The organism is Kluyvera sichuanensis (assembly GCF_040930405.1).
GTDB classification, from domain to species: domain Bacteria; phylum Pseudomonadota; class Gammaproteobacteria; order Enterobacterales; family Enterobacteriaceae; genus Kluyvera; species Kluyvera sichuanensis.
Genome location: NZ_CP162271.1, coordinates 3,768,876 through 3,883,542 on the forward strand (window position 1 = coordinate 3,768,876; position 114,667 = coordinate 3,883,542).

The following is a 114,667-nucleotide window of genomic DNA, read 5'->3' on the forward strand; positions in this document are numbered from 1 at the left end:
GCTGGTCGCCGTAGGGCGACTGTACATTAATGCGGATAACGAGGCCTCCATCCGCTTTATGGCAGTGCATCCTGAGGTTCAGGATAAAGGGCTGGGGACGCTTATCGCGATGACGCTGGAGTCCGTCGCGCGCCAGGAAGGGGTGAAACGCGTCACCTGTAGCGCACGCGAAGACGCCGTGCCGTTCTTTTCCAAGCTAGGATTCAAGAACGAAGGGGAGATAACGACCCCGCAGACAACCCCCGTTCGCCACTTCCTGATGATTAAACCCGTGGCTTCATTGGACGATATTCTGCACCGCGGCGACTGGTGCGCGCAGTTGCAGCAGGCCTGGTACGATCATATTCCGCTCAGCGAGAAAATGGGCGTGCGCATCCAGCAGTATACCGGGCAGAAATTCATTACCACCATGCCGGAAACCGGCAACCAGAATCCGCACCATACGCTGTTTGCCGGTAGCCTGTTTTCGCTGGCGACGCTCACCGGCTGGGGGCTTATCTGGCTGATGCTGCGCGAACGCCATCTGGGCGGCACCATTATTCTTGCCGATGCCCATATCCGCTATCGAAAACCTATCACCGGTAAACCGACTGCCATCGCCGACCTCGGCTCGCTAAGCGGCGACCTGGACCGACTGGCTCGAGGACGTAAAGCGCGCGTGCAGATGCAGGTTGAACTGTTCGGCGATGACACCCCTGGCGTGGTGTTTGAGGGAACCTATATCGTGCTGCCTGCAAAACCATTCGGTTCGTATGTTGAGGGCGGGAACGAAGAGGAGTAGCGACTATTGTAGGTGCAGCGCGGGCTGCATCTGCTAGTGGAGTATCCGGATAATGAAAATGCCATCCTCCTTGAGCTGGTAGTAAATAGCATGCTGGCGGTGGTTATGTTGGCGGATACCTTCCTTGAGAGCGGAGCAGTCATGGCCCATTGCTGGATTTTTTGCTAAGAGCGAAAAAAGCGTGTCCAGCTCACGAGTATATTTATCTGCCTGATGAGCGCCAAATTTGTACCACGTAAATTCATAAATAGATTCAAAGTCTTCGACGGCACTGTTTGACAGTTTATACATTGAGATTGCGCTTTTTCCTTGCTGCGATCTCACTAAGCGTGAGATCGCTCTCCCCACTACGTATTCCTTCTTCCAGCGCATTACGCAGAGCGTTATTACGCAATTCTTGCTCTTCAAGCAGCCGTAATGCCGAACGTACAACCTCGCTGGTGGAACCGTAGCGCCCGCTTTCAATCAATTTGTTAATAAAGCTGTCCAGGTGTTCGCCGATAGTGATGCTGGTTGTTCTTGGCATGGGTTTATCTCTTTGTGTTATTTATTCATACAAGATAACACTACCAGGCGAAATTTTGAACAGACTTACAGTGCCACCCGTCGGGCCACGTCCTGCATTGCCTCCCGCGCCGTTTGGCTTATGCCACCCAGCTGGAAAAAGCCGTGAATAACGCCGAGATAGCGTTGGCTGGTGCATGACACGCCTTGCCGGGTGAGCCGTTCAAAAAGTGCTTCTCCTTCATCCCGCAGCGGATCGTACTCGGCGGTGATGATATGCACCGGCGGCAGGCCGTTAAAATCATCGCGCCAAAGCGGGCTGGCTTCCGGGTTCTGTGGGTCGTGTTCCTGAAGATACATTTCAAAGCCGGAGAGCAGCGTGTCGCGGGTAATGATGTAGTCCTGGCCATTGCTGACATAGCTTGCAAAGCTGGATGTTGCGTCAAGCATAGGGTAAATCAGCACGAGTTTCGCGGGAGCCCACACGGCGGAAGCTTTCAGGCGCAGCGCGGTTACCAGCGCCAGATGCGCGCCCGCGCTGTCCCCCATCAGTGTTACCCGCTGGCGGTCAATACCCAACTGCTGCGCGTATTTGTGGATCAGGTTGGCACCGCGCTCGGCGTCATCGTGGGCGGCGGGGAAAGTGTGCTCTGGTGCCAGCCGGTACTGCACTGACCCGACACCCGCCATGCCAGGCTAATTGTCGCAGCTGATTATCATGGGTGATAAACCCACCGCTGACAAAACAGCCGCCATGAAAGTAAACAATGCAGGGGAGTGACGATGCTGAATTTAGCGGCGAAATGACGCGAAATGTCATCTCTTCGAGCACAATATCTTCTGATTTGACGCGAATCTCTTTTTCGCCTGCCAGCGCTGTGCTGGCAATATACCCCTTTCTCCGGTCATCAATATTCTGCTTGCGTGAAGAGGGGCGACCCGCTGCAATAAACTCAGCAACTAACTGCGCAATGCCGTTTTCCAATGCCATGATGATGTCCTTTTTGCTGTATAAACATACAGCTTTATAGCCTGGTTTATCGCGAATGAAAACGGGGAAATTGGGTAGGGTGGTGATTGTGGATAGCGGCTCGCAAAAATGCACGATTTCTCCATTGCAGCCTATAACCTTATTTAAATCGCGTGTATTTTGTTCGCTTATTGAGCTCGAGTGATATACTGGAGGTATATGTGAGCGTGATGGTTGAAAGGGATATGGGCAGAATACTTCTCGATTTGTCGGACGAGGTGATTAAGCGCCTCGACATCCTTAAACAGCAGCGGAATCTTCCCCGTGCGGAACTGTTGCGTGAAGCCGTTGAGCAATATCTGGAAAAGCAAAGCCAGGCTGAGCTTATGATCTCGGGCGCGCTTGGGATCTGGCAAGAGTGTGAAGAAGATGGCGTTGAGTATGAACGTAAGCTCCGTGAAGAGTGGTAGCGATGAAAAGACCCGTTCTTTTTGATACCAATATTTTAATCGATCTCTTCAGCGGGCGGATGGAGGCGAAGCGGACGATGGACTCCTATCCCCCGCAACATGCGATAAGCCTGATAACCTGGATGGAGGTCATGATCGGGGCAAAGCGTTTTCATCAGGAGCAGCGAACGCGAATTGCCTTGGGCGCATTTGAAATTATTGGTGTGACAGAAGAGATTGCGGAGCAGAGTGTGAATCTACGTCAGGAGTACGGTATGAAACTGCCCGATGCCATTATTCTGGCGACTGCACATGTTCATCGTCGGGAACTGGTGACGCGCAATACAAAGGATTTTGCGGGACTTCCGGGCGTAATTTTACCCTACACGCTGTAAACCGGGCCGAATATACTGCCCGGTTTAGCGCGGGAAATTACTCCCCTTCCCCCGGGAACAAGAACGGGTTAATCGAGCTGCGGGCGAACCCTTCCTGCTCCATTCTCGCGTCCAGTACCAGTGAGGCAAGGTCGTCGGCAACCGCTTCGACTTTCGGGTCTTTTTCCTGATAGAGAATCTTCAGGTAAGTGCCGCAGTCGCCGCAGCTTTCGGCTTTGATGGCAGCCTGCTCGTTGTCCAGTGACCAGTAATGCAGGTCGCGGCTCTGTTCGCAGTTGCTGCACTTCACGCGCACCACGTGCCATTCGGTTTCACACAGGTTGCAGTGCAGATAGCGCAGCCCCTGAGTAGTACCAATTTGCACCATGCTTGAGACCGGCATTGAGCCGCAAACCGGGCAGAACTGGCGCTGTTCGCCGTATTCGGCGCGGGCTTTTCCCGGAATCAGACTGGCCATTTGCGCCCAGTAAAGCGACAGAGCAGCCCAGATAAACGGCGCTTTATCGCTGCTCACGGAGGCAAAGTCAGAGGCAAACAGCGCGCTCGCCATCTGCTCCAGCTCCTGCTCTGAGGCCTTCTCCAGGTTCTCGATGACCGCCAGCGCTGGGCCGCTCATCTCAGGCTTCAGCTCGGCAATCATTGATTGCAGCAGCGTGTGCCAGTGCTTGTCGCGGGGTAGAACGTGAATATCCAGCGGCGGTTTGCCCTGTTCATTCGCTTCTTTGATGCGCGCGGTGAGATCCATTTTCAGCGGGTGGTCGTAAAGCACCACTTCCTGTGCGTGGGCGATGAGCGCAGCAAAGCGCAGGTAATCACCCAGCGGATTATTCTCTGCCAGCTCGCGCAGACGTTCGGCGCGGCGGTTGTAGAGGTTCTTGAGTCTGGGGAACAACAACGGCGGAATGACTTCCGCCGTACGTTTCTCGCTCGAACCCAGCTCATCTTGCGGGATTATGCGAATACTCATTCAGATGACTTTTCCTGTTTCTGGCGGACTTCACGGTACCAGCGCGGGTGGTGTTTCTTCGCCCACGTTTTGGTAACCCATCCCTCCACCATCGCGGTAATGGTGCCTTTCACCCAAAGGGCGGCGTAGATATGCACCATGATAACCACAATTAACGCCACTGCGGCAAATGAATGCAGCATTAGCGCAAATCGGATCACCGGGATTGAGAAAGCAGGCGCAAAGTACGGACGCCAGATAATCACACCGCTCACCAGCAGCAGCACCAGGAAGATAATCGCCGCCCAGAATACGCATTTCTGACCGAAGTTATAACGCCCGGTGTCACCTACTTCCTCGTTGACGACGATCTTACGAATATTCTTCGCCCAAAAGATATCATCCCGATTGATTAGATTGTGGTGCCAGTAGCGGAAAAACATGATGATAAACGAGGCAAACATGATGACCCCGACAAACGGGTGCAGAATTCGCGCCAGCTGCGGAGTCCCCATGATTTGCATCAGCCAGTTGAAGGAGGGGAAGAAAAACCCCAGCCCGCTTATCGCCGCCAGCATGAAGCAGAAGGCGGTGACCCAGTGGTTGATGCGTTCCGGCGCCGTGTAGCGCACGATGGTGTCACGTTTTTTCATTTGCGCACCTCATCGTCTTTCTCATCCAGATTGTCTTCTTCCTCTTCTGCACGGTTCGGACCGACCCCGACGTAGTGGAAGATGCTCGCGGCGAACGTAGCGGCAAAGCCGATAGCGGCCAGCGGTTTCCAGACGCCTTTCCAGAACTTCACGGTGGCGCTGATTTCCGGGTTCTCCGGCAGACCGTGGTACAGATTCGGTTTATCGGCATGGTGCAGCACGTACATCACGTGCGTACCGCCAACGCCTGCCGGATCGTACAGGCCCGCATTGTCGTAACCACGGGTTTTCAGTTCGGCCACGCGCTCGCCCGCCAGCACTTTCATATCCTCTTTGGAACCAAAGTGGATAGCGCCGGTTGGGCAGGTTTTCACGCATGCCGGTTCTTGCCCGACGTTCACGCGGTCAACGCACAGCGTACATTTGTAGACGCGGTTGTCTTCCGGGTTGAGTCGCGGCACGTTGAACGGGCAGCCAGCAATACAGTAGCCGCAGCCAATGCACTGCTCTGACTGGAAGTCGACGATGCCGTTGGCATACTGAATGATAGCCCCTTCTGACGGGCATGCCTTCAGGCAGCCCGGGTCGGCGCAGTGCATACAGCCATCCTTACGGATGAGCCACTCTAGTTTGTCGTTCTGTTCCACTTCCGAGAAACGCATTACCGTCCAGGATTTGGCGGTTAAATCCGCCGGGTTGTCATACACCCCGACGTTGCTGCCAATCTCGTCACGGATGTCGTTCCACTCTGAACAGGCCACCTGACAGGCTTTACAGCCGATACAGGTGGTCACGTCGATAAGCTTCGCCACCTCTTCCTGGTGATCCCGCGCGCGAGGCGCGGGAGTGAAACCGTTAGTGGCGGAACGACGGATGATGTCCTGCGATTGATAAGCCATAGGTCGTCTCCGTTACACCTTTTCCACGTTCACCAGGAAGGACTTGAATTCCGGCGTCTGCGAGTTCGCATCGCCGACGGACGGAGTCAGGGTATTCGCAATAAACCCTTTCTTCGCCACGCCTTCATAGCCCCAGTGGATTGGAATACCGATGGTATCGATATCCTTACCGTCAACTTTCAGCGTGCGGATACGCTTGGTCACCACCGCCTTGGCTTTGATATAGCCGCGGTTAGAGGAGACCTTCACGGTATCGCCATGGCCGATGCCGAGCTTATCGGCGAGCTTCTCACCAATCTCCACGAACTGTTCCGGCTGTGCGATGGCGTTAAGCAGCGCATGCTTGGTCCAGTAGTGGAAGTGCTCGGTCAGACGGTAGGTGGTACCGACGTACGGGAACTTGTCCGCTTTACCCAACGCTTCCCTATCACCTTTAAAGATACGGGCGGCAGGGTTAGAGATGACGTTCGGGTGCAGCGGGTTGGTGCCCAGCGGCGTTTCAAACGGCTCGTAGTGTTCCGGGAACGGACCTTCAGCCATCTTATCGAGGGCAAATAGGCGACCCATCCCTTCCGGCTGCATGATAAACGGCCCAACGTTGCTGCCCGGTGCCGCGGCGCTGTAGTCCGGAATATCCACGCCGCCCCATTTCGCGCCGTCCCACTTGAGGAGCTGGCGCTTCGGATCCCACGGGTTACCCTGCGGGTCTGCGGAGGCACGGTTATACAGGATGCGACGGTTCAGCGGCCATGCCCAGGCCCAGCCCAGCGTGTTGCCAAGGCCGGATGGGTCGGCGTTATCACGACGCGCCATCTGGTTGCCGTCCGGCGTCCAGCTACCGGCGAAGATCCAGCAACCGCTGGCGGTGGTGCCGTCATCGCGCAGTTGGGCGAACGAGCTCAGCTGCTGGCCTTTCTTCACGATAACCGCGCCGGTGGCCGGGTCGATAATATCGGCCAGCGCCTTACCGTTGTTCTCCATCGCCACTTCCTCAGACGCAGGCTCATTAGGCGTTGAGTAGTTCCAGCTCATGTTCAGTACCTGTTCAGGTACCGGGCCGCCCTCTTCGGCGTACATCTTACGCAGGCGTAAGAAGATGCCGGCCAGGATCTCACCGTCGGTGACGGCATCCCCCGGGGCGTCCGCGCCTTTCCAGTGCCACTGGAGCCAGCGACCGGAGTTAACGATAGAACCGTTCTCTTCGGCGAAGCAGGTGGACGGCAGGCGGAACACTTCAGTCTGGATTTTCGACGGATCAACATCGTTCGACTCGCCGTGGTTTTGCCAGAAGGTCGCCGTTTCGGTGTTGAGTGGGTCAATGGTGACGAGGAACTTCAGTTTAGAAAGCGCCGCGACGGTTTTGTTTTTGTTCGGGAATGACGCCACCGGGTTAAAGCCCTGGCAAAGATAACCGTTGACCTTACCCTCGTTCATCATCTCGAAGTACTGCAGGACGTCGTACCCTTTGTCCCACTTCGGCAGCCAGTCAAAGCCCCAGCTATTTTCCGCCGTCGCTTTATCGCCGTAGAAGGTCTTCATCATCGAGACGAAGAATTTCGGGTAGTTGCCCCAGTAGTTCACCTGACCATCCAGCAGCGGTTTAGGCGTGTTGGCGGTGAGGTAGGTTTGCAGGTCAGTCTGCTTCTCGTTTGGCAGCGTCATGTAGCCCGGCAGGCTCGTCGACAGCAGGCCGAGGTCGGTCAGACCCTGGATGTTGGAGTGGCCGCGCAGGGCGTTCACGCCGCCGCCTGCCATACCCATGTTGCCGAGCAGCAGCTGAATCATCGCCATGGTACGGATGTTCTGCGAACCGATGGAGTGCTGCGTCCAGCCCAGTGCATACAGGAACGAGGCGGTTTTATCGTGCGCGCTGGTCTCTGCGATGTACTCGCAGACTTTCAGGAAGTCGGCTTTTGGCGTACCGCAAATCTTCTCTACCATCTCCGGCGTGTAGCGGGAAATATGCTGTTTCAGCAGATTCCAGACGCAGCGCGGATGGGTGAGAGTGGTATCGCGTTTCGCGTGGCCGTTCTCATCCAGTTCGTAGTTCCAGGAGGTCTTATCGTACTTACGCGCTTCGGCGTCGTAGCCGCTGAACAGGCCGTCGTTGAAGCTAAAGTCTTCACGCACGATAAGGCTGGCGTTGGTATAGGCTTCGGTGTACTCGCGGTTGAATTTTTCGTTATTCAACAGGTACAGCATCACGCCCGACAGGAAGGTAATGTCGGTACCGGAGCGAATTGGGGCGTAGAAATCCGCCACTGACGCGGTTCGCGTAAAGCGGGGGTCGATAACAATCAGCTTCGCGCCATTATGGATCTTGGCTTCCATCGCCCAGCGGAATCCCACCGGATGCGCTTCTGCCGCGTTCCCACCCATCACGACGATGAGGTTGGCGTTCTTCATGTCAACCCAGTGGTTGGTCATCGCACCGCGACCAAATGTTGGAGCAAGACTTGCTACCGTTGGTCCGTGTCAGACACGCGCTTGGTTGTCGACCGCGAGCATACCGAGCGCGCGGGTGAATTTCTGTGTTAAGAAGCCGGTTTCGTTACTGGAAGCAGAGGCGCACAGCATACCGGTCGTCAACCAACGGTTAACGGTGGTGCCTGCTTCGTTTTTCTCGATAAAGTTGGCGTCGCGGTCGGCCTTCATCAGCTTGGCGATGCGGTCGAACGCTTCATCCCAGCTGATTTGTTGCCATTTATTGGAGCCAGGAGCGCGGTATTCAGGGTATTTCAGACGGCTTTCAGAGTGGATAAAGTCCACCAGGCCTGCGCCTTTCGGGCACAGCGCGCCGCGGTTTACCGGGTGATCCGGATCCCCTTCGATGTGGAAAATTGAGGCTTTTGCGTTTTTTGCGCCGTCGCCGAGGCTATACATTAAAAGCCCACAACCGACAGAGCAGTAAGTGCAGGTGTTACGGGTCTCACGGGTGCGCAGCAATTTATACTGCCGTGTTTCCGCGAGTGCGATGCCTGGGGCAAAGCCCAGTGCGGCTGCCGTGGTTCCTGCCATACCGCCAGCGCAGATCTTAAAGAACTGCCTTCTGCTGACCTGCATGGATCGCTCCTTGTTTCGACATTGTCATTGCTTGTAGTTGTTCTCCGTCGTAGTCAGACGAAGATTCTGAATACTAAGATGCCCTCAGTTCCAGGAGGGCTTTGGTTCAGAATACCACAATATCGGTAGGCTTGTTCCAATGCGGTTAATGATAGGTGAATGGATTTTGCGAGGATTAACATTGAATCGTGAGATTTATCACATTTAACTCAGTTTATCGCGTTACTTTGGCGGGTGATTAACGAAGATAACCACAAGGTAGTACCTATAGTTTACGCAGACTTTTTGTAGCAGAATGTCGCTAAAAAATGCGTACTGTGCGTTATTGCACCACAAAGTTGATCCATAATAAGCCTCAATTCCCTCCTGTTGTGATGGAATAGACGCCCCTTATTGTTGATGTCGTTCAGAGTACTTGCCGTGTTTAATGTTAAAGATGAAGTCGAACCCTCGTTGCAGTTGATTGGCGCAGTCGAGCGTTCCGTCTTCAGAAGGCCAAAAATTATGCAACCGACACAGGATATTCTTGCTGAAGAAGTTCCCGTTGCGCTGGTCTACAACGGCATTTCCCACGTCGTGATGATGGCGACGCCGAAAGACCTCGAAGCCTTTGCGATTGGCTTTTCTCTGTCTGAGGGCATTATCGAACACCCGCGTGAAATTTTCGGCATGGACGTGGTGCCGGCCTGTAACGGCGTGGAAGTCAGAATCGAACTCTCCAGCCGTCGCTTTATGGGGCTCAAAGAGCGCCGTCGCGCGCTCGCCGGGCGTACCGGGTGCGGCGTCTGCGGCGTTGAACAGCTCAACGATATCGGTAAGCCTATTCAGCCGCTACCTTTCAGCCAGACCTTCGACCTGGCCCACCTTGACCATGCGCTCAGACACTTAAACGATGTGCAACCGGTTGGCCGTGAAACGGGCTGCACCCATGCGGCGGCCTGGGTGATGCCATCGGGTGAACTGGCGGGCGGGCATGAAGACGTGGGCCGCCACGTGGCGCTGGATAAACTGCTGGGCCACCGTGCGCAAGAAGGCATGCGCTGGCAGCGAGGCGCTGCACTGGTTTCCAGCCGCGCCAGCTATGAAATGGTGCAGAAGTCAGCCATGTGTGGCGTTGAGATTTTGTTTGCGGTCTCTGCAGCTACTACGTTGGCGGTGGAAGTTGCCGAGCGTTGCAACCTGACGCTGGTGGGTTTTTGCAAGCCGGGCAGAGCGACGATTTATACCCACCCAGAGCGCTTATTGACGGAGTAATGACGCCAGGCAGCCAGCAAAATGCTGCCTGAAAACGCCATCTCCATGATGATAGCCATCGGCGAACCGACAATCACATTGTTTAGCACCCAGCATAAACTGCCTCCCAGCGTGTATCCTCGCAGTTTATTGGTTTTATCCTGAAAAGAGGCGAAGGTCATCAGCAGGCTGCCGGCCAACGGCAACAGGTTTGTCATTCCCTGCCAGAAACAGGCGCTACAGATTAACGACGCCGCCATAAATACCCACATTGCCCATAGGCGCTGCGTCAGGATCGCTGCCGTAAAGCGGCAAGCCGCAATCGTCATCAACCCGGATGCCACAGGCTGCTCCAGCAGATAAAAATGGAGCGCCAGCAGGCAGGTTGAGCCAGCAAGAAGGGTGAGCGTCATGGTTCGGTGACGAAAGTGAAAGGCAGAAATATCCAGCCCAAAGCTGATGCCAGCAAGAATCTGGGAAACAAGAAATGTGGTCATAACGGACGCCATTGCACAAATGAATGGCGGAACAATAAGTGACGCCATCGGCGATGGCGTTAACCTTTGTTAAGACGTTGGCGAATGCGCGAAAGACTGACCGGCGTAATCCCGATATAGCTGGCGAGATCCCGTTGCGTAAGCTGTGACTCCCAGTCCGGGAACTGGCTCTGAATATACCGATAGCGTTGCTCAGGGGTATTGAGCAACAGCATCTGCTCCTTTTTTTCTTTGTAGATAAGTTGCTGAATGAGCAGCTGCATTTTGCAGTCCTGATTTTCGGCGGCATCCAGAAAAGAGAGGGGAACTTCACTGACCTCTCCCGCCGCGAGCGCCTGCAGGCTGTAATCAGCAGGGGTAGCCGTTAACCAGTTGAGATATAAAAAGCAGCACTCCCCCGAAAAATAGAACTCTTTTACCCGCTCCACGCCCTGCTCTGAGTGATAAACCGCGCGAATAACACCATGATGCAAATAGTAAAAATAGCTTTGCATCTCCCCCTGATGGAGGAGCCAGTCGCCCGCCAACAGCGGTTTTCTTCGACTCTCCAGTAAACCTTTTAGATCCTGACTTAATAACATTTTCTATCTCAAAAAAATTGAAAGATAAATGCAAATCATTCCGCTATTAGTTGATGAGAATGTGGCCTACTATTTATTACATCAAGGCAACACGCCTTATCCAAACAACCAAGTGAAAGGGTTTATATCATGAAAAGCATCAAAACTTTTGTCGCAGTTATCGCACTCTCCGCTTCTTTCGGTACCTTCGCTGCTCAGACCGTGACCGCAACAGCCTCCACAATGGATGGTGCAGAAGCTAAAATCGCCGCTCAGGCACAGGCTGCAGGCGCATCGTCTTATAAAATTACCGAAGCGTTTACCGGTAACCGTGTGCACATGACCGCACAGCTGAATAAATAAGCGAAAAGCACCTGTAGAAAGAGCGCCCCAGGGGCGCTTTTTTTGTTTCTGCTAAAGATCCCCACGCATCACTCCCTTCTTAAGACAAAATTATGTGTCGATGTTCACATTTTTGCTCTCTCATAAAAACGTCACTAACCCTGAAAACCATTTGTTTATTTACGGGTATTTGCCCATAAAATAACCTCCTGATAATTAAAGTTTTTAATTAGTAAATGTCGTTGTGATCTCATTTTAAAAATGAGATTTAAATCACAAAAAACACCGTTTTTTATTATGTGTCAATATTAGGCCTGACTTAAATTATCGCTATTATGTGATCTTCGTTGCAAATAGAGGTCTTGAAGTCAGGGAAAAATGCTTTCACGGAAACAGGTGAGGGCAGAAGATGAAAATCGGTATTGTCATTAGCGGTGGAGATGTCTCTGGAATTAATAATTTTATTTTCCAGGTCGCGAGACTTGCCTGTGCACAGATCACGCTATTTAACGGTGGCATACCGGGTTTATTAGATAAAAATCATCGGGAGGTCTCCTGGTCCGATTTAGTGGATTTTTCTATTTCCTCTATTCCACTTATTACGTCTGGCCGTACAGCGCGAAATTTACAGCGCAGTGAGTATGAAACCATTGCGAAGAAAATAAAGTCGTTACGGATTGATGTGCTGATTATGGCTGGCGGTGATGGCAGTCTGCAATTCCTGAATACGCTCAGCGAATTTGATATTAACTGCTTTGGCGTCGGTATGACGATCGACAATGATGTTTATGGCAGCGACTACACCATTGGCTTTTCTACCGCCTGCGAGCAAATTATCAAAGAAGTATCGCGCTTAAGAAATACCGGCAGGGCCCTTCCCGGGCGCGTTTTTATGGCGGAGATTCTGGGCGGTTATTGCGGCGAGTTAACGCTACAATCGGCGATAAAATCGAACGCCGATATTGCGCTGATTCCAGAAGCGCAGATCCCTCTGGACGCTCTGGCAGAGCGTATTAAGCAAAAACTGGCTAGCCAGAATAGCGTCGTTATTCTGTGCTCTGAAGGCTACACCCGCGAGTACTCTCCGGGCTTTCAGGGCGCAATAGATACCATGATAAAACAACTCGAACCGCGTATTGGCGTGCGTATCCGCAAAACCATCATTGGTTACGGTTTACGCAGTGGCGACCCGACCTGTGAGGAGATTTATCAGGGTACCATTATGGCGAATGAAGTGGTTCGCTGTATTCAATCTGGTATGAGAAATAAAGCCGTTATTATTAATTCAAGCAATAAACCTATTCCGATTGATTTAGTCAGTATGAAAAAACGTCTGGTTGATACCGACGGACATTATTATAAACTTGCCAAACAACTCAATATAATTTGAGGAGACCCTACATGCTGAAAATTCTCTGCGTATGTGGCTGCGGCCTCGGCTCAAGCTTTGCTATTGAAATGACCGCCAAGGCCGTTTTAAAAAAACTGGAAATTCCTGCACATATTGAACACACCACGGTATCGGAGGCCGGGGCATTTAAATCTGACATGATTCTGACGCAAAAAACCTTTGCCGATATTCTGACAGCTGATGCCAGCGAAGAAGAGATAAAACGCGTGGTGATTTTAAATAAGCTGACGGACAAAGATGAGATCGAACAAAAGATTGTCGCGTTTTTAAATGAACGTAATTTACAGGTAGCCGACTATGAATAGTGTCGTTGAGTTTATCGTCAAAGATTTGCTCGGCCAGGCTTCAATACTCATCGCCTTTATTGCGATGCTGGGGCTTATCCTACAGAAAAAATCACCGGGCAAGACGGCTGAGGGCACATTTAAAACCCTGCTCGGTTTTTTAATCATGATGGCCGGTATCAACATCATTGTGGCCACGCTGACGTTCCTGAATGACATCTTCACTCAGGGCTTTGGCATGAAGGGCTACATTACTGATGTCGCGGCGATTGCCGGTTTAGCCAACCGCGAGCTGGGTTCCGAGGTGGCACTGACCCTGCTGGTGATTTTTGCCGTCAACATCATCATCGCTCGCCTGACGCCACTGAAATATATCTTCCTGACTGGCCAGGCGTTGCTGTGGATGGCAACTATTGGCGCCGTTATCGGCTATAAAGCCGGGCTGACGGGGCTGCCGCTGATTTTGACCGGCGGGATCTTCGGCGGCGTAATGGCGGTACTGATGCCCGCGCTGGCGCAACCGGTGGTGCGGCGGATCACCGGCTCAGATGACGTCGCGCTGGGGCACTTCTGCACCATTGGTTACCTGGTGCAGGCGGCGGTCGCTAAAGTGGTCGGCAAAGGCTCTCGCTCCACGGAAGATCTTGAATTACCGGATAACTTCAAGTTTCTGCAGGACACCTATCTCGCTATGGCAGTGGTCATGGTGCCGATGTACCTCATTCCGGCATTGGCAGCAGGCCCGGCATATATCGGCCAGTTCTCTAACGGCATTAACTACCTGATGTACGCCTTTATGCAGTCCATCCAGTTTGTAGCCGGGGTCTTCGTTCTCTATAGCGGCGTGCGCCTGCTGCTCAATGAACTGGTGCCAGCGTTTCGCGGGATTGCAATGCGCATCGTCCCGGATGCCAAGCCAGCGCTGGACTGCCCGGTATTGTTCCCTTATGCGCCAAACGCCGTGATTGTTGGCTTCCTCGCAACAACGGTCGGTTCGATCATCGGCATGCTGGTCTTCCCGATGTTCGGTCTGGCGATGATTCTGCCCGGCCTGCTCACTAACTTCTTTGCGGGCGGCACGGCGGGTGTATTTGGCAATGCGTTGGGCGGTCGTCGCGGGGCGATGATTGGCGGTGTGGTGCACGGGCTGTTTATCACCTTCCTGCCCGCCATTCTGGTGCCGATGCTTGAAAGTTACGGCTTTACCGGCGTGACGTTCAGCGATTCGGATGTGATTAGTTCTGGGCTGGTATTAGGCCACGCCTTCCAGAATAACTGGTTATTTGTCGCGTTGTTTATTGTCTTTGTCGCCGCACTGGCATGGTTTGTAAACGGTAAATCAGCTAAGCCGAAAGGGGAAAACGTTCATGAGTCTGTATAACTTCAACGATATTCTTAATATTGCCCAGCAGAGAAATTTTAAAGCCATCGGGTCGTTTAATTTGCACTGTATTGAAATGCTGCCCGCGTTTTTCAAAGCTGCGCAGCAGAGTAACAGCCCGCTAATGATCCAAATCTCCACCGGAACGGCGGAATATTTAGGCTATCGTTTACTCGTGGATGCCGTTAGCTCGCTGGCCGAAAGTGAAAATGTGCCAACCTGCCTGCATCTGGATCACTGCTCGGATATCAGCGCCATTGAAACGGCAATGAACGCTGGGTTCTCGTCGGTGATGTATGACGGTTCCCATCTCAACCTGGAGGAGAATATTGGCAACACGCGCATCGTGGTTGAAATGGCGCGCCCGCGTAATATTACGGTTGAGGGAGAATTGGGCGCCATTGGTGGCTCTGAAGACGGCAAAGCCGTCGCCGTAGAGGATATCTGCTTCACCACGGTAGAAGATGCGAAACGTTTTGTGGATGAAACCCAGGTCGATATGCTGGCGGTCTCCGTGGGGACGGTGCACGGGCTGTATACCGGCAAGGCAAAAATCCAGCACCAGCGGCTTAAGGATATTAGTGCGGCAACCGGCGTGCCTCTGGTGTTGCACGGCGGCACCGGCGTGAGCGATGAGGATATGCGCCTGGCGGTGACTGAGGGAATTAACAAGGTCAACGTTGGCACGGAAATGAATGTGCAGTGGGTTGATCAATGTAAAACCGCCTTTGAAAAAGGCAAAGTGAATGACAGCGTGCGGAAGTTTTTAATTCCAGCAAATAATGCCGTCACTCATGTATTAATGGAAAAGATCGCTTTATTTAAATAAACGTCTCTTTATTACTCGATATTTCGTTACCCTGTTGTTCATCAGGGAGGGGATTCGCTATGTTTGAATCATTGAAAACGTTGTGGAAAAAGCAAGATAGTCCGTCGGAAGATTATGATGAACAGTCGCTTCTGCTGGCGGCGGAAATATCCCGATTAGAAGGTGAATTACAGGGTAACCCGAGTGATGGTGAGGTACAGAAAGCATTAATGTTGATTTATAACCGGGCATTGTCGGTATATGCCAAAAGCAAAACGCACCGACAGGAAATTGATGCTCTGTTTATCCGTATCGATGAATTACGCAACATTATTCGCCGTAACATTTAGGGAGTGGGTATGACGATTAAAGAGCTACTCATAGAAGCCGATGCTATTCAGGTTGGTGTCACTGAGTCGGACTGGCAGAAGGTGATCCAGCTGGCCGCCACGCCGCTGATTGAAAACGGCTATATCTCGGCTGATTACGGCCAGGCCGTTATTGAAAACACCCTGAACCACGGCGCGTATTACGTGTTTGACGAAGGGGTTGCCATTCCGCATGCGCGTCCTGAGTGCGGCGTGAAGCGGAACTGTTTTAGCCTGGTGCTGTTAGAGAAACCGATTCGGTTTGCCGAAAGCGAGGCCGCGGATATCGTCATTATGTTCGGCGCGCAGGACAGTAATGCGCATATTGAAGAGGGGATCCGCGCCATTATCTCGCTGCTGGATAACGATGAACGCATGGCCAAACTGCGGGCAGCAAACTCGAAAGAGGAGGTTGTGGCGCTGCTATGAAAAGAGACCTTACGCCAAACTGTAAAACCGTCATTCTGGTGAACGGCATACCCGCCTCTGGAAAGAGCACCATTGCCCGCCAGCTTTCGCAGACTTTTGGCTTGCCGCTGCTGACAATCGACGGAATCAAAGAGCCCTTTATGGCGCGCTTTACCGATATCGACCGCCCCTTCAACCGCCAGCTCGGCTGTGCTGCCTACGAGGCTATCTGGTCGATTGTGGGACAGTCTCCGGCGGGCTGTGTCTGGGTGATTGATGCCTGGTTTGGTTTCCAGCCTAAAGAGATGCTGCAGCGATTAGTGCAGGACGCCGGGGTTGAGCGGATTATCGAAGTCTGGAACCAGATCTCTCCTGAGGTCGCGGTGGCGCGCTATGCTCAGCGGTTAGCGCAGCGCTTGCCGGGTCATCCCGGAGAAGAGTATCTACCCGAACTGGCGCTGCTGGCCGAGCGGGCCGAACCGATGCGTCTGGGGGCTGTGTATTGCGTCGATCAGCAGGTGCAGCCCGATATTGGAGAGGTCAGCGACTGGGTTGATGTGCAGGTGCGAGAGAGCTGTAATATTGATCAATTTATTTGAATGATGACAACAAATCCTTCCGCTTTTCGTTGAACGATGTGAGGGCTATTATTTATCACATCAAGGCAACACGCCTTATCCAAACAACCAAGTGAAAGGGTTTATATCATGAAAAGCATCAAAACTTTTGTTGCAGTTATCGCACTCGCCGCTTCTTTCGGTACCTTCGCTGCTCAGACCGTGACCGCAACGGCCTCCACAATGGACGGTGCAGAAGCTAAAATCGCCGCTCAGGCACAGGCTGCAGGCGCATCGTCTTATAAAATTACCGAAGCGTTTACCGGTAACCGCGTGCACATGACCGCACAGCTGAATAAATAAGCGTAAGTTACTGTCGAAAGAGCGCCCTTGGGGCGCTTTTTTTGTGTCTGAATGTTTTTTATGTATTTGTTATTTATTGGCTTTTATTGAGTGGTCTGGATATTGCACTGGCTTAGATTGTCGACAATATAAGGACTTCCTCATGCCTCTGCTCTATCAGAACCCAATCATCCACTCTGATTATGCCGATCCTGATGTTATTCGCACTGGCGATGATTTCTGGATGGTTGCCTCCAGTTTTCACCAGCTTCCAGGATTACCCCTGCTTCATTCACGCGATCTGATCCACTGGCAGATAGTGAACCATATTGTGAAGCGTCTTCCTTCGCCAGAATACGATACGCCCCAACCCGGAAAAGGCATCTGGGCACCCAGTATTCGCTACCATGATGGCCAGTTTTGGGTATTTTACAGCTTGCCGGACGATGGCATTTTTGTGACTCACGCAAGCGATCCGCTGGGCGAATGGAGTGAACCGTATTGCCTGGTGGCAGAGCCTGGATGGATAGATCCGTGCCCATTTTGGGATGATGATGGGCGGGCGTGGCTGGTCCATGCCTTTGCATTCAGCCGAAGTGGGGTAAAAAACAAACTCCAGCTACTAGAGATGGCCCCGGACGCCAGTCGTTTATTAGACGATGGGTGTATGATTTTCGACGGTACGCCATCTCACCCCACGCTGGAGGGGCCAAAATTGTACAAGCGTGCAGGTGAGTACTGGCTATTTGCTCCTGCCGGCGGTGTGAAGCGCGGTTGGCAAACAGTGATGCGCGCCCCGACGTTGAGGGGGCCCTGGCAAAGTCGCGATGTTTTACATCAGGGAAGCTCAGCAGTTAATGGGCCGCATCAGGGCGCTTGGGTGGAACTGGAGAATGGCGAAAGCTGGTTTTTCCACTTCCAGGATAAAGGCGTCTACGGGCGGATTATTCACCTTCAGCCGCTGCGTTGGATGAAGGATGGGTGGCCGCAAATTGGTGAGTCTTTGGATGACTCAGGTAAGGGGCAGCCAGTTCTGAGATATAAACGACCAGCATTGCCGTTTTCACCCTGCCAGATACAGACTAGCGATAATTTTGTAAATGGGCAGCCTGGCCCACAGTGGCAATGGCAGGCAAACCCGCATCCGTTCTGGCTGGCGGAGGGGCGGGTAGGATTGTTGCTGCGGTGTGTGCCGACGCCTGAAAGCACATCGCTTTACTCTCTTCCACAATCGTTGCTCCAATTGTTTCCCGCGGAACGTTTTAGTGTGCGGACTACGCTGGAACTCACTGCTGGTCAATATGGGGATGAAGCAGGCGTGATGGTGTACGGCCAACGCTTTGCGTCTCTAAGCGTGGTCAGAGAGGCGCATGGATTGCAACTCTCGCTTAGTCATGGGTGGGGAGACGATCGCGGCGAATGGCATCATGATGCCGTATCTGTTGCGATGCTTGCGAGCGAAATGTCCGTGGAGCTTGGATTTGATGTGGGATACGACGGTATTGTTCATTTCGGTTACCGTGATGTAAGAGATGAGTGGCAACTTATCACGCCTGTTTTTTCGGCCGGTGCCGGTAAATGGATAGGTGCTCGAATGGGGATTTACGCGCGAGGCCTGCAAGGAGGCCTGAACGGATGCGCGCGATTTACCTCTTTTGCCGTTACAATAAAGCAGTGAAGATGAGGCCTGATATGTATAAGTTAGTGGCTCTCGATCTTGATGGCACGTTATTAACCTCCGATAAAAAAATAACGGCTAGAACCAGGTGGGCCATTCATCAACTGGTTGAACAAGGTGCGATCATTGTCCTGGCTTCCGGTAGAACGCTGACGGGCATTCAGGGCGTCCTCAATGCGTTATCTTTAGATAGCAATAACGTTTATGTCATTGCTTGCAATGGCGCACAGATCTGGAGTGCGTCTACTCAGCATTTTATTAGCAATCAGTTATTGCAGGCAGGTGATGTTCACTATATCCGACAGTGGGGTTGTAGAATAGGGATGGTCTGTTACGCCCAGCATACCAGTGGGTTGGTAGCCGAAGTGGATCAGGATATTCCCATTCGTGCCAGCCGTTATAGCCACCTGAGCATTTATCTCACCGCAGATGAACGATTATTGAATACTCCCGTACCCAAAGTTATGTTTATTGATGATGTGGAGACAATAAATTATTTGTCTGAAAGACTGCCTGCCGAAATAAAAAACAAGTATCAATGTGTCAGAAGTGAACCTAACTATTATGAAATGATGGTGAAGGGAGTAAATAAAGGGAACGCATGCCGTGTTCTGGCCACTTATTTAGATATTTTACCTGCAGATATTCTGGCGATAGGCAATGAACGGAATGATTGTGAGATGCTTCGTTTCGCTGGGCGAGGGATTGCAATGGGTAACGCCGATGATGTGGTAAAGCGTTACGCGGATGATGTTACGACAAGTAACGACGAGGATGGCGTAGCCAGCGCAATTGAGCGTTTCTGCCTTCATTAGACTCTGATGGTTAAGGGGCAGTTTTCTGCCCCATTTGTGCTCTTATTATTCCAGATAGTAACGAATCCCTAAGCGGAAACGTACCTGGTTATCGTGGTTTTGGTCCTGATCAAGCCATGCTACTTCTGCATAAGGCATCCAGTGTTTATCCATGCGATAACGAGCAACAATGCTGGGTTCCCAATGCGTTTTCTGGCCATTTGATGCTTTGAAATCATTCGTATTAACAAAGAATTCAGGGTTTAGTTGCAGCCAAAGTTTGTCAGTTGCCTGATAATTGAGAAACAGGTCAATCTGGTGGCTGTCGTTATAATCCATCTTTCCGTTATAGTCGTTCTCTTTGTGGGTCATATGGTTATAGCGGTAGCGTGAACTAAAACTGAGTGATTTGTTCATTTTATAATCCAGGCTGACGTAGGGGGCGAGCTTTGTACCATTGCTGTCGATATCGGTTAATCCCCCTGGGGTAATTGCCCAGCGTTCATTTAATGGAATGGGATACCACCCTTCAAACTCCTGAAATGAGCTTTTCATCTGATCAAAGTCTTGTCCCAGGTCATACATAGCGGAAGCCAGCACGCCCGCTCCGTTATCAAAAATGTGTCCTAAACCTATCTTATATTGGTTTTTTTCTGAGGCGGTTGTATGGGCGTATCTATTATCTACCCAGGTTGCTGCTGCCATTGCATTTAATGTTAGACAGGACAGTGGTAATCCGATAAGTAATTTATGTAATGTTTTCATTTTCATTCCTGTAAGCAGTTTGAATTCTTGTTGCTAAAAAAGCTGAAGAGACGTGATGACCATTATTATTTAGCAAGGATTATGCCAGGAATTAAATTCTATATATTACATGGAGTTGCTCTTTGTGTTCATAGCCTCATCGACGGAAGTGAAATATTTATATCAATAGCATTGAATTTATAAACACTAATAGCGATGAGTGTCACACTCCGATTGAAATATCACACAGTAATGGTTGACCCATTAACCAGCGTTGAAATTCCTCTATAACGCAGTTAGCCAGACGGCGGGTTTCATTATTGAGTGCACCGGCAATATGGCTAGTGAGTTGCACATTGGGAAGCGTATACAGCAGCGAGCCCGTCTCAGGAGGTTCAGGTTTAGTTACATCAAGGAGCGCGGTCAGATCAGGCCTCTCTTTAAGAACCTGAATAAGTTCACCTTCATTTACCTGTCTCCCGCGGCCGGTATTAATAAATACGGCCCCCTGACGCATCCGTCGAAAGAGACTGCCGTCCAGTACGCCAATATTATCCTCACGATTAGGTAAATGATTACTGATGACCCAGGCGTGAGAGAAAGCTTCCTCCAGGGATAACGAGCGTTTTTCGGGTCGTGATGGTACGACGATGACGTCAAGATAGAAGGGGGTCAGCAGTTTTTGTAACGCTTGAGAAATAGCACCTGCGCCAATCAGCGCTACGCTCTCCTGATAATTACCGGGTGCAGAGTGGTGATTTGCCAGCGTTGAAAAGTGCTCGGGGCCGGTATATTCCCTCTGGTTGCGAAAATACCCCTTACATCCTAATAAGATTTGCGCCAGGCAGAACTCCGCAACAGGTATAGCATTAGCGCGCCAGGCACTAACGATTTTGATACCACGTTCAAGATAGGGGGCGGAGAAGTAATCAGTTGCCCCGGCGGCGTAAAAAATAACTTTCAGATTCGGTAAGCTGTCCAGTTGCGCTGCGTTGAGCGTGAACATGCCCCAGGTTGAAAAGAGAATCTCAACCTCTTTGAGTTCATTGAGATGATGGTCAATGTTATCCGGGGTAAGCAATGTTGGATAAAGATCACAGCGTGCAGAAATTTCGAAGAGGTGTAACGGTTGATAAACCTGATGAAACTTCTCTGGCTGAGCGGAGAGCAGGGCGGCATTCCAGGTCATATACGCTCCAAAAAAAGCTCCCTGATGGCAGGGAGCTCCGTAAGGATTAGACGATCCCAATGCCAGCGGCGGCGAAGCCGAGAACAATGAGCAGGATTAATACTCGGTTAGGGCTGACTTTTTTATTCAGTAATTTAAGACAGCCGAGTACCAGCAGTAGCGGAATTAATCCAACACAGATTTTGTCGAGGATTTCCTGTAGTACAAAGGGCTGGCCTGCGATGGTAGTTTTAAAGGTGGTAGTGAATTTCACCATGCTGGCGCTCATCGCTCCCACCATCATTAACCCCATAATGGATGAGGCTTTAGTGATACAAGAGAGTAGCCCCGACTGCGTGGCCTCTGCGATATATTTCGACCCCAGGCGATAGCCCATAACCCCGCCGTAGTAGCGCAGCAGGTAGCTAGGCACGTTGTAAATCAGCAGGAACAAAAGCGGGCCCAGCAGGTTTCCTTGAGATGCAAGGCCGATGGCGATCCCGGTGGCAATAATGCGCAGTACGCCATAAAAGAACGAGTCACCCACCCCGGCAAATGGTCCCATCAGCGCAACCTTGATCCCGTTAATACTCGAGGTATCAAAATCAGGGTTAGCCGCGTTTTCTTTTTCCATCGACAGCGTCAGGCCCATGATGAAAGGCGCCAGATGCTGGTTAGTGTTGAAGAATTGGCTATTACGCTTCAACGATTCAAGATAGCGATGTGGGTCACCGGCATAGATTTTCTTCAGCATTGGCGCGAGTGCCCAACCGTAGCTTAATCCTTCCATGCGGGTAAAGTTCATCGACCCCAGCAGTGGGAACTGGCGGATAAACAGCTGACGAAAAAGTTTTTTCTCGCTTTTTTCATCGCTGTACGCGATGACATCTTTGCTCTGAATATCAGTCATTGAAGAACCCATCCTTATCATCAACCGACGCAGGTGCTGCGGTGGTGGTTTGTTTGCTCGCTTTAAGCTGATTGAATTCGTTGAAACACAGGTAGACCGCAATCGCTGCGGCGATAATGGCAATACCCATGATAGGTAGCTGCAGGTAAGCCGCCATTGCGAAACCAATAAAGAAGAATGCGGCGATGTTTCGATTCCATAGAGCTTTTAGCAAAATAGCGAAGCCCAGCGCTGGCAAAATACCGCCAACGGCGGTCATGCCGCGCATAACCGTACCAGGGATACTCTCCACCAGACTTCTGATCACTTCGGTTCCAAATAGCACGCCGAAGAAGGCAATAAGCGCAAAGGGGACGCCATAGAAAAATGTCATGCCGAGCGTCAGGCCCAGAGCCGCGCGATCGTGCCCCTGCTCCAGTAGCACATCATATTTCTCCACCAATGCGGTATAGACCAGTTTCAGCACCTGATAAACGAAGACCGCCAGCAGACTAATTGGCAACGCGAGTGCCACGGCAACTGGTGGTTCTGCGTGGGTGAGGATGGTAAAGGCAGTGGCGAGTACCGACCCGACCGCCAGGTCAGCCGGAACGGAACCGCCAATGGTAATCGTACCCAGGAAAATTAACTCCAGCGTGGCGCCGATGATAATGCCCTGTTGTAAATCACCGAGTACCAGTCCAATCAATGCGCCGCAAATCAGCGGACGTTCAATCAGCGGTTGGCCCAGCGTATGGTCGGCAGTTTTGACTAAAAACATCACCAGCGCGACGAGCAGTGCAGACGTTAACATAGCGACCTCGCTTAGCTAGCAGCGTTATCCAGCATCTCAATCAGGTTTTTCACCGGATGAGATGGCAGTACCTGGTATTCCACCTTCACGCCGCGCGCGGCGATGGCATGAAAGTCAGCCACGTCTTCCGGCGTGACGTATACGGTGTCGCTAATACGCTTTTTCGCTGCCAGATTCTCGGTAATGCGCCCAAAGTTAGCGACGTTCAGCGTTTTTATGCCATCAACCTGCTCGACCAGACGACGAGCATCGGCGGCATTGTTGACGATCACCATAATTTTCATCGCTTCGGAGCGTGGGTCGTTAAGGATGTCACCTGCGTCTTTGACCGCCATGATGGCGCACTTCGCGGTATCGGGGGCCGCCATGCGCAGTGACATCTTCTGCACTTCGTTATTCACGATCTGGTCGTTGGCGACCAGAATACGGTTTACGCCCAGATGCTTGGTCCAGACCACGGCAACCTGGCCGTGAATCAAGCGATCGTCAATTCGTACTAAAGAAATCATGTGTAGCTCCGGTTAGCAAAAGTAGGGGGTCCAGACGCGGGAAAGGCGAACCAGGGCTTCGAAATAGAAATAATCGCCCCAGAGGTTTGGTTCGTTAATGCCCATATTGCGGCCATAGTTATAAACACCTTCACGCAGCAGGCCGTCCTGCGTGTGGGCAAAATAGCGCTCGCGTAAATTGCGTATCATCAGTTCGATGGCATGACGGTACGCGGGGCGATGTGGGTCGGTTAACGGCAGCAGAGTGAGCAGCTCCGTCAGTCCGCAGGTGGCAACGGCGGCGGCCGAAGTATCTCGTGGTGCGTTATCCTGTGGTGTGAAAATCAGGTCCCAATAGCAGACGAAATCTTCCGGCAGACGGTTGAGAAAATAGTGCGCCAACTTACGCGCCAGCTCCGGTTGAGTGGTATCACCGGTATTGCGGAAGCCCAGCGCGAAACCGTAAATCCCCCAGGCCTGACCGCGTGCCCAGCAGGAGTTGTCGCTAAAGCCCTGATGAGTATCGCCGCGTAGCGGTTGGCCGCTGTGGATGTCCATGTAGAACGTGTGAAAACTAGAGGCATCCTCGCGGACCAGGTAACGCGCGGCCTGCGCCAGATGACGTGTCGCGGCTTCGCGCCATGCTGCGTTACCCGTCTCGTCTGCGGCCCAGAACAGCAGTGGAATATTGAGGTTGCAGTCGATGATCATGCGTCCCTGACGCGCCGGGTCGCTGAGATCGCCCCAGGCCTGAATCACGCCCGCCGTAGCGTTAAAGCGCTGGTACAACAGCTCAGCGGCACGTAGCGCCAGACTGCGAGCGCGGAGATTCCAGGTGAGCTTCCAGGCGTTGACGCAGGAGAGCAGATAAAGAAAACCGAGATCGTGAGTATCTACTTTAATCTGCTTATCAAGACGCTCTTCAAAACTATCGAGCAGGCCTTCCGCCACCGCGCGATATTTGTCATCGCCGGTCACTTCCCAAGCCAGCCATAACATGCCGGTCCAGAATCCTTCGGTCCAGTCGACCTTCGCTACTGCCGGGTAGCAGCCATCCGTCGCGCTGGCTGCCGGAAAGGTGCTGGAAAAACGCGGCAGCATGGTATCGATTTTGACCAGCACCTCGTGGATCGCGGTGTTGAGCCACTGTGAGTCTAGCCCTGGCTGAGGTGCAAGGTAGCGGCTATCTAGCGTTTCCAGCGCGATAGTCATGTATTTTTCTCCATGGTGAAAAAGTCGTCGATATCATCAACCACGGTCAATTGCGTAGCTTGACGAGCTGCGAGAATTTCCGGCTGCACGTTCATGTATTGCATCGCGCTGCTGGCCGCATTGATGGCATCCGCAATGCGTAACGAAGTGTCCGTATGTTCGGAAAGACAGAACTCCATCAACATGATCAGATTGGCGCCACTGATGACATGCGCGTGGGGATATTTCACCAGCATCTGTACGGCGGTGTTATTGACGCTACCACCGGGCATATCGGTAAACAGCACCAGTTCTTTTCCACGGCAGGCGGCCTGCTGGGCAATGGTCTCAAAGCGCACAGCCAGCTCGGCCGTAGAGCCAATATCGCCGCAGTAGGCGCAGATTGGCGTGACGCCATGGTCGTCTCCCACCAGTAGATTTAGCGCCGAGATAATTCCTTCCGCGTATCGGCCGTGGGTTGCGATGTACATCTCTCGCATGTCGAGTTCCTTTAATTTTTCGGTATCTGTTGAGCGTTTTGCAACCGCCGTGCCATGTTTTTATCTACATGATTTAAATGGATAAAAACTCATTGTTGGTGGGGGTTAATAGTGTTGAATATGACAATGTAGGATGTGTCGAAGCGTCTGCCAGCATCGGCTGGCAGAGCGTTTAGTTGAGTGGATCGGCCGCAATCCAGGGCTCCATGATTTCATAAATCATCAGCACTTCGGTAAGCGGTAGGGTGATGTTGTATTTGCGATTTAGCGCCTGGAAGAAGGTGTCATGAACGGCGACAAAGGCTTGCTGCTCCAGCGTCAGTCCCGCCTCTTCACGATGACGAACGCCGTTGTTAACCATTACGCGCTCGATCATCAGCGCGATGTGCATAAACAGGTTGATACGCAGATAGCTCTCAAAATGAATTTTGTAGAACGCCTCGTACTGCTTAATCACGGCTTCCACTTCATCGATAATGACGACCGGGTTCAGGAAGTTGAGACGACTGGCAACGCCCTCGACGGTGAAGAGTTTCACCACTTCTTCGACCATCGGTTCAAGGCCGCCTTCCATCAATAGACCGTTGAAGTAGTCACGCTTAAGCACCTGTGTTTTTTCTTTAATCAGCTGTTCGACGCTGATGAGTGGAATATAACCCGCTTCCAGGTCGGTGGTGGTAATAATCAGCCGCGTGCCGTTTAGGGCGGGATCGGCGCGAGCAATTTTCCACTTCAGATCATCATATTCCATCGTAAGAATATCGATCTCTTCCTGTACCAGATAGCGCTGGACAATATCTTTCAATTTGCGGGAAATACCTTCGCCAGAGATACATGAAATAATAATTTTATTGCCTGGGAGCATTCCGGCGTAATAACGGGTTTCGACGTCATAGGCGCCTTTTGCCCCCTCAATAATCGCCTCCATCGGTAGCTTATCCTGAATTTTTGCGGCGATATCCAGCGCCATGGCAGTACTGACATTATTGATAACCAGCAATTCACCGTGGAGATGCAGTTTTATCTCTTCGTAGATCTCCTTAAGAGAACCCATGTCGACCAGGATAATGAGCCCTGCGCCCTGTTTGAGGCGAGATAGATGCGCAATCAGCAGATCAATGATTTCGCGAGTAGAGGTAGCGTTGGGCATATCAAAGGCTTTGAAGTAGTAGCCGCCGGTGAGTTGGTTGGCGATGCCGGCGATACTGGAGGCGGTGGAACGGCCATGAGAGACGATAATGCCCTGAATAGGTGAATCTTCCCCAGCCTGAGAGTGGAAGGTGCAGCTCAGCAAAGGCAGGAGAAGCGGCAGTGGCGAGTTGATGACATGTTTTGCCAGTAGGCCTATACACTCTTCGGCCAACAGACGTGCCTTTCCTGATACATAGTCGGCGATGGCTTGTAGTTCATCGGCACGTTCAACTTGCTGCGGGGTATGAAGAGCATAGGTCAGACACAGCCAGACCGCTTTGCGGATCTCTTGCCCACAGGGAACGCCGGTCAGATTCTCTAACTCATTGATGGCGTGCATAGTGTTTTGCCATAGATAGCCACTATAGAGCGCCTCCTGAGCAACGACACCGTTCACCGCCGTGAGTAGATGTTCAATTTTGCGGTTCAGCAGCATCACGTTACCGCTGTGGCAAAATTCGCGAAAAATAATCTCATCATGCATGGCTTTGGGCAGAAGAGCGCTGGTGTCCGGGGCTGTTTCCGGTTTGCTGGCTGAAACTACCAGGGTTTCGCCGCCGGGATGCGCGCTGTGTAGCGTGATAATGTCTGCTTCGCGGTTATCGCTCCACGCGCTGGCGCACATGACTTTGATTTGATTTTTCAGCTCGCCAATATTGCCACGTACCGGTGACGTGACAAGTTGGTGCATGAGTTGATTATCCAGGTGAATATCTCGCCGTAGGCTTATCGCTTCCTGGTGTAGGAACAGATTCACTTGTGCAACCCGTTCGGTGAGCGGGCGGGAGATAAAGTTGGGCAATGCAACCCGCACGGGAATGCGACGGCGGAAAGTATTGAGTAGTACTGTCTCTATATTTTCTGTGGTGGCGAAGATAAAACGCAGTGACGCTGGGTGACGGGTGCGGTTATCGCCCAGGCGGTAGAAGTAGCCTTTATCCATAAACAGGAACAGTTTTTCCTGGTTCTCTGCCGATAGCCGGTGTACCTCATCCAGAAACAGGAAGCCCCCGTCGGCGTCATCAAAGGCGCCGCGCTTGTCGCGATCGGCACCGGTGAACGCACCACGGGTATAGCCGAACAGGGTGGCGGACAGCAGCTCGGGGTTGTTGGCGTAGTCGGCGCAGTTAAGTTCGACGAAAGGTTTATCGGCCGCAATAACGCCGCGATCCAACGCGTATTGGTAGATGAGCGATGCAAGGTGGCTTTTCCCCACGCCGCTTTCGCCAGAGATCAGTATCGGTAGACCTTCTCCTGGATAGTCTACCGCTGAGCGGCATAGCGCGACGGTTTCAGCCAGACTACCCTCGGCACCAATTAAACGCATAAAGACATCGGCCATTTTCGACACTAGCCGGGACGATGGCGCTCTTTCTCTCCCATTACGCTGCACAAAGAAGCGAACCGGGCGGGTATTTTCCTTACTTAAATGGCCGTCGTCGCATAGCCTGTTCAGATAATGACTAATAACGCTACGGTTAACCTGCATGAAGTCGGCACAGTCCTGAGCCGTGAATCCAGAAGGGCTTTCCGCATAATGCGTAAGTATTTTATGAAATAGTTTTTCTTTTGCTGACAGCGCCATTTTTCAATGTCCTGCATAGAGTAGAAAATAGCGTCGAAATTAATTAGACACTAGACACTAATATTATTATTAGACACTCCATACTTTCCTCGCTTATATAGCAAAGTGAAACCCTGTTTTAACTGGAATGTGATCGCGATCGACCGTTGTTTTTACTGCGGTAAATAGGTGTTGAATGGAGGAATTTGGTGGGGGATATTGGTCAATAAAATTGAATGACTAAGGCAAATTACTCCGCTTTCAGTTGTTGGGTGTGAGGGCTATTATTTATCACATCAAGGCAACACGCCTTATCCAAACAACTAAGTGAAAGGGTTTACATCATGAAAAGCATCAAAACTTTTGTTGCAGTTATCGCACTCTCCGCTTCTTTCGGTACCTTCGCTGCTCAGACCGTGACCGCAACGGCCTCCACAATTGATGGTGCAGAAGCGAAAATCGCCGCTCAGGCAGAACAGGCTGGCGCAAGCGCCTATAAAATTACTCAGGCTTATGCTGGTAACCGCGTGCACATGACCGCTGAACTGACCAAATAAGTCATTAGTTACTGTTGAAAGAGCGCCCATGGGGCGCTTTTTTCGTTTCAGTTGATACCAGCCAGACGCAGCAGCGCAGTCGCCACCGCAGCGGCAATAATCACGACGATAAGCGGCGCTTTGCGCCAGGCCAGAAACACGGCAAAACCTACCCCCAGCACGCGCGCCGCACCGGAGAAATGCTCCCCTTCATAGAACGTGGTCGCCAGCGCGACGGAAAAGAGCAACACCGTGGCGGCATCGGAAAGCAGTGCCTGAGAGCGTTCCGAAAAGGCCAGACGATTGCCGAGCTTTGCGCCGCCGAGACGCATCAGATAGGTTCCCAGCGAAAGAATGACGATCCCGGCGATAAACAGCGCCATGTTACCCATTATTTTTTCCTCGCCAGCAGGCCAAACAGGGAAAGCAGAACCGGTAATCCAACCGGCGCGAACGGTACGGCGGCAAGCGACAGCGCGGCGCCGCTGCAGGCACGAATCAGCGTGGTACGGTTTTTAAAGGCCGGGATCACCAGCGCCAACAGAATGGCCGGGAAAACAGCATCCAGCCCGATGGTTTCCGGGGCTGGGAGTAATCGCCCTACTGCTGCGCCAAACAGCGCGCCGAGCGGCCAGAAAATGGCGACGCCAGCCCCGCAGAGCCAGAAGGCAGCCTTACGCTGCTCGGGTGTAGGCTGCGACAGGCCAAAGACCACGCTCTCGTCATTCATGATATGGCAGCCGATAAAGCTGGCGGCGCGCTTGCCCACCAGGTCACGCACCGTCACGCCGAAAGGAATATGGCGGGCATTGACTAACAGACCGGCTGCTGCCGCTGCTAACGGGTTACCGCCGCTGGCGACGATGCCGATAAACATAAACTCTGACGCGCCCGCGAGGACCGAAACCGAGAGCAGCAGCGGCACCCACAGCGGAAAGCCGTACGCCATTGCCAGTGAACCATAAGAGACGCCGACCACGCCGACCGCCAGACAGACGAGGAAAATCGCCTTAATCGTGCTGCCTTTCAGGCAGGAGAACATTTTTAATGACATCTAAATTTACCATATCGAACGATATATCCATTATAATGAACGAATCAGTATGGTAGTTCAAGATGAACGTTTCGTTCGATATATAAAACGATGGAGTTGTGTATGACACAGCCAATCAGCGTGATTGCCAAAAGCCTGGTGCGTGAGCGAGCGAGGACCGGATTGTCTCTGGCCGAAATCGCACGTCGTGCCGGTATTGCCAAATCGACGCTTTCCCAGCTTGAGGCCGGGAACGGTAATCCTAGCCTGGAAACCCTATGGGCGCTCTGCGTCGCGCTGGACATCCCTTTTGCGCGCCTGCTTGAGCCACAGCCCAATAAAACCCAGGTGATCCGCCGGGGAGAGGGAACGAAGGTTATTGCCGAGCAGGCCAACTATCAGGCTACGCTGCTTGCGACCTGCCCGCCGGGGGCGCGTCGCGATATTTATCTGCTGACCACGCAGCCGGGCGCAGACCGTATTTCACATCCGCATCCACCGGGTTCTATCGAACATATTATTGTGACGCAGGGGCGAGCGCTGGTTGGCCTGACCGCCGCGCCGGAAGAGTTGAATGCCGGTGATTACATCTGCTATCCCGCCGACGAACCGCATCTTTTTAAAGCGCTAGAGCCAGATACGCTGGCGATTCTGGTCGCTGAGCAGAACTGATCGTAGAGGCGCGCAGTGATATATTAATTACTGCGCGTATTTTTATATTTATATCCCAAAACTAATATTATAATTTTATTGTTTATTTACCGTAATAATTCCTAATTATATATATTGCTCACCCTTCTCTTTTCTTTCTCTACCGTGTTACCTCGCTCACGATATTAAAATCAGAGATGTTTACCGGCTAAAATATATTAGCTAGTGTCTTTGGTGCTTGTTATGAAATGTGTCCGTACGTAACTGGCGATTTCTACCGACAAATGAATAATAAAAATACATTCATGGTCGTTATAAAACACCAAAAATCGTATTTTGATTTTTCGGGATATTCTTTATTTCAAGGAAAGCAAATAATGAAGAAATCGACGCTCTCGCTGGCAATAGGATTATTGCTGGTGGCCAATACCGGTTTTGCGAAAACAACGAACATGACGTTAGAGCAAAGGCTGGCGCAGTTAGAATCACGTCTGGAAGCAGCAGAGAATCGCGCAGCAAAAGCAGAACAGCAGGTTGAAACGCTGCGCGTTCAGCAGGCTGCTGAGATCAAAGAGATTAAGGCTGCACAGGGCAATACGCCGGTGAACGGTCAGGCTTCGGCCGAAGAGACTCACATCAATGCCAATAAACCTAATCTTATTCTTTCCGGCTACGGCGATCTGAAAATTTACGGCGACGTAGAATTTAATATGGATGCGGAAAGTAAGCACGGCTTACTCGCCATGACCAACCCCAACTACGACGGCGATCCGAGCAATGAGAAATGGGACGTCAACGGACGCATTTTGCTGGGATTTGACGGTATGCGTAAGCTGAATAACGGCTACTTTGCCGGTTTCTCCGCGCAGCCGCTGGGCGATCTTTCCGGGACGGTGAATATTGATGATGCGGCGTTCTTCTTTGGTAAAGAGGATGACTGGAAAATTAAAGTGGGTCGTTTTGAAGCCTACGATATGTTCCCATTAAATCAGGATACGTTTGTTGAGCACTCGGGCAATACCGCTAACGACCTCTACGATGACGGCAGCGGCTATATCTATATGATGAAAGAAGGTCGCGGTCGTTCTGATTCCGGCGGCAACTTCCTGATGAGCAAGCAGATAGATAACTGGTATTTCGAATTAAACACCCTGCTGGAAGACGGTACCTCGCTCTACAACGATGGCGATTACCATGGTCGTAGCCTGGAACAGCAGAAGAACGTAGCCTATCTGCGCCCGATTATCGCCTGGTCACCAACGGATGAGTTTACGGTGTCGGCGGCGATGGAAAGCAACGTCGTCAACAATGCGTACGGCTATACCAATAAGAAAGGCGAGTTTGTCGACCAGTCTGACCGCACCGGTTACGGTATGACCATGACGTGGAACGGCCTGAAGAGCGATCCGGATAATGGCGTGGTGGTTAACCTCAATACGGCTTATCTGGATGCGAACAACGAACAAGACTTTACCGCAGCGGCGAACGTGCTGTGGAAGCGTTTCGAGCTGGGCTATATCTACGCGCATAACAAGATTGACGATTTTTCCGGTGTGGTCTGCGACAAAGACTGCTGGATCAACGATGAAGGCACCTACGATATCCACACCATTCATGCGTCCTACCAGTTTGCTAACGTGATGGATATGCAGAACTTTAATATCTATCTTGGCGCTTACTACTCCATCCTGAACAGCGATGGCGACGGTTACAACGGCGATGGTTCTGACGATCGCTACGGCGCGCGCGTTCGCTTTAAATACTTCTTCTAAAAAAATGAAGGCCTCCGTAAACGGAGGCCTTTTTCTGTAACCCGGGGAGGCTCGGTGTGAAACCCCGGCGTCGCTACGCTCGGCCGGGCTACTATGTGGATTTTGTAGGACTTTACGCCAGGTAAAACACTTCCTTCAACTCGGCGCTAACCGGGCTGTTATCCGGATTGGACGGCATCACGTCGGTCATGTGCTTCCACCAACGCTGGCAAACGTCGGTGTTTGCCACCGCGTTCCAGCGCTCTTCGGACTCTATCTCCACGGTGGCGAACAGCAGGTTACGTTCTTTATCGAGATAAATTGCGTAATGGTGCGCGCCGTGTGCTTTTAGCACCGCTTCCAGCTCCGGCCAGATTGGGCTGTGGCGGCGTTGGTACTCTTCGTGTGCGTTGGCGTTCACCTGCATCACAAAGGCTTTGCGGATCATAATGCCTCCAGGTACAGCTCACGCACTTCATCGCGGCTGGCGGTGCGCGGGTTGCATGGCGCGCACGGGTCGGCCAGCGCTTTATCCAGCCAGCCTTCGATATCGGCTTTGGTCACGCCGAGTTTGCTGAACCCTTCAGGAATGCCCACGCGCGCACTTAGCTTGCGGATGGCGTTGATTGCCTCCATGCTCGCCGCTTCGTCGCTCATGCTGCGGGTGTCCACGCCCATCGCCTGCGCCACGCGGGCAAAGCGCGCCACGGCGTTCGGGCGGTTAAAGTTTTCGATGATCGGCAGCAGGATGGCGTTGCACACGCCGTGCGGCAGGTTGTGCGTGGCCCCCGGTTGGTGCGCCAGCGCGTGTACCAGTCCCAGACCGGCGCTGTTAAACGCCATGCCTGCCAGATACTGACCAAACGCCATCTGCTCGCGGGCTTCCAGGTTATGACCATCGTCCACGGCTTTCGGCAGCCACAGGGTGATAAGACGAATGGCTTCGAGTGCGTTGGCGTCGGTTAACGGGTGTGCGCCGACGGATACATAGGCTTCTACCGCGTGGGTCAGCGCATCCATACCGGTGGCGGCGGTGACGGAAGCGGGAATATCGAGCATCACGCTGGCGTCGTCCACGGCGATATCCGGGATGATGTTCGAGTCGATAATCACCTCTTTGACCTGACGCGCGGTGTCGATAATGACCGCGTTGCTGGTCATCTCCGCTGCGGTACCGGCGGTGGTGTTAATCGCCACCAGATGCACGCCAGCGTTCAGCACTTTGCCCACACCGGAGTACGCGGTGGATGGGGCCGGGTTAGCGGTCAGGATTTTGATCGCTTTCGCGGTATCAATCGGGCTGCCGCCGCCGAAGGCAATAATGTAGTCACACTGATTAGCCTGATAGGCCGCGTAGCCTTGTTGCACCAGTTCTTCCGTTGGGTTCGGGAAAACCTCGTCGAACAGGTGATAAGACATTTTATGCGCGTCCAACGCAGCGAACAGGCTATCCAGCAGGCCCATTTTCACCAGCTGGCCGTCGGTGACGATCAGTGCTTTGCCCCATTGCTTACCGGCAACCAGGTTGACCATATCCCCAATGGCGCCTGCACCGTGCAGGCTGATTTTTGGCAGTGCTAACATAAAGCTCATGGTGTTTCTCCTTAAATACCTAACTTATGAAATCCTGGGTTTCCCTCATCCAGTGAGGTGAGGGGGAAATTTAAATGCGTCGTCGCTGTATCACCCGGCGGGCGATAATCGGCAGTGAAATCACTACAATCAGCATCGCGCCAATGATGATAGACATCACGATGCCGGGGACGTTAAGCAGGCTGAGCCCGAAGGTGACCAGCCCCATCAGGAAGGCCGCAATAATCACGCCGACCATGCTGCCGGAGCCGCCAAGAATGTTGACGCCGCCGAGCACCGCCATGGTGACTACCGCCAGCTCCCAGCCCATCGCAATCGTTGGGCGAGTACTGCCGAGGCGCGAGGTCAGTAGTACCGCCGCCAGGCCAGACATCAACCCTACCAGTGCGAACAGCAGCAGGTTGTGACGCTTGACGTTAATCCCCGAATACCATGCGCCGGTGGGGTTATTACCGATGGCATAGGTACGGCGACCGAAGTTGGTTTTGTGCAGCAGGAAGGCAAATGCTGCCGCGAGCACGATAAACAGCGCGAACTCAAACGACAGCGCGCCCCATACGTAGCCCTGGCCGAACCAGGCGAAGCTCTCCGGGTATTTATTCAGCGCCTGGTCACCGAGCAGAATGTAGGTAATGCCGCGATACAGGCTCATCGTGCCGATGGTGATAACGATCGACGAGAGGTTAAAGCGGGTCACCAGCAGGCCATTAAACAGCCCGCACAGCAGGCCGACTCCCAGCCCAACGCAGACCAGCAGCGGCGTATCGACTCCCGCCGCGGCGCAGAAACCCATCAGCGTGGAACTCAGGGCAATGGTCGATGCCACCGACAGATCAATCTCCCGGGCGATAATCAGCATCGCCATCGGCAGCACGATGATCGCCTTCTCGGTGAAGTTGAAGGTGGCATCCGACAGGTTCCAGATGTTGAGGAAGTAGGGCGAAGCCAGCGCGTTGCCGACAAACACCAGCAGCGTTACCGCCAGCAAAAAGCCTTCCCAGCACAGCAGTCGCTGGAAGAGCGACGGTGCGGCGACTTCGGTTTTAATCTCGTCCGGCATCATTATTTTGCTCATGAGCGCACCGCCTGTTTCTGTCGGGCCAGCGCGGCATCGCGCAGGATCAGCCGTCCTTTGCGTTTATTGCCGCGTTCGTTCAGCAGGACGGCAATCACAATGACCGCGCCGGAAATGGCCATCTGCCAGAACGGCGAAATGCCGATCACCGGCAGGGCGTTGTTGATGATGCCGAGGAACAGTGCACCGCACAGGCAGCCGACGACGCGTCCGGTGCCGCCCATGGTGCTGATACCACCGATGACGCAGGCCGCGACAACCTGTAACTCAAAGCCGTTCGCCACGTCGACGTAGGCCACGGCAAAGCGCGAGATCCACAAATAGCCGCAGAATCCGGCCAGCGCGCCAGAGAGGCAGAAGCTGACGAACTGCATTTTTCCGGCGTTGATCCCGGTGTAGTAGGCGGCGGTGGCGTTACCTCCGGCGGTGTAGAGCGCGCGCCCGGTGCGGCTAAAGCGCAGGAAGTAGCCGACCAGCAGCAGCGCGGCGACGGCAAACCAGCTCAATACCGGCAGGCCCAGCAGCGAGGTGCGCGGCAGGCCGAGGAAATCGGGGCTCATCTGGTGCGAGTTAACCCAGCCGCCGTCAGAGAGCAGGAAGATAATGCCGCGGTAGATGCTCATGGTGCCAAGCGTCACCACAATCGCCGGGATCCCGAGCTTCCAGACCAGCAGGCCGTTAATCATCCCCATTACCAGCCCCAGTACCGTCGCCAACAGTAGCAGCGCCCAGACCGGAACGTCTGGATAGTGGAAGTTAAGCAGCGCCACGATCATCCCGGTGAGCGCCAGATTGGCGGCCATCGACAGGTCGATGCCTTTGGTCAGCAGCACCATCATCTGCCCCAGCGCGAGGATGATTAAGATGGCGGTATCGTTGAACATTTCTACCAGGTTGCCCGGCGAAACGAACGACGGCACGCGGCTGCCGATGGCACCGATCATCAAAATAATCACCGCCGCGAGCAGCGCTTCGCGGTGTTTAAATAAGGATTGCCACATTTATGCTGCCTCCTTCCCGGCACCGCTGGCGGCGCTGACGATGGTCTCTGCGGTAGCTTCACCGGCCTGATATTCCGCGACCATCAGTCCTTCATGCATCACGATGATACGGTCGGCCATACCCATCACTTCCGGCAGCTCTGACGAGACCATAATCACCGCCAGCCCCTGGGCAACCAGCTCGGACATAAACTGGTGCACCGCGGCTTTTGAGCCGATATCGATACCTTTGGTGGGTTCATCAAGAATAATCACGTCCGGGTGGGTCGCCAGCCATTTGCCGATCACCACCTTCTGCTGGTTACCGCCGGAGAGCGTCTCTACCGGCTGTCGCCAGCTAAAGGCTTTCACCTGCAGGCGACGGGCGTACTCGTCGGCCAACTGCCATTCGCGGGCGTCGTTGAGCACGCCACGTGGGTTGAGTTTGCTAAGCTGCGGCAGGCTGATGTTCTGGGCAATCGGCAGTTCAATAATTGCCCCCTGTTTCTGCCGCTCTTCCGGCACGCAGACGATCCCGGCGTTGATGGCATCGGCTGGCTGGCGAAAATGCACCGTCTTGCCGTTCAGGATAATCTCGCCGGAGGAAGGATGTGATACGCCAGAAAGCGCCTGCATTAGCTCGGTTCGCCCGGCGCCGACCAGGCCATAGAAGCCGAGGATCTCGCCTTTGCGCAGGGTGAAGTCGATATGGGCAAATTCGGTCGGGTGACAAAGGTCTTTTACCTCCAGCACCACATTGCCTTTTTCGCACGCCACTTTCGGATAGGTTTGCGTGATCGCACGGCCCACCATCATGGCGACCATTCGCTCTTCGGTTATCTCATTGATTGCGCCGGATCCCACGTACACGCCGTCGCGCAAAATGGTGTAGTGATCCGCCAGCTCAAAAATCTCATCAAACTTGTGCGAGATAAACAGAATGGCTTTGCCTTCCAGCTTCAAGCGTTCAACGATTTGATAAAACTCCAGAATCTCGTGCTGGGAGAGGGCGGCGGTGGGTTCATCGAGGATCACCACCTGCGCTTCAAACGACAGTGCGCGCGCAATGGCCACCATGTGGCGCTGGGCGATACTGAGGGTTTTTAAAGTGGCGCGTGGGTCAATCTGCACATCGAGGCGGGTGAGAATTTCCCGCGCTTTCTGGTGCATGGCGGGCCAGTCGAGCTTTTTCAGCCAGCCTTTATAGAGGTATTGGCCGACAAAAATATTTTCGCTGACCGAGAGCTCATCGAACAGAACGGTTTCCTGATGAATCGCGGTGATCCCCACCCGGTGCGCGGAGTCCGGCGTGGGCAAAGTTATTGGAATGGCTTTGTAGAGAATCTCGCCCTCTTCGGGCTGATAGATGCCGGTCATTACTTTGACCAGCGTGGATTTGCCCGCGCCGTTTTCACCGATTAACGCGGTGACCTTGCCGGGCCAGAGATCGAGCTGCACGTTTTCAAGCGCGCGCACACCGGGGAAGACCTTGGTGATCCCCTTAAGCTGCAATAGCGGAGTCGATGCGGTCATGATAGTTCTCCGGAGAATTTCCCCTTACTGCCGCCTGCTTTTCTCCCTCTCCCATTTAGGGAGAGGGGGCGGTGTAAGGGTCAAAGGATTAGAAAATCTTCGAGAACTTATCAATATTGCTGGCATCGTAGACGAACGGCTCGGACATCGCGCCATTACCGTCAGCATCGAGCTTCACTTTGCCCAGTTTACCCATGCTGGCTTCAGTTTTGGTTGCCGTACCTTTTACCAGGTCATCGGCGAGGTAGGTGGCGGCATAGCCCAGGTCGATTGGGTTCCAGATGGCGAAGCTTTTGCTCGCGCCGGACTTAATGGCGCCGGCCATTTCAGACGGCAGCCCCAGCCCGGTGACGTAAACCTTGCCAATTTTGCCTTGATCCTTCACCGCCTGCGCCGCCGCGACGATACCGACGGAGGAAGGGGAGACGATCACTTTCAGGTCTGGGTAAGACTTCAGCAGCCCAACCGCTTCGCGGTAGCTCTTATCCGACAGGTCGTCGCCGTAGGCCACGGTCACCAGGTTGATGGACGGATAGTTCGGCAGCACCTTTTTCATCTCGCCAATCCAGATATTCTGGTTGGTGGAGGTGGGGGTCGCGCTCAGAATGGCGACGTCGCCTTTCTCGACGTTCAGCGCTTTCAGCGCATCGGCGGCGAGCTTGACGTTGGTTTCGCCAATCAGCTGGTTGTTAGAAGGGTTCAGGTGAATCTGACGGCCACCGGCGGCAACGCCGGAATCCCATGACACGACCTTAATGCCGCGCTGCATGGCTTTTTTCAGCACCGGCACCACCGCATCGGGATCGTTGGCGGAAATAGCGATCGCATCGACACCTTGAGCGATCAACCCGTTGAGCACTTCGATCTGCGCTTCAGCGGTGGTAGTGGTAGGGCCGGTATAAATGACTTTAACATCGCCTAACTCTTTGGCCGCCTCCTGTGCGCCAACGTTCGCGGCTTCGAAGAAGCCATTGCCTAATGACTTCGCCACAAGGGCAATTTTCACTTCAGCTAAAGCGGAACCGGACAACGCCAGGGCGGCAACGGTGAGGATGAAGCTTGCTTTTATTTTCATTGCTTGTACTCCACGGTTTTGAGTTAGTTGGTTTGCAGGTAACAGAGTTTCCCCTGCGGATCGTTGCCCGCAGGGGTTATGCGATGTTCTTACTTGTACAGATTTAATGCGCTGGCCATCGGGGTGACGCCAAAGCGCTGGCCGAGGGCAATCAGTTCTTGCTGGGTGATGGTCTGCTTCATGCCGCCCATCGAGTACACCTTCACCAGCACTTCTGCGGATTTTTCGGCGGTATCGATCAGACCAAAGGCTTCATCGAGCGTTGGGCCGCTGCCGAAGACGCCGTGGAACGGCCACAGCACCAGAGAGTGCTTCTGCATTTCGACGGCGGTCGCCTGGCCGATTTCATCGGTACCCGGCACCATCCACGGCAGAATGCCGACGCCGTCCGGGAAGACCACCAGACACTCGGTGCTGCCTTCCCACAGTTTGCGGGTAATCAGCGCGGTGTCGTTTTCCAGTACGTAGGTCAGCGCGATCAGGTTAGTCGCGTGGCAGTGCATGATGACGCGGTCTTTACCACCGGTCAGTTTGATACGTTCGCAGTGTGACAGGAAATGCGCTGGCAGTTCGGAGGTTGGTACGGCTTCGTGAGTCAGCCCCCACAAAATATGGTAGCCCGCACCGTCGCTATCGACCTTCACCACGCCGAGGTTGGCGGCTGGGTCGAGCTGGACGTTGCGGAAGAATTTACCGGAACCGGTGACGATAAACGGCGTGTTCGCCAGCATCGGCATCGGCTGACTCAGGGCGATATAGCGCGGTTTGGCGTGGAAATCGGCGGTGAAAGGCGCGATATCCGCATCGTCCAGACGCAGCGTCAGGTTGCCGCCGTTGCGTTCGTCCCAGCCTTTTAACCAGGCATCAGAGGTGGCTTTAATCATGCCCTGGACGAACCAGGAATCGGTAATGGTCTGCATAGTCTTGTTGTCCTGTTGTCTCGGTGAGGTGTTTCCCCTCACCCTAGCCCTCTCCCCGAAGGGGCGAGGGAACGGTTCGGTTTTTGCCCTCTCCCTTTCAGGAAGAGGGGCGGGGTGAGGGTCAATCACCCACGCTGGTTCAGAATCTCTTTCTCGTAGCTGCGCACGCTCTCCAGCCACTGGCTGCCCGCCGGGGTATCGTTGCGCTGGCAGTACATTTCCCATACCGCCTGCCACGGCAGGCACTTCTGCTCTTCCAGCAGCGCCAGACGCGCGGTGTAGTCACCGTCAACTTCCAGCTGACGCAGCTGTTCGGTTGGTTCCAGCAGCGCGCGCAGCAGGGCTTTCTTCATGTTGCGAGTACCAATAACCCATGCTGCGATGCGGTTGATGGAGGCATCGAAGAAATCGAGGCCGATGTGCACGCGGTCAAACAGGTCGTGGCGGATGATTTCGCTCGCGATAGCTTGGGTTTCGTCGTCCAGCAGCACCACGTGGTCGCTGTCCCAACGTACCGGGCGGCTTACGTGCAGCAGCAGACGCGGCACGTACAGCATGGCGGCAGAGATTTTGTCGGAGATAACTTCGGTTGGGTGGAAGTGACCGGCATCCAGGCACAGTGCGGTCTGGCGGCTGGTGGCGTAGCCCATATAGAACTCGTTAGAGCCGACGGTGTAGCTCTCAGCGCCGATGCCGAACAGCTTGCTTTCGACGGCATCAATGTGATGCGCCGGATCCAGTTTTTCACTGATGACTTCATCCAGCGCGGCCGCCAGACGCTGGCGCGGCGCCAAACGGTCAACGGTCACGTCTTTCATGCCGTCTGGGATCCAGATGTTCATCACCGAAGGCGTACCCAGCTGTTCGCCAAAGTAGGCGGAAACGCGGCGGCTGGCCTTGCAGTGGTCAATCCAGAACTGGCGAATTTTCGGGTCGGCGTGAGACAGCGTAAAGCCGTCGGCGCTCAGCGGGTGTGAGAAGCAGGACGGGTTAAAATCGAGGCCCAGCTTGTGTTTTTTCGCCCACTCAACCCAGTTTTTGAAGTGCTCAGGTTTGATCTCGTCGCGCGCCACCGGGGTGTCAGACTCCAGGTAGATAGCGTGCAGGTTCAGACGTTTTGGCCCAGGGATCAGGCTCAGTGCCTGCTCCAGGTCGGCGCGCAGCTCGGTGGCGTTACGCGCTTTGCCCGGATAGTTACCAGTCGCCTGAATGCCACCCGTCAAACCGCCTTCTGGATTTTCAAAACCCGCGACGTCATCGCCCTGCCAGCAGTGCATGGATACGGGTAAGCGGTCCAGCTGGCGTAACGCCTCTTCGACATCGATACCCACAGCGGAATAGCGCTGTTTCGCGAGTTCCCAGGCTTGTTCAAGTTGAGTGGTCATGCGCAAAGCTCCTTTGTCTGTCGTTGTTGCTGAAACTGCGCAACGTAGCGGGCAATTTCATGGTCTGAATTCGGGGTAAACGTGGTGAGACCGTAGTTGCCGGTCACCACCTTGCGGAAATCGTCGACGTTGGTGAGTTCGTCCAGCGTCATTAATTGGATGCCGATGTTGCCGAGGGTTGAAGCTTCAATCGGCCCGGCGACCACGGTGATGCCGCAAGCATCGGCGCACAGCTGGTTCAGCATCTGGTTCTGGCAACCGCCACCAACGATGTGCAGCTGGCTGAATGGTTTACCGCGCAGCTGCGCCAGCTCGTTGAGCACGTCGGCGTACAGCAGCGCCAGGCTGTCGAAGATGCAGCGCGCCAGCTCGGCTGGGGCATGGGGAACGGGTTGCGCGGCTTCGCGGCAGGCAGCCTGAATCTCGGCGCTCATGTTTTCCGGGTTGATGAAGCGGTCATCGTTCGGGTTAATCAGGTAGCGGCAAGCCGGTAGCTTCTCCGCTCCGGCAATGAGATCTGGCAGGCTGCCGATGTTCTGCTCTTTCAGCACCCGCTGCAGCAGCCACAGGCCCATGATATTTTTCAGCACCCGGTAGCGCCCTTCCGCGCCGCCTTCGTTGGTGATGTTGGCGCGCTGCGCCTGCTCGCTGGTGTACGGCGTTTTGCTCTCAAAGCCCATCAGCGACCAGGTACCGGAAGAGAGATAAGCGGCATCGCGGTCAGCCTGCGGTGAAGCGATGACGGCGCTGGCGGTGTCGTGGCTGGCAACGGCAACCACCGGAATATCATTGCCCTGCGGGCAGACCCAGTGGCCGATCACGTTGCCGGGATGCGTCGGCGTACCAAACCAGGACGACGGTGCACCGGTCCAGTTCAGCAGATCTTCATCCCAGTTATCGCTATTGATATTGACCAACTGCGTGGTGGTGGCGTTGGTGTATTCCCAGTTCATCTTGCCGGTCAGGCGGAAGCTGAGGTAATCCGGGATCAGCAGGGCGTGAGCGGCCTGGCTCACCAGTTCTGGCTGCTGTTCAACCAGCGCGCGCAGCTGATAAAGCGTGTTGAACGGCAGGAACTGAATGCCGCTGCGACGATAGATCTCACTTTTACCCAGCTGTTCCATTGCCATGGCCATGACGCCGTCGGTTCGACTATCGCGATAGGCCACCGGCAGGCCAACGCGCTGCCCGTGTTTATCCAACAGGACGTAGTCCACGCCCCAGGTGTCGATGCCGATGCTGTCTATCAAAATGCCTTCATCGCACACCTTGTTGAGGCCGATGCGGATTTCGGCTTCCAGCGCGTCGATATCCCAGGTATCAAAACCTTCCTGCTTATGCAGGCTGTTCACGAAACGGTGGATTTCGCGCAGTGAAAGCGAACGCTGTTTGGCATCAAAGCGCGCCAGCATTACGCGTCCGCTGGAGGCGCCTAAATCGACGGCCACACAATGGCGAAAAGTCATGGCAAGAGTCCTTCTATGAGTCATTGTGAAACAGTCTAGAAAAAGCGCAATGCCACAACCTTCTCGTTACTGACAGGCGAAATTCGGCGCTGGCAAGAAAGCAAAGGTGAACGTGAGAGAGTTCACAAATTCCGCCGATGGTGGGGTTTTCAGGGGGTGTGATGATGACCGCATTTCCCGATCTTTCCGGCTGTTTCTTGAAAAAACGACCGGCTTTGCGCGGTTTGCTGTCAAAACGTCAAGGTCAGATCTCTCATCGGATATTACTATCCTGATAATCTTTCTCATTTGTTGGGGCTCGCGATGACCGTACTACACAGCGTGGATTTCTTCTCTTCTGGCAAGCTGCCCGTGGCGATTGAACCTCGACTTCCTCAGGCGGCATTTCCTGAGCATCATCATGATTTTAATGAGATTGTTATCGTTGAGCATGGCACAGGTATTCACGTGTTCAATGGTCAGCCGCATACCATTTGCGGTGGCACGGTTTGCTTCGTCCGTGACTTCGACCGGCACCTCTATGAGCACACGGAAAACCTGTGTCTGACCAACGTGCTGTACCGCGCGCCGGATGCTTTCCAGTTCTTGTCAGGTCTTAATAAGCTGCTGCCGCAGGAGCAGGATGGTCACTATCCTTCCCATTGGCGCGTAAACCAGAACACCTTGCAGCAGGTGAGAACGATTGTCGGGCAGATGGAAGAGGCGAATGACAGCACCGATATGATGTCGCTGGCGAACCGTGAAATTCTGTTTATGCAGCTGCTGGTGCTGCTGCGTAAAGGCAGCCAGGAACAGGGGGCGATGGATAACGACGCCCGTCTGAATCAGCTGATGGCGTGGCTGGAAGAGCATTTCGCCGAAGAGGTGTGCTGGGAAGGGGTGGCGGACCGATTCTCGTTGTCTCTGCGCACGCTTCACCGCCAGTTGAAGCACTGTACTGGCCTGACGCCGCAGCGCTATCTCAACCGCCTGCGCCTGATTAAAGCCCGCCATCTGCTGCGCCACAGCGATGAGAGCGTTACCGATATCGCCTATCGCTGCGGTTTTGGCGACAGTAACCACTTTTCGACCCTTTTTCGCCGCGAATTTAACTGGTCGCCGCGCGATATTCGCCAGGGGCGGGACACCCTGCTTCAGTAACGCGAAGGGAATCACCGTTTTTTGCCTCAAAACGGCTAATAATAGAGAGTTGTTAGTCGTGAGGTGCCAGCGTGCCAGGCCAGTTAGTTCTTCGAAAAGCGGATTTTTTTGCCAATCCGACGCAAGCCGTGGCGGTGGCTGACCGCTACCCGCAAAACGTCTTTGCTGAGCATACCCACGAGTTTAACGAGCTGGTGCTGGTCTGGCGCGGCAACGGCTTACACATCCTCAACGACCGTCCTTACCGCATCACCCGCGGCGATCTGTTTTATATCCGCGCGGAAGACAAACACTCCTACGCTTCGGTTAACGATCTGGTTTTACAGAATATTATCTACTGCCCTGAACGCTTAAAGCTCAACCTTGATTGGGTGGCCCATATTCCCGGGCTGCACGGTTCCCACTGGGCGCCGCACTGGCGGATAGGCAGCACTGGTATGACGCAGGCGCGGCAGATAATGACCCAGTTGGAGCAGGAGAGCCGCAAAGATGACGCGTTAGCCAATGAGATGTCCGAACTGCTGTTTGCCCAGCTGGTGGTCTGCCTCAAGCGCTATCGCTATGCCACCGATAACCAGGCGGCCACACAAAGCGAAGCGCTGCTCGACAAACTGCTGACCGTGCTCGCAGGCAGCCTGAACCGTCCTTTCGTCCTTGATACCTTCTGCGAGCAGCAGGGCTGCAGCGAGCGCACCCTGCGCCAGCAGTTCCGCAGCCAGACCGGCATGACCGTTAACCACTACCTGCGCCAACTGCGGATTTGCCACGCGCAATATCTGCTTCAGCACACCGAACTGCTGATTGGCGAAGTGGCGATGCGCTGCGGCTTCGAGGACAGTAACTACTTTTCGGTGGTCTTTAACCGTGAAATTGGGATGACGCCAGGGCAGTGGCGACAAAAAAGCCGAATTCCCGTCAATTAACCTGAATGCCGCGTGTTATCAGGAACATAACAAAATGTTATAACCTTATAAAAACTACGGCATTGATAATCATTTTCAATATCATTTAATTAACTATAATGAACCAACTGATTACGCGGCGTTTACAGGTTTGCCGCCCGACAATAATGGAGATGATTATGAGCTATACCCTGCCATCACTGCCTTATGCGTACGATGCCCTGGAACCGCACTTCGACAAACAGACGATGGAAATCCATCACAGCAAACACCACCAGGCTTACGTTAACAACGCTAACGCAGCGCTGGAAAGCCTGCCGGAATTCGCTGCGCTGTCTGCTGAAGAGCTGATCGCGAAACTGGACCAGCTGCCGGCTGACAAAAAAACCGTTCTGCGTAACAACGCGGGCGGCCACGCTAACCACAGCTTCTTCTGGAAAGGCCTGAAAAAAGGCACCACCCTGCAGGGTGACCTGAAAGCGGCTATCGAGCGTGATTTCGGTTCCGTTGATAACTTCAAAGCTGAATTTGAAAAAGCAGCAGCAACGCGTTTCGGCTCCGGCTGGGCGTGGCTGGTGCTGAAAGGCGACAAACTGGCTGTGGTTTCTACCGCAAACCAGGACTCCCCGCTGATGGGTGAAGCCGTTTCCGGCGCTTCCGGTTTCCCAATTGTGGGCCTGGACGTTTGGGAACACGCTTACTACCTGAAATTCCAGAACCGCCGCCCGGACTACATCAAAGAGTTCTGGAACGTGGTGAACTGGGACGAAGCAGCAGCGCGTTTCGTCGCTAAAAAATAATTTGCATTGCCGGTCTGTAGAAGCGAGTCTGATGACTCGCTTTTTTTGTATCCGCCTAAGGAGCAGCAGATGCATTTTCCGGTTGATGTGTTTATTGGCAAAATCCGCGACTATGACGGCAGTCGCCCAAGCGCCATCGCGAAGGTCCAGATGGATGGCGAACTGGAACTCACCGAGCTGGGACTGTTAGGTGATGAACAGGCCGAGAAAAAAATCCACGGCGGCCCCGACCGCGCGCTGTGTCAGTTTCCCCGTGAACATTACGCCGACCTGATTCGTGATTTCCCCGAGCAGGCATCCCTGTTTTGCGCCCCGGCGTTTGGTGAAAACCTGTCGACGGAAGGCATGACCGAGCACAACGTTTTTATCGGTGATATTTACCGCTGGGGTGAGACGTTGATCCAGGTTACCCAGCCGCGTTCTCCGTGCTTTAAGCTCAATTTTCACTTTGCTATCAGCGATATGGCATCGTTGATGCAAAACAGCGGCAAGGTTGGCTGGCTGTATCGGGTGATTGCGCCGGGTAAGGTCTCTACTGATGCTCCGCTGGAGTTGGTGTCGCGTTTGAGCGATGTTTCGGTGTATGACGCCGCCGCGATTGCCTGGCATATGCCGTTTGATGACGACCAGTATCACCGCCTGCTGAGCGCGGCGGGGCTGTCGGTGAGCTGGAGCAGAACCATGCAGAAGCGTCGCCTGAGCGGCAAGATTGAAGATAACAGCAGAAGATTGTGGGGCTAGACGATATAAAAAATCGGCCTGCATTCGCAGGCCGATGGTTTTTAGGTTCGCTTATAAAGCGGTAGCCACAGCGTGAGCCGCAGCCCGCCGAGCGGGCTGTCGTCGGCCTTCACCCAGCCGCGGTGCTGCTGCATGGCGCTTTCTACAATCGCCAGCCCCAGCCCCGTCCCGCCAGATTCACGGTCACGGGCCTCATCGGTACGATAGAACGGACGGAAAATCTGCTCGCGGTCTTCCGGGCTAACGCCTGGGCCGTCGTCGTCCACGTGAACGGTGACGCCGTCTTTATCCACCGAGAAGCTCACGGCGATTTTGGTGTGCGAGTAGCGCAGGGCGTTGCGCACGATATTCTCCAGCGCGCTTTCCAGCGCGTTCGGGTTACCGTAAAGCGGCCACGGTCCCGGCGGATAATCGACGCTGAACGACTTGCCCATCTGTTCTGCTTCAAACGCGGCGTTGTCCAGCACGTCGCCCCACAGGTGGTTGGCTTTCAGGGTTTCGCTGACCAGCGCGCTTTTCTGCTGATTGCGCGACATCACCAGCATATCGTTGATCATGCTGTCCAGACGCTGTGCCTCGGTTTCAATGCGCTCCAGCTCTTTACTCTCGCCGCTGCGACGGCGCAGCAACGCCGTGCCAAGCTGCAGACGCGTTAACGGTGTACGCAGTTCGTGAGAGATGTCGGAGAGCAGTCGCTGTTGCGACGTCATCATCCGCTCAAGCGCCATCACCATTTGGTTAAAGCTGGCACCGGCGGCGAGAAACTCCTGCGGCCCGGCCTCCAGCTCAGGATGCTGGCGCAGGTTGCCCTGAGCCACTTCATCCGCAGCATTTTTCAGCTTACGCGCCGGTTTTGCCAGGCTCCACGCCAGCCACAAGAGTAGCGGGGCGCTGACCAGCATGGTGACGATAAGCAGCAGTAAAGGTCGGTCGAACAGCAGGTTGATAAAGTCGGACTGCGAACTGCTTGCCGGACGGATCAGGTATAACTGGTAGTTATCTTCCCCGTCACGAATGGAGAACGGCCCGACTAACTCAACGCGGCCATACTTCTTTTTCTGCGGATGATCGGAGTTATCAGACTGGCCGATAAAGTTACGAATGATCTGCATTTCGTTGCGTTCTGCGCCGATCACGCGGCCTTCGCTAGTCACCAGTAACAAACGCTGGCCCGGCGGTGCCCACTTATCAATTGCGCGGAACAGCCGACGCCACCACATCAAATCGTTGGGCGGATCGTTAGCCAGTTCTTCTTCAACATGCTGCTCAATCATCAGGCCCTGACGCTGCTCGCTATCGAGCAGCTCGGTCATTTGACGGGAGTCGAGCTTTGGCAGCATCAAAACCAGCATCAGCACCAGCGCTAGCGTTAGCCAGAAAATGGCGAAGATGCGGGCGGTTAAACTTCCTATCATGAAGCGGAGACCATCAGATAGCCGCGGCCACGCAGGGTTTTAAACCACGGATGACCGTCTTTGCGTTCCGGCAGCTTACGGCGCAGGTTGGAGATGTGCATATCAATCGCGCGGTCGAACGGCGTTAAGCGTTTACCCAGCACTTCCTGACTCAGGTGTTCACGAGAAACCACCTGGCCCAGATGCTGTGCCAGCAGATAGAGCAGGGTAAATTCGGTACCGGTCAGTTCGAGCGTTTGGCCATCAAAGCTGGCTTCCTGACGACCTGGGTTCAGGCTCAGCGCGTCAACTTCTACGGTTGGTGAACTGGTATCGCTACTTTGCTGCTGTTCGCTCCAGTGTGAACGGCGCAAAATAGCGCGAATACGCGCGACCAGTTCGCGATCGTTAAACGGTTTCGGCAGATAGTCATCCGCGCCCAGCTCAAGGCCCAGCACGCGATCCAACTCGCTTCCGCGAGCAGTTAACATAATGACGGGAGTCTGGTGTGTTTGTCGCAATTCTTTCAGCGTGTCGATACCGTTTTTCTTCGGCATCATCACGTCGAGTAAAAGTAGGTCGATGCTGTCGTCAATCAGCGATAACGCCTGTTCGCCATCGTGGGCAACAAGGACGTTAAAGCCTTCCATATCAAGAAGTTCCTTGAGCAAGGAAGTCAGCTCGCGGTCATCATCAACTAATAAAATTTTATTCATATTTTCATCCCTCCGAGGCAGAAATTACGTCATCAGAGCCAGCGAATCCATGACTTTACGTTGTTTTACACCCCCTGACGGATGTTTGCAGCCTGAATCGTAAACTGTCTCTCGTTGAATCGCGACACAAAAGTTTTTGGGAGCATGTGATGCGCAATGTTATCGCTGCCGTCATGGCCTCAACGCTGGCATTCAGTGCATATAGCCAGGCCGATGAAGTCGTCACCAGCGTTAACTGGCACCCAGCGGAAAGCAATACGCTGCGGAACGGCCAGGGCCATATGTTCGACGGTATTAGTTTAACCGAACATCAACGCCAACAGATGCGCGATCTGATGCAAAGGGCACGACACGATCGTCCACCTGTTAATGTTAGCGAAATGGAGACAATGCATCGCCTTGTCACCGCAGAAAAATTTGATGAAGCCGCCGTGCGAGCCCAGGCCGAGAAAATGGCCGAGGAGCAGGTAAATCGCCAGGTAGAAATGGCGCGGGTACGCAACCAGATGTACCGCCTGTTAACGCCGGAGCAGCAAGCGGCTTTAAATGAGAATCACCAGCAGCGTATGGAGCAGCTGCGTGACGTTGCACGGATGCAGCAAGGTTCAGTACCGAGTCAGAACCTGTTTAGTAGCAATACCCGTAGCAACCAGTAACAAACCCTGTTTTTCCTTGCCATAGACACCATCCCTGTCTTCCCCCTCATGATGAGGGGGTTTTTTTTGTCTTTTTTCCGGCACTTTCTGTTCGATCTTTCATTATTATCATGCTGTTCGTTTTTTGCTCTTTACTGTATAATATTTTATACGTTTTCAAGGCTGAGAAGGTATCGCAGGGTGGCGACGAAGCAGATTGAGTGGATGGGAACGTCTCTGGACGATCTTATCGCTTTCCCGGTTGATGTCCGGCGTGAGGCTGGATTTGAACTGGATAAAGTGCAAAACGGGAAGGAGCCGTCAGATTGGAAATAGATTAATGACTGGGGCTCAGGGGTTATTGAGATTAGGCTGCATGGTGAAGATGGTGAGTATCGCGTTGTGTATGTCGCCAAATTTGAGGATGCGGTGTGTGTACTCCATAGCTTCCAGAAAAAGACGCAGAAAACGAGTTCAAGGGATGTTTCCATCATTACCAGTCGATATAAAGCGGCTGTCGCACTGCGGAGAATGGCAAAATGACGAAAGATATTGATACTAAAGTTCGCCATGTGACGAAGGCTGACGGCAACGTATTTGCCGATCTCGGTTTTGCGCCTGAAGAGGCAAAAAAGCTCCTCGCAGAATCTCGTGCCGAGATGGCCAGAACGGATGCGCTTAAAAAACAGCTGATGGGTGAAATTGCTGCCTGGATGAAGCGCGAAGGTTATAAACAGTTGGATGCAGCGAAGGTGCTGCGCGTTTCTCGCCCGAGGGTATCGGATGTGGTGAATAAGAAAACCGAAAAATTCACGTTGGATACGCTGATTGGCATGGCGACGCTGATTGGTAAAAAGGTACGCCTGATTATTGAGTAACGGTGGGCGGTACTGTGAGATTGAAAAACGCATGATGGCAGTTTCCATTGTGCGTTTTTTTTGTCTTAAATTCGTCACCGCGCACCCCTCATACATTCCGCTATACTACGCAAATCGAAAGCAGGAGTGTTTATGAATCAATCTTATGGACGACTGGTAAGTCGTGCTGCAATCGCCGCGACGGTCATGGCTTCCGTGCTGCTGGTGATTAAAATTTTTGCGTGGTGGTATACCGGGTCAGTCAGTATTCTGGCGGCGCTGGTCGATTCATTGGTGGATATCGCCGCCTCGCTGACCAACCTGCTGGTGGTGCGTTATTCGCTGCAACCGGCGGATGAGGAGCACACCTTTGGGCACGGCAAGGCCGAATCGTTGGCGGCGCTGGCGCAGAGTATGTTTATTTCCGGTTCGGCGCTGTTCCTGTTCTTGACCGGGATTCAGCACCTGGCGCGACCAACGCCGATGAGCCAGCCGGGCATCGGTGTGGTAGTGACGGTGATTGCGCTTATCAGTACATTAGTTCTCGTGACGTTTCAGCGCTGGGTAGTCAGAAAAACCCAGAGCCAGGCCGTACGCGCGGATATGCTTCATTATCAGTCTGATGTTATGATGAACGGCGCGATTCTGGTCGCGCTTGGCCTCTCCTGGTACGGCTGGCATCGCGCCGATGCGCTGTTTGCATTAGGAATTGGCATCTATATTCTATATAGCGCGTTACGCATGGGGTACGAAGCGGTGCAATCGTTATTGGATCGCGCGCTGCCCGATGAAGAACGTCAGGAAATTTTCGACATCGTGACCACCTGGCCAGGTGTGAGCGGTGCTCACGATCTCCGAACGCGGCAGTCAGGGCCGACCCGCTTTATTCAGATTCATATTGAAATGGAAGACAACCTGCCGCTGGTTCAGGCACATCACGTTGCCGATCAGGTGGAGCAGGCGATTTTGCATCGTTTTCCTGGGTCCGACGTGATTATTCATCAGGATCCATGCTCTGTTATGCTGCAGGCAAACAGAGACGTTTGAACTTTCGCAGTGGTTGTACGAAATGTGAGCTAAGTCGGCATTATTTGTATAAATAACCGCCGGTTAGCCTGACCTGAATCAATTCAGCAAGAAGCGCTTGATATACTATCTCTACATAGAGTCGTTCTCTCCCCCCTACATTGCGGGAGCGCTTCGGGCAGAAGAATTAATTTTTAGCATTCCTAAGTTCAGAGGTAGTCATGATTAAGAAAATCGGTGTGTTGACAAGTGGCGGTGATGCGCCGGGTATGAACGCCGCCATTCGCGGTGTCGTACGCGCAGCATTGACGGAAGGCATTGAAGTCATGGGCGTCTATGACGGTTATCTGGGCCTGTACGAAGATCGTATGGTACAGCTCGACCGTTACAGCGTGTCAGACATGATTAACCGTGGCGGCACCTTCCTGGGCTCCGCGCGTTTCCCGGAATTCCGTGATGAAAACATCCGTGCCGTGGCTATCGAAAACCTGAAAAAACGTGGTATCGATGCGCTGGTCGTTATCGGCGGTGACGGTTCCTACATGGGCGCCGTGCGCCTGACCGAAATGGGCTTCCCATGCATCGGCCTGCCGGGCACCATCGATAACGATATCAAAGGCACCGACTACACCATCGGTTTCTTCACCGCGCTGAGCACCGTGGTAGAAGCGATTGACCGTCTGCGTGACACCTCTTCTTCTCACCAGCGTATCTCCGTTGTTGAAGTGATGGGCCGTTACTGCGGCGACCTGACTCTGGCTGCGGCTATCGCGGGCGGCTGCGAATTTATCGTGGTGCCAGAAGTGGAATTCAAACGTGATGACCTGGTGTCTGAAATCAAAGCGGGCATCGCTAAAGGTAAGAAACACGCCATCGTGGCGATTACCGAGCATATGTGCGACGTTGACGAACTGGCTCACTTCATCGAAGCTGAAACCGGTCGTGAAACCCGTGCAACCGTTCTGGGCCACATCCAGCGCGGCGGCTCCCCGGTTCCTTACGACCGCATCCTGGCATCCCGTATGGGCGCCTACGCGATTGAACTGCTGCAGCAGGGCTTTGGTGGCCGTTGCGTCGGTATTCAGAACGAAAAACTGGTTCACCATGACATCATCGACGCTATCGAAAATATGAAGCGTCCGTTCAAAGGTGACTGGCTGGAATGCGCTAAACAGCTGTACTAAGCCGCGTTTGCCCGGTAACGGGGAGATACGAGCGAAAAAAAAGCCTTCTCAATGAGAAGGCTTTTTTGTATGCGTCAGGCGCTTATTCGATATCCAGCGCATCTTCCGACAGGATAATGCCGGTGTTATCGGCATACAGATGGTCGCCGGAGAAGAAGGTTACGCCGCCGAAGTTGACGCGTACGTCGCTTTCGCCGATACCTTCGCCCGCTGCGCCAACCGGAATCGCGGCAATCGCCTGAATGCCGATATCCAGCTCTTCTAAATCATCAACCTGACGCACTGCGCCATACACCACAATGCCTTCCCACTCGTTTTGAGTGGCCAGACGGGCGAGGTCAGCGTCGATCAGTGCGCGACGGACAGAACCGCCGCCGTCGACCAGCAGAATGCGGCCACGACCGTTCTGTTCGAGCAGATCGTACAGCAACCCGTTATCCTCGAAACATTTTACGGTGATGATTTGCCCACCGAACGACAGCCGCCCGCCAAAGTTAGAGAACAGGGGTTCTACTACGTTGACATCTTCCTGGTAGATGTCGCAAAGCTCGGAAGTATCGTATTTCATAGGATTAACGCTCAGTTGCTGCGAGTGATTTTAGTATATCGCGCTCTATGCATTGTTGGCAAAATCATCAATTGTTAATTGATATTTGTCAGTTAAGCCAGTGCCTTGCTGAGCACAATCCCGATGACGAACAGCAGGTTAGTTAATAACGCCCCTTTCACCGTCCGTTCCAGCATCGGCGGCATCGCCTGCGGCGAGCGCTCGCGCATCACAAAGCGCGCCTGTTTCACCAGCAGCGGCGCGCTGAGGATAAACAGCCAGCCCCACGGGCTATGCAGCGAGAGCAGGTTGAACAGCGCCAGGCAGAGCAGCGTCCCCATCAGCAGGCAGACGTGGTAGCGGCGGGCGTTAACCGGCCCTAAACGCACGGCCAGCGTGTTCTTGCCGTTTTCGCGGTCGCTGTCGATATCACGCAGGTTATTGATATTAAGCACCGCCGTCGCCAGCAGGCCGCAGGCGGTAGCGGGCAGAATAATCGCGCTGCTCAGGGTGTGCGTCTGTAAGTACCAGCTGCCAATCACGCTCAGCCAGCCGAAGAAGATCAGCACCGAGATATCGCCAAGGCCAATATAACCGTATGGGCGCGTGCCGACGGTGTAGGTGATAGCGGCAACAATCGCCAGCAGCCCCAACACCAGGAAGCCGATAAAGTCACCGGTTGTCTGCGAAGCGGTAAACAGCAGAGCAAGACCAGAGATGCAGATAAGCCCGACGGTGATAATCAGCGCGCGCTTCATCTGTTCTTTGGTGATCACCCCTTTTTGCATCCCGCGCAGTGGGCCGATGCGGTCCGGCTTATCGCTGCCTTTCACCGCATCGCCATAGTCGTTGGCGAGGTTAGAGAGGATTTGCAGCAGGCTTGCGGTGATCAGCGCCAGTACGGCAACGCCCGCATTGAAGTGCCCCTGCCACCACGATAGCGCGGTACCGACGATAATCGCCGCGCAGGCCAGAGGTAACGTTTTCGGGCGCAGACTTTCCAGCCAGGCCTGAGAGCGGCTTACAGGTGTATTTGTCATAATAATTAGCCAATAAAAATGGGGCTTTTCAGCCCCATCAATTAAAGATGAAAATGCAGTGAACGCGATTATAGGATAAAACGGCTCAGATCTTCATCTGCGACTAATGCATCCAGATGTTTGCTCACGTATTCCGCATCAATTGTGATGCTTTGACCGTTGAGGTCGCTGGCGTCATAGGAGATATCTTCCATCAGACGTTCCAGCACGGTATGCAGACGACGAGCACCGATGTTCTCGGTGGTTTCGTTAACCTGCCATGCCGCTTCGGCGATACGCTTAATACCGGATTCGGTGAACTCGATGTTCACGCCTTCGGTAGCCATCAGCGCTTTGTACTGAACGGTAACGGAGGCATTTGGCTCCGTCAGGATACGCTCGAAGTCGCTGGTGGTCAGCGCCTGCAGCTCTACGCGAATCGGCAGACGACCCTGCAGCTCAGGGATCAGGTCAGACGGTTTCGCCACCTGGAACGCGCCGGAGGCGATAAACAGGATGTGGTCAGTTTTGACCATACCGTGTTTGGTGGAGACGGTGCAGCCTTCAACCAGCGGCAGCAGGTCGCGCTGTACGCCTTCACGGGAAACGTCCGGGCCGGAGGATTCGCCGCGCTTACAGATTTTGTCGATTTCGTCGATGAACACGATACCGTGCTGCTCAACCGCGTCGATCGCGTCCTGCTTCAGTTCTTCCGGGTTGACCAGCTTCGCCGCTTCTTCTTCAATCAACAGCTTCATCGCATCTTTGATTTTCAGCTTACGCGGTTTCTGTTTCTGGCCGCCCAGATTCTGGAACATGGACTGCAGCTGGCTGGTCATCTCTTCCATGCCAGGAGGCGCCATGATTTCAACGCCCATCGGTGCCGCCGCGAGATCGATCTCAATCTCTTTGTCGTCCAGCTGGCCTTCACGCAGTTTTTTGCGGAATGCCTGACGTGCAGCAGATGGCTCAGACGGCTGTTCAGCCTGGCCCCAGTTGTTTTTAGCGGGTGGGATCAGCACGTCGAGAATACGTTCTTCCGCCATCTCTTCTGCGCGGTAGCGGTTTTTCTCGATAGACTGAACGCGTACCATTTTGATAGCAGAATCAGTCAGATCGCGGATGATAGAGTCTACTTCTTTACCCACATAGCCCACTTCGGTGAACTTGGTGGCTTCCACTTTGATGAACGGTGCGTTGGCAAGTTTCGCCAGACGACGGGCAATTTCGGTTTTACCAACGCCGGTTGGGCCGATCATCAGAATGTTTTTCGGCGTGACTTCGTGGCGCAGCTCTTCGTCGAGCTGCATACGACGCCAGCGGTTACGTAAGGCGATAGCCACGGAACGCTTAGCGGCGTCCTGACCGATGATGTGTTTGTTCAGCTCGCTGACAATTTCGCGTGGGGTCATTTCAGACATGGGAGATCCTTACGCCTTAGATGGTAATTCTTCGATGGTGTGGAAATGGTTGGTATAGATGCAGATGTCGCCTGCAATACTCAACGCTTTTTCAGCAATCTCACGTGCGCCAAGCTCGGTATTTTCCAGCAGGGCACGGGCAGCGGCCTGGGCGTACGGGCCGCCAGAGCCGATAGCAATCAGGTCGTTTTCTGGCTGCACCACATCACCATTGCCGGTGATGATAAGCGACGCGGTTTCGTCCGCGACCGCCAGCAGGGCTTCCAGTTTGCGCAGCATACGGTCGGTACGCCAGTCTTTCGCCAGCTCAACGGCGGCTTTGACCAGATGGCCCTGGTGCATTTCCAGCTTACGTTCAAACAGTTCGAACAGCGTGAAGGCGTCCGCAGTGCCGCCCGCGAAGCCGGCGATCACTTTGTCGTTATACAGACGGCGAACTTTTTTCACGTTGCCTTTCATGACGGTATTGCCCAACGTGGCCTGACCATCACCGGCGATTACGACGTGGCCGTTACGGCGAACACTTACTATTGTTGTCACGAGCAGACCCCTTTGTTGCAAATACGATATGTAGGGGCCCCGTATCGCGGTCACGCGTACGGGGCAGAATGTAAGTATAGATGGGGGGGTTTTTGGGGGTTTCAACCCCCGGATGCGAGCCTAATGCAGTTTCCGTGACCTGCCAGCTTCAGACGGGCGATGGTGTTATCGACGTTCTCTTTGCCTTTGACCGGGCCGATGACCACGCGATTCCAGCCGTTGTTGGTGGTGATTCTGGAATCAAAGCCTTCAAACGCCAGCTGCGCACGAACGGTTTCCGCCTGCTCGGCACCTTTGAAGGAACCGCACTGTACCATCCAGCGGCGATCGTCTTTTTTCTCTGGCTTCGGCGGCGGCGTCACCTCACGCACTTCCGGGATACCGTTATTGCTCTGCGCTTTTGGCTGCGAGGCGGCGGTGTGCGCTGGCGTCTGCAACAGATCCTGATACGGCGCCTTGTTAGAGACCGTGGCCTTAGGTGGCTGCTGGGTCTGGGTTTGACGCGGTTGCTGAACCGGCGGCGCGGTGCGCGTTTGCGGCTGCTGCTGCTGCACAACCTGCTGCTGTGACCACTGCTGTTGCTGAGCCTGCTGCGCCAGACGCTGGCGCTGCAAGGTTTGCTGGCGCTGTTCCGGCGTTTGTTCGTTCCACGGCACTTCCGTCAGCTGTGTTGGCTGCTGGCGCATATCCGCCTGCATCTGGGCCAACAGCTGGCGCTGCTCGTCGGTAAGCTGATTCGGGTTGATCACTTCTCCGCCTGCAGACGGTTCGGTTGGCGCACGCACGCCCGGCTGGCGACTTTCCAGCTCTTTGATATAGCGCCAGCGCTCTTCCGGTTTCGGCGGAAGGCCGTTCCCGGTTACCTGACGGCCCTGGAGCGCTTCGGACTCTTCTTTTTTATGATGCGTGATGAAGTACAAACCGCCGATAAAGGCGACGACGACTGCAGCAGCAATCGCCACCATGGCAGGAGAGACGGCCGGAAAGTTACTTTGCTTTTTCCGTGTATTCCGTGAAGCGCTGTTCTTGCGCCGCGAAGGTGCCTGTTGGCTGCGGCGTACATAGTCTCGTTGTGCCACTATCGTTTCGCTGTCTTTTTCCGTTAGTTAGCCCGACATGTTACTTAAGCGACGGGGCTTTGACCAGACAAGCAAGTCTTAAAGCTCCCGGCTTTACATCAAATTTTGCTTGTGCTGCCGCGAATGATCAGTTCGCAATCAAGTAGACGCGAACCGCTATCAACAAACTGCCCGCTCAGCTGGTTCAGCAGCAGCAGCATGGCTTCACGACCAATATCAAAACGCGGCTGGGCAACTGTGGTGAGCGGCGGGTCGCAAAACTCTGCCAGTGAAATGTTATCGAAGCCAATAATGGACAGATCGTCCGGCACTTTCAGCCCCTGACGTTTAGCGTAAGAGAGCGCGCCGAGCGCCATAATATCGCTGTGGCAGAAGATGGCGGTGGGTGGTTGCGGCAGCGCCAGCAGCTGTTCCAGCGCGTTAGCACCGGCTTCGTAGGTGAAGTTGCCGCGGGCGATGTAGTGAGGGTCGACGGTGATACCGCAGCGACGCAGTGCCTGCACGTAGCCCTGCAGACGATAATGGCACAGCGGCATCTCTTCCGGCCCGGCGATACAGGCGATGCGCTGGTGGCCGAGTTCGTGGAGATAGTTAACGGCATCGAACGAGGCGGTGAGGTTGTCGATATGTACCGTAGGCAGCCCCAACTCCGGCGCAAATTCGTTAGCCATCACCATCGGCGGCAGGTTGCGCTGCTCTTCAATGCTGGCATCGAATGGCAATCGTGAGCCCAGCAGCAACATGCCGTCAATTTGCTTGGTGATGATTAAATCGATGAAGGTTTTTTCCTGCTGGTTCTGATGTGCGCAGTCGCCAATCAGTACCAGGTAACCCTGTGCTGCGGCGGTGACCTCGATCCCTCGGATCACTTCGCTAAAGAAGGGATCGCAGATATCCGGGACGATGACCAGAATCGTGCGCGATTCATTACGCTTCATGTTACGCCCCTGCATCTGCGGGAGGTAACCCACTTCCAGGGCGGCCTGCTCAACGCGGTTACGCGTCGCCTGCGAGACTTTCTCGGGGTTCATCAATGCACGAGATACGGTTGCCGTAGAGACATTCGCTTGTAGGGCAACATCCTTCATGGTTGCGGCAACAACCGGTTTTTTAGCCTTCACCTGATTTTCTCCTCGCTAACTGGCGCAGGCACGTCCTATGTGACCTGACATCTGACACACTTTTATCAGATAGTTAGGGGGATCCGTTACAGAATTTTCATCAGAAATGTGATGTTTGTTTGATTTCTAGATCCGGCTCGCAACTCTGCCTTAACCTTCGATAGGGTCAACGTCGAGAACCCACTTCACCTTACGGGATTCCGGCAGCGTATTGATAAGCGCCAGACTGGCCGTGACGATGTGCTGCAGGCGAATGCGTGAGGGATGTTGCAGCAGTATCTGCCAGCGGTAGCGGCCGCCGCGCTTCGGCGCTAACGCCGGAACCGGGCCAATCACCCACAGCTTGTCGTCCGCCAGCGGGCTGGCCTGTATCAGGTTACGCAGTTGCTGCAGGAAGACCGGCGCCTGCTGGTTGTTGTGATCTTCGGCGCGAATCAGCACATGGCTGGTGTACGGCGGCAGCTGCATGGTCTGGCGTTCGGCCAGCGCCTGCTCGGCAAAGGCGTTATAGCCTTTATAGAGCAGCGTTTGCAGCAGTGGGTGGTCAGGGTGATGCGTCTGCAGAACCACTTCGCCCTGCTTACCCGCACGCCCCGCGCGGCCAGAGACCTGGGTATAAAGTTGGGCAAAGCGTTCCGCCGAGCGGAAATCGGCGGAGAAGAGCGCGCCGTCAACGTCCAGCAGGGCTACCAGCGTCACGTCCGGGAAGTGGTGGCCTTTCGCCAGCATCTGGGTGCCAATCAGGATACGCGCGCCGCCGCGATGGACTTCCGCCAGATGCTGCTCCAGCGCACCTTTGCGGCTGGTGGTATCGCGGTCGATACGTGATAGCGGCACGCCGGGGAACATCGGCGCCAGCACCTGCTCCAACTGTTCCGTTCCCAGACCCACCGGCACCATGTGCGTCGAGCCGCAGGAAGGGCACTGGCGCGGGATCGGACGCTGGCTGTCGCAGTGGTGACAGCGCAGATGATGCTGTGCCTGGTGCAGGGTGTAGTAACTGTCGCAACGCGGGCATTCGGCAATCCAGCCGCAGTCGTGGCACAGCAGCGTAGGCGCGAATCCCCGGCGGTTGAGGAACAAAATAACCTGGTTGTCGGCCTGCAAATGCTGACGCATGCGGTTGATCAGCGCCGGTGAGAGCCCGGCCTGTAGCTGCTGACCTTTTAAATCGAGCACGTGCTGCGTTGCCGGGCGTGCGTTGCCCGCGCGGCGAGTTAAACGTAGCAGGTGATATTTATGCTGGCGTACGTTGAGCAATGTCTCCAGCGCTGGCGTGGCCGAACCGAGAATTATCGGGATCTGTTCGCTGTGGGCGCGCCATACCGCGAGGTCGCGGGCGTGATAACGCCAACCTTCCTGCTGTTTATAGGAGCTATCGTGCTCTTCGTCGATGACGATCACGCCGAGATTCTTAAACGGTGTAAACAGCGAGGAGCGGGTGCCAATGACAATCGCGGCTTCGCCGCTCTTTGCCTTGAGCCAGGCGGCCATGCGTTCGCTGTCGTTCAGCGCCGAGTGCAGCACTTCGACAGGCGCATTAAAGCGCTCGCGGAAGCGCGCGATGGTTTGCGGCGTCAGGCCGATTTCCGGCACCATCACCAGCGCCTGTTTGCCCTGCGCCAGCACGTTTTCCAGCACGCTAAGATAGACTTCCGTCTTCCCGGAGCCAGTGATCCCTTCCAGCAGCCAGGCGGAGAACGCATCGGACGCGCTATGAATCGCGCCTACCGCCGTGGCCTGCTCGGTGTTGAGCCGCAGGCGTTCGCCCGGCACCGAGTAGCTGGTGCGCCAATCGGTGGTTTCCGGCGCAATGCTGCCCAGCTCGCAAAGCCCTTTGGTACGCAGCGACTGCATCGCGCTTTCATTAAATTCCAGCTCCGCCACCTGGTGACGCCAGATTTTACCCTGACGCAGCGCGGCCAACGCCTGTTGCTGCTTTGGTGAGCGCTTGAGCGTGTTGATATCAACGGCCTGACCCTGCTCGGTGGCAAACCAGAACCACTGCGGCGTCGCGCTGGCGGGTTTGCCCTGACGCAGCAGAATTGGCAGCGCGTGGAACAGCACATCGCCAATTGGGTGATGATAATAGTCCGCCGCCCAAAGCAGCAGCCGCCAGACGGAGGTAGAAAAGACCGGCTCGCCGTCCAGCACCTCAATCACCGCTTTCAGTTCATCGCGCGGGAGTTCGCTGCTTTCGTTGACCGAGACCACGATGCCAACGCGCTCTTGTTTGCCAAACGGCACGCGCACGCGACAGCCCGCTTTAGCGCTGAAAGTGTCAGGCAGCAGGTAGTCAAACGTACGGGGCAATGGAACAGGCAGGGCAACGTGAGCAACGGGCATGTTTTCTTCCTGACTTGAAATCTGGCGAGACAGTATACACATTGTAGGAGTGCGGATCAGTTTGCATCTGCTGGTCAAATTCTGTATGATTCGCCGCCTTTGATACATCTTTGTATCACTGACCTATACTATTAACATCGCGTGGTGTCTGGCGTTAGGGCTGGAAGAGCGACGCGGCCTTAACCGAGGTTTTCCCCATGAAAAAAGATATTCACCCGAAATACGAAGAAATTACTGCAACTTGTTCTTGCGGTAACATCATGAAAATCCGCTCTACCGTAGGTCACGATCTGAACCTGGACGTGTGCGGTAAATGCCACCCGTTCTATACTGGCAAGCAGCGTGACGTTGCTACCGGTGGCCGTGTTGACCGCTTCAACAAGCGTTTCAGCATCCCAGGCAGCAAGTAAGTTGCCTAACGAAAAAAGCGCCTCAGGGCGCTTTTTTTGTACCTGAAAATCACTGCTGACCATTCCATATATTTATCTGTTGTTTGATTGTGGATTTTCGAGTGAATATATTTTTTAAGTATTAAGAAAACCCCAGCTATTTGTTGAATGTATTATCTTATTTGTTATATTTACATTCTATATAATAATTATTTATATATTTAAGTTGATATTTCATTTTCCTTGTTAATGATTTTTGTTAGTGATCTTAATCGCATTGTTCTTGGGTTTTTTGCCAGTGTTTAAATTCTTATGGCAGTAATGGAGAGGTGTTTCTATAAATTACAAAATAAAATTTCAGCGTAACATAATTACTACTAGATATCCTTTTTCTTAGTTTTTAAAGCAGAGATAATTGGATCGATCGCTGATATTTTTAAGAGTAATAACCATGAAAATAAAATATGCATTTTTACTACTTCCTTTATTATCCGGCGTGGCACATGCAGGCTATGTAGACTATCGTCATGAGTACTACGATGATGGCCGTAATTACGATCGCGTGTATATGTCGAATCGTTTTGCAACTGGGTTTGGTGTCGCGGTAGAAGCCGTTTCACGCTCTGACGACAAAGAATCCAAACATGCGCTTAATAATATGGAGTCGAATAGCGCAGAATACACAGCAAGCTATCAGTTTGAATGGAATGGTTTTATCTGGCAGCCAGGGATCGCCATTGAGATGGGTGACGACATGGCAATCTATAAGCCTTATATTCGCGTACAGTATAACATCAATGATAACTGGTGGACGGCCTTCCGCTACCGTACCGAATATGCTCGTCGTAATGGTGACGGACGTGATGACCGTACCGTTTATCGTCCAGAAGCTTGGCTGGGTTATAATATCGATAACTGGATGTTCGAGCTTAATGGGATTTATAAAGTTGCCGATAGTGAAAACCTCTACAACAATGATAAGGATGATTACGAATATAACTTCCGCATCGCTTATAACATCAATTCATGGATTCCTTTTGTTGAAGTAGGTAACGTTTCCTCAGGTTATAAGACCACCACAACAGATGATCGCCAGACGCGCTACCGTATCGGCTTGGGTTATAATTTCTAAGGAATATTACCGTCATACTATTTATCTTTTTGGTGCGCCAGGATATGCGCATAGTTTGCGTGCATAATATGTCTAAGGAGTTGACGTCATGTCTAATGATGGTTCTATAACTGGAAATAATAGCAATGATTCCGTCAGGCCTTTCGGATTCAGAGATAAATTCGGTTATTTATGTGGGGACTTAGGGACCTGTTTTATCCTTGGGTTAGTTAATAGTTTTTTAATGATTTATTACACCAACGTACTCGGTGTTTCCGGCGTGATTGTCGGATCTCTCTATTTTGTGACTAAACTCTTTGATGCATTTGTCGATGTTGGCGTTGGGCGTTTATGCGATACGTCTAAGTTGACGGCCCATGGTCGTTTTAACCCCTGGGTGCGCCGTATGAAGTACCCGTTTTGTATCATTGCCGTGGTCCTGTTCTTACCATTTGTGCATGATTTCTCTTACACAGCGAAAATTATCTATATTTGCTGCTCCTATTTTGTTTACGGATCACTGCTATCGACTGTGAGTATTCCGTATGGCGCTATGTCTGCAGCGATTAGTTCTAATCCTGAAGATCGTGTGTCGTTATCAACCTACCGCAGCGTTGGCTCAGCGATTGGTGGTGGGGCTACTGGCTTTTTCATTCCTATCCTGATGTACACCACGTTGGTAGACGGCAGTCAGGTTATTTCCGGACAACACTTCTTCTGGATTGCCATTGGCTGTGCCGTGTTGGGCTTTATCTTTTTAAGCCTGACCTGTCATTTAACGACGGAACGTGTGCGGGTAGAAAGAAAAGAGAGCATGCCCATTTCCGTGCTGTTGAAGGGGCTGTTTCGTAATAAGGCGTTGGTGGTTTTAGTCGTTGTGGATCTGCTTATCGTGATTAATCAGGGTTTGTCTGGTACCAATATGACTTACCTGTTTAATGATTATTTCCATAATAAAGAGGCCATGTCCGTTGCTTTACTCTTTACCTTTGGATCTTTGGTTTTGCTGGCTCCATCAGCATCATGGCTCACTAAGCGGTTTGGAAAAAAAGAAGCTAGCGTCGGCGCGCTGCTTTTTGCGGTCATTATGTATGTGCTGATGTACTTCATCCACATTACTGATGCAAAAATCTATCTGGTTTTCCTGTTCCTGGCGACGCTTGGGGCGGGGTTATTCAACCTAATGATTTGGGCATTTATGACCGATGTTTGTGATTATCACCAGTATGTTACGGGAGACCGTGAGGATGGCACCGTATACGGTGTGAACTTCTTTGCTCGTAAAATTGGTCAGGCATGCGCAGGCGCTATTGGTGGTTTTATGCTGGCAATCATTGGTTATCAATCGTCATCTACGGGTGGTGCCGTGCAAACCAGCGTTGTGCGGGACAATATCTATACAATGGCTAATCTCTTGCCAGCCTTATGCCTTTTCCTGGCTGCGGTAATATTGATTTATTTCTATCCGTTGAATCGCAAAGAAACGCTCAAAATGGAAGAGACGCTGAATAAACTCAACGGTATTAGCAAGTAGCATAGAGCATGTGAGACGGAAGGCGGTGGGAATATTCTCCCGTCTTTCATTTTTCTCAATGTCAGCGGCATCAGATATTTTTTGTGATGCTCATCACAAAAATGTTGCAAGGAGTACCGGATGCGCTTATTATTTGCCCATCAAACGACCACAAAGTAACTATGGGTAAAGGTGTGACTATGCTGACCGCAATCAAAAACGTTTTTGTTTCTTACCTGATCTCTATGTCTGAACTGCATCCTGAAGTAACGCGCTTCTAAGGCGCTGAAAAAATTCGAAAAAAAAGCAGAAATTACTTTCTGCTTTTTTTATGCCTGCCAATCAGTATTCCCACGTCTCCGGGTCAATCCCCAGCTCACGCATAATTTCTTTTGCCGCTTCCGGAATTTCATCGCTGCGCTCTTTACGCAGGTCTTCATCGTTAGGTAACGGTTGACCGGTAAATGCATGCAGGAACGCTTCACACAGCAGTTCGCTGTTGGTGGCGTGACGCAGGTTGTTCACCTGACGACGCGTGCGTTCATCGGTGAGGATCTTCAACACCTTCAGAGGAATGGAAACCGTAATTTTTTTTACTTGCTCACTCTTCTTACCGTGCTCAGCGTATGGGCTGATATATTCGCCGCTCCATTCAGCCATGAGATACCTTTAATCCTCTAGTCATAAGTTAACAGGCCGGGTTACGGCCGTGATCGCGCGTAGTTTACCGTAGAGAGGCCTGATGTGACACGAGCTTAGGCTTCGCAGATGTGCGCTAATGCGTATAATTTTAACGGCTATTTGCCAATAGCTCAATCTATACGCAAAGAAGTTTAGAAGTCTAGATGTATTGACGGCTATGGCAACAATGTTTACTCTGGGGTCTGACTTTTCACAGACCTTGCCAGGAACGAATCCTCATGACCCGTAAACAGGCCACCATCGCAGTGCGTAGCGGATTAAATGACGACGAGCAGTATGGTTGTGTTGTCCCGCCCATTCATCTTTCCAGTACCTATAACTTTACCGGCTTTAACGAGCCGCGTGCGCATGACTACTCTCGTCGCGGCAACCCGACGCGTGATGTGGTTCAGCGGGCGTTGGCCGAGCTGGAAGGGGGAGCAGGCGCGGTTCTGACCAACACGGGCATGTCGGCGATTCACCTGGTAACCACCGTATTCCTCAAGCCTGGCGACCTGCTGGTGGCCCCGCACGACTGCTACGGCGGCAGCTACCGTCTGTTTGACAGCCTGGCTAAACGCGGCTGCTATCGCGTGCTTTTTGTCGATCAGGGCAATGATGAAGCATTAAAAGCGGCGCTGGCAGAAAAACCGAAGCTGGTGCTGGTGGAAAGCCCAAGCAACCCGCTGCTGCGCGTGGTGGATATCGCCAAAATCTGCCAGCTGGCGCGTGAAGCCGGCGCGACGAGCGTGGTGGATAACACCTTCCTGAGCCCGGCGCTGCAAAACCCGCTGGCGCTGGGCGCGGATCTGGTCCTGCACTCCTGCACCAAATACCTGAACGGCCACTCTGACGTGGTGGCGGGCGTGGTGATTGCAAAAGATCCTGAAACGGTCACGGAACTGGCATGGTGGGCGAATAATATCGGCGTCACCGGCGGCGCGTTCGACAGCTATCTGCTGCTGCGCGGTCTGCGTACGCTGGTACCACGTATGGACGTGGCGCAGCGTAACGCCCAGGCGATTGTCGACTTCCTGAAAACCCAGCCGCTGGTGAAAAAGCTGTATCATCCTTCTCTGCCGGATAACCAGGGGCATGAAATTGCCGCTCGCCAGCAGAAAGGTTTTGGTGCGATGCTGAGCTTTGAACTGAACGGTGATGAACAGACGCTGCGTCGCTTCCTGAGCGGGCTGTCACTCTTCACGCTGGCGGAATCGCTGGGTGGGGTTGAAAGCCTGATTTCTCACGCGGCGACCATGACCCACGCGGGCATGGCCCCGGAAGCGCGCGCGGCCGCAGGTATTTCTGAGACGCTGCTGCGTATCTCAACCGGTATTGAAGATAGCCAGGACTTAATTGCCGATCTGGAAAATGGATTCCGGGTCGCAGCCGAGGGGTAAACATGAGTGTGATTGCGCAGGCAGGGGCGAATGAGCGTCAGCTGCATAAATTTGGTGGAAGTAGTCTGGCGGATGTGAAGTGTTACCTGCGCGTTGCCGGCATTATGACTGAGTACTCTCAGCCCGGCGATATGATGGTCGTTTCCGCCGCAGGGAGCACCACCAACCAGCTGATTAGCTGGCTGAAGCTCAGCCAGACCGATCGCCTTTCTGCGCATCAGGTTCAGCAGACGCTGCGCCGCTATCAGTCTGAGCTGATTAGCGGCCTGCTGCCTGCCGAAATTGCCGACGGCATGATCGCTGAGTTTATTCATGACCTGGAGCGTCTGGCCGAGCTTTTAGATAACGGCGTAAGCGACGCGGTGTATGCAGAAGTGGTCGGTCACGGTGAAGTGTGGTCGGCGCGTCTGATGGCGGAAGTCCTTAAGTTGCAAGGTCTGGACGCGGCCTGGCTGGATGCGCGCGCGTTCTTACGCGCCGAGCGCTCCGCGCAGCCGCAGGTAGATGAAGGCCTCTCTTATCCGCTGCTGCAACAGCTTCTGGCACAGCATCCGGGTAAACGTCTGGTGGTGACCGGCTTTATCAGCCGCAACAACGCGGGTGAAACCGTGCTGCTGGGGCGTAACGGCTCGGACTACTCCGCGACGCAAATCGGCGCGCTGGCGGGGGTTTCCCGCGTCACCATCTGGAGCGACGTGGCCGGGGTCTACAGCGCCGACCCGCGTAAAGTCAAAGATGCCTGCCTGCTGCCGCTGCTGCGTCTGGATGAAGCCAGCGAGCTGGCGCGTCTTGCCGCCCCGGTGCTGCACGCCCGTACGCTGCAGCCAGTTTCCGGCAGCGATATCGACCTGCAATTACGCTGTAGCTATTCGCCGGATCAGGGTTCGACGCGCATTGAGCGCGTGCTCGCTTCCGGCACCGGTGCGCGTATCGTCACCAGCCATGATGATGTCTGTCTGATTGAGTTCCGCGTTCCGGCAAGCCAGGACTTTAAGCTGGCGCATAAAGAAATCGACCAATTACTCAAGCGCGCACAGATTCGCCCACTGGCGGTAGGCGTGCACGCTGACCATAAGCTGCTGCAGTTCTGCTACACCTCAGAAGTGGCCGACAGCGCGCTGAAAATTCTTGATGAAGCGGGCCTGCCGGGCGAGCTTCGCCTGCGCCAGGGTCTGGCGCTGGTGGCGATGGTGGGCGCGGGCGTCACCCGTAACCCGCTGCATTGCCACCGTTTCTGGCAGCAGCTGAAAGGCCAGCCGGTCGAGTTTACCTGGCAGTCGGAAGAGGGCATCAGCCTGGTCGCCGTGCTACGTGCGGGGCCAACTGAAAGCCTGATTCAGGGCCTGCACCAGTCGCTGTTCCGTGCGGAAAAGCGTATCGGCCTGATGCTGTTCGGTAAGGGTAACATTGGTTCCCGCTGGCTGGAGCTGTTTGCCCGTGAGCAGAGCACACTCTCTGCCCGCACCGGCTTTGAGTTTGTGCTGGCCGGGGTGGTGGATAGTCGCCGCAGCCTGCTGAACTATGAAGGGCTGGATGCCAGCCGCGCGCTGGCCTTCTTTGACGATGAAGCCATTGAGCAGGATGAAGAGTCGCTGTTCCTGTGGATGCGCGCCCACCCGTACGACGATCTTGTGGTGCTGGACGTGACCGCCAGCCCGCAGCTGGCCGATCAGTATCTTGATTTCGCCAGCCACGGTTTCCACGTGATCAGCGCCAACAAACTGGCCGGGGCCAGCAGCAGCGATAAATATCGCCAGATCCACGACGCGTTCGATAAAACTGGCCGCCACTGGCTGTATAACGCGACCGTCGGCGCAGGTCTGCCGGTGAACCACACTGTGCGTGATTTGATCGATAGCGGCGACAGCATTCTGGCCATTAGCGGTATCTTCTCCGGCACGCTCTCCTGGCTGTTCCTGCAGTTCGACGGCAGCGTGCCGTTTACCGAGCTGGTGGATCAGGCCTGGCAGCAGGGGCTGACCGAGCCCGATCCGCGCGTCGACCTTTCCGGTAAAGACGTGATGCGCAAGCTGGTGATTCTGGCGCGCGAAGCGGGCTATGACATCGAGCCGGATCAGGTCCGCGTTGAATCTCTGGTGCCAGCGCACTGCGAAGAGGGCTCTATCGACCACTTCTTTGAAAATGGCGATGAGCTGAACGAGCAGATGCTCCAGCGCCTGGAAGCGGCGCAGGAGATGGGTCTGGTGCTGCGCTACGTGGCGCGGTTTGATGCGAACGGTAAAGCCCGCGTTGGCGTGGAAGCCGTGCGTCAGGAACACCCGCTGGCGTCGCTGCTGCCGTGCGATAACGTCTTTGCGATTGAGAGCCGCTGGTACCGCGATAACCCGCTGGTGATTCGTGGGCCGGGAGCTGGGCGCGACGTGACGGCTGGGGCAATTCAGTCGGATATCAACCGCCTAGCGCAGTTACTGTAGCTTTGGTTGCCGGATGGCGCTGCGCCGTCCGGCACCTCTCTCAGGCTGACTCGCGCGTCACCAACTGACCGGAAAGCGTAATTGACTGATTCTCTAACGCAGGCTCTTTGAGTTTGCGGATCATCAGCGTTGCCGCCTGCCGCCCGCTCTCTTCGCTAGCGGAAGAGACATAGGTAAAGGCCGGTGAGGTGAGGTTGATGTGCAGCATGTCCTCAAAGCCAATCAGCGCGACCTGCTGCGTCAGGAAGACATCTTTACCTACCGTACGTCCTACTTTATGAATCCCATCAATACAGCCGATCAGGGCATCCGGTGAATGACAGAGCAGCGCGGTAATGGCGTTGTTGTTTTCCAGCAGTTGGCGCGTGGCTACGCTTGCGGCATAGGTATCGTTGCCGCAGGCAGGGCTGAACTCTTCGCGATAGCCGATCCCAAGGCGGGTGAGGGTACTGCGAAAGCCCATCAGACGCTGCTGGCGGATGAGATCGTTTTCCAGGCCACCGAGATAGGCAATATAGCGATGACCGCGCTCCAGCAGATAGCGTGTCGCCAGGCTGGCCGCCTGTTGGTTATCGCGCAGCACTCGGTTGCACTCGTCTTTAATCGGTGATTGTGAAACGACGACCAGCGGCAGCGGGCACTGACGAATTTGCGCGGGCAGGGTATCACTGCGGACATCGGACGCCAGATAAATCACACCGGCAACGCCCTGCTGCTTAAACGACAGCAGGCAGCGCTCGAGATGTTCGTGTTCGTTCAGCGGCTGGCCGAGAAAGACCATGTAGCCCTGCGCTTCCAGCTCCTGCACGATGCTTGCCATCACTTTGATGGAAAAGCTGTCGCTGAAGTCGCGTAGGATCAGACCAATCAGGTTGGAGGTATTCGAACGGAGGTTGGCGGCGGCGACGTTGTGAACGTAGCCCAGCTCATTAATGGCGGCCTGCACTTTTTCGATGGTGGCATCGGAAATTTTGCCTTTCTGGCGAAGCACCAGCGACACGGTGGAGACGGAAACGCCCGCCCGTTTTGCCACATCAATTATGCTGACCTTCTTCAAAAATCACTCCCTGAGCCGCTACGTCATTTGCAGAAAACAAAGAGGCTCCCATCAGGGACGGGAACCTCCAACCGCTTATAATCTTATGATTATTTGCCAATCATCGTCGACATGGTTTCCGCGATAAATTGCGCTCGCGCGCCAAATATCACCTGAATGCCGTGATCGCCGACGAAAACGACGCCGCGAGCACCGATATTATTCAGCCCATCTTTGTCCACCGGCCCTTTATCCGCCACTTCAAGACGCAGGCGGGTAATGCAGGAGCCTACGGACGCGATGTTATCTTCGCCGCCCAGCAGGTCGATAATTTCCGTTGCCAGGTCTTCATCAGTTTTGTCGTTGGCGCTGACCGTGGTTTCCGTGCGGCCCGGCGTTTTGACGTCGAAACGGCGAATCACAAAGCGGAAAGTGAAGTAGTAAATCAGCCCCATCGGAATACCGACGATAATCGCATTCAGGAAGTTGGTCTGGTAGCCGTTGAACGACGGCAGGATCCCGAAGGAGATGTAGTCGATAAGCCCGGCCGAGAACGACTTGGCGATATGCGCATGCAGCAGGTACATCACCATGTAGGAGAGACCGGCCATGATGGCGTTGAAGACGTAGAGAATCGGCGCCACAAAGATAAAGGTGAACTCAACCGGCTCGGTGATCCCGGTCAGGAAGCAGGTCAGCGCGGCGGAGAACAGGATACCGGCGGCGATTTTTTTATTCTTGGTGTGTGCTTCGTGGTACATCGCCAGACAGGCAGCAGGCAGCGCGAACAGCATCAGCGGGAACTCACCCTGCATGAATTTACCGGCGTTCTGGTAGGTATCGCTGCTGAAGGATTTCACCCCTTCTTCCAGCATTTTGAACCAGATAGTCTGGTCACCGTGGATCACCTGACCGGCGTGGGTGGTGTAGTCGCCGAAGGAGTACCAGAAAGACGGATACCAGATGTGGTGCAGGCCAAGCGGAATTAGCGCACGTTCAACCAGACCGAAGATAAAGGTTGAGGCCGCCTGGTTATCACCGTTGATCACCACCGACAGCGCGTCGATACCCGCCTGAATATGCTGCCAGATGTACGGCAGGATCAAGCCGAGGGCGAACGACAGCAGCGCGGTGGCAATCGCCACGAAGCGTTTGCCGGAGAAGAAGCCAAGGAATTCAGGCAGCTGCATTTTGTGGAAGCGGTTAAAGCACCACGCCGCCAGGATGCCGCAAATCAGGCCGCCAAAGACGCCCATCTGCAGGGTAGGAATACCCACCACCATGGCGTATTTCCCGCCTTGCGCCGCCATTTCCGGCGTAATGCCAAGCACGGTACTGATGGTGATGTTGGTGACAAACACGGAGACGGCGGCAGACAGCGCCGCGATGCCGGATTCTGAGGCCAGGCCGACGGCAGAGCCGATGGCAAACAGCATTGGCAGGTTGTCGAAGATAATCCCACCGGCGTTCATCATCAGCGGCAGATGGAATTTATCCCCGAACGCCAGCAGCAAGCCGGCTGCGGGCAGAAGCGAGATCGGCAGCATCAACGCGCGGCCAATCATCGACAGTTTGGAAAGCGATTTAACAACACTTTGAATCAGACTCATACTGATTTCCCCCGATAGACGCCTCTTCGTGCGTGCTTTTAGTAACCCTGTTTATATTAGGTATAACGTTATAGTAGAACGTTCTACTTATCGTGAAACAAGTCATTAACGTCTGCAATGGAATTTTTGCGTAGTAGGCAGATGCGTGAAAAATATGAGATCTAGTTCTCAAATTTTATGCCATAGTGAAAGTGTGGTTAATGTGACCAGACGGGGAGTGCGTGAGAGGGTAGCTAAACTATTTATGTGCGGAAAACGGCCTTCTGACAGCACAGCCTGCTCCATTCACCGTGGAGATGAATATTTTTCATCTTGATTGCAGAGAACTCACTTTTTACGCGGATTTTTCTATTGACGCCTGACTGCTTTTGGGGCATTTTTACATCCAGACGTCTAAACGGATAGATGTTTACAACACAACAATAATGACACGTGATTGATAGAGGTAAGGTATGAGCTTTTTTCACGCCAACCAGCGGGAAGCGCTGAATCAGAGTCTGGCCGAGGTTCAAGGGCAGATTAACGTTTCTTTCGAGTTTTTCCCGCCGCGCACCAGTGAAATGGAGCAAACCCTGTGGAACTCTATCGATCGCCTAAGCAGCCTGAAGCCGAAATTCGTTTCGGTTACCTACGGGGCGAACTCCGGTGAGCGCGACCGCACGCACAGTATTATTAAAGGCATTAAAGACCGCACCGGTCTGGAAGCCGTGCCGCACCTGACCTGCATTGATGCCACACGCGACGAACTGCGCGCCATTGCCCAGGACTACTGGAACAACGGCATCCGTCATATCGTCGCCCTGCGTGGTGACCTGCCACCGGGCAGCGGTAAACCAGAAATGTATGCCTCCGATCTGGTCACTTTGCTGAAAGACGTGGCGGATTTTGATATCTCCGTAGCGGCCTACCCGGAAGTGCATCCGGAAGCGAAGAGTGCCCAGGCGGATCTGCTTAATCTGAGACGTAAAGTGGAAGCCGGTGCAAACCGTGCCATCACCCAGTTCTTCTTCGACGTCGAAAGCTATCTGCGTTTCCGCGACCGCTGCGTGTCGGCGGGCATCGATGTAGAAATTATTCCGGGCATCCTGCCGGTCTCGAACTTCAAACAGGCGAAGAAATTTGCCGACATGACCAACGTGCGCATTCCTGCCTGGATGTCGACGATGTTCGATGGCCTGGACGATGATGCTGAAACCCGCAAGCTGGTGGGGGCCAACATCGCGATGGACATGGTTAAAATCCTGAGTCGTGAAGGGGTGAAAGATTTCCACTTCTACACGCTGAACCGTGCGGAAATGAGCTACGCCATTTGCCACACGCTGGGTGTGCGCCCGGCGTAATATTCTGCCGGATGGCGCTGCGCTTATCCGGCCTACGGTTCGTGTTCAAATACCCTGCTTAGACATAAGAAACTCCTTATATTTTGAGGGGTTTCTTATCATTTCTCCCGATCGATCACAGTCAACTACCCCTAAATTGTGTAAGGATAGGCTCGACCTGCGCAGAAATTCCTCTCTGACAAGGGAAAAATAAGAGGAATTAACTATCAAATCCGTGGGTCATTTCAGCTATAACTTATCAGCAGGGGTGTATATCTTAACGATAAATACTGTAAGGGAGCATAGTGATGAGCACGCCAGACGATATCCAGAACGCAGGTAAATGTCCTTTCCACCACGGTGGTGGTCACGATCAGAGCGCCGGCGCTGGCACCAGTAGCAAGGACTGGTGGCCGAAGCAGCTTCGCGTTGATCTACTTAATCAGCATTCCAATCGATCCAACCCGCTGGGTGAAGATTTCGATTATCGCAAAGAATTCAGCAAATTAGATTACTCCGCACTGAAGGGTGACATTCGTACGCTGTTAACGGATTCGCAATCCTGGTGGCCTGCAGACTGGGGCAGCTATGTGGGGCTGTTTATCCGCATGGCGTGGCACGGTGCGGGTACCTACCGTTCTACCGACGGTCGCGGTGGCGCAGGGCGCGGCCAACAACGTTTTGCACCGCTGAACTCCTGGCCGGATAACGTGAGCCTGGATAAGGCGCGTCGTCTGCTGTGGCCAATCAAACAGAAATATGGGCAGAAAATCTCCTGGGCCGACCTGTATATCCTTGCGGGTAACGTGGCGCTGGAAAACTCTGGCTTCCGTACCTTTGGTTTTGGTGCCGGGCGTGAAGACGTGTGGGAACCGGATCAGGACGTAAACTGGGGTGATGAAAAAGCCTGGCTGGCGCACCGTGATCCGGAAGAGCTGGCGAAACGCCCGCTTGCGGCCACCGAAATGGGCCTTATCTACGTGAACCCGGAAGGGCCAAACGCCAGCGGTGAACCGCTGTCTGCGGCAGCGGCGATTCGCGCCACCTTCGGTAACATGGGGATGGACGACGAAGAGACCGTGGCGCTGATTGCCGGTGGTCACACGCTGGGTAAAACCCACGGCGCGGCTTCGGCAACGCACGTCGGTCCGGATCCGGAAGCGGCACCGATTGAATCTCAGGGCCTGGGCTGGGCAAACAGCTACGGCAGTGGTGTAGGTAAAGATGCCATCACCTCCGGTCTGGAAGTGGTCTGGACACAGACGCCTACCCAGTGGAGCAACTACTTCTTCGAGAACCTGTTCAAATACGAATGGGTGCAGACCCGCAGCCCGGCTGGCGCCATCCAGTTTGAAGCGGTAGATGCGCCGGACATCATTCCGGATCCGTTCGACCCGTCGAAAAAACGTAAGCCAACCATGCTGGTGACCGACCTGACGCTGCGCTTCGATCCGGACTTCGAGAAAATTTCTCGCCGCTTCCTGAACGACCCGCAGGCCTTTAACGAAGCCTTTGCCCGTGCGTGGTTCAAACTGACCCACCGTGATATGGGGCCAAAAGCGCGTTACATCGGGCCAGAAGTGCCACGTGAAGATCTGATTTGGCAGGATCCGCTGCCGCATGCGTTCTTCAACCCGACCGCTGAAGATATCGAAAGCCTGAAGGCGGATATTGCGGCATCTGGCCTCTCCGTCGGTGAGCTGGTGTCGGTCGCCTGGGCTTCCGCTTCTACCTTCCGCGGTGGTGATAAGCGAGGTGGGGCGAACGGTGCGCGTCTGGCGCTTGCACCACAGCGTGATTGGGAAGTGAACGCCACGGCGGCTCGCGTACTGCCGGTGCTGGAAGGCATCTATAAGTCAGCGCACAAAGCTTCTCTGGCCGACATTATCGTGCTGGCCGGTGTGGTGGGCGTAGAGCAGGCGGCGAAAGCGGCTGGCGTTGACGTTAAAGTGCCGTTCACGCCGGGTCGCGTAGATGCGCGTCAGGATCAGACGGACATCGAGATGTTCGAGCTGCTCAAACCGCTTGCCGATGGTTTCCGTAACTATCGTGCGGCACCGGGTGAAGCGACCACGGAATCTCTGCTGATCGACAAAGCACAGTTGTTGACCCTGACCGCGCCGGAGCTGACCGTATTGGTTGGTGGCATGCGCGTACTGGGTGCCAACTTCGACGGCAGCAACCACGGCGTCTTTACCGACAACGTGGGCGCACTCAGCACTGACTTCTTCGTCAACCTGCTGGATATGCGCACCGAGTGGAAAGCGACCGACGAAACGTCTGAGCTGTTTGAAGGCCGCGATCGTGCGAGCGGTGAGGTGAAATACACCGCCACGCGCGCTGACCTGGTCTTTGGCTCTAACGCCGTACTGCGTGCGCTGGCGGAGGTTTATGCCTCCAGCGATGCGAAAGAGAAGTTTGTGAAAGACTTCGTGGCGGCATGGGTGAAAGTGATGAACCTGGACCGTTTCGACCTGCTGTAAGGTGGGCGTGAAGGTATAAAAAATCCCCGCGAAAGCGGGGATTTTTGTTTGTGGGTTTAAGGTAGCCCGGACGAGACGCGTTAGCGGCGACTCCGGGGAGATCCCGGCGTCACTTCGTTCGGCCGGGCTACCTTATCTCATTACTCCCACTCGTGCAGAAAACGCTGCCCATACTGGTCAGCCACCAACAGCGCCGCGTAAACGCGGTCAGGGTCCGCGCCGCCCGGCATGTTGTGGATGGTCTCGCCTTCCGCACAGGCCGCTTCCGCCACCAGACGCATTTTCGCCGGAATATCCTCTTTGATACTCAGCTGTGCCAGGGTGATTGGCAACCCAACGCTATGGCAAAGCGCCGCGACGGTTTCAATTTCTTCCACCGGCGCGTTTTCCAGCACCAGTTGGGTAAGGGTACCAAATGCGACTTTCTCGCCGTGGTAGTAGTGGTGTGCGTCCGCAATTGCCGTCATGCCGTTATGAATCGCGTGCGCTGCCGCCAGGCCACCGCTCTCAAAGCCGACGCCGCTCAGGTAGGTGTTAGCTTCAATGACGCGGTCCAGCGCTGGCGTCACCACGTGCTGCTCGGCGGCCAGCATGGCTTTTTCGCCTTCTTCAATCAGCGTGTTGTAGCAAAGCTCAGCGACCGCCAGCGCGGCCTGGGTGCATTTCCCGCCTGCCATGGTGGTGGCGCCGCTGCGCGAGCAGGCACGGGCTTCAAACCAGGTTGCCAGCGCATCGCCAATCCCGGCAGCCAGCAGGCGCGCAGGGGCACCGGCGACGATTTTGGTATCGACGATAACCATGTTCGGGTTGTGCGGCAGCATCAGGTAACGGTCGAATTCGCCATCATCGGTGTACAGCACGGAGAGTGCGCTGCACGGTGCATCGGTAGATGCGATGGTGGGAACAATCGCCACCGGCAGATTCATAAAGTGGGCCAGCGCTTTGGCCGTATCCAGCGTTTTCCCGCCGCCGATACCTAAAATGGCGCTGCATTTGGCGCTGTTCGCCACGTCCTGCAGACGGTTAACTTCGTTCTGTGAACATTCGCCGCCGAACGGCGCGATTTCAACGGACAGGCCCGCGCCGGTCAGGCTTTTGCGCAGCGTCTCTTCGGCAAATCCCAGCACGAATTTATCGCCGACGACCAGCCAGCTATTGGCCATTGGCTTCAGATAGTCACCTAGACGTGTGATAACGTCGGCACCCTGAATATACTTACCTGGTGATTGAATAATGCGATCCATACATTTCTCCTACAGGTTCAGATTCCCAAATGCGTTTTTCCAGTCTTGCTCAAACTTCTCAATAGCTGACTCTACTGCGGGTGTGCCGAGCATTTGTTGCGCTACATCTAAAGGAAGGGTGATGGCTTCACATCCTGCCAATAAACAGTCCAGTGCCTGACGCGGGGTTTTAAAACTGGCGGCCAGCACTTTGCTTTCCGGCGCGTGCAGCTCCAGCAGCGATTGCAGCTCCTGCACCATGCGGATACCGTCACCGCCCTGGGCGTCAACGCGGTTGACGTACGGCGCCACGTATTTTGCCCCCGCCAGCGCGGCCAGCAGCCCCTGAGAGGCGCTGTAGACAGCGGTGCCAAGCGTTGGAATGCCCGCTTGTTTCAAAAGCTTAATCGCCGCCAGACCTTCGGCGGTGACCGGGACTTTCACCACGATGCCCGGCACGGCATCATTCAGCTTACGCGCTTCGGCCACCATACCCTCGGCGGTACGGCTCATGGTCTGGGCAAACAGCGTGCCGTTTTCACCCACGGCTTTTTTCAAACGCGGCAGCACGTCCCAGATGGATTCGCGGCTGGCGGCCACGATGCTTGGGTTAGTGGTCACGCCGACAATCGGAAAAATACGGGCCAGACGTTCCACTTCCTGCACGTTGGCGGTATCCAGATACAGTTCCATGCTATTTCCTCTTAAAGTTCCAGTTCGTGTTGCAGCAGGCTGGCGATAGCGTCGGCAGAAGCGGCGTTAACCAGAGCGCTACGGAATTCTTCATGCATAATGCGGCGGGCCAGGCGCGAGAAGATGCGCATATGCTGGTCTCCGGCGGCATGTTTGTTCAGCGTCAGCATAATGATGAACTGCGCCTCGTCATCGCCCCAGGCTACCGGCGCGGGCAGGCGCGCGACGCTGATGGTCGACTGCTCAATATGTTCCGATTTGCTGTGTGGAATAGCGAAGCTGAAGCCCAGCCCGGTGGAGAAGACCGCTTCTCGTGCCCACAGGTCGGCTTCCAGCTTACGCGGGTAGCGGCAGCGCCCGGCGAGCAGCAGATTGTCGGTCATCCCTTTGATGACCTCCTCTTTGCTGCGCCAGTCGTTATCGAGCGAAATACAGCGTGGGGTAATCAGCGGCGCATCCTGCTGGCTCATACGGAACTGGGCGAGCAGGTGCTCCACTTCCAGCGAGGTGCGGCAGGCCATCGCCTGGTTGAGCAACTGGCGGCAGGCGCGGCTGTCGAGCTGCGCCAGACGCGCTTTGGTCGCCGGAATCGACGGGGCGCTCATGCTGATTTCATCCATTCCCAGCCCAACCAGCAGCGGCAGTACCGAGCCTTTAGCGCCCAGCTCGCCGCACAGACCAATCCATTTCCCCTGACGGTGCACCGCCTGCACGGCGAAGTCCAGGGCGCGCAGGAAGGCTGGATTCAAACTATTGTAGTGGCGAGTCACTTTGGCGTTATCGCGATCGACTGCCAGCAGGTACTGGGTCAGGTCGTTACTGCCAATGCTGAAGAAGTCTATCTCTTCGCAGCACTGGTCGATGATGAACATCACCGACGGCACTTCCAGCATGATGCCCAGCGGAATGCGCTCATCGAACGGCACGTGTTCGCTGCGCAGCTGCTGTTTGGCTTCGGCCACCTTCTCTTTGACCCACAAAATCTCTTCCATGGAGGAGATCATCGGGATCATGATTTTCAGGCTGCCGTGGGCGGAGGCGCGGAGGATGGCGCGCAATTGGGTGGTGAACAGCGCGGAATACTCTTCATAAATACGCACCGCGCGGTAGCCGAGGAACGGGTTGTTCTCTGCCGGAATATTGAGGTAATCCACCGGCTTATCGCCGCCGATATCCATGGTGCGGATAATAATGCTACGTCCTTCGGCGGACTCCAGCGCCTGGCAGAAAATGTTGTACAGCTCGCTCTCGCTCGGCTCGCTGGCCCTGTCCATATAGAGCATTTCCGTGCGGAACAGGCCGACGGCCTCCGCGCCGTTGCCGAAGGCGGCCTGTGCTTCAACGGAGTGGGCAATGTTGGCGGCAACCTCAAGGCGAATGCCATCGGCAGTGCGCGCTTCTTTATGCAGCCATACGCTTTGCTGTTCGCGAATGGCGGCCTGCACGCGCGCTTCCTGCTGGTAATAGCGGGTGATGGCCTCTGTTGGGGCGACAATCACCGCACCCGCGTTGCCGTCGAGGTAAACCGGCTGGTTCTGCCACGGCGTTAGTGCATCAATCTCCACGCCCACAAGGGTTGGAATGTTAAAGGAGCGAGCGAGGATCACCGTATGCGAGGTGGTGCCGCCGCTTTGTAACAGCAGGCCTTTGAGCAGGGTTTTGTCCAGTTCTAAGAACTGGCTTGGGGTCAATTCTTCCGCCACGCAGATGGACGGCTGAGTAAGCTGGCCCGGTGCCGGGAAGCGGTCTTCACCATAAATATGCTGCAGCAGCTGGAAGCCGACGTCGCGCACGTCCAGCGCACGCTCTTGCAGGTAGCTGCTGCTGGAACGGGCAAATTCGGCGCAGAAGTGGTTGGCGCTCTCAACGACGGCCTGCGCGCAGCTCAGACCGTTATTCACGCCCGCCAGTAAATGCTGGCGCAGTGAGGTATCGGTGGCGAGCGAACGGTGTGCTTCGAGGATGGCGCTAGCGGTGCTGTCGTTGTCTAACAACCGCAGTTCCAGCGTTCTGACCAGCCGTGTCAGGCCGCTATCCAGCGCCGACTGTTCCTGTTCCGCATTTTTCGCGGGCGGAAGTTCGCCGAGATTATTGAGATCCAGCGCGGCCAGACGAGTGAGCACGCCGCCCGCGCTGCCGTTACAGACCGGCAGTGCGCGGAACAGCGTTGGGTTGAGGCGGGTCAGAGATTCCGGCAGCGCTTCCTGCTCTACGTTGGCAACCTGCGCCAACGGCGCGTCGCACAGCGGAAATTCCTCTTTCAGCCAGGTGGAGAGACGTTGATGCGCGTTCTGCTCATCTGCACCGTTCAGCAGCAGGCGGCAGCTATCGCCCGACAGCGTGTCGGTGCCGATAATTGCCAGCGCGCTTTTGGCGTTGCCTTTGCGATCCGTACGCAGGTTATGCCATTCAATATCGCAGCTAAACGTGTTGCACAGCGTCTCAACGTGGCTGGCCGGGCGAGCATGCACGCCGTTCGGTAATTCGCAGACAAATTCAACAACCAACGCCATAACCTTATCTCCCAAATCATTCGATATGGGTAACAGAATAGGGGGCTTGTGAAGGGGCATGCTATCTGACATTTATGTCAAAAACTGGATAAATGTATGGTCTGCTGGAAAATGCGAGCAACCTCACAGGTTCCATGTCATGCGTATTAAGGCCGTTCATGCGCTAACTTTTGAGGTCGCTCGCATTTTTCTTTTGATAATACAAAAATCCAGTAAATGCACTTTTTATCCACTGTCTGTCCCGCCGCCAATTGCCTATTGTTTGCCACAACACCCTAATAGACATGGGCCGAAGAAGCCCAGGAGCGACTGATGAAAGAATTGGTGCAAATACTCAAAAACACCCGTCAGCATTTGATGACTGGCGTGTCGCACATGATCCCGTTTGTGGTTGCGGGCGGTATTTTACTGGCCGTCTCCGTCATGCTGTACGGCAAAGGGGCCGTACCTGATGTTGCAACCGACCCTAACCTGAAAAAGCTCTTTGATATCGGCGTCGCGGGCCTGACGCTGATGGTGCCTTTCCTCGCTGCCTACATCGGCTACTCCATTGCCGAACGTTCGGCGCTGGCGCCCTGCGCCATCGGCGCGTGGGTCGGTAACAGTTTTGGCGCGGGCTTCTTCGGCGCGCTGATTGCCGGGATTATCGGCGGTATCGTGGTCTACTACCTGAAGAAGATCCCGGTGCACAAAGTGTTGCGCTCGGTGATGCCTATCTTCGTCATTCCTATCGTCGGCACCTTTATTACCGCAGGCATCATGATGTGGGGGCTGGGTGAGCCGGTAGGTCTGCTGACCTCCAGCCTGACGCAGTGGCTGCAAGGTATGCAGGCCGGCAGCATCGTGGTGCTGGCGGTGATTATGGGCCTGATGCTGGCGTTTGATATGGGCGGCCCGGTCAACAAAGTGGCCTACGCCTTCATGCTGATCTGCGTCTCTCAGGGCGTCTATACCGTCGTCGCCATTGCCGCTGTCGGCATCTGCGTGCCACCGCTGGGCCTGGGGCTGGCAACGCTGATTAATCGTAAAAACTTCAATAACGAAGAGCGCGAAGCGGGCAAAGCCGCGCTGGTGATGGGCTGCGTCGGCGTTACCGAAGGGGCGATTCCGTTCGCCGCTGCCGATCCGCTGCGCGTGATCCCTTCCATCATGCTGGGCTCCGTCTGCGGCACGGTGACCGCCGCGCTGATGGGAGCACAGTGCTACGCCGGGTGGGGCGGTCTGATTGTCCTGCCGGTGGTTGAAGGCAAGCTGGGATACCTGCTGGCGATTGTGGTCGGTGCGGTGGTTACGGCGGTGAGCGTCAACGTCCTGAAGAGCCTGGCGCGTAAGAACAAGAAAGCGGTTGTCGAAAAAGAAGACGACCTGGATTTAGATTTCGAAATTAACTAATTGAGAAGGTAGAAGATTATGACCAGTATTATTGCGGTAACGGCTTGTCCTTCCGGCGTAGCACACACCTACATGGCAGCGGAAGCGCTGGAGAGTGCGGCGAAATCAAAAGGCTGGAACGTGAAGGTAGAAACGCAGGGGTCTATTGGTCAGGAAAATGAGCTGACGGCGAGTGATGTGGCGGCAGCGGACATGGTAATTCTGACCAAAGACATTGGCATCAAGGCGGAAGAACGTTTTGCCGGGAAAACCATTGTGCGGGTTAATATTAGCGATGCGGTTAAACGTGCCGACGCTATTATGAATAAGATCGAGGCACACTTAGCGCAGAGCGCCTAAGTTTTATCCCGATACAATAGAAACTTAGCCACTGGCGGGTGCGAAAGAATTTTTGCGCCCGCCAGCGTTTGTTTTCTGCAAGGAGGAGACGATGACGGTAACGAGCGGAAGAGTGCTGGTAGCGGTAACGGCCTGCGTCAGTGGGGTAGCCCATACCTACATGGCGGCGGAACGTCTGGAAAAACTCTGTCAGCAGGAAAAGTGGACCATAAAGATTGAAACGCAGGGGGCGCTTGGCATTGAAAATGCGCTGACGGAAGACGACATCCGCCGGGCCGACGCGGTGCTGCTGATTACCGATATCGAGCTCAACGGCGCAGACCGTTTTACCCAGAGCCGCTGCGTGCAGTCTGGGATTAGCGCCTTTTTACGCGAGCCGCAAAAGGTCATGGCCGCGGTGCGTAAGCTGCTTTCCGCGCCGCAGCACACGCACATTATTCTGTCGTAGTCAGCTGGCTATGGTACTGACGGCGGTACTCTGACGGTGAACGGTCAGTATTCTTACGGAACAGACGGCAGAAGTAGTTGCTGTCGACAAACCCACAGGCGTGGGCAATCTCTTTGACTTTCAGGTCATAGCCCTTCAACAGCCGTCTGGCGTGCTCCAGTCGGGTATGGTTGAGGTATTCGTTAAATCCCATTACTCCGCTTTTCTGGAACAGGTGCGAAAGATAGTTGGGGGAGATGTAGAACGCCTGCGCCACCGATTCGCGGGTCAACGGCTCGGCAAAGTGGCTATCGATATGCTCACGAATGGCGTCGAACAACGCCTGGCTGCGCGAAGCGGTCTGAATCTGGCTGCTGAGCAGGTCGGCGCAGTGGCTGATCAGGCTGGTGGCAATCAGCCGGGCGGTTTGCTGCTCCTGCGGTTGCATCTGAATTTCACTCATGGTTTGCAGCAGGAAAGAGCCGACGCGCGGGCCACGGCGTGCGACGTGCTGCTTCGCCATGTTCTTCAACTGCTGCCCATCCCACTGCTGCACGCTAAACCCCAGCTGCTGCTTGCCAAACAGAATGCTCAGCGTGGTGACCGGGCTCTGCCACTGCGGGAAATTCCAGCCGCCAGCGGGAACGTAGAGCGCATCAAGCGCCAGCATGGGTTCACCCAGCGCGGCATCGGTGAGCTGCCCTTCAAGTAGGATCTCCAGCCGCGGAAAGTCGACCTGAAACGCCATTTCCGGCACCGGCGCGTGATTCCCGGCAAACCAGATTTTTTGCAGCGGTGTGGCGCCTGAGGCAATGTGGGAAAGCAGCGGGTTGATATCGAAAAGCATGGGGCTCCCTGTCGTGGTGAACAACGCAGAAACCTTAACCGAGGGGATAAAAAAAGGCCACAAAGAATGTGGCCTTTTGGCGTGCAGATCGTCCGGATAACGCCGGGGCTGCACCGTGCATATTCCCGGCGTCGCTTCGCTCGGCCGGGCTACATGGGGGAGAGATTAACCGGTGTTACGCATACCGGCAGCAACGCCTGCGATGGTGACCATCAGCGCTTGTTCAACGTTATGGTTCGGCTCCAGACCTTCTTCTTCCGCTTTACGTGAACGGTGCAGCAGTTCGGCCTGCAGAACGTTCAGCGGGTCAGTGTAGACGTTACGCAGCTGGATAGACTCGGCAATCCACGGCAGGTCGGCCATCAGGTGCGCATCGTTGGCGATATCCAGCACCACTTTGATGTCGGCTTCCAGCTGCTCGCGCAGCTCGGTGCCCAGACCCCACAGCTCTTTTTTCACCAGACGCTGATCGTAGTATTCCGCCAGCCACAGGTCAGCCTTCGAGTAGACCATCTCCAGCATACCCAGACGGGTAGAGAAGAACGGCCAGTCGCGGCACATGGCTTCCAGCTTGCTCTGCTTACCGTCTTCAACCACTTTTTGCAGCGCCGCGCCAGCACCCAGCCAGGCTGGCAGCATCAGGCGGTTCTGCGTCCAGGCGAAGATCCATGGAATCGCGCGCAGTGACTCAACGCCGCCGGTGGCGCGACGTTTTGCCGGGCGTGAACCCAATGGCAGTTTGCCCAGCTCCTGCTCCGGCGTGGCGGAGCGGAAGTACGGCACGAAATCTTTGTTTTCACGCACGTAGCCGCGGTACATCTCGCAGGAGATATCCGACAGTTCGTCCATGATGCCGCGCCACTCTTCTTTTGGCTCCGGCGGTGGCAGCAGGTTCGCTTCCAGAATGGCGCTGGTGTACAGCGACAGGCTGCTGACGGTGATTTCCGGCAGACCGTATTTGAAGCGGATCATCTCGCCCTGTTCGGTCACGCGCAGGCCGCCTTTCAGGCTGCCCGGAGGCTGAGAGAGCAGCGCCGCGTGCGCCGGGGCGCCGCCGCGGCCGATAGAGCCACCGCGACCGTGGAACAGCGTCAGCTCGATGCCCGCTTTCTCACAAGTTTTGATTAACGCATCCTGTGCCTGGTACTGCGCCCAGGATGCCGCCATTACGCCCGCATCTTTTGCGGAGTCGGAATAGCCAATCATGACCATCTGCTTGCCCTGAATAAAGCCGCGATACCAGTCGATGCTCAGCAGCTGAGTCATGACGTCGTCGGCGTTGTTCAAGTCGTCGAGGGTTTCGAACAGTGGAGCTACCGGCAGCGCGAAGGTAATGCCCGCTTCTTTCAGCAGCAGGTGAACGGCCAGCACGTCGGACGGCGTTTTCGCCATGGAGATAACGTAGGCGGCGACCGAGCCGATAGGCGCATCGACAATCGCTTTGCAGGTATTGAGGACTTCACGGGTTTCGTTGCTTGGTTCCCAGCTACGCGGGAGAAGCGGACGTTTGGAGTTCAGTTCGCGGATCAGGAAGGCCTGCTTGTCGGCTTCAGACCAGCTTTCGTAGTCGCCGATGCCCAGATAGCGGGTCAGTTCGCCCAGCGCTTCGGTGTGACGGGTGCTTTCCTGACGCACGTCGATACGCACCAGCGGCACGCCAAAACACTTCACGCGGCGCAGGGTGTCGAGCAGTTCGCCGTTGGCGATAATGCCCATCCCGCAGGCCTGCAGTGATTTATAGCAGGCGTACAGCGGTTCCCACAGCTGTTCGTTCTGGCTGATCAGGCCCGCCGGTTTCGGCAGACGCTCACCTTTCAGGCGTGCTTCCAGCCACGCTTGGGTCGCCAGCAGACGGGTACGCAGGTTTTTCATCAGGAAACGGTACGGCTCGGTAGCACCCGCTTCGCCAACCAGTTCGCGCAGTTCGTCTGTGCACTCAACCATCGACAGTTCGGAAATCAGAATCTGAATATCTTTCAGGAACAGGTCGGTGGCTTTCCAGCGGCTGAGCAGCAGGACGTGGCGGGTGATTTCCGCGGTCACGTTCGGGTTGCCGTCGCGGTCGCCGCCCATCCAGGAGGTGAAGCGTACCGGCACGAAATCAACCGGCAGCTGGTAGCCGAGGTTCTCTTCCAGCTGTTCGTTCAGCTCACGCAGGTAGTTTGGCACGCCTTCCCACAGGCTATTTTCCACAACTGCAAAGCCCCATTTGGCTTCATCTACCGGGCTTGGGCGGTGTTTACGAATTTCATCGGTGTGCCAGGACTGGGCAATCAGCTGGCGCAGACGGCGCATCACCTGGTTGCGCTCGTAGTCGGCGATATCGGTATTATCGAGCTGCTTTAAGCAGTTGTTGATCTCGCCCATTTTGTGAATCAGCGTACGACGCGTGATTTCAGTTGGGTGCGCGGTGAGCACCAGCTCCAGCGACAGGGATTCAACGGCTTTTTTTATCGTGGTTTCGTCGAGATTAGGTTGGTCTTTGAGTTTACGCAGGGTACGAGCAATCACTTCCGGGTTGCTTGCCGCTTCGCCTTTTGGCGAAATGCTGTGGTACTGCTCGGCGGTGTTAGCCAGGTTCAGGAACTGACTGAACGCGCGGGCGACCGGCAGCAGCTCATCGTTGGACAGGTTCTGCAGCGTGGTGAGCAGCTCCTGGCGATTGGCTTCGTTGCCCGCACGAGAAGATTTGGACAACTTACGGATCGTTTCTACACGGTCAAGAATGTTCTCACCAAGCGCATCCTTGATGGTATCGCCTAGCACTTTACCGAGCATACTGACATTACTACGCAACGCGGAATATTGTTCGTTCATTAACCCAGACACCCCATCTCATTTTATTTTGTTATATCCCAACCCCTGGAACGTAAGGGCGAGATAAAGACACCTCTTTTATAAAGCCACGTAAAAACCCGTACGTCAATTGCTGCGAAATCGCTTCAGCAAACGAATAAATCGCGACAATTTATGAAAGTTAATTCGTATCGTGCCAGATAAGAAATGCTTATGAAAATGTGAAGGAGATCGCGGGAACGGGGGAGCGGAAAGGTGCCGGATGGCGCTGCGCTTATCCGGCCTACTGACAGGATAGGCCCGGCAAGCATTAAGCCACCGGGCAAAATTCATTAGTGCCAGCAGAAGTGATGCACGACCTGGGTAATTAACTCGCGCGTCGGCTTAATAAAGCGCGTTTCCAGGTATTCGTCCGGCTGGTGCGCCTGGTTAATCGAGCCTGGGCCGAGAACGATGGTCGGGCACAGGGTCTGGATAAACGGTGCTTCGGTGCAGTAGTTCACCACTTCGGTCTTGGTACCGAGCAGTTTTTCCAGCACCTGAACCAGCTGGTGATCCGGCGGGCATTCGTAGCCTGGAATCGGCGGATGCAGCTCGCTAATGGTCAGGCGGCCCGGCCACTGCGTGCTGACTGGCTCAAGGGCTTCATCGAGCAGGCCGTTCAGATCGTTCAAGGTCATTCCCGGCAGCGGACGGATGTCCATGTGCAGCTCGCAGCAGGCGCAGATGCGGTTGGAAGCATCGCCGCCGTGGAGGCTACCGAGGTTGAGCGTTGGATACGGTACGGTAAACGCGTCGTAGTGATAGCGTTCTTTCAGCGAGTCGCGTAACTGCATCACGCGGCCAATCGCGTCGTGCATGATCTCAATGGCATTGACGCCGCGCGCCGGGTCGCTGGAGTGGCCAGACTGGCCCATCACGCGGATGGCGTTCGACATATGACCTTTGTGCGCGCGCACTGGCTGCAGTGAAGTTGGTTCACCGATGATGGCGCAGTCCGGGCGCAGTTCGGTGGATTCGGAGAAGTAGCGAGCCCCCGCCATGCTGGTCTCTTCATCGGCGGTGGCCAGGATATAGAGCGGCTTTTTCAGCGTCGTCACGTCAACATCACGCAGCGCATCCAGAATAAAGGCGAAGAAGCCTTTCATGTCGGCGGTGCCCAGACCGTAGAGCTTGTTGTCATGCTCGGTGAGGGTAAACGGATCGCGGGTCCAGCGCCCGTCGTCGAACGGCACGGTATCAGTATGACCGGCCAGCAGTAGCCCGCCCGCGCCGTGTCCGGTGCTGGCCAGCAGGTTAAATTTATTGCGCGTGCCGGGAACCGGCTGTACCTCAACGTTGAAGCCTAACGAGGCAAACCAGTCAGCAAGCAGAGTGATTAAAGACGCATTGCTCTGATCGAGCGCTTCTTCGGTTGCGCTGATGGAAGGAGTGCCGATCAACGCACGGTAAATCTCGATAAATGGGGGTAAATTGTTTTTCATTGTTGACACACCTCGGGTCATGATAGTATCAATATTCATGCAGTATTTGTGAATAAAAATACATTATCATTAGGCGTAAGAAAACCCACCAACGGTAGGGTGAATAGAAAACGCTTAATCAGGCAAACAGACATAAGAAGGTGAGCAGCCCCGATGTTGAATACGCTGATTGTGGGCGCGAGCGGTTACGCTGGCGCAGAGCTTGTGACCTATGTAAATCGCCATCCTCATATGAACATAACCGCTTTGACGGTCTCAGCGCAAAGCAATGATGCAGGAAAGTTAATCTCCGATTTGCATCCACAGCTGAAAGGGATTGTCGATCTGCCGCTGCAGCCGATGTCCGACATCAGCGAATTCAGTGCCGGTGTTGATGTGGTGTTCCTGGCGACCGCCCATGAAGTGAGCCACGATCTGGCCCCGCAGTTCCTTGCGGCAGGCTGCGTGGTGTTCGACCTTTCCGGTGCGTTCCGCGTCAACGACGGCGCCTTCTATGAAAAATACTACGGCTTTACCCATCAGCACCCTGAGCTGCTGGCGCAGGCGGTGTACGGCCTGGCCGAGTGGAGCGCCGAGGCGCTGAAAGAGGCGAACCTGATTGCGGTGCCGGGCTGTTACCCGACGGCGGCGCAGCTTTCTCTGAAACCCCTGATTGATGCCGATCTCCTGGATCTCAACCAGTGGCCAGTGATCAACGCCACTTCCGGCGTGAGCGGTGCCGGGCGCAAAGCCGCTATCTCTAATAGCTTCTGCGAAGTCAGTCTACAGCCGTACGGCGTGTTCACTCATCGCCATCAGCCGGAAATCGCCAGCCACCTTGGCGCAGAGGTGATTTTCACCCCGCATCTGGGCAACTTCCCGCGCGGTATTCTGGAGACGATTACCTGTCGTCTGAAGCCGGGTGTGACCCACGCGCAGGTGGCAGAAACCTTACAACAGGCCTACGGTGACAAGCCGATGGTACGTTTATACGAGAAGGGCGTTCCGGCACTGAAAAATGTGGTCGGCCTGCCGTTCTGCGATATCGGTTTTGCCGTGCAGGGCGAGCACCTGATCGTCGTGGCGACCGAAGACAACCTATTGAAAGGCGCTGCCGCACAGGCCGTGCAGTGCGCCAATATCCGTTTCGGCTTCGCTGAGACGCAGTCTCTTATTTAAGGTGTGACGATGATGAATCCATTAATTATCAAACTGGGCGGCGTGTTACTGGATAGCGAAGAGGCGCTGGAGCGTCTGTTTACCGCACTGGTGAACTACCGCGAGTCGCATCAGCGCCCGCTGGTGATTGTCCACGGCGGTGGCTGCGTAGTGGATGAGCTGATGAAACAGCTCAATCTGCCGGTGAAAAAGAAAAATGGTCTGCGCGTCACGCCTGCCGATCAAATCGACATTATTACCGGCGCGCTGGCGGGTACCGCCAACAAAACGCTGCTGGCATGGGCGAAGAAGCATGATATCGCCTCCGTTGGCCTGTTCCTCGGCGACGGCGACAGCGTGCAGGTGAGCAAACTGGATGAAGAGCTGGGCCATGTGGGTCTGGCGCAGCCGGGTTCGCCTAAACTGATTAATCTGCTGCTGGAAGGCGGTTTCCTGCCGGTGGTGAGCTCTATCGGCGTGACCGCCGAAGGGCAACTGATGAACGTCAACGCTGACCAGGCGGCAACCGCGCTGGCGGCTACGCTTGGCGCAGATCTGATTCTGCTCTCCGATGTGAGCGGCATTCTCGACGGTAAAGGCCAGCGTATTGCGGAAATGACGGCGGCGAAGGCAGAACAGTTGATCGAGCAGGGCATTATTACCGACGGGATGATTGTGAAAGTGAACGCAGCGCTTGATGCGGCACGTACCCTGGGTCGCCCGGTGGATATCGCCTCATGGCGTCACGCGGAGCAACTGCCGGCGCTGTTTAACGGCACGCCAATTGGCACGCGTATTCTGGCTTAAGTGATTTTCCCCTCACCCTAACCCTCTCCCTCAGGGAGAGGGCCGGGGTGAGGGTTGTTTTCAGGCCGGAGACTACCCGGCAAAAATAAACGAAATTAAGGAAGCATGTTATGGCACTTTGGGGTGGGCGTTTTACTCAGGCAGCGGATCAGCGGTTCAAACAGTTCAACGACTCTTTACGCTTTGACTATCGCCTGGCGGAGCAGGATATCGTTGGCTCTGTTGCCTGGTCCAAAGCGCTGGTGACGGTCGGCGTTCTGACGGCGGAAGAGCAATCTCAACTGGAAGCCGCGCTGGGCGTGCTGCTGGAAGAAGTGCGGGCAAACCCGCAGCAGATTCTGCAAAGCGATGCTGAAGATATCCATAGCTGGGTAGAAGGCAAGCTTATCGACAAAGTGGGCCAGTTGGGTAAAAAGCTGCACACCGGCCGTAGCCGTAACGACCAGGTCGCGACCGACCTCAAACTGTGGTGCAAAGATACCGTTGCTGAACTGCTGACGGCTATTCGCCAGCTGCAAAGCGCGCTGGTCGATACCGCGCAGGCCAACCAGGATGCGGTGATGCCGGGCTATACGCACCTGCAACGTGCGCAGCCGGTGACCTTTGCGCACTGGTGCCTGGCCTACGTTGAGATGCTGGCGCGTGACGAAAGCCGCCTGCAGGATACCCTCAAGCGTCTGGACGTGAGCCCACTGGGCTGCGGCGCGCTGGCGGGTACCGCCTATGAAATCGATCGTGAACAGTTGGCGGGCTGGCTGGGCTTTGCGTCCGCCACCCGTAACAGCCTGGACAGCGTTTCTGACCGCGACCACGTGCTGGAATTGCTGTCTGATGCGTCCATCGGCATGGTGCACCTGTCGCGCTTTGCTGAAGATCTGATCTTCTTTAATACCGGTGAAGCGGGCTTTGTTGAGCTGTCTGACCGCGTGACCTCAGGTTCCTCCCTGATGCCGCAGAAGAAAAACCCGGATGCGCTCGAGCTTATCCGCGGTAAGTGTGGCCGCGTACAGGGTGCGCTGACCGGCATGATGATGACCTTAAAAGGTCTGCCGCTGGCCTATAACAAAGATATGCAGGAAGACAAAGAGGGCGTATTCGACGCGCTCGATACCTGGATGGACTGCTTGCATATGGCGGCGCTGGTGCTGGACGGTATTCAGGTGAAGCGTCCACGTTGCCAGGAAGCGGCGCAGCAGGGCTATGCGAATGCCACCGAGCTGGCGGATTATCTGGTGGCGAAAGGCGTTCCGTTCCGTGAAGCGCACCATATCGTGGGCGAAGCGGTGGTCGAGGCCATTGCTCAGGGCAAACCGCTGGAGGATCTGGCGCTGGCTGACCTGCAAAAATTCAGCGCGGTGATTGGCGACGATGTTTACCCAATTCTGTCGCTGCAATCCTGCCTTGATAAGCGTGCAGCAAAAGGCGGCGTGTCGCCGAAGCAGGTAGCGCAGGCGATTAGCGACGCGAAGGCGCGCTTGGGTTAATTCTCTGCGTCCCAGCCCCTTGAAGAGAATGTAGCCCGGCCGAGCGCAGCGACGCCGGGTTTTTTACGGCCAAAAAAAAGCGGGCACGGGGCCCGCAAACGTTCATGTTGGCTTTATTTGTCGAGTTTGAGAGAAACTCCGAATCAGTGTGACGATTTCAAGGGTTAAACAAGGGTCACCTGTTTCTGTGCTGTATTATTGAACAGAACGCTTGATAGGGATAATCATTCATTGCTATTCTATCTATCGCCATGAACTATCGTGGCGATGGAGGATGAATAATGAATATTCGTGATCTTGAATACCTGGTGGCGTTAGCTGAACACCGGCACTTCCGCCGGGCGGCAGATTCCTGCCATGTCAGCCAGCCAACCCTAAGTGGGCAGATTCGTAAGCTGGAAGATGAACTGGGCGTCATGCTGCTGGAGCGAACCAGCCGCAAAGTGCTGTTCACCCAGGCGGGGCTGCTGCTGGTGGACCAGGCGCGTACCGTGTTACGCGAGGTCAAAGTGCTGAAGGAGATGGCAAGTCAGCAGGGGGAGACGATGTCCGGCCCGTTGCATATCGGCCTGATCCCAACCGTTGGCCCGTATCTGCTGCCTCATATTATTCCCATGCTGCACCAGACCTTCCCGAAGCTCGAAATGTACCTGCATGAAGCACAGACCCATCAACTGCTGGCGCAGCTCGACAGCGGTAAGCTGGACTGTGCGATTCTGGCGCTGGTGAAAGAGAGCGAAGCCTTTATTGAGGTGCCGCTGTTCGACGAGCCGATGATGCTGGCGATCTATGCCGATCACCCGTGGGCGGAGCGCGATCGCGTGCCGATGTCGGATCTGGCCGGTGAGAAGCTGCTGATGCTGGAAGACGGGCATTGCCTGCGCGACCAGGCGATGGGTTTCTGCTTTGAGGCGGGTGCGGATGAAGATACGCATTTCCGCGCAACCAGCCTGGAAACGCTGCGCAATATGGTGGCGGCGGGAAGCGGGATTACGCTGCTGCCAGCGCTCGCCGTGCCGCAGGAACGCAAACGCGATGGCGTGGTGTACCTGCCGTGCATTAAGCCAGAACCACGCCGCACCGTTGGCCTGGTCTATCGCCCGGGATCGCCTCTACGTGGCCGCTATGAGCAGCTGGCAGAGGCCGTCCGCGAAACGATGGACGGCCATTTTGACAGTGCGTTAAAACAGGCGGTTTAAGCCGTTTAGCGCCGCTACCCGATAGGCTTCCGCCATGGTTGGGTAGTTAAAGGTGGTGTTAACGAAGTACTCAATGGTGTTACCACCACCTTTCTGCTCCATAATCGCCTGGCCGATATGAATAATTTCGGCCGCGCGCTCGCCAAAGCAGTGAATGCCGAGGATCTCCTTGGTCTCCCGATGGAACAGGATCTTCAGGCTTCCCACGCTCATACCGACGATTTGCGCTCGGGCCAGGTGTTTAAACTGCGCACGACCTACTTCATACGGCACTTTCATCGCGGTCAACTGCTGTTCGGTTTTGCCGACGGAGCTGATTTCCGGAATGGTATAGATGCCGGTCGGGATGTCTTCAATCAGGTGCGCGGTGGCTTCACCTTTCATCAGCGCCTGCGCGGCAATACGGCCCTGATCGTAGGCAGCAGAAGCCAGGCTCGGATAACCGATAACATCGCCGACGGCATAGACGTGCGGCAGCGCGGTTTGGTACATGCTGTTCACTTTCAGCTGACCGCGGCCATCGGCCTGTAGCCCGATGTTTTCCAGCGACAGCGAATCGGTGTTACCGGTACGACCGTTGGCGAACAGCAGGCAGTCCGCTTTGAGCTTCTTGCCGGACTTCAGGTGCATGATCACGCCGTCGTCCACGCCTTCAATCTTCTCGTACTCTTCGTTGTGGCGAATGACGACGCCGCTGTTCCAGAAGTGGTAAGAGAGCGAATCTGACATTTCCTGATCGAGGAAGGCCAGCAGACGGTCGCGGGTGTTGATGAGATCAACCTTAACGTCCATTCCGCGGAAGATAGACGCATATTCGCAGCCGATAACCCCTGCACCGTAGATAATCACGTGGCGAGGTTCATGGTGCAGGCTGAGAATCGAGTCGCTGTCGTAAATACGCGGGTGGGTAAAGTCGACGTCAGCCGGGCGATACGGGCGTGAGCCGCAGGCGATCACGAACTTATCGGCGGTGAGCGTTTCGACGGAACCGTCCGGGCACTCCAGCGCGATGGTGTGCTCATCGACGAAGCGAGCGTCGCCCTGCAGCATTTCACAGTGATTACGCTCATAAAAACCCTGACGCATGCGCGTTTGCTGATTGATTACGCTATCGGCATGATTCAGGATGTCGGCAAATGAGGAGCGGAGAAGTCGGCTGTGGTCGCTGTAGAGAGGGTTCTGGTTGAATTCGATAATACGGCTAACGGCATGGCGAAGGGCTTTGGACGGGATGGTACCCCAGTGGGTACAGCCGCCGCCGACATTATGATAACGCTCAATAACGGCGACACGGGCTCCTTGCTTCACCAGACCCATAGCAGCACCTTCGCCGCCGGGGCCGGAACCAATTACTATTGCATCATAATCGTAGGAATGTGGCATGGTAAGGCTTACCTGTTCTTATACATAAAAGCAACAGAATCATAACATCATCGAAGTAATAACCCAATTATCGTTGGGCTTTTTTCATACGAAATAGCATAAATAGCATGTAAACAATCATTAACAAAGCTGCGTAAGTCGATTCGTTTTAATCTCTGGTATAGTGCCAGCACGGCTTGTGGAAGGATTCAGTCATCGTGATGGGTGTTAGAGCGCAACAAAAAGAAAAAACCCGGCGTTCGCTGGTGGAAGCGGCATTTAGTCAATTGAGTGCCGAACGTAGCTTTGCCAGCCTGAGCCTGCGCGAAGTGGCGCGCGAGGCAGGGATTGCGCCAACCTCCTTTTATCGTCATTTCCGCGATGTGGATGAGCTTGGGTTGACTATGGTCGACGAGAGCGGCCTGATGCTGCGTCAACTGATGCGCCAGGCGCGACAGCGTATCGCCAAAGGCGGCAGCGTTATCCGCACTTCCGTCTCAACCTTTATGGAATTTATCGGCAATAACCCGAACGCCTTCCGCCTGCTGCTGCGCGAACGTTCTGGCACCTCTGCGGCATTTCGTGCCGCGGTAGCCCGCGAAATTCAGCATTTTATCGCGGAACTTGCCGACTATCTAGAAATCGAAAACCATATGCCTCGTGCGTTCACGGAAGCGCAGGCTGAGGCAATGGTGACTATTGTATTTAGCGCGGGTGCAGAGGCTCTGGACGTAAGCCCTGAGCAGCGCCGTCAGCTGGAAGAGCGGCTGGTGCTGCAGTTACGGATGATCTCCAAGGGCGCATACTACTGGTATCGCCGTGAACAAGAGAAGATGACACATCAGTCCGAATAAGGTGGTAGACGAGCAATGAAACAGTCAGGTCAAGATAAAGGTACGCTGCTGCTGGCGCTGTTGGCTGGCTTATCGATTAACGGGACGTTTGCGGCACTGTTCAGCTCCATCGTGCCTTTCTCTATATTCCCTATTATTGCGCTGGTGCTGACGGTGTACTGCCTGCATCAACGTTACCAGAATCGTACGATGCCAGTCGGGTTACCGGGCCTGGCGGCCGCCTGCTTTATTCTTGGCGTGCTGTTGTACAGCACCGTGGTGCGCGCGGAGTACCCGGATATCGGTTCTAACTTCTTCCCGGCGGTACTGTCGGTGGCGATGGTCTTCTGGATTGGCGTGAAACTGCGGAGCCGCAAGCAGGAACAGCAATAAGTTGTAGGCCGGATGAACCGGCCTACTTTCAGCCTTACTTCTTCGTTAACAGCACACCGCATTCCATATGATGGGTATACGGGAACTGATCGAACAGCGCCAGGCGTGTCACATTGTGCGTCTGGCTTAACGTTTCCAGGTTCTGGCACAGCGTCTCTGGGTTACAGGAGATGTACAGAATGTTCGGATACGCCTGCACCATCTTCTCGGTTTCGCTGTCCAGCCCGCTGCGCGGCGGATCGACGAAAATCGTCTCGCATTGGTAGCTTTTCAGGTCAATGCCTTGCAGACGGTTAAATTCCCGCACGCCGTTCATCGCCTGAGTAAACTCTTCTGCCGCCATGCGGATGATCTGCACGTTGTCTATCTGGTTAGCGGCGATGTTGTACTGCGCGGCAGCGACGGATGGTTTGGCAATTTCAGTCGCCAGAACGCGGTCAAAGTTGCGCGCCAGCGCCAGCGAGAAGTTACCGTTACCGCAGTACAACTCCAGCAGGTCACCGTGTGAATTCTGCGTAGCATCCAGCGCCCACTCCAGCATCTGAATATTCATGGCGGCGTTCGGCTGGGTAAAGCTGTTTTCCACCTGACGGTAGATCATCTCTTTGCCCGCTACCGGCAGACGTTCGTCGATATAGTCCTGATCCAGCGCAATTTTGGTTTTGGTTGCACGGCCAATCAGGTGCACGTTCAGACCCTGTGCGCGCAGCGCGTCACGCAGCGCTTCGGCCTGCTCACGCCATTCGTCATCGAGCTTTTTATGGTACAGCAGCGAGACGACAGCTTGATTGCTCAGCGTCGTGAGGTAATCAATCTGGAACAGCTTGTGGCGCAGCGCGTGGTTATCGCGAACGCCGTCGAGCACGGCAGTCATCAGGGTATTGATGAGCTGGCTTGCCGCAGGGAAGGCGTCTACGCGGATGCGGTTCTTGGTCTGCTGGTCGAACATGATGTGGTACAGGTCATCACCGTCGTGCCAGATGCGGAATTCTGCGCGCATCCGGTAATGGCTGACCGGCGAGCGAAACACCTCCGGCGCAGGTGCGCTAAACGGCGTCATCATCGTTTGCAGGCGAGTGACTTTCTCGGCGAGCTGAGCGTCGTACTGTTCGGTTGGGAGATGTTCGGGGGTCATGAGGCATCCTGAATAATAAAAGTACGCGGGGATTGTAGGGCTTGTTCAGGGGATGTCCAGCGCCGATGACGGTGAAAATCATAAATAGCAGTCTGGACATCCATATGTAACTAAATGTAGCATCCTCGTACCGGTCCTGTGAGTTAAAAGGGAACCCAGTGTAAATCTGGGGCTGACGCGCAGCGGTAAGGAAGGTAAGAGATGAGTGCATTCAATGCAGACACTGCGGCGTGCCGTGGGAAGTCATCGCCTCTTTATATAACCTCCAAGCCCGAAGACCTGCCGGATAACGTCGCATGGGGTTTTATCGTCGCGAGCAACTGATAAAACCTGCGGCATCCCTTTTCTATTTGGATGCTTTTAAAAATGATCAAAAAAGCTTCGCTGATGACGGCATTATCCGTCACGGCATTTTCCGGCTGGGCGCAGGATGCTAGCTCGGATACCCTCGTCGTTACTGCTAACCGTTTTCAGCAACCCCTCAGTGCCGTACTTGCCCCTATCACCGTTGTTACGCGCCAGGAAATTGATCGCTGGCAATCGACCTCCGTGAATGATGTCCTTCGTCGCCTGCCGGGTGTCGATATTGCCCAAAGCGGCGGTATGGGACAACTTTCGACTATTTCTATCCGTGGCACCAACGCCAGCCATGTCCTGGTTCTGATTGACGGTGTGCGTCTGAATTTAGCCGGTGTGAGCGGTGCGGCCGATCTCAGCCAGTTCCCAATATCGCTGGTACAACGTATTGAATACATTCGCGGGCCGCGTTCCGCTGTTTATGGTTCTGATGCGATTGGTGGCGTGGTGAATATCATTACCACGCAAGACAGCCCGGGGACGGAATTAACCGCCGGTATGGGCAGTAACGGTTACCAGAACTATGACATCTCAACACAGCAACAGTTGGATGAGAATACGCGTGTTACGCTGATGGGGGATTATGCCTATACCAAGGGTTTTGACGTTGTTGCCTACGGCAGCACTGGTTCACAGGCTCAACCCGACAAGGATGGTTTTCAGAGTAAGACGCTTTATGGCGCGCTGGAACATAACTTCTCCGACACCTGGAACGGATTTGTACGCGGCTATGGCTATGATAACCGGACCGATTATGACTCCTACTATGCTCCGGGGTCTCCGTTAGTCGATACACGCGAACTCTACAGCCAGAGTTGGGACGCCGGGCTGCGCTTTAATGGTGAACAGATTCAGTCACAACTGGTATCCAGCTATAGCCATAGTAAAGACTACAACTATGATCCTGACTATGGCCGTTACGACTCCTCGGCAACTCTTGATGAGATGAAGCAATATAATGTTCAGTGGTCAAACAGCATGGTGGTGGGCCACGGTAACGTTGGTGCAGGTATTGACTGGCAAAAGCAAACCACAGAACCTGGCACAGGGTATGTCACGGACGGTTACGATCAACGTAATACCGGCCTCTATCTGACGGGATTACAACAACTCGGTGACTTCACCTTTGAAGGTGCCGCGCGCAGTGATGATAACTCCCAGTTTGGTCGCCATGGCACATGGCAAACCAGTGCTGGATGGGCGTTTATTGACGGTTATCGTTTTATTGCCTCCTACGGTACTTCTTACAAAGCACCTAACCTGGGGCAGTTGTACGGCATGTATGGCAATGCAAACCTGGACCCTGAAGAGAGTAAGCAGTGGGAAGGGGCATTCGAAGGGCTGACGGCAGGGGTAAACTGGCGTTTGTCAGGCTATCGTAACAATATCGATAACATGATTGATTACGACACCCATGCGAAGAAATACTATAACGAAGGGAAAGTGCGTATCAAAGGCGTTGAGGCGACGGCAAACTTTGATACCGGTCCGCTGGCGCACACGCTAAGCTACGATTATGTGGATTCCCGCAATGTGATTACCGACAAGCCGGTGCCGCGTCGTTCCAAACAGCAGGTGAAGTATCAACTTGACTGGCAGGTCTATGATTTTGACTGGGGCCTGACGTATCAATATCTGGGAACCCGCTATGATAAGGACTATGTTACCTACCAGCCGGTGAAAATGGGCGGCGTTAGCCTGTGGGATCTTGCGGTGTCATATCCGATCACCTCACACCTGACCGTTCGTGGTAAAATAGCCAACCTGTTCGATAAAGATTACGAGACAGCATATGGCTACCCAACTGCAGGACGGGAATACACCTTGTCTGGCAGCTACACCTTCTGAACCACGTCCTACCGTACTGGTGTTTGACTCCGGTGTCGGTGGGCTGTCGGTCTATGATGAGATCCGGCATCTCTTGCCGGATCTCCATTACATCTACGCCTTCGATAACGTCGCGTTCCCCTATGGGGAGAAGAGCGAAGCGTTTATCGTTGAGCGCGTTGTTGAAATTGTCACTGCGGTACAGGCGCGTTACCCGCTTTCCCTGGCGGTGATTGCCTGTAACACGGCCAGTACGGTCTCTTTGCCCGCGCTGCGCGACAAGTTTGCCTTCCCGGTTGTGGGCGTTGTACCGGCTATCAAACCGGCAGCGCGTCTGTCGGCTAACCGTATTGTGGGCTTACTGGCAACGCGGGGTACGGTCAAACGTCCTTATACCCATGAGCTGATTGCTCGCTTTGCCAATGAATGCCGCATCGAGATGCTGGGCTCTGCCGAGCTGGTGGAACTGGCGGAAGCGAAGCTGCACGGTGAACCGGTTCCTCTGGAAGAGCTGCGCCGTATTCTGCGTCCATGGCTGCGTATGCAGGAACCGCCGGATACCGTCGTGCTCGGCTGCACTCACTTCCCTCTATTACAGGATGAGTTGCTGCAGGTGCTTCCCGAAGGTACCCGATTAGTGGATTCCGGAGCGGCAATTGCGCGTCGTACTGCCTGGCTGCTGGAACATGAAGCGCCGGATGCGAAATCCAGCGATGCAAATCTGGCTTACTGCATGGCGTTGACGACAGAAACTGAGCAACTTTTACCCGTTTTACAGCGTTACGGCTTTGAAACGCTCGAAAAACTGCCTGTTTTAGCCTGATTTGAGCAAAAAAGAGACGGTTGAAAAGTTTTTTTAAAACAGGGCTTGTCAACGTCTCAGAACTCCCTATAATGCGCCTCCACTGACACGGAACAACGGCAAACAAGCCGCCGGGTCAGCGAGGTTCTCCTGGGAATCTCGAGAGAGAAAAGCGAAAATAAATGCTTGACTCTCAAGCGGGAAAGCGTAATATGCACATCCCGCGCCGCTGACAAAAACGAAGCGGCACTGCTCTTTAACAATTTATCAGACAATCTGTGTGGGCACTCGAAGATACGGATTCTTAACGTCGCAAGACGATAAATGAATACCAAGTCTCTGAGTGAACACGTAATTCATTACGAAGTTTAATTCACGAGCATCAAACTTAAATTGAAGAGTTTGATCATGGCTCAGATTGAACGCTGGCGGCAGGCCTAACACATGCAAGTCGAACGGTAGCACAGAGAGCTTGCTCTTGGGTGACGAGTGGCGGACGGGTGAGTAATGTCTGGGAAACTGCCCGATGGAGGGGGATAACTACTGGAAACGGTAGCTAATACCGCATAACGTCGCAAGACCAAAGTGGGGGACCTTCGGGCCTCACACCATCGGATGTGCCCAGATGGGATTAGCTAGTTGGTGAGGTAATGGCTCACCAAGGCGACGATCCCTAGCTGGTCTGAGAGGATGACCAGCCACACTGGAACTGAGACACGGTCCAGACTCCTACGGGAGGCAGCAGTGGGGAATATTGCACAATGGGCGCAAGCCTGATGCAGCCATGCCGCGTGTATGAAGAAGGCCTTCGGGTTGTAAAGTACTTTCAGCGAGGAGGAAGGCGTTAAGGTTAATAACCTTAGCGATTGACGTTACTCGCAGAAGAAGCACCGGCTAACTCCGTGCCAGCAGCCGCGGTAATACGGAGGGTGCAAGCGTTAATCGGAATTACTGGGCGTAAAGCGCACGCAGGCGGTCTGTCAAGTCGGATGTGAAATCCCCGGGCTCAACCTGGGAACTGCATTCGAAACTGGCAGGCTAGAGTCTTGTAGAGGGGGGTAGAATTCCAGGTGTAGCGGTGAAATGCGTAGAGATCTGGAGGAATACCGGTGGCGAAGGCGGCCCCCTGGACAAAGACTGACGCTCAGGTGCGAAAGCGTGGGGAGCAAACAGGATTAGATACCCTGGTAGTCCACGCCGTAAACGATGTCTATTTGAAGGTTGTTCCCTTGAGGAGTGGCTTTCGGAGCTAACGCGTTAAATAGACCGCCTGGGGAGTACGGCCGCAAGGTTAAAACTCAAATGAATTGACGGGGGCCCGCACAAGCGGTGGAGCATGTGGTTTAATTCGATGCAACGCGAAGAACCTTACCTACTCTTGACATCCACGGAATTTAGCAGAGATGCTTTAGTGCCTTCGGGAACCGTGAGACAGGTGCTGCATGGCTGTCGTCAGCTCGTGTTGTGAAATGTTGGGTTAAGTCCCGCAACGAGCGCAACCCTTATCCTTTGTTGCCAGCGGTTCGGCCGGGAACTCAAAGGAGACTGCCAGTGATAAACTGGAGGAAGGTGGGGATGACGTCAAGTCATCATGGCCCTTACGAGTAGGGCTACACACGTGCTACAATGGCATATACAAAGAGAAGCGACCTCGCGAGAGCAAGCGGACCTCATAAAGTATGTCGTAGTCCGGATTGGAGTCTGCAACTCGACTCCATGAAGTCGGAATCGCTAGTAATCGTAGATCAGAATGCTACGGTGAATACGTTCCCGGGCCTTGTACACACCGCCCGTCACACCATGGGAGTGGGTTGCAAAAGAAGTAGGTAGCTTAACCTTCGGGAGGGCGCTTACCACTTTGTGATTCATGACTGGGGTGAAGTCGTAACAAGGTAACCGTAGGGGAACCTGCGGTTGGATCACCTCCTTACCTTAAAGAAACGTTCTTTGAAGTGCTCACACAGATTGTCTGATGAAAATTAGCAGTAAAATCTCTGCAGGCTTGTAGCTCAGGTGGTTAGAGCGCACCCCTGATAAGGGTGAGGTCGGTGGTTCAAGTCCACTCAGGCCTACCAAATTCGCAAGAATTGTCGGTACAGAGATTAGCATTTTGCGATGGGGTTATAGCTCAGCTGGGAGAGCGCCTGCCTTGCACGCAGGAGGTCTGCGGTTCGATCCCGCATAGCTCCACCATCCTTTACTGCAACAAACCCAAGAAAACTTCAGAGTGTACCTGAAAAGGTTCACTGCGAAGTTTTGCTCTTTAAAAATCTGGATCAAGCTGAAAATTGAAACAGCACACTGAACTCTGTTCTCCGTAATAAGAACAGACTGAGGTGTGTTTGAGTCTCTCAAATTTTTGCAGCGCGATGATGAATCGTAAGAAACATCTTCGGGTTGTGAGGTTAAGCGACTAAGCGTACACGGTGGATGCCCTGGCAGTCAGAGGCGATGAAGGACGTGCTAATCTGCGATAAGCGTCGGTAAGGTGATATGAACCGTTATAACCGACGATTTCCGAATGGGGAAACCCAGTGTGTTTCGACACACTATCATTACGTGAATACATAGCGTAATGAAGCGAACCGGGGGAACTGAAACATCTAAGTACCCCGAGGAAAAGAAATCAACCGAGATTCCCCCAGTAGCGGCGAGCGAACGGGGAGCAGCCCAGAGCCTGAATCAGCATGTGTGATAGTGGAACGGTATGGAAAGGCCGGCGATACAGGGTGATAGCCCCGTACACAAAATTGCATGTGTTGTGAGCTCGATGAGTAGGGCGGGACACGTGGTATCCTGTCTGAATATGGGGGGACCATCCTCCAAGGCTAAATACTCCTGACTGACCGATAGTGAACCAGTACCGTGAGGGAAAGGCGAAAAGAACCCCGGCGAGGGGAGTGAAAAAGAACCTGAAACCGTGTACGTACAAGCAGTGGGAGCATCCTTCGGGGTGTGACTGCGTACCTTTTGTATAATGGGTCAGCGACTTATATTCTGTAGCAAGGTTAACCGAATAGGGGAGCCGCAGGGAAACCGAGTCTTAACTGGGCGTTAAGTTGCAGGGTATAGACCCGAAACCCGGTGATCTAGCCATGGGCAGGTTGAAGGTTGGGTAACACTAACTGGAGGACCGAACCGACTAATGTTGAAAAATTAGCGGATGACTTGTGGCTGGGGGTGAAAGGCCAATCAAACCGGGAGATAGCTGGTTCTCCCCGAAAGCTATTTAGGTAGCGCCTCGTGAACTCATCTTCGGGGGTAGAGCACTGTTTCGGCTAGGGGGTCATCCCGACTTACCAACCCGATGCAAACTACGAATACCGAAGAATGTTATCACGGGAGACACACGGCGGGTGCTAACGTCCGTCGTGAAGAGGGAAACAACCCAGACCGCCAGCTAAGGTCCCAAAGTCACAGTTAAGTGGGAAACGATGTGGGAAGGCTCAGACAGCCAGGATGTTGGCTTAGAAGCAGCCATCATTTAAAGAAAGCGTAATAGCTCACTGGTCGAGTCGGCCTGCGCGGAAGATGTAACGGGGCTAAACTGTGCACCGAAGCTGCGGCAGCGACACTATGTGTTGTTGGGTAGGGGAGCGTTCTGTAAGCCTGCGAAGGTGTCTCGTGAGGGATGCTGGAGGTATCAGAAGTGCGAATGCTGACATAAGTAACGATAATGCGGGTGAAAAACCCGCACGCCGGAAGACCAAGGGTTCCTGTCCAACGTTAATCGGGGCAGGGTGAGTCGACCCCTAAGGCGAGGCCGAAAGGCGTAGTCGATGGGAAACAGGTTAATATTCCTGTACTTGGTGTTACTGCGAAGGGGGGACGGAGAAGGCTATGTTAGCCGGGCGACGGTTGTCCCGGTTTAAGCATGTAGGCGGAGCGTTTAGGTAAATCCGGACGCTTATTAACGCTGAGGTGTGATGACGAGGCACTACGGTGCTGAAGTAACAAATGCCCTGCTTCCAGGAAAAGCCTCTAAGCATCAGGTAACATCAAATCGTACCCCAAACCGACACAGGTGGTCAGGTAGAGAATACCAAGGCGCTTGAGAGAACTCGGGTGAAGGAACTAGGCAAAATGGTGCCGTAACTTCGGGAGAAGGCACGCTGATATGTAGGTGAAGTGATTTACTCATGGAGCTGAAATCAGTCGAAGATACCAGCTGGCTGCAACTGTTTATTAAAAACACAGCACTGTGCAAACACGAAAGTGGACGTATACGGTGTGACGCCTGCCCGGTGCCGGAAGGTTAATTGATGGGGTTAGCGGCAACGCGAAGCTCTTGATCGAAGCCCCGGTAAACGGCGGCCGTAACTATAACGGTCCTAAGGTAGCGAAATTCCTTGTCGGGTAAGTTCCGACCTGCACGAATGGCGTAATGATGGCCAGGCTGTCTCCACCCGAGACTCAGTGAAATTGAACTCGCTGTGAAGATGCAGTGTACCCGCGGCAAGACGGAAAGACCCCGTGAACCTTTACTATAGCTTGACACTGAACACTGGTCCTTGATGTGTAGGATAGGTGGGAGGCTTTGAAGCGCGGACGCCAGTTCGTGTGGAGCCAACCTTGAAATACCACCCTTTAATGGCTGGTGTTCTAACGTAGACCCGTAATCCGGGTTGCGGACAGTGTCTGGTGGGTAGTTTGACTGGGGCGGTCTCCTCCTAAAGAGTAACGGAGGAGCACGAAGGTTAGCTAATCCTGGTCGGACATCAGGAGGTTAGTGCAAAGGCATAAGCTAGCTTGACTGCGAGAGTGACGGCTCGAGCAGGTGCGAAAGCAGGTCTTAGTGATCCGGTGGTTCTGTATGGAAGGGCCATCGCTCAACGGATAAAAGGTACTCCGGGGATAACAGGCTGATACCGCCCAAGAGTTCATATCGACGGCGGTGTTTGGCACCTCGATGTCGGCTCATCACATCCTGGGGCTGAAGTAGGTCCCAAGGGTATGGCTGTTCGCCATTTAAAGTGGTACGCGAGCTGGGTTTAGAACGTCGTGAGACAGTTCGGTCCCTATCTGCCGTGGGCGCTGGAGAATTGAGGGGGGCTGCTCCTAGTACGAGAGGACCGGAGTGGACGCATCACTGGTGTTCGGGTTGTCATGCCAATGGCATTGCCCGGTAGCTAAATGCGGAAAAGATAAGTGCTGAAAGCATCTAAGCACGAAACTTGCCCCAAGATGAGTTCTCCCTGACTCTTTGAGAGTCCTGAAGGAACGTTGAAGACGACGACGTTGATAGGCTGGGTGTGTAAGCGTAGCGATACGTTGAGCTAACCAGTACTAATGAACCGTGAGGCTTAACCTTACAACGCCGAAGATGTTTTGGCGAAAGAGACATCGATATTCAGCTTGATTACAGATTACATCAGAACGCGAAAAGCGGTCTGATAAACAGAATTTGCCTGGCGGCTGTAGCGCGGTGGTCCCACCTGACCCCATGCCGAACTCAGAAGTGAAACGCCGTAGCGCCGATGGTAGTGTGGGGTCTCCCCATGCGAGAGTAGGGAACTGCCAGGCATCAAATTGCAGTAAACCGGGATGAATAATCCGGGTAGTGACAAAGAAATTCGGTGGAGCGGTAGTTCAGTCGGTTAGAATACCTGCCTGTCACGCAGGGGGTCGCGGGTTCGAGTCCCGTCCGTTCCGCCACTTATTTAAAATTAAGCCTGCTACATTAGCAGGCTTAATGATAAGAAAAATTAAGAAGTCTTTAGGGGCGTAGCTCAGTTGGTAGAGCACCGGTCTCCAAAACCGGGTGTCGCGAGTTCGAGTCTCTCCGCCCCTGCCATATATAATCCTTTGCTTAGGCAAAGGATTTTTTTTGCCCAAAATTTGCCTTTCTAAAGACCCGTCGCTGTTCACTCCGGGCCGCTCATGATTTCCTGTTTATCAAAAAACGTTGTTTTTCAGTATGTCGCGAATTTGCGCCTGTTTGTCGCTATTTTGCAGCCAGATCGCGTATAAAGGCCGCGAAATTGATGAACCATCCGCAACCGGATATATACCGTTTTGCTCCTGAGCCCATGACGTCGGCAACCAGGTACAGCCTTTTAACGGCAGCAACTGTCGATAGGCCAGGCTAGCCGAACTGGTGGTTAATAACGGAATGTCATCACTGGCGATAAGCCCGGTTTCATGCTGCTGAAAATCTGCCCCCCACTCAAGGCGAAGATAATTCAGATCGGCTTTGATGGTGGCCGGTGATGCACAGAACAGCTCAAGGGTGAAATGTCCCAGCAGTTGGCTGCTAAATTCATCCATCTTCGGCGTTTCGGTAGTGATCAGCAGATCGAGCTGGCGCTCATGCAGTTGCTTCACCAGCGACTGCCGCTGTGCAATTCGCGCTTCAAACTGCAGGGCATCATCTGCCTGGTAGAGCCTTCCTAGCCACTCATTGAGCATGCACTCCCACAGCGAAGCGCTGGCGCCAATCGAAAACTCGTTATGTCGTGAGGTACTGGCGACCTCCTTGCGTGCGGCCTGCCATGTACTCATCAGCGTCTCTGCGTAAGGGAGCAGCTTTTCTCCCGCTGCCGTCAGCCGTATGTTATTGCGGTGACGGGTAAATAAATTAACGCCAAGCTGATTTTCTAACTGACGAATACGAAAGCTCACCGCAGATTGTGTCAGATAGAGCGCTTCTGCGGCTCGCCCGAAGTGGCGAGTTCTGCTCACTTCGAGGAAAGTTTTCAGCAATTCGGTATCCACAGCTTTCTCCGCAAAATTTTTTGTCGTAATGATTTAAATCTTTTGTTTTACACTCTGTCAAGCGTATCTAATACTCCGCGCCATAAATAGCTCGGCCAAAGAATTAGGAGCGTGTAGGATGGCGGAAAGCTTTACGACGACTAATCGTTTTTTTGATAATAAAAATTATCCGCGCGGGTTCTCTCGTCATGGTGACTTCACCATCAAAGAGGCGCAGCTGCTGGAGCGTTATGGCTTTGCCTTTAACGAACTCGATCTTGGCAAGCGTGAGCCTGCAACCGATGAGGAACACCAGTTCGTCGCGGTATGTCGCGGTGAGCGTGAACCGGCTTCAGAAGCTGAACGCGTATGGCACAAGTATGTGACTCGCATTAAGCGTCCTAAGCGTTTCCATACGCTGTCCGGTGGTAAACCGCAGATGGAAGGCGCTGACGACTACACTGAAAGCGACGACTAAGAAAAAGGGGCTTCGGCCCCTTTTTTATTGCAGTAAAGTTTGCAGATGGCTGAGCATGCGGTCAATTCCTCGGTAGCTCAACGCTTCCTGCAAATGTCGACGCTCAATGGCGTCAACGCCCTCCATGTCGGCCAACGTACGCGCAACCTTAAGCAGCCGCTGCCACGCGCGAATGGAAAGCCCCAGTTGCGTGAGCGTCTGTTCCAGCCAGCGTGAATCCTCATCGCAGAGAACACAATGTACCCTTGCTTCGCCGCTACCGAGATGAGCATTAAGCTTTCCCTGCCGGGAAAACTGGCGCTGATGGGCGGCAATCACGCGACGTTGTACCTCATGACTACTCTCTTCATGGCGAACGGGTTGGCTCAGCAATCCTGGCGGAGGCATGGGGGATCTCAAGCGATAAATCGAAACGGTCGAGGAAAGGCCCCGACAGGCGATTGAGGTAGCGCAGCGTCTGTTCTGGCGTGCAGCGATTGTGTTTTCCCTCATAGTGCCCGGTCGGGCTGGGATTCATGGCAGCAATAAGCTGGAAGCGAGCAGGGTAGGTGATTTTGGCGCGCGTCCGCGAAATATGGATCTTGCCCGACTCGATAGGCTCTCTTAATGCATCCAGCACCCGGCGTTCAAACTCCGGCAATTCATCCAGAAACAGAATCCCGTTATGGGCCAGCGAGACCTCGCCAGGGGCAGGTATTGATCCTCCGCCCACCATCGCGGTTAAAGACGCGCTGTGGTGCGGCGCGCGAAAAGGCCGACAGCGCCACTCTGCCTGCACGCGGCGACTATTTTCCAGACTGATGATAGCGGCACTTTCCAGCGCCTCGCGATCGTTAAGCGGCGGCAGTAGCCCCCTGAGTCTCGAGGCCAGCATGGTTTTCCCGGTACCCGGCGGGCCAATCAGCAATAAATTATGCCCGCCTGCCGCCGTCACCTCTAACGCGCGCTTCCCCTGTTGTTGCCCGATGACTTCGCTCAGATCGTCAGTGGCTTCGGTAATGACGGGCGTCTCCACCGGTGGAAGCCGCAGTTCCTGCTTCCCTTCCAGAAACGCGCAAACCTCCAGAAGATGGCTGGCGATGAGGCAATCATTGCCGCCGAGCAGCCCAACCAGCGGGGCATCGTCTTCAGCGAGTACTATCTGTCGCCCGGCGCTGATGGCCTCCATTGCCGCAGAGATAGCCCCAGGAATGCCGCGTAACGCGCCTGTAAGCGCCAATTCCCCTACGAACTCATATTGACCCAGTTTCTGGGTGCTAAGCTGCTCAGAGGCTGCCAGGAGCGCAATAGCGATAGGTAAATCATATCGACCGCCTTCTTTCGGCAGGTCGGCGGGTGCCAGGTTGATGGTGATTTTTTTCGCCGGAAAGGTATAACCGCTGTTGATGATTGCGCTGCGAACCCGATCCCGGGACTCTTTGACGGTGGTTTCCGGCAGACCCACCATCACCAGCCCCGGCAGCCCCTGGCTGATATGCACTTCAATGGTAATCAGTGGCGCATTCACGCCGAGCGCTGCGCGCGTATAGACGACGGATAGTGACATAATTCCTCCCTGATGAAGGACATTATGCATTGGCGTGCTGTCGTATTAATCCGTTACTTCGCGTATTTACGCGTCTTATCCTGCTATTTTTGCTACTTTTCATGCATTTTCATTTTTCACGGAAGCACGCCCGCATTTTTTTACGTAATCGCCCTGTGACCCCCGCTTTTGTGGGGGGCGAACGTCAGATGGTGAAATATTTTCATTTCATATTTTTTCTATATAAAACAAATATTTTTCTAATAATCCTTAGCATGGTAATCAATGGCGTCATAAAAAAAACTTGTGCTTTTTGTGATGTCTGTGGTAACTCTGTAGGTATTCCTTCGAACAAGATGCAAGAATAGACAAAAATGACAGCCCTTCTACGAGTGATTAGCCTGGTCGTGATTAGCGTGGTGGTGATTATTATCCCACCGTGCGGGGCTGCACTTGGACGAGGAAAGGCTTAGAAATCAAGCCTTAACGAACTAAGACCCCCGCACCGAAAGGTCCGGGGGTTTTTTTATGACTAAAAAACAATAACGAGGAGCAGAGAATGACAAGTAGCACAAAATTCTGTTTCTTACGATCTAAGGCGGGGAACTAACTATGAATGGCGCACAGTGGGTGGTACATGCGTTGCGAGCGCAGGGAGTCGAAACGGTATTTGGGTATCCAGGTGGTGCCATTATGCCCGTTTACGACGCTCTGTATGACGGCGGCGTAGAGCATCTGCTGTGTCGACACGAGCAGGGCGCGGCGATGGCGGCCATCGGCTATGCCCGCTCTACCGGTAAAACCGGCGTCTGTATCGCCACTTCAGGCCCAGGAGCAACCAACCTGATCACTGGCCTGGCGGACGCGCTGCTCGATTCCGTTCCTGTTGTTGCCATCACCGGCCAGGTTGCCGCACCGTTTATCGGTACGGATGCCTTCCAGGAAGTGGACGTCCTCGGTTTGTCGCTGGCCTGCACCAAACACAGTTTTCTGGTGCAATCCCTGGAAGAGCTGCCGCGCGTAATCGCTGAAGCTTTCCAGGTGGCAAACTCAGGCCGTCCTGGCCCGGTTCTGGTTGATATCCCTAAAGATATTCAGATTGCACAAGGCGATCTGGATCCGTACTTCTCCACCGTAGAAAGCGACGACAGTTTCCCGTATAGCGAAATGGCGCAGGCGCAGCAGATGCTGGCCGAATCGCAGAAGCCAATGCTGTACGTCGGCGGCGGCGTAGGGATGGCGCAGGCGGTTCCCGCGCTGCGTGAGTTTATGGCGGTCACGAACATGCCCGCGACCTGCACGCTGAAAGGCCTGGGTGCCGTGCCTGCGGATTATCCGTACTATCTCGGTATGCTGGGTATGCACGGTACCAAAGCGGCGAACCTGGCGGTGCAAGAGTGTGATCTGCTGATCGCCGTTGGCGCACGCTTTGATGACCGCGTAACCGGCAAGCTGAACACCTTCGCGCCGCATGCCAAAGTTATCCATATGGATATCGACCCGGCAGAAATGAACAAACTGCGCCAGGCGCATGTTGCCCTGCAGGGCGACCTGAATGCGCTGCTGCCCGCGCTGCAGCAGCCACTGGCGATTGACTCCTGGTGTGAACATAACGCGGCGATGCGCGCCGAGCACGACTGGCGTTACGATCATCCGGGCGAGGCTATCTACGCGCCGTTGCTGCTGAAGCAGCTTTCCGATCGTAAACCGGCGGAAAGTGTGGTGACGACTGATGTCGGCCAGCACCAGATGTGGTCCGCTCAGCACATGACCTACACCCGCCCGGAGAACTTCATCACCTCAAGCGGCTTAGGCACGATGGGCTTCGGTCTGCCGGCGGCCGTTGGTGCGCAGGTAGCGCGCCCGAACGATACGGTTATCTGTATCTCCGGTGACGGCTCTTTCATGATGAACGTACAAGAGCTGGGCACCGTAAAACGCAAGCAGTTGCCGCTGAAGATCGTACTGCTCGATAACCAGCGGTTAGGGATGGTTCGCCAATGGCAGCAGCTGTTCTTCCAGGAACGTTATAGCGAAACCACCCTGACCGATAACCCCGATTTCCTCACGCTGGCCAGCGCCTTCGGCATTCCTGGCCAACACATCACCCGTAAAGACCAGGTAGAAGCGGCACTCGACACCATGCTCGCAAGCGAAGGCCCGTACCTGCTTCATGTCTCAATCGACGAACTTGAGAATGTCTGGCCACTGGTGCCACCTGGCGCCAGCAACTCACAAATGCTGGAGAAATTATCATGATGCAACATCAGGTCAACGTGCAGGCCCGCTTCAACCCGGAAACCTTAGAACGCGTCTTACGTGTGGTTCGCCATCGCGGCTTTCAGATTTGCTCGATGAATATGGAAACGGCCAGCGATGCACAGAACATAAATATTGAACTGACCGTTGCCAGCCCACGGTCAGTCGACTTACTGTTTAGTCAATTAAATAAACTGGTGGACGTGGCCTCGGTTGCCGTTCAGCAATGTACAAGCACATCACAACAACAGATTCGCGCCTGAGCGCAATAGGAAGAGAAATGACGACGAAAAAAGCGGATTACATTTGGTTCAACGGTGAGATGGTGCGTTGGGAAGATGCGAAAGTACACGTCATGTCCCACGCGCTGCACTACGGTACCTCCGTATTTGAAGGCATCCGCTGCTACGACTCCCACAAAGGCCCGGTTGTTTTCCGCCACCGCGAGCACATGCAGCGCCTGCGTGACTCCGCCAAAATCTACCGTTTCCCGGTTTCTCAAAGCGTTGACGAGCTGATGGAAGCCTGCCGCGAAGTGCTGCGCAAAAATAACCTGACCAGCGCCTATATTCGTCCGCTGGTCTTCGTCGGCGACGTGGGCATGGGCGTTAACCCGCCGGACGGCTACACCACTGACGTGATCATCGCGGCGTTCCCGTGGGGAGCATACCTGGGCGCAGAAGCGCTGGATCAGGGGATCGATGCCATGGTCTCTTCCTGGAACCGTGCCGCACCGAACACCATCCCAACGGCGGCAAAAGCGGGCGGTAACTATCTTTCCTCACTGTTGGTGGGCAGCGAAGCGCGCCGCCACGGCTATCAGGAAGGTATCGCGCTGGATGTGAACGGCTATCTGTCTGAAGGGGCGGGCGAAAACCTGTTTGAAGTGAAAGATGGTGTGATCTTTACCCCTCCGTTCACCTCGTCCGCGCTGCCGGGTATCACCCGTGACGCCATCATCAAGCTGGCGAAAGACCTCGGTATTGAAGTGCGCGAGCAGGTGCTGTCTCGCGAATCCCTGTACCTTGCAGATGAAGTATTCATGTCCGGTACCGCCGCTGAAATCACGCCGGTGCGTAGCGTTGACGGTATCCAGGTTGGTGAAGGTCGCTGTGGCCCGGTCACCAAGCGCGTTCAGCAAGCATTCTTTGGCCTCTTTACCGGTGAAACCGAAGATAAATGGGGTTGGTTGGATCAGGTTAATCCATAAGCATAAAAAGATGGGGTGTCACGCAACACCCCATTTAACAAGATAAAGACTGGGAGTACTAAAGCATGCCTAAATACCGTTCCGCCACCACCACTCACGGCCGCAATATGGCGGGCGCCCGCGCACTGTGGCGCGCCACCGGGATGACCGATGATGACTTCGGTAAACCGATTATTGCTGTCGTAAACTCGTTTACCCAGTTCGTGCCGGGCCACGTTCACCTGCGCGACCTCGGTAAACTGGTTGCTGAGCAGATCGAAGCCTCCGGCGGCGTTGCTAAAGAGTTCAATACCATTGCGGTGGATGATGGTATCGCTATGGGCCATGGCGGCATGCTTTACTCTCTGCCGTCCCGCGAGCTGATTGCCGACTCCGTCGAGTATATGGTGAACGCCCACTGCGCCGATGCGATGGTCTGTATCTCCAACTGCGACAAAATCACCCCGGGGATGTTGATGGCCTCTTTGCGCCTGAACATTCCGGTTATCTTCGTTTCCGGCGGCCCGATGGAAGCCGGAAAAACCAAGCTCTCTGACAAAATCATTAAGCTCGACCTGGTCGATGCGATGATTCAGGGCGCGGACCCGAAAGTCTCTGACTCGCAGAGCGAGCAGGTTGAACGTTCAGCTTGCCCAACCTGCGGCTCCTGTTCCGGTATGTTCACCGCCAACTCGATGAACTGCCTGACCGAAGCGCTGGGTCTGTCTCAGCCGGGTAACGGCTCGCTGCTGGCCACCCACGCTGACCGCAAAGCACTGTTCCTCACCGCGGGCCAGCGCATCGTTGAGCTGACCAAACGCTACTACGAGCAGGATGATGTATCCGCGCTGCCGCGCAACATCGCGTGCAAAGAAGCGTTTGAGAACGCCATGACGCTGGATATCGCCATGGGCGGCTCCACCAACACCGTTCTGCACCTGCTGGCGGCGGCACAGGAAGCCGAAATCGACTTCACCATGAGCGATATCGACAAGCTGTCCCGCAAGGTGCCGCAGCTGTGTAAAGTGGCGCCAAGTACCCAGAAATACCATATGGAAGATGTGCACCGCGCCGGCGGCGTGCTGGGGATCCTCGGCGAGCTGGACCGCGCAGGCCTGCTGAACCGCGACGTGAAAAACGTTCTCGGTCTCTCCCTGCCGCAGACGCTGGAGCAGTACGACATCACCCTTACCCAGGACGACGCGGTCAAGAAAATGTTCCGCGCAGGCCCGGCCGGTATCCGTACTACTCAGGCGTTCTCGCAGGATTGCCGCTGGGATACGCTGGACGATGACCGTGCCGAAGGCTGTATCCGTTCTCTGGAGCACGCTTACAGCAAAGACGGCGGCCTGGCCGTGCTGTACGGTAATTTTGCGGAAAACGGCTGTATCGTAAAAACTGCAGGCGTAGATGACAGCATCCTCAAATTCACCGGCCCGGCAAAAGTGTACGAAAGCCAGGATGACGCGGTGGAAGCCATCCTCGGCGGCAAAGTTGTCGCAGGCGACGTGGTGGTCATTCGCTACGAAGGGCCGAAAGGCGGGCCGGGCATGCAGGAAATGCTCTACCCAACCACCTTCCTGAAATCGATGGGTCTCGGCAAAGCCTGCGCCCTGATCACCGATGGTCGTTTCTCCGGCGGTACCTCTGGCCTCTCTATCGGCCACGTTTCTCCTGAAGCGGCAAGCGGCGGCAATATCGCGATCATCGAAGATGGCGACATGATTGCTATCGATATCCCGAACCGTGGTATTCAGCTGCAACTGAGCGACGCGGAAATTGCCGCACGTCGTGAAGCGCAGGAAGCCCGTGGCGACCAGGCGTGGACGCCGAAAAATCGTGAGCGTCAGGTCTCCTTCGCCCTTCGCGCTTATGCTAGCCTGGCAACCAGCGCCGACAAAGGCGCCGTACGTGATAAATCGAAACTGGGTGGCTAATCATGGCAGATTCACAACCCCTATCCGGCTCCCCTGAGGGGGCCGAGTATCTCAGAGCGGTGCTACGCGCACCGGTCTATGAAGCGGTGCAGGTGACGCCGCTACAGAAAATGGAAAAGATCTCTTCGCGCCTTGATAACGTGATTCTGGTGAAGCGCGAAGACCGCCAACCGGTGCACAGCTTCAAGCTGCGCGGGGCCTACGCGATGATGGCGGGCCTGACGGCCGAGCAGAAATCGCATGGCGTGATCACCGCATCCGCGGGCAACCATGCGCAGGGCGTGGCGTTCTCATCTGCCCGGCTTGGCCTGAAATCGCTTATCGTCATGCCGGTTGCGACCGCCGACATCAAAGTCGATGCCGTACGCGGTTTTGGCGGCGAAGTGCTACTGCACGGCGCGAACTTTGACGAAGCGAAAGCCAAAGCCATTGAGCTGGCGCAGCAGCAGGGTTTCACCTGGGTTCCGCCTTTCGATCACCCGATGGTAATTGCCGGGCAGGGCACGCTGGCGCTGGAATTGTTGCAACAAGACGCTCACCTCGACCGCGTGTTTGTGCCGGTCGGCGGCGGTGGTCTGGCGGCGGGCGTGGCGGTGCTGATTAAACAGTTGATGCCGCAAATCAAAGTCATTGCCGTAGAAGCCGAAGATTCTGCCTGCCTGAAAGCGGCGCTGGATGCCGGTCATCCGGTTGACCTGCCGCGTGTGGGACTCTTCGCTGAAGGCGTAGCGGTGAAGCGCATCGGTGATGAAACGTTCCGCCTGTGTCAGGAGTATCTCGACGATATCGTCACCGTCGATAGCGATGCTATCTGTGCGGCGATGAAAGACCTGTTCGAAGATGTGCGTGCGGTGGCGGAGCCTTCCGGGGCGCTGGCGCTGGCAGGCATGAAAAAATACATCGCCCAGCACAACATTCGCGGCGAACGCCTGGCGCACGTGCTGTCCGGCGCGAACGTTAACTTCCACGGCCTGCGCTACGTCTCTGAACGCTGTGAGCTGGGGGAACAGCGTGAAGCGCTGCTGGCGGTGACGATTCCAGAAGAGAAGGGCAGCTTCCTGAAGTTCTGTCAGCTGCTGGGCGGGCGTTCGGTTACTGAGTTCAACTACCGTTTCGCCGATGCGAAAAATGCCTGCATTTTTGTTGGGGTCCGCCTGAGCCGGGGTCTGGAAGAGCGTAAAGAGATCCTGCAGTTGCTCAACGAGGGCGGCTACAGCGTGGTGGATCTCTCCGACGACGAAATGGCGAAGCTGCACGTGCGCTATATGGTCGGCGGTCGTCCATCTAAGCCGCTACAGGAACGCCTTTACAGCTTTGAGTTCCCGGAATCTCCGGGCGCGCTGTTGAAGTTCCTGCACACCTTAGGCACGCACTGGAATATCTCTTTGTTCCACTACCGCAGTCACGGTACCGACTATGGTCGTGTGCTGGCTGCATTTGAGCTGGGCGAGAACGAACCGGACTTTGAAACCCGACTCAACGAACTGGGTTACGATTGTCATAACGAGACCAATAACCCTGCGTTCCGCTTCTTCCTCGCGGGCTAAGCGCCGCTTAACGGGAGATAATCTGTCTGGATTATCTCCCGATCTCCTTTTTATTTGTCGTAACCTGCCAAATTATTTCGCTGCCAACGAATCTCAACGATAAAAATGTGACGTAATTCATAATAAAACGCTCACCGCGTTGCGCCAGCCTGCGCACATCTTTTGGGGGCAATATTTGTCGCTCGCTTGCTGCTCCTGAATTAACATTGTCTCTAGTTAATTCTTAGCGGTTAGAGAGGATATTCGGATGAGAACGGATATAATTGATGCCCCGAATGAAAGTGCGCAAGGATGTGAATATTTTACGCCTCAACTCACATTTCTGGATAAACATTATAATAATTCCACGGACTTTTTTTCTTCGATATTTTTGCTGCTGAAAGAGCAAGGCTATGTCCGGGACTCTTTTCTTGACGCCATCATCGCCCGTGAAAAAGCGTACCCTACCGCGCTGCCAACGCTGCCGGTGGCCATCGCGCTTCCTCATACCGACCCTCAGCACGTTATTCGCCCTTTTATCTCCGTAACGCGGCTGTCTACGCCTATTGCCTGGCAGGAAATGGGCAATGATGACAACACGCTTTACGTTCATTTTATTGTTTTACTTGGTTTTGTTGACCACAGCAGCCACCTGACCGCGCTGCAAAAGCTCATGGACTGCCTTGCGGATGAAGAGATTGTCCAGACCCTACGCGAAATAGACGATGTAGAAACCTTTCTCTGTACCCTCACATCAAGACTGCAATTAGATAAGGATTTATAAGATGAAAAAAGTCATTGTTGCATGTGGAAGCGGCGTTGCTACCTCACAAACGGTTGCCAGTAAAGTGACCCGCCTATTGAATGAACGCCAGCAGTCGCATATCAAAGTTGAAGTCATCGACCTGAAATCGCTTGATAGTCATATAAAAGATAGCGCGGCTTATATCGCCATCACCAAAGTTGATAAGCAATATCCTATCCCGGTAATTAACGGGATTGCTTTTTTGACCGGCATGGGGATGGAGCAGGAATTACAAAAGGTCATTGATGCCTGTAAATAAGGTGTAGCTCTTTAATCCGTATAATTATTTTAGTGGAGAAGTGCTATGGACTTTCTTGGTGTAGTCATAAATTATATTCTGAATTTAGGCGCGCCGGTTTTTGTGCCTTTTATTATGTTATTAGCCGGGCTGGTGGTGCGGATGAAATTCCGCGATGCGGCCTCGGCGGCCATCACGCTGGGCGTCGCCTTCGTCGGGATGAGCATGCTGATTGGCTTTATGGTTGATGCCATCGGCGTTGCCGCGCAGACCATGATGAACCGTACCGGCCTTGAGTTAAGTATCGTTGACGGCGGCTGGACGACGATGGCGAATATCTCCTGGGCCTGGCCTTATGCGTTCGCCATGTTCCCGCTTCAGGTTGGCGTAAACATTGTGATGTTGATGCTGAACAAGACCAATACCTTCAACGCCGACCTTTGGAACGTGTGGGGGAAAATCTTTACCGCGTTTATCGTGGTGAGCGTCACCACCCCATTGTTTGGCCCGGTCTGGAGCCTGGTACTGGCGTTCCTTGTTGCCGCTTTCCAGATCATTATGGAACTGAACGCGGGGGATATTCACCAGCATCGTATTGAGAAGCTCACGGGGATCCCGGGGGTAACCTGTACGCACCGTATGGTCTTCTTTGGTGCCATCTATTACCCGTTCGATCTGCTGCTGCGCAAAATTCCGGTCTGCAATAAGCCGATGGATGCCAGCGCGCTGCGCGCCAAAGTCGGGGTCTTTGCCGAAAACCATATCATCGGTTTTATTCTGGGGATCCTGTTTGGGGTGATTGCGGGCTACAGCGTCGCGAAAACGCTGATGCTGGGGGTGCAGGCCTCAACGGCGCTGGTGCTGTTCCCGATGATTTCCAAGCTCTTTATGCAGGCGCTGTCGCCGATCTCAGAGGCCATCAGCGACTATATGAACAAGAAATTCTCCGGGCGTAAGCTGTTCGTGGGTATCGACTGGCCGTTTATGGGCGGCGCGAGCGAGATCTGGTTTGCCATTATCGTTGCCATCCCGTTCACCCTGCTGTGGGCGCTGATTCTGCCGGGAAATAAGATCCTGCCATTTGCCGGCATCATTAATATTGCGCTGATCGTTCCGGCCTACCTGGTGACGCGCGGTAACACGCTGCGCATGGTTATCCTGAGCATTATTGGCGTGCCGTTCTTCCTGTTCGTGGGGACGCAGTTCGCGCCAATGATTACCGACCTCGGTCTGGCCACTAAAGCGATCACCATCCCGGCAGGGCAGCTGATTTCGAACAGTTCGATTGATGCCCCGGTCTTCACCTATGCCTTCTCCTTCCTGTTCAAATTCCTGGAAGGCAACTTTATCCCGCTAGTCTTCGCGCTGTGGTGGGGATGTGGCTACTTCTTCTACTCCCGCGAACTGCGTCGTGAAAGCAATTTGGCACAGCAGGAGGCCGAACAGCAGGAGAACGTTCAACAGGCGTAATTCTGGGTTTCATGTTCATGTCTGGCGGCAGGCGTCGCCGCCAGGCTTTTCATTGCAGGAGAGTCGGCATGGCTATGGATAAACGCGTGGTTGCAGTGCTGGATGCCATTGTGAACGATCCCGGCATCACGGGGACGAAGCTTGAAGAGCAGTTTTGCCTGACGCGCAAACAGCTGAGCTAT

The 114,667-nt window shown here is 54.4% G+C and carries 104 protein-coding genes, 4 tRNA genes, 3 rRNA genes, 3 pseudogenes and 1 riboswitch (2 of these 115 only partly in view); of the genes and pseudogenes, 64 read left to right on the top strand and 50 right to left on the bottom strand.

Annotation, left to right across the window (positions count from 1 at the left end; translation table 11 throughout):
- Positions 1-781: the 3' portion of a fatty acid biosynthesis protein FabY gene (fabY, locus tag AB2B48_RS18100; protein ID WP_185668850.1), read on the top strand. Its footprint begins 161 nt before the window's first position; the window shows 781 of its 942 coding nt (coding positions 162-942); its start codon lies off the left edge, out of view; the stop codon is at positions 779-781.
- Positions 782-814: 33 nt separating this feature from the next.
- Here the strand turns inward: fabY and AB2B48_RS18105 are convergent, their stop codons facing one another.
- From AB2B48_RS18105 to AB2B48_RS18115, 3 genes and pseudogenes are all read right to left on the bottom strand, one after another.
- Positions 815-1,072 (bottom strand): type II toxin-antitoxin system RelE/ParE family toxin, encoded by a 258-nt coding sequence (locus tag AB2B48_RS18105; RefSeq protein WP_368299772.1) that lies wholly within the window; start codon positions 1,070-1,072, stop codon positions 815-817.
- The gene (locus AB2B48_RS18110; protein WP_368299773.1) at positions 1,065-1,307 is read right to left on the bottom strand and encodes a type II toxin-antitoxin system ParD family antitoxin; all 243 of its coding nucleotides are present in this window, start codon (positions 1,305-1,307) and stop codon (positions 1,065-1,067) included. Before AB2B48_RS18110 ends, AB2B48_RS18105 begins: the two co-directional genes overlap by 8 nt.
- 65 nt (positions 1,308-1,372) lie before the next feature.
- Positions 1,373-2,276, bottom strand: a pseudogene (locus AB2B48_RS18115) (alpha/beta hydrolase).
- Positions 2,277-2,482: 206 nt separating this feature from the next.
- On the opposite strand from AB2B48_RS18115, the gene AB2B48_RS18120 reads away from it, so the two are divergent.
- Positions 2,483-2,725 (top strand): CopG family transcriptional regulator, encoded by a 243-nt coding sequence (locus AB2B48_RS18120; RefSeq protein WP_220439108.1) that lies wholly within the window; start codon positions 2,483-2,485, stop codon positions 2,723-2,725.
- Positions 2,726-2,727: 2 nt separating this feature from the next.
- The gene (locus AB2B48_RS18125) at positions 2,728-3,099 is read left to right on the top strand and encodes a type II toxin-antitoxin system VapC family toxin (RefSeq protein ID WP_368299774.1); all 372 of its coding nucleotides are present in this window, start codon (positions 2,728-2,730) and stop codon (positions 3,097-3,099) included.
- A 37-nt stretch (positions 3,100-3,136) separates the two neighbouring features.
- On the opposite strand, the gene fdhE is transcribed toward AB2B48_RS18125, so the two are convergent.
- From fdhE to fdnG, 4 genes are read right to left on the bottom strand one after another with little or no spacing between them, the layout of a single operon-like run.
- The gene (fdhE, locus tag AB2B48_RS18130) at positions 3,137-4,066 is read right to left on the bottom strand and encodes a formate dehydrogenase accessory protein FdhE (RefSeq protein WP_368299775.1); all 930 of its coding nucleotides are present in this window, start codon (positions 4,064-4,066) and stop codon (positions 3,137-3,139) included.
- The gene (gene fdoI / locus AB2B48_RS18135) at positions 4,063-4,698 is read right to left on the bottom strand and encodes a formate dehydrogenase cytochrome b556 subunit (protein ID WP_220439049.1); all 636 of its coding nucleotides are present in this window, start codon (positions 4,696-4,698) and stop codon (positions 4,063-4,065) included. The genes fdhE and fdoI overlap by 4 nt, the downstream gene beginning before the upstream one ends.
- Positions 4,695-5,597 carry a formate dehydrogenase subunit beta gene (gene fdxH, locus AB2B48_RS18140; protein ID WP_035892321.1) on the bottom strand — a complete coding sequence of 301 codons (903 nt, stop codon included), beginning with the start codon at positions 5,595-5,597 and terminating at the stop codon, positions 4,695-4,697. Before fdxH ends, fdoI begins: the two co-directional genes overlap by 4 nt.
- Positions 5,598-5,609: 12 nt before the next feature.
- Positions 5,610-8,660: a formate dehydrogenase-N subunit alpha gene (gene fdnG / locus AB2B48_RS18145; RefSeq protein WP_368299776.1), complete on the bottom strand. Its 3,051-nt coding sequence runs from the start codon at positions 8,658-8,660 to the stop codon at positions 5,610-5,612.
- A gap of 504 nt (positions 8,661-9,164) precedes the next feature.
- On the opposite strand from fdnG, the gene fdhD reads away from it, so the two are divergent.
- On the top strand, positions 9,165-9,914 hold the full coding sequence (fdhD, locus tag AB2B48_RS18150) for a formate dehydrogenase accessory sulfurtransferase FdhD (protein WP_220439053.1): 750 nt from the start codon (positions 9,165-9,167) through the stop codon (positions 9,912-9,914).
- On the opposite strand, the gene AB2B48_RS18155 is transcribed toward fdhD, so the two are convergent.
- Both AB2B48_RS18155 and AB2B48_RS18160 read right to left on the bottom strand, forming a co-directional pair.
- Positions 9,881-10,390, bottom strand: a complete 510-nt coding sequence (locus tag AB2B48_RS18155; protein WP_368299777.1) for a YgjV family protein — start codon at positions 10,388-10,390, stop codon at positions 9,881-9,883. The two genes, fdhD and AB2B48_RS18155, sit on opposite strands and share 34 nt — an antisense overlap.
- 59 nt (positions 10,391-10,449) lie before the next feature.
- Complete coding sequence (locus AB2B48_RS18160) at positions 10,450-10,884, bottom strand: Crp/Fnr family transcriptional regulator (protein ID WP_368299778.1); 435 nt, start codon at positions 10,882-10,884, stop codon at positions 10,450-10,452.
- Between the two features lie 216 nt (positions 10,885-11,100).
- On the opposite strand from AB2B48_RS18160, the gene AB2B48_RS18165 reads away from it, so the two are divergent.
- The 11 genes from AB2B48_RS18165 to AB2B48_RS18215 all read left to right on the top strand — a co-directional run bounded on the left by AB2B48_RS18165 (position 11,101) and on the right by AB2B48_RS18215 (position 19,344).
- Positions 11,101-11,313 (top strand): YdgH/BhsA/McbA-like domain containing protein, encoded by a 213-nt coding sequence (locus AB2B48_RS18165; RefSeq protein WP_185668840.1) that lies wholly within the window; start codon positions 11,101-11,103, stop codon positions 11,311-11,313.
- Positions 11,314-11,701: 388 nt separating this feature from the next.
- Complete coding sequence (locus AB2B48_RS18170) at positions 11,702-12,682, top strand: 6-phosphofructokinase (protein ID WP_185668839.1); 981 nt, start codon at positions 11,702-11,704, stop codon at positions 12,680-12,682.
- Positions 12,683-12,693: 11 nt separating this feature from the next.
- Positions 12,694-13,008, top strand: coding sequence for a PTS sugar transporter subunit IIB (locus AB2B48_RS18175; protein ID WP_185668838.1), 315 nt, complete (start codon positions 12,694-12,696; stop codon positions 13,006-13,008).
- Complete coding sequence (locus tag AB2B48_RS18180; RefSeq protein ID WP_185668837.1) at positions 13,001-14,368, top strand: PTS sugar transporter subunit IIC; 1,368 nt, start codon at positions 13,001-13,003, stop codon at positions 14,366-14,368. Before AB2B48_RS18175 ends, AB2B48_RS18180 begins: the two co-directional genes overlap by 8 nt.
- Positions 14,355-15,197, top strand: a complete 843-nt coding sequence (locus AB2B48_RS18185) for a class II fructose-bisphosphate aldolase (RefSeq protein ID WP_185668836.1) — start codon at positions 14,355-14,357, stop codon at positions 15,195-15,197. Before AB2B48_RS18180 ends, AB2B48_RS18185 begins: the two co-directional genes overlap by 14 nt.
- 59 nt (positions 15,198-15,256) lie before the next feature.
- The gene (locus AB2B48_RS18190) at positions 15,257-15,526 is read left to right on the top strand and encodes a hypothetical protein (protein ID WP_368299779.1); all 270 of its coding nucleotides are present in this window, start codon (positions 15,257-15,259) and stop codon (positions 15,524-15,526) included.
- 9 nt (positions 15,527-15,535) lie between these two features.
- On the top strand, positions 15,536-15,973 hold the full coding sequence (locus AB2B48_RS18195) for a PTS sugar transporter subunit IIA (RefSeq protein ID WP_185668834.1): 438 nt from the start codon (positions 15,536-15,538) through the stop codon (positions 15,971-15,973).
- Positions 15,970-16,551: an AAA family ATPase gene (locus AB2B48_RS18200; RefSeq protein WP_368299780.1), complete on the top strand. Its 582-nt coding sequence runs from the start codon at positions 15,970-15,972 to the stop codon at positions 16,549-16,551. Before AB2B48_RS18195 ends, AB2B48_RS18200 begins: the two co-directional genes overlap by 4 nt.
- A 108-nt stretch (positions 16,552-16,659) precedes the next feature.
- Entirely contained in the window at positions 16,660-16,872 is a 213-nt protein-coding gene (locus AB2B48_RS18205; protein ID WP_185668832.1) for a YdgH/BhsA/McbA-like domain containing protein, read from the top strand.
- Positions 16,873-16,915: 43 nt separating this feature from the next.
- Positions 16,916-18,529, top strand: coding sequence for a glycoside hydrolase 43 family protein (locus AB2B48_RS18210; RefSeq protein WP_368299781.1), 1,614 nt, complete (start codon positions 16,916-16,918; stop codon positions 18,527-18,529).
- Between the two features lie 14 nt (positions 18,530-18,543).
- Entirely contained in the window at positions 18,544-19,344 is an 801-nt protein-coding gene (locus tag AB2B48_RS18215; protein WP_368299782.1) for a Cof-type HAD-IIB family hydrolase, read from the top strand.
- A gap of 45 nt (positions 19,345-19,389) precedes the next feature.
- On the opposite strand, the gene AB2B48_RS18220 is transcribed toward AB2B48_RS18215, so the two are convergent.
- From AB2B48_RS18220 to AB2B48_RS18255, 8 genes are all read right to left on the bottom strand, one after another.
- Positions 19,390-20,088: an oligogalacturonate-specific porin KdgM family protein gene (locus tag AB2B48_RS18220; RefSeq protein ID WP_333012801.1), complete on the bottom strand. Its 699-nt coding sequence runs from the start codon at positions 20,086-20,088 to the stop codon at positions 19,390-19,392.
- 202 nt (positions 20,089-20,290) lie between these two features.
- Positions 20,291-21,256, bottom strand: a complete 966-nt coding sequence (locus AB2B48_RS18225) for a hydroxyacid dehydrogenase (protein WP_368299783.1) — start codon at positions 21,254-21,256, stop codon at positions 20,291-20,293.
- A 46-nt stretch (positions 21,257-21,302) separates the two neighbouring features.
- Entirely contained in the window at positions 21,303-22,145 is an 843-nt protein-coding gene (locus tag AB2B48_RS18230) for a PTS system mannose/fructose/sorbose family transporter subunit IID (protein WP_123651595.1), read from the bottom strand.
- On the bottom strand, positions 22,138-22,938 hold the full coding sequence (locus AB2B48_RS18235) for a PTS mannose/fructose/sorbose/N-acetylgalactosamine transporter subunit IIC (protein WP_368299784.1): 801 nt from the start codon (positions 22,936-22,938) through the stop codon (positions 22,138-22,140). Before AB2B48_RS18235 ends, AB2B48_RS18230 begins: the two co-directional genes overlap by 8 nt.
- A gap of 11 nt (positions 22,939-22,949) precedes the next feature.
- Entirely contained in the window at positions 22,950-23,447 is a 498-nt protein-coding gene (locus AB2B48_RS18240) for a PTS system mannose/fructose/N-acetylgalactosamine-transporter subunit IIB (RefSeq protein WP_333012799.1), read from the bottom strand.
- A gap of 12 nt (positions 23,448-23,459) precedes the next feature.
- Complete coding sequence (locus tag AB2B48_RS18245; RefSeq protein WP_368299785.1) at positions 23,460-24,638, bottom strand: glycoside hydrolase family 88 protein; 1,179 nt, start codon at positions 24,636-24,638, stop codon at positions 23,460-23,462.
- Positions 24,635-25,117, bottom strand: a complete 483-nt coding sequence (locus AB2B48_RS18250) for a PTS sugar transporter subunit IIA (RefSeq protein WP_368299786.1) — start codon at positions 25,115-25,117, stop codon at positions 24,635-24,637. The genes AB2B48_RS18245 and AB2B48_RS18250 overlap by 4 nt, the downstream gene beginning before the upstream one ends.
- 172 nt (positions 25,118-25,289) lie before the next feature.
- Entirely contained in the window at positions 25,290-27,893 is a 2,604-nt protein-coding gene (locus AB2B48_RS18255; RefSeq protein WP_368299787.1) for a sigma 54-interacting transcriptional regulator, read from the bottom strand.
- 323 nt (positions 27,894-28,216) lie between these two features.
- On the opposite strand from AB2B48_RS18255, the gene AB2B48_RS18260 reads away from it, so the two are divergent.
- Positions 28,217-28,429, top strand: a complete 213-nt coding sequence (locus AB2B48_RS18260) for a DUF1471 domain-containing protein (RefSeq protein ID WP_368299788.1) — start codon at positions 28,217-28,219, stop codon at positions 28,427-28,429.
- A gap of 47 nt (positions 28,430-28,476) precedes the next feature.
- On the opposite strand, the gene AB2B48_RS18265 is transcribed toward AB2B48_RS18260, so the two are convergent.
- Positions 28,477-28,800 (bottom strand): AzlD domain-containing protein, encoded by a 324-nt coding sequence (locus tag AB2B48_RS18265; protein WP_368299789.1) that lies wholly within the window; start codon positions 28,798-28,800, stop codon positions 28,477-28,479.
- Entirely contained in the window at positions 28,800-29,450 is a 651-nt protein-coding gene (locus tag AB2B48_RS18270) for an AzlC family ABC transporter permease (protein ID WP_185668863.1), read from the bottom strand. The genes AB2B48_RS18265 and AB2B48_RS18270 overlap by 1 nt, the downstream gene beginning before the upstream one ends.
- A 114-nt stretch (positions 29,451-29,564) precedes the next feature.
- Between AB2B48_RS18270 and AB2B48_RS18275 the strand changes: the two genes are divergently transcribed.
- Positions 29,565-30,113, top strand: coding sequence for a helix-turn-helix domain-containing protein (locus tag AB2B48_RS18275; protein WP_185668830.1), 549 nt, complete (start codon positions 29,565-29,567; stop codon positions 30,111-30,113).
- Positions 30,114-30,469: 356 nt separating this feature from the next.
- Positions 30,470-31,864 carry a carbohydrate porin gene (locus AB2B48_RS18280; RefSeq protein ID WP_368299790.1) on the top strand — a complete coding sequence of 465 codons (1,395 nt, stop codon included), beginning with the start codon at positions 30,470-30,472 and terminating at the stop codon, positions 31,862-31,864.
- 112 nt (positions 31,865-31,976) lie between these two features.
- Here AB2B48_RS18280 and rhaM read toward each other — a convergent pair whose 3' ends face one another.
- From rhaM to rhaB, 9 genes are all read right to left on the bottom strand, one after another.
- A complete protein-coding gene (gene rhaM, locus AB2B48_RS18285) occupies positions 31,977-32,291 on the bottom strand; it encodes an L-rhamnose mutarotase (protein ID WP_185668828.1) in 315 nt (104 codons plus the stop codon).
- Positions 32,288-33,436, bottom strand: a complete 1,149-nt coding sequence (gene fucO / locus AB2B48_RS18290; RefSeq protein ID WP_333499942.1) for a lactaldehyde reductase — start codon at positions 33,434-33,436, stop codon at positions 32,288-32,290. Before fucO ends, rhaM begins: the two co-directional genes overlap by 4 nt.
- A gap of 70 nt (positions 33,437-33,506) precedes the next feature.
- Positions 33,507-34,511, bottom strand: coding sequence for an ABC transporter permease (locus AB2B48_RS18295; protein ID WP_368299791.1), 1,005 nt, complete (start codon positions 34,509-34,511; stop codon positions 33,507-33,509).
- Complete coding sequence (locus tag AB2B48_RS18300) at positions 34,508-35,512, bottom strand: ABC transporter permease (RefSeq protein ID WP_368299792.1); 1,005 nt, start codon at positions 35,510-35,512, stop codon at positions 34,508-34,510. Before AB2B48_RS18300 ends, AB2B48_RS18295 begins: the two co-directional genes overlap by 4 nt.
- Positions 35,513-37,024: a sugar ABC transporter ATP-binding protein gene (locus AB2B48_RS18305; protein ID WP_220439068.1), complete on the bottom strand. Its 1,512-nt coding sequence runs from the start codon at positions 37,022-37,024 to the stop codon at positions 35,513-35,515.
- An 88-nt stretch (positions 37,025-37,112) separates the two neighbouring features.
- On the bottom strand, positions 37,113-38,099 hold the full coding sequence (rhaS, locus tag AB2B48_RS18310) for a rhamnose ABC transporter substrate-binding protein (protein WP_035892339.1): 987 nt from the start codon (positions 38,097-38,099) through the stop codon (positions 37,113-37,115).
- Between the two features lie 89 nt (positions 38,100-38,188).
- Positions 38,189-39,019 (bottom strand): rhamnulose-1-phosphate aldolase, encoded by an 831-nt coding sequence (rhaD, locus tag AB2B48_RS18315; RefSeq protein WP_333012791.1) that lies wholly within the window; start codon positions 39,017-39,019, stop codon positions 38,189-38,191.
- 125 nt (positions 39,020-39,144) lie between these two features.
- Positions 39,145-40,404, bottom strand: a complete 1,260-nt coding sequence (gene rhaA / locus AB2B48_RS18320) for an L-rhamnose isomerase (RefSeq protein ID WP_368299793.1) — start codon at positions 40,402-40,404, stop codon at positions 39,145-39,147.
- Positions 40,401-41,870, bottom strand: coding sequence for a rhamnulokinase (gene rhaB, locus AB2B48_RS18325; protein ID WP_368299794.1), 1,470 nt, complete (start codon positions 41,868-41,870; stop codon positions 40,401-40,403). Before rhaB ends, rhaA begins: the two co-directional genes overlap by 4 nt.
- Positions 41,871-42,173: 303 nt before the next feature.
- Between rhaB and rhaS (AB2B48_RS18330) the strand changes: the two genes are divergently transcribed.
- From rhaS (AB2B48_RS18330) to yiiM, 4 genes are all read left to right on the top strand, one after another.
- Positions 42,174-43,010: an HTH-type transcriptional activator RhaS gene (rhaS, locus tag AB2B48_RS18330; protein WP_185668820.1), complete on the top strand. Its 837-nt coding sequence runs from the start codon at positions 42,174-42,176 to the stop codon at positions 43,008-43,010.
- A gap of 71 nt (positions 43,011-43,081) precedes the next feature.
- A complete protein-coding gene (rhaR, locus tag AB2B48_RS18335) occupies positions 43,082-43,933 on the top strand; it encodes an HTH-type transcriptional activator RhaR (RefSeq protein ID WP_368299795.1) in 852 nt (283 codons plus the stop codon).
- Positions 43,934-44,091: 158 nt separating this feature from the next.
- Complete coding sequence (gene sodA / locus AB2B48_RS18340; RefSeq protein WP_368299796.1) at positions 44,092-44,712, top strand: superoxide dismutase [Mn]; 621 nt, start codon at positions 44,092-44,094, stop codon at positions 44,710-44,712.
- 6 nt (positions 44,713-44,718) lie between these two features.
- Positions 44,719-45,453, top strand: a complete 735-nt coding sequence (yiiM, locus tag AB2B48_RS18345) for a 6-hydroxyaminopurine reductase (RefSeq protein ID WP_185668818.1) — start codon at positions 44,719-44,721, stop codon at positions 45,451-45,453.
- A gap of 41 nt (positions 45,454-45,494) precedes the next feature.
- On the opposite strand, the gene cpxA is transcribed toward yiiM, so the two are convergent.
- Together cpxA and cpxR are read right to left on the bottom strand one after the other, a co-directional pair.
- Positions 45,495-46,868 (bottom strand): envelope stress sensor histidine kinase CpxA, encoded by a 1,374-nt coding sequence (gene cpxA / locus AB2B48_RS18350; RefSeq protein WP_368299797.1) that lies wholly within the window; start codon positions 46,866-46,868, stop codon positions 45,495-45,497.
- Positions 46,865-47,563 carry an envelope stress response regulator transcription factor CpxR gene (gene cpxR, locus AB2B48_RS18355; protein WP_185668816.1) on the bottom strand — a complete coding sequence of 233 codons (699 nt, stop codon included), beginning with the start codon at positions 47,561-47,563 and terminating at the stop codon, positions 46,865-46,867. Before cpxR ends, cpxA begins: the two co-directional genes overlap by 4 nt.
- 149 nt (positions 47,564-47,712) lie before the next feature.
- Between cpxR and cpxP the strand changes: the two genes are divergently transcribed.
- The 5 genes and pseudogenes from cpxP (at position 47,713) to pfkA (ending at position 51,265) form a co-directional block, all read left to right on the top strand.
- Positions 47,713-48,219 (top strand): cell-envelope stress modulator CpxP, encoded by a 507-nt coding sequence (cpxP, locus tag AB2B48_RS18360; RefSeq protein ID WP_185668815.1) that lies wholly within the window; start codon positions 47,713-47,715, stop codon positions 48,217-48,219.
- Between the two features lie 204 nt (positions 48,220-48,423).
- Positions 48,424-48,741: pseudogene (locus AB2B48_RS18365) on the top strand (type II toxin-antitoxin system RelE/ParE family toxin).
- Positions 48,738-49,076 carry a helix-turn-helix domain-containing protein gene (locus AB2B48_RS18370; RefSeq protein ID WP_368299798.1) on the top strand — a complete coding sequence of 113 codons (339 nt, stop codon included), beginning with the start codon at positions 48,738-48,740 and terminating at the stop codon, positions 49,074-49,076. The pseudogene AB2B48_RS18365 and the gene AB2B48_RS18370 overlap by 4 nt, the downstream one beginning before the upstream one ends.
- A gap of 132 nt (positions 49,077-49,208) precedes the next feature.
- Positions 49,209-50,102, top strand: a complete 894-nt coding sequence (gene fieF / locus AB2B48_RS18375) for a CDF family cation-efflux transporter FieF (protein ID WP_035892352.1) — start codon at positions 49,209-49,211, stop codon at positions 50,100-50,102.
- A gap of 200 nt (positions 50,103-50,302) precedes the next feature.
- Positions 50,303-51,265 carry a 6-phosphofructokinase gene (gene pfkA / locus AB2B48_RS18380; protein ID WP_333499927.1) on the top strand — a complete coding sequence of 321 codons (963 nt, stop codon included), beginning with the start codon at positions 50,303-50,305 and terminating at the stop codon, positions 51,263-51,265.
- Between the two features lie 82 nt (positions 51,266-51,347).
- Here pfkA and rraA read toward each other — a convergent pair whose 3' ends face one another.
- The 7 genes from rraA to priA form a co-directional block, all read right to left on the bottom strand.
- The gene (gene rraA / locus AB2B48_RS18385; RefSeq protein WP_035892355.1) at positions 51,348-51,833 is read right to left on the bottom strand and encodes a ribonuclease E activity regulator RraA; all 486 of its coding nucleotides are present in this window, start codon (positions 51,831-51,833) and stop codon (positions 51,348-51,350) included.
- Positions 51,834-51,925: 92 nt separating this feature from the next.
- Positions 51,926-52,852, bottom strand: a complete 927-nt coding sequence (gene menA / locus AB2B48_RS18390) for a 1,4-dihydroxy-2-naphthoate polyprenyltransferase (RefSeq protein ID WP_368299799.1) — start codon at positions 52,850-52,852, stop codon at positions 51,926-51,928.
- A 68-nt stretch (positions 52,853-52,920) separates the two neighbouring features.
- Positions 52,921-54,252, bottom strand: a complete 1,332-nt coding sequence (gene hslU / locus AB2B48_RS18395) for an HslU--HslV peptidase ATPase subunit (RefSeq protein ID WP_185668811.1) — start codon at positions 54,250-54,252, stop codon at positions 52,921-52,923.
- A gap of 9 nt (positions 54,253-54,261) precedes the next feature.
- Entirely contained in the window at positions 54,262-54,792 is a 531-nt protein-coding gene (hslV, locus tag AB2B48_RS18400) for an ATP-dependent protease subunit HslV (RefSeq protein WP_185668810.1), read from the bottom strand.
- Between the two features lie 101 nt (positions 54,793-54,893).
- Positions 54,894-55,871: a cell division protein FtsN gene (ftsN, locus tag AB2B48_RS18405; protein ID WP_368299800.1), complete on the bottom strand. Its 978-nt coding sequence runs from the start codon at positions 55,869-55,871 to the stop codon at positions 54,894-54,896.
- A gap of 98 nt (positions 55,872-55,969) precedes the next feature.
- A complete protein-coding gene (gene cytR, locus AB2B48_RS18410; RefSeq protein ID WP_185668808.1) occupies positions 55,970-56,992 on the bottom strand; it encodes a DNA-binding transcriptional regulator CytR in 1,023 nt (340 codons plus the stop codon).
- Positions 56,993-57,142: 150 nt separating this feature from the next.
- On the bottom strand, positions 57,143-59,338 hold the full coding sequence (gene priA, locus AB2B48_RS18415) for a primosomal protein N' (RefSeq protein WP_368299801.1): 2,196 nt from the start codon (positions 59,336-59,338) through the stop codon (positions 57,143-57,145).
- A 197-nt stretch (positions 59,339-59,535) separates the two neighbouring features.
- Between priA and rpmE the strand changes: the two genes are divergently transcribed.
- The 4 genes from rpmE (at position 59,536) to AB2B48_RS18435 (ending at position 62,632) form a co-directional block, all read left to right on the top strand.
- Positions 59,536-59,748 carry a 50S ribosomal protein L31 gene (gene rpmE / locus AB2B48_RS18420; RefSeq protein WP_185668806.1) on the top strand — a complete coding sequence of 71 codons (213 nt, stop codon included), beginning with the start codon at positions 59,536-59,538 and terminating at the stop codon, positions 59,746-59,748.
- A gap of 430 nt (positions 59,749-60,178) precedes the next feature.
- A complete protein-coding gene (locus AB2B48_RS18425; protein WP_368299802.1) occupies positions 60,179-60,859 on the top strand; it encodes an oligogalacturonate-specific porin KdgM family protein in 681 nt (226 codons plus the stop codon).
- Between the two features lie 88 nt (positions 60,860-60,947).
- Positions 60,948-62,372 carry an MFS transporter gene (locus AB2B48_RS18430; RefSeq protein WP_368299803.1) on the top strand — a complete coding sequence of 475 codons (1,425 nt, stop codon included), beginning with the start codon at positions 60,948-60,950 and terminating at the stop codon, positions 62,370-62,372.
- 83 nt (positions 62,373-62,455) lie between these two features.
- Positions 62,456-62,632, top strand: coding sequence for a hypothetical protein (locus AB2B48_RS18435; RefSeq protein WP_368299804.1), 177 nt, complete (start codon positions 62,456-62,458; stop codon positions 62,630-62,632).
- A 61-nt stretch (positions 62,633-62,693) separates the two neighbouring features.
- On the opposite strand, the gene metJ is transcribed toward AB2B48_RS18435, so the two are convergent.
- On the bottom strand, positions 62,694-63,011 hold the full coding sequence (gene metJ, locus AB2B48_RS18440; RefSeq protein WP_012907792.1) for a met regulon transcriptional regulator MetJ: 318 nt from the start codon (positions 63,009-63,011) through the stop codon (positions 62,694-62,696).
- Between the two features lie 260 nt (positions 63,012-63,271).
- On the opposite strand from metJ, the gene metB reads away from it, so the two are divergent.
- On the top strand, positions 63,272-64,432 hold the full coding sequence (metB, locus tag AB2B48_RS18445; protein ID WP_185668805.1) for a cystathionine gamma-synthase: 1,161 nt from the start codon (positions 63,272-63,274) through the stop codon (positions 64,430-64,432).
- A gap of 2 nt (positions 64,433-64,434) precedes the next feature.
- Positions 64,435-66,867, top strand: coding sequence for a bifunctional aspartate kinase/homoserine dehydrogenase II (locus AB2B48_RS18450; protein WP_368299805.1), 2,433 nt, complete (start codon positions 64,435-64,437; stop codon positions 66,865-66,867).
- A 40-nt stretch (positions 66,868-66,907) separates the two neighbouring features.
- Here the strand turns inward: AB2B48_RS18450 and malI are convergent, their stop codons facing one another.
- The gene (gene malI, locus AB2B48_RS18455) at positions 66,908-67,924 is read right to left on the bottom strand and encodes a Mal regulon transcriptional regulator MalI (protein WP_368299806.1); all 1,017 of its coding nucleotides are present in this window, start codon (positions 67,922-67,924) and stop codon (positions 66,908-66,910) included.
- 89 nt (positions 67,925-68,013) lie between these two features.
- A complete protein-coding gene (locus AB2B48_RS18460; protein ID WP_368299807.1) occupies positions 68,014-69,513 on the bottom strand; it encodes a PTS transporter subunit EIIC in 1,500 nt (499 codons plus the stop codon).
- A gap of 452 nt (positions 69,514-69,965) precedes the next feature.
- Here AB2B48_RS18460 and metF point away from each other — a divergent pair, with 452 nt between their 5' ends.
- Both metF and katG read left to right on the top strand, forming a co-directional pair.
- Positions 69,966-70,853, top strand: a complete 888-nt coding sequence (gene metF, locus AB2B48_RS18465) for a methylenetetrahydrofolate reductase (RefSeq protein WP_185668801.1) — start codon at positions 69,966-69,968, stop codon at positions 70,851-70,853.
- A 287-nt stretch (positions 70,854-71,140) separates the two neighbouring features.
- Entirely contained in the window at positions 71,141-73,315 is a 2,175-nt protein-coding gene (gene katG, locus AB2B48_RS18470) for a catalase/peroxidase HPI (protein ID WP_368299808.1), read from the top strand.
- Between the two features lie 140 nt (positions 73,316-73,455).
- Here the strand turns inward: katG and AB2B48_RS18475 are convergent, their stop codons facing one another.
- From AB2B48_RS18475 to ptsP, 3 genes are read right to left on the bottom strand one after another with little or no spacing between them, the layout of a single operon-like run.
- Positions 73,456-74,559 (bottom strand): bifunctional L-1,2-propanediol dehydrogenase/glycerol dehydrogenase, encoded by a 1,104-nt coding sequence (locus AB2B48_RS18475; RefSeq protein ID WP_185668799.1) that lies wholly within the window; start codon positions 74,557-74,559, stop codon positions 73,456-73,458.
- A gap of 9 nt (positions 74,560-74,568) precedes the next feature.
- On the bottom strand, positions 74,569-75,231 hold the full coding sequence (gene fsa, locus AB2B48_RS18480; RefSeq protein ID WP_185668798.1) for a fructose-6-phosphate aldolase: 663 nt from the start codon (positions 75,229-75,231) through the stop codon (positions 74,569-74,571).
- Positions 75,232-75,242: 11 nt separating this feature from the next.
- Positions 75,243-77,744, bottom strand: a complete 2,502-nt coding sequence (ptsP, locus tag AB2B48_RS18485; RefSeq protein ID WP_220439097.1) for a phosphoenolpyruvate--protein phosphotransferase — start codon at positions 77,742-77,744, stop codon at positions 75,243-75,245.
- Between the two features lie 312 nt (positions 77,745-78,056).
- Here ptsP and AB2B48_RS18490 point away from each other — a divergent pair, with 312 nt between their 5' ends.
- The 3 genes from AB2B48_RS18490 to AB2B48_RS18500 all read left to right on the top strand — a co-directional run bounded on the left by AB2B48_RS18490 (position 78,057) and on the right by AB2B48_RS18500 (position 79,923).
- Positions 78,057-79,136, top strand: coding sequence for a PTS fructose transporter subunit EIIC (locus tag AB2B48_RS18490; RefSeq protein ID WP_185668796.1), 1,080 nt, complete (start codon positions 78,057-78,059; stop codon positions 79,134-79,136).
- Positions 79,137-79,154: 18 nt separating this feature from the next.
- Positions 79,155-79,475, top strand: coding sequence for a PTS fructose-like transporter subunit IIB (locus AB2B48_RS18495; protein ID WP_185668795.1), 321 nt, complete (start codon positions 79,155-79,157; stop codon positions 79,473-79,475).
- 91 nt (positions 79,476-79,566) lie between these two features.
- Positions 79,567-79,923, top strand: a complete 357-nt coding sequence (locus tag AB2B48_RS18500; RefSeq protein WP_185668794.1) for a PTS fructose-like transporter subunit IIB — start codon at positions 79,567-79,569, stop codon at positions 79,921-79,923.
- Here the strand turns inward: AB2B48_RS18500 and AB2B48_RS18505 are convergent.
- From AB2B48_RS18505 to argE, 3 genes are all read right to left on the bottom strand, one after another.
- Complete coding sequence (locus tag AB2B48_RS18505; RefSeq protein WP_333012783.1) at positions 79,910-80,749, bottom strand: helix-turn-helix transcriptional regulator; 840 nt, start codon at positions 80,747-80,749, stop codon at positions 79,910-79,912. The genes AB2B48_RS18500 and AB2B48_RS18505 overlap by 14 nt on opposite strands.
- A gap of 165 nt (positions 80,750-80,914) precedes the next feature.
- Positions 80,915-83,566, bottom strand: coding sequence for a phosphoenolpyruvate carboxylase (gene ppc, locus AB2B48_RS18510; RefSeq protein ID WP_185668792.1), 2,652 nt, complete (start codon positions 83,564-83,566; stop codon positions 80,915-80,917).
- A 311-nt stretch (positions 83,567-83,877) separates the two neighbouring features.
- Complete coding sequence (gene argE, locus AB2B48_RS18515; RefSeq protein WP_185668791.1) at positions 83,878-85,029, bottom strand: acetylornithine deacetylase; 1,152 nt, start codon at positions 85,027-85,029, stop codon at positions 83,878-83,880.
- A gap of 153 nt (positions 85,030-85,182) precedes the next feature.
- On the opposite strand from argE, the gene argC reads away from it, so the two are divergent.
- From argC to oxyR, 4 genes are all read left to right on the top strand, one after another.
- On the top strand, positions 85,183-86,187 hold the full coding sequence (gene argC / locus AB2B48_RS18520; protein WP_185668790.1) for an N-acetyl-gamma-glutamyl-phosphate reductase: 1,005 nt from the start codon (positions 85,183-85,185) through the stop codon (positions 86,185-86,187).
- A gap of 9 nt (positions 86,188-86,196) precedes the next feature.
- The gene (gene argB / locus AB2B48_RS18525; protein WP_368299809.1) at positions 86,197-86,973 is read left to right on the top strand and encodes an acetylglutamate kinase; all 777 of its coding nucleotides are present in this window, start codon (positions 86,197-86,199) and stop codon (positions 86,971-86,973) included.
- 110 nt (positions 86,974-87,083) lie between these two features.
- Positions 87,084-88,457: an argininosuccinate lyase gene (gene argH, locus AB2B48_RS18530; RefSeq protein ID WP_368299810.1), complete on the top strand. Its 1,374-nt coding sequence runs from the start codon at positions 87,084-87,086 to the stop codon at positions 88,455-88,457.
- A gap of 281 nt (positions 88,458-88,738) precedes the next feature.
- Positions 88,739-89,656 (top strand): DNA-binding transcriptional regulator OxyR, encoded by a 918-nt coding sequence (gene oxyR, locus AB2B48_RS18535; RefSeq protein ID WP_185668787.1) that lies wholly within the window; start codon positions 88,739-88,741, stop codon positions 89,654-89,656.
- Here the strand turns inward: oxyR and sthA are convergent.
- Positions 89,639-91,039: a Si-specific NAD(P)(+) transhydrogenase gene (gene sthA, locus AB2B48_RS18540; RefSeq protein WP_064540302.1), complete on the bottom strand. Its 1,401-nt coding sequence runs from the start codon at positions 91,037-91,039 to the stop codon at positions 89,639-89,641. The two genes, oxyR and sthA, sit on opposite strands and share 18 nt — an antisense overlap.
- 197 nt (positions 91,040-91,236) lie before the next feature.
- Between sthA and fabR the strand changes: the two genes are divergently transcribed.
- Together fabR and AB2B48_RS18550 are read left to right on the top strand one after the other, a co-directional pair.
- Entirely contained in the window at positions 91,237-91,872 is a 636-nt protein-coding gene (gene fabR, locus AB2B48_RS18545) for an HTH-type transcriptional repressor FabR (RefSeq protein ID WP_185668785.1), read from the top strand.
- Positions 91,873-91,887: 15 nt separating this feature from the next.
- Complete coding sequence (locus AB2B48_RS18550; RefSeq protein WP_185668784.1) at positions 91,888-92,244, top strand: YijD family membrane protein; 357 nt, start codon at positions 91,888-91,890, stop codon at positions 92,242-92,244.
- A gap of 34 nt (positions 92,245-92,278) precedes the next feature.
- On the opposite strand, the gene trmA is transcribed toward AB2B48_RS18550, so the two are convergent.
- On the bottom strand, positions 92,279-93,379 hold the full coding sequence (trmA, locus tag AB2B48_RS18555) for a tRNA (uridine(54)-C5)-methyltransferase TrmA (protein WP_368299811.1): 1,101 nt from the start codon (positions 93,377-93,379) through the stop codon (positions 92,279-92,281).
- A gap of 114 nt (positions 93,380-93,493) precedes the next feature.
- Positions 93,494-93,681: riboswitch (cobalamin riboswitch) on the top strand.
- Positions 93,682-93,745: 64 nt separating this feature from the next.
- On the opposite strand from trmA, the gene btuB reads away from it, so the two are divergent.
- From btuB to AB2B48_RS18600, 9 genes are all read left to right on the top strand, one after another.
- Positions 93,746-95,584 (top strand): TonB-dependent vitamin B12 receptor BtuB, encoded by a 1,839-nt coding sequence (gene btuB / locus AB2B48_RS18560; protein ID WP_368299812.1) that lies wholly within the window; start codon positions 93,746-93,748, stop codon positions 95,582-95,584.
- Positions 95,529-96,386: a glutamate racemase gene (gene murI, locus AB2B48_RS18565; protein ID WP_368299813.1), complete on the top strand. Its 858-nt coding sequence runs from the start codon at positions 95,529-95,531 to the stop codon at positions 96,384-96,386. The genes btuB and murI overlap by 56 nt, the downstream gene beginning before the upstream one ends.
- Before the next feature lie 369 nt (positions 96,387-96,755).
- Positions 96,756-98,295, top strand: a 16S ribosomal RNA gene (locus tag AB2B48_RS18570).
- Between the two features lie 68 nt (positions 98,296-98,363).
- Positions 98,364-98,440 (top strand) — tRNA-Ile (locus tag AB2B48_RS18575).
- 42 nt (positions 98,441-98,482) lie between these two features.
- Positions 98,483-98,558: transfer RNA gene (locus AB2B48_RS18580), tRNA-Ala, on the top strand.
- A 210-nt stretch (positions 98,559-98,768) separates the two neighbouring features.
- Positions 98,769-101,676, top strand: a 23S ribosomal RNA gene (locus AB2B48_RS18585).
- A gap of 96 nt (positions 101,677-101,772) precedes the next feature.
- Positions 101,773-101,888: ribosomal RNA gene (gene rrf / locus AB2B48_RS18590) — 5S ribosomal RNA — on the top strand.
- Together the 16S, 23S and 5S rRNA genes with 4 tRNA genes alongside form the textbook arrangement of a ribosomal RNA operon.
- A 55-nt stretch (positions 101,889-101,943) precedes the next feature.
- Positions 101,944-102,020 (top strand) — tRNA-Asp (locus AB2B48_RS18595).
- 63 nt (positions 102,021-102,083) lie between these two features.
- A tRNA-Trp gene (locus AB2B48_RS18600) sits at positions 102,084-102,159 on the top strand.
- A gap of 101 nt (positions 102,160-102,260) precedes the next feature.
- Here the strand turns inward: AB2B48_RS18600 and hdfR are convergent.
- Positions 102,261-103,079, bottom strand: coding sequence for an HTH-type transcriptional regulator HdfR (gene hdfR, locus AB2B48_RS18605; protein ID WP_185669637.1), 819 nt, complete (start codon positions 103,077-103,079; stop codon positions 102,261-102,263).
- Positions 103,080-103,197: 118 nt separating this feature from the next.
- On the opposite strand from hdfR, the gene AB2B48_RS18610 reads away from it, so the two are divergent.
- Complete coding sequence (locus AB2B48_RS18610; RefSeq protein ID WP_035896409.1) at positions 103,198-103,536, top strand: DUF413 domain-containing protein; 339 nt, start codon at positions 103,198-103,200, stop codon at positions 103,534-103,536.
- 24 nt (positions 103,537-103,560) lie between these two features.
- Here the strand turns inward: AB2B48_RS18610 and AB2B48_RS18615 are convergent.
- Positions 103,561-105,082, bottom strand: a pseudogene (locus AB2B48_RS18615) (YifB family Mg chelatase-like AAA ATPase).
- Between the two features lie 353 nt (positions 105,083-105,435).
- Here AB2B48_RS18615 and ilvL point away from each other — a divergent pair.
- The 10 genes from ilvL to AB2B48_RS18665 form a co-directional block, all read left to right on the top strand.
- Positions 105,436-105,534, top strand: coding sequence for an ilv operon leader peptide (gene ilvL / locus AB2B48_RS18620; protein WP_001311244.1), 99 nt, complete (start codon positions 105,436-105,438; stop codon positions 105,532-105,534).
- Between the two features lie 139 nt (positions 105,535-105,673).
- Positions 105,674-107,320 carry an acetolactate synthase 2 catalytic subunit gene (gene ilvG / locus AB2B48_RS18625; protein ID WP_368299814.1) on the top strand — a complete coding sequence of 549 codons (1,647 nt, stop codon included), beginning with the start codon at positions 105,674-105,676 and terminating at the stop codon, positions 107,318-107,320.
- Positions 107,317-107,583: an acetolactate synthase 2 small subunit gene (gene ilvM / locus AB2B48_RS18630; RefSeq protein ID WP_040118523.1), complete on the top strand. Its 267-nt coding sequence runs from the start codon at positions 107,317-107,319 to the stop codon at positions 107,581-107,583. The genes ilvG and ilvM overlap by 4 nt, the downstream gene beginning before the upstream one ends.
- Positions 107,584-107,600: 17 nt before the next feature.
- Positions 107,601-108,530, top strand: coding sequence for a branched-chain-amino-acid transaminase (ilvE, locus tag AB2B48_RS18635; protein WP_035896405.1), 930 nt, complete (start codon positions 107,601-107,603; stop codon positions 108,528-108,530).
- A 65-nt stretch (positions 108,531-108,595) separates the two neighbouring features.
- Complete coding sequence (gene ilvD, locus AB2B48_RS18640; RefSeq protein WP_368299815.1) at positions 108,596-110,446, top strand: dihydroxy-acid dehydratase; 1,851 nt, start codon at positions 108,596-108,598, stop codon at positions 110,444-110,446.
- Between the two features lie 2 nt (positions 110,447-110,448).
- Positions 110,449-111,993, top strand: a complete 1,545-nt coding sequence (ilvA, locus tag AB2B48_RS18645; RefSeq protein WP_185669633.1) for a threonine ammonia-lyase, biosynthetic — start codon at positions 110,449-110,451, stop codon at positions 111,991-111,993.
- A gap of 247 nt (positions 111,994-112,240) precedes the next feature.
- A complete protein-coding gene (locus AB2B48_RS18650) occupies positions 112,241-112,756 on the top strand; it encodes a PTS sugar transporter subunit IIA (protein WP_368299816.1) in 516 nt (171 codons plus the stop codon).
- Between the two features lies 1 nt (position 112,757).
- Positions 112,758-113,036, top strand: a complete 279-nt coding sequence (locus tag AB2B48_RS18655) for a PTS sugar transporter subunit IIB (RefSeq protein WP_035896401.1) — start codon at positions 112,758-112,760, stop codon at positions 113,034-113,036.
- Between the two features lie 45 nt (positions 113,037-113,081).
- On the top strand, positions 113,082-114,485 hold the full coding sequence (locus tag AB2B48_RS18660) for a PTS galactitol transporter subunit IIC (RefSeq protein ID WP_368299817.1): 1,404 nt from the start codon (positions 113,082-113,084) through the stop codon (positions 114,483-114,485).
- 68 nt (positions 114,486-114,553) lie between these two features.
- Positions 114,554-114,667: the 5' end (the start) of a BglG family transcription antiterminator gene (locus tag AB2B48_RS18665; RefSeq protein WP_368299818.1), read on the top strand. It continues 1,950 nt past the right edge of the window; 114 of the gene's 2,064 nt are visible here — the first part of the coding sequence; it begins with the start codon at positions 114,554-114,556; its stop codon lies off the right edge, out of view.

Coding starts and splice junctions, on each gene's coding strand:
- AB2B48_RS18105 (WP_368299772.1), bottom strand. CDS start 1,072: ATGTATAAACTGTCAAACAGTGCCGTCGAAGACTTTGAATCTATTTAT.
- AB2B48_RS18110 (WP_368299773.1), bottom strand. CDS start 1,307: ATGCCAAGAACAACCAGCATCACTATCGGCGAACACCTGGACAGCTTT.
- AB2B48_RS18125 (WP_368299774.1), top strand. CDS start 2,728: ATGAAAAGACCCGTTCTTTTTGATACCAATATTTTAATCGATCTCTTC.
- fdhE (WP_368299775.1), bottom strand. CDS start 4,066: ATGAGTATTCGCATAATCCCGCAAGATGAGCTGGGTTCGAGCGAGAAA.
- fdoI (WP_220439049.1), bottom strand. CDS start 4,698: ATGAAAAAACGTGACACCATCGTGCGCTACACGGCGCCGGAACGCATC.
- fdxH (WP_035892321.1), bottom strand. CDS start 5,597: ATGGCTTATCAATCGCAGGACATCATCCGTCGTTCCGCCACTAACGGT.
- fdhD (WP_220439053.1), top strand. CDS start 9,165: ATGCAACCGACACAGGATATTCTTGCTGAAGAAGTTCCCGTTGCGCTG.
- AB2B48_RS18155 (WP_368299777.1), bottom strand. CDS start 10,390: ATGACCACATTTCTTGTTTCCCAGATTCTTGCTGGCATCAGCTTTGGG.
- AB2B48_RS18160 (WP_368299778.1), bottom strand. CDS start 10,884: ATGCAAAGCTATTTTTACTATTTGCATCATGGTGTTATTCGCGCGGTT.
- AB2B48_RS18165 (WP_185668840.1), top strand. CDS start 11,101: ATGAAAAGCATCAAAACTTTTGTCGCAGTTATCGCACTCTCCGCTTCT.
- AB2B48_RS18170 (WP_185668839.1), top strand. CDS start 11,702: ATGAAAATCGGTATTGTCATTAGCGGTGGAGATGTCTCTGGAATTAAT.
- AB2B48_RS18175 (WP_185668838.1), top strand. CDS start 12,694: ATGCTGAAAATTCTCTGCGTATGTGGCTGCGGCCTCGGCTCAAGCTTT.
- AB2B48_RS18180 (WP_185668837.1), top strand. CDS start 13,001: ATGAATAGTGTCGTTGAGTTTATCGTCAAAGATTTGCTCGGCCAGGCT.
- AB2B48_RS18185 (WP_185668836.1), top strand. CDS start 14,355: ATGAGTCTGTATAACTTCAACGATATTCTTAATATTGCCCAGCAGAGA.
- AB2B48_RS18190 (WP_368299779.1), top strand. CDS start 15,257: ATGTTTGAATCATTGAAAACGTTGTGGAAAAAGCAAGATAGTCCGTCG.
- AB2B48_RS18195 (WP_185668834.1), top strand. CDS start 15,536: ATGACGATTAAAGAGCTACTCATAGAAGCCGATGCTATTCAGGTTGGT.
- AB2B48_RS18200 (WP_368299780.1), top strand. CDS start 15,970: ATGAAAAGAGACCTTACGCCAAACTGTAAAACCGTCATTCTGGTGAAC.
- AB2B48_RS18205 (WP_185668832.1), top strand. CDS start 16,660: ATGAAAAGCATCAAAACTTTTGTTGCAGTTATCGCACTCGCCGCTTCT.
- AB2B48_RS18215 (WP_368299782.1), top strand. CDS start 18,544: ATGTATAAGTTAGTGGCTCTCGATCTTGATGGCACGTTATTAACCTCC.
- AB2B48_RS18220 (WP_333012801.1), bottom strand. CDS start 20,088: ATGAAAACATTACATAAATTACTTATCGGATTACCACTGTCCTGTCTA.
- AB2B48_RS18225 (WP_368299783.1), bottom strand. CDS start 21,256: ATGACCTGGAATGCCGCCCTGCTCTCCGCTCAGCCAGAGAAGTTTCAT.
- AB2B48_RS18230 (WP_123651595.1), bottom strand. CDS start 22,145: ATGACTGATATTCAGAGCAAAGATGTCATCGCGTACAGCGATGAAAAA.
- AB2B48_RS18235 (WP_368299784.1), bottom strand. CDS start 22,938: ATGTTAACGTCTGCACTGCTCGTCGCGCTGGTGATGTTTTTAGTCAAA.
- AB2B48_RS18240 (WP_333012799.1), bottom strand. CDS start 23,447: ATGATTTCTTTAGTACGAATTGACGATCGCTTGATTCACGGCCAGGTT.
- AB2B48_RS18245 (WP_368299785.1), bottom strand. CDS start 24,638: ATGACTATCGCGCTGGAAACGCTAGATAGCCGCTACCTTGCACCTCAG.
- AB2B48_RS18250 (WP_368299786.1), bottom strand. CDS start 25,117: ATGCGAGAGATGTACATCGCAACCCACGGCCGATACGCGGAAGGAATT.
- AB2B48_RS18255 (WP_368299787.1), bottom strand. CDS start 27,893: ATGGCGCTGTCAGCAAAAGAAAAACTATTTCATAAAATACTTACGCAT.
- AB2B48_RS18260 (WP_368299788.1), top strand. CDS start 28,217: ATGAAAAGCATCAAAACTTTTGTTGCAGTTATCGCACTCTCCGCTTCT.
- AB2B48_RS18265 (WP_368299789.1), bottom strand. CDS start 28,800: ATGGGTAACATGGCGCTGTTTATCGCCGGGATCGTCATTCTTTCGCTG.
- AB2B48_RS18270 (WP_185668863.1), bottom strand. CDS start 29,450: ATGTTCTCCTGCCTGAAAGGCAGCACGATTAAGGCGATTTTCCTCGTC.
- AB2B48_RS18275 (WP_185668830.1), top strand. CDS start 29,565: ATGACACAGCCAATCAGCGTGATTGCCAAAAGCCTGGTGCGTGAGCGA.
- AB2B48_RS18280 (WP_368299790.1), top strand. CDS start 30,470: ATGAAGAAATCGACGCTCTCGCTGGCAATAGGATTATTGCTGGTGGCC.
- rhaM (WP_185668828.1), bottom strand. CDS start 32,291: ATGATCCGCAAAGCCTTTGTGATGCAGGTGAACGCCAACGCACACGAA.
- fucO (WP_333499942.1), bottom strand. CDS start 33,436: ATGAGCTTTATGTTAGCACTGCCAAAAATCAGCCTGCACGGTGCAGGC.
- AB2B48_RS18295 (WP_368299791.1), bottom strand. CDS start 34,511: ATGAGCAAAATAATGATGCCGGACGAGATTAAAACCGAAGTCGCCGCA.
- AB2B48_RS18300 (WP_368299792.1), bottom strand. CDS start 35,512: ATGTGGCAATCCTTATTTAAACACCGCGAAGCGCTGCTCGCGGCGGTG.
- AB2B48_RS18305 (WP_220439068.1), bottom strand. CDS start 37,024: ATGACCGCATCGACTCCGCTATTGCAGCTTAAGGGGATCACCAAGGTC.
- rhaS (WP_035892339.1), bottom strand. CDS start 38,099: ATGAAAATAAAAGCAAGCTTCATCCTCACCGTTGCCGCCCTGGCGTTG.
- rhaD (WP_333012791.1), bottom strand. CDS start 39,019: ATGCAGACCATTACCGATTCCTGGTTCGTCCAGGGCATGATTAAAGCC.
- rhaA (WP_368299793.1), bottom strand. CDS start 40,404: ATGACCACTCAACTTGAACAAGCCTGGGAACTCGCGAAACAGCGCTAT.
- rhaB (WP_368299794.1), bottom strand. CDS start 41,870: ATGACTTTTCGCCATTGTGTGGCCGTCGATTTAGGCGCCTCCAGCGGA.
- rhaS (WP_185668820.1), top strand. CDS start 42,174: ATGACCGTACTACACAGCGTGGATTTCTTCTCTTCTGGCAAGCTGCCC.
- sodA (WP_368299796.1), top strand. CDS start 44,092: ATGAGCTATACCCTGCCATCACTGCCTTATGCGTACGATGCCCTGGAA.
- cpxA (WP_368299797.1), bottom strand. CDS start 46,868: ATGATAGGAAGTTTAACCGCCCGCATCTTCGCCATTTTCTGGCTAACG.
- cpxR (WP_185668816.1), bottom strand. CDS start 47,563: ATGAATAAAATTTTATTAGTTGATGATGACCGCGAGCTGACTTCCTTG.
- cpxP (WP_185668815.1), top strand. CDS start 47,713: ATGCGCAATGTTATCGCTGCCGTCATGGCCTCAACGCTGGCATTCAGT.
- AB2B48_RS18370 (WP_368299798.1), top strand. CDS start 48,738: ATGACGAAAGATATTGATACTAAAGTTCGCCATGTGACGAAGGCTGAC.
- fieF (WP_035892352.1), top strand. CDS start 49,209: ATGAATCAATCTTATGGACGACTGGTAAGTCGTGCTGCAATCGCCGCG.
- pfkA (WP_333499927.1), top strand. CDS start 50,303: ATGATTAAGAAAATCGGTGTGTTGACAAGTGGCGGTGATGCGCCGGGT.
- rraA (WP_035892355.1), bottom strand. CDS start 51,833: ATGAAATACGATACTTCCGAGCTTTGCGACATCTACCAGGAAGATGTC.
- menA (WP_368299799.1), bottom strand. CDS start 52,852: ATGACAAATACACCTGTAAGCCGCTCTCAGGCCTGGCTGGAAAGTCTG.
- hslU (WP_185668811.1), bottom strand. CDS start 54,252: ATGTCTGAAATGACCCCACGCGAAATTGTCAGCGAGCTGAACAAACAC.
- priA (WP_368299801.1), bottom strand. CDS start 59,338: ATGCCCGTTGCTCACGTTGCCCTGCCTGTTCCATTGCCCCGTACGTTT.
- rpmE (WP_185668806.1), top strand. CDS start 59,536: ATGAAAAAAGATATTCACCCGAAATACGAAGAAATTACTGCAACTTGT.
- AB2B48_RS18425 (WP_368299802.1), top strand. CDS start 60,179: ATGAAAATAAAATATGCATTTTTACTACTTCCTTTATTATCCGGCGTG.
- AB2B48_RS18430 (WP_368299803.1), top strand. CDS start 60,948: ATGTCTAATGATGGTTCTATAACTGGAAATAATAGCAATGATTCCGTC.
- metJ (WP_012907792.1), bottom strand. CDS start 63,011: ATGGCTGAATGGAGCGGCGAATATATCAGCCCATACGCTGAGCACGGT.
- metB (WP_185668805.1), top strand. CDS start 63,272: ATGACCCGTAAACAGGCCACCATCGCAGTGCGTAGCGGATTAAATGAC.
- AB2B48_RS18450 (WP_368299805.1), top strand. CDS start 64,435: ATGAGTGTGATTGCGCAGGCAGGGGCGAATGAGCGTCAGCTGCATAAA.
- AB2B48_RS18460 (WP_368299807.1), bottom strand. CDS start 69,513: ATGAGTCTGATTCAAAGTGTTGTTAAATCGCTTTCCAAACTGTCGATG.
- metF (WP_185668801.1), top strand. CDS start 69,966: ATGAGCTTTTTTCACGCCAACCAGCGGGAAGCGCTGAATCAGAGTCTG.
- katG (WP_368299808.1), top strand. CDS start 71,141: ATGAGCACGCCAGACGATATCCAGAACGCAGGTAAATGTCCTTTCCAC.
- AB2B48_RS18475 (WP_185668799.1), bottom strand. CDS start 74,559: ATGGATCGCATTATTCAATCACCAGGTAAGTATATTCAGGGTGCCGAC.
- fsa (WP_185668798.1), bottom strand. CDS start 75,231: ATGGAACTGTATCTGGATACCGCCAACGTGCAGGAAGTGGAACGTCTG.
- ptsP (WP_220439097.1), bottom strand. CDS start 77,744: ATGGCGTTGGTTGTTGAATTTGTCTGCGAATTACCGAACGGCGTGCAT.
- AB2B48_RS18490 (WP_185668796.1), top strand. CDS start 78,057: ATGAAAGAATTGGTGCAAATACTCAAAAACACCCGTCAGCATTTGATG.
- AB2B48_RS18495 (WP_185668795.1), top strand. CDS start 79,155: ATGACCAGTATTATTGCGGTAACGGCTTGTCCTTCCGGCGTAGCACAC.
- AB2B48_RS18500 (WP_185668794.1), top strand. CDS start 79,567: ATGACGGTAACGAGCGGAAGAGTGCTGGTAGCGGTAACGGCCTGCGTC.
- AB2B48_RS18505 (WP_333012783.1), bottom strand. CDS start 80,749: ATGCTTTTCGATATCAACCCGCTGCTTTCCCACATTGCCTCAGGCGCC.
- ppc (WP_185668792.1), bottom strand. CDS start 83,566: ATGAACGAACAATATTCCGCGTTGCGTAGTAATGTCAGTATGCTCGGT.
- argE (WP_185668791.1), bottom strand. CDS start 85,029: ATGAAAAACAATTTACCCCCATTTATCGAGATTTACCGTGCGTTGATC.
- argC (WP_185668790.1), top strand. CDS start 85,183: ATGTTGAATACGCTGATTGTGGGCGCGAGCGGTTACGCTGGCGCAGAG.
- argB (WP_368299809.1), top strand. CDS start 86,197: ATGATGAATCCATTAATTATCAAACTGGGCGGCGTGTTACTGGATAGC.
- argH (WP_368299810.1), top strand. CDS start 87,084: ATGGCACTTTGGGGTGGGCGTTTTACTCAGGCAGCGGATCAGCGGTTC.
- oxyR (WP_185668787.1), top strand. CDS start 88,739: ATGAATATTCGTGATCTTGAATACCTGGTGGCGTTAGCTGAACACCGG.
- sthA (WP_064540302.1), bottom strand. CDS start 91,039: ATGCCACATTCCTACGATTATGATGCAATAGTAATTGGTTCCGGCCCC.
- AB2B48_RS18550 (WP_185668784.1), top strand. CDS start 91,888: ATGAAACAGTCAGGTCAAGATAAAGGTACGCTGCTGCTGGCGCTGTTG.
- trmA (WP_368299811.1), bottom strand. CDS start 93,379: ATGACCCCCGAACATCTCCCAACCGAACAGTACGACGCTCAGCTCGCC.
- btuB (WP_368299812.1), top strand. CDS start 93,746: ATGATCAAAAAAGCTTCGCTGATGACGGCATTATCCGTCACGGCATTT.
- murI (WP_368299813.1), top strand. CDS start 95,529: ATGGCTACCCAACTGCAGGACGGGAATACACCTTGTCTGGCAGCTACA.
- AB2B48_RS18610 (WP_035896409.1), top strand. CDS start 103,198: ATGGCGGAAAGCTTTACGACGACTAATCGTTTTTTTGATAATAAAAAT.
- ilvL (WP_001311244.1), top strand. CDS start 105,436: ATGACAGCCCTTCTACGAGTGATTAGCCTGGTCGTGATTAGCGTGGTG.
- ilvG (WP_368299814.1), top strand. CDS start 105,674: ATGAATGGCGCACAGTGGGTGGTACATGCGTTGCGAGCGCAGGGAGTC.
- ilvM (WP_040118523.1), top strand. CDS start 107,317: ATGATGCAACATCAGGTCAACGTGCAGGCCCGCTTCAACCCGGAAACC.
- ilvE (WP_035896405.1), top strand. CDS start 107,601: ATGACGACGAAAAAAGCGGATTACATTTGGTTCAACGGTGAGATGGTG.
- ilvD (WP_368299815.1), top strand. CDS start 108,596: ATGCCTAAATACCGTTCCGCCACCACCACTCACGGCCGCAATATGGCG.
- ilvA (WP_185669633.1), top strand. CDS start 110,449: ATGGCAGATTCACAACCCCTATCCGGCTCCCCTGAGGGGGCCGAGTAT.
- AB2B48_RS18650 (WP_368299816.1), top strand. CDS start 112,241: ATGAGAACGGATATAATTGATGCCCCGAATGAAAGTGCGCAAGGATGT.
- AB2B48_RS18655 (WP_035896401.1), top strand. CDS start 112,758: ATGAAAAAAGTCATTGTTGCATGTGGAAGCGGCGTTGCTACCTCACAA.
- AB2B48_RS18660 (WP_368299817.1), top strand. CDS start 113,082: ATGGACTTTCTTGGTGTAGTCATAAATTATATTCTGAATTTAGGCGCG.